We start from the raw sequence: 115,343 nt of genomic DNA on the forward strand, positions 1-115,343 counted from the left end.
CCCTCGGGGGTGTGCCACATGACGGTGCCCGGCAGGCCGTGGTTGTTCGGGAAGTACGGTGCCGGCAGGTCGCGTTCGACCCAGGGCACGACGGAGGTGGCGCCCCCGGTGTCGTAGGCGGTGCGGTGGAACACGTAGGACGTGACCGTCCCCAGCCGGCTGTGCGTCAGCGTCCGCGACCAGCCTCCGTCCTGCGACCCGGCGAGGTCCATCGAGATGTACCCCGTCGACCGGTGGCCGTGGTGGGCGATGGAGAGGGCGCTGACCCCGTCGTCCCCCGTCCCGGTGGGTGAGCCGGACGCCGTCGCGGGCGTGTTGGCGAACCACTGGCCCCTGGGCGCCTGCCCCTCCTCGTCCAGCAGCAGGACCAACGAGCGGTCAGGGGCGCCCGGGAGGCGTCCGACGATCGACCGGCCGCTGGTGGCCCACACGTCCCGGCCGAGCCGGTCGGCGAGCCCGCGTGGCAGGTCCAGGGCCGCGGCGGTGGGCCGGGCGACGTGGAGCAGCAGCGGCACGTCTCCCGGGCGACCCGCCAGGTCCCTGTCGAGGGCCATCAGCTCATGGAGGACCTCGGGCGGCGCGGGGCGGGCGAACCCGCCGAGCCCGCGCACCACGACCGCGTCGGACCGGCCGGCGAGCAGGACGAGGTACGGCTCGGGGTGGGCGGGTGTGGGTCGCCACGGCGCGGCCGTGGGCCCGTCGTGGCCGGTCGTGCCGTCGGGGGCCCGCGAGATGCGGCCGGTGCTGCCCGGATCGAAGTCGACCGGCACGGGCAGGCCGAGCCAGTTCCAGCCGCGCGGCCGGCCCTGGGCGTCGATGAGCCGGAAGTCCGGGTGGAAGGCGCCGCGTTGCGCCAGGTAGTGGGCGGACAGTGCGGCCGGAGTCCCCGCGCCGGCCGTGAGCGGGGCCGTCACCAGGCGCATCAGGGCACCGCGCGCCGCGGCGTTCACGGTGTCGGCGGGGCCGAGCAGCAGTACCCGGCGGACCAGCGCGTCCAGGTCCAGGAAGCCGCCGCCCAGTTCCGGGTCCACCGCCCTGAGCCGGTCCAGCCGTTCCAGCCCGTCGGCGGCCCGCGCCCGGTCGATACCGTTCAGAGCGCCCAGGCCGTACAACGCGTCAAGGACCGCTTCGCGGTGGCCCTCCGCCTCGTGGGGCGACACCTCCTGGGACGTGAGGGTGGTGCTGTCGTGTGGGGCGGGAGAATTCGGCATCCGCGACACCGGGTGGTTCGGCTCGGCGGCGACGGGCCGGGTGTGGATCGGGCGGGTTCCCGGTCGGTGCGGGAGCCCGGCGCGGGTGCCGGGGGCTCCCTGACGCGTCACCGTGCCCGACTTGGGCTCCAGCTCGTCCAGCAACGCCTGGGCGTGCTCGTCGGGGAAGAGCCCGTCCCGCGCGACGTTCTCCCGCAACTCCGCCTCGTCGAACGGATGGATGTTCCAGTACCGGCCCCAGTTGTCCGTGTAGTCGAGGGCCGGGTCGTGGCCGGGGACGTCGTTCAGCGCCAGCTGTGCACCACGCATCACCTCGTGGGCGGTGTGGTGGCCCACCGTCAGGGAGATGGCCATCATCCCGGCCCGGATCAGGCCGAGGTCCAGGTCGAGGCCCCACTGCTCCCGCATGCGGGCGGCGTGCAGCATGAAGCGGTACGTGGACCCGGCGGTGCCGGTCGCCACCAGACCGCCGGAGTCCTCGGAGAGCCCTTGGAAGGCGGCGCTCATCGCGAGGTCGTACACCGATGTCGCCGGCATCCAGGTCAGCCCGGCCTCGCCGACCGCGAACCGGCGCTCCGCCTCGCTCAGCGGCGGACGCGCGTCGCCCGGACGTACCGGATTCGCCACGGGGTGCGGCAACTCCTCGACCGCGGCCATCTTCTCCGCCGGGGACATGTCCGACGCCTGGATCTCCATGGCGCGCCGCATGTACTCCGTGTAGACCGCCCTCTCCCGCCGGCTCGGCCGCTCCGCTGCGATCTCCGGATGCTGTTCCTCGGCGCCGCCGAGCATCTCCGGCACGAGATCCTTGGAGATGCCTTCGTACAGGAGCGCCACGAGCTCCCGCAGGTTCCCGCTCCGCAGCACCCGCTGGAGAGCCTCGCGGGACGTGCCGACGACACCCGCCTTGAATTTGCTGGTGTCGCCGAACGTCGCCAGCGCGCGCGGATACCGCTTGCGCGCCTCCGCCCACGCGGCGCTCGCCATCTTCCGGAACTCGGCGGTGACCGCCTCGTGTTCGGCCAGGTACTCGCCCAGTCGCTTGTCGAAGGCGACGGACTCCTCGGCATACCGGATTCGCGCCAGGACCCACGGGGGCGCCTCGCTGTTCCTGCGCTCCGGGCTCGCCTGCGCGGAACGAGCGGGCGGCCGGGACCTGGTGCGCCCGGTCGCGGGTGCGGCCTCGGCGGTCGCGAGTCGGGGGGTGCTCGCGGATTCGGGGGTCGCGGGCCGCGTGACCGGCGGCTCGGTGGTCGTCGTGGGTCCGGCGGTCGCCGGCCGTGTGGATGCGGGCTCTTCCGGCCGGGCCGGTCCTTCGACAGGTGTGGTGCGCGCCGACGGCCCCGCCGGGACCAGGCGGTGATCGTCGATCTCGATCGTCACCACGCGCCCCTGGGCCGGGTCGGTGACACTGCGCACCCGCTTCCCGGACTTGGTGAGACGGAAATCCCGTACGCCGACACGCGGCCCGGTCAGGCCGGTCTGGAACGTGTCCAGAACCTGGGCCAGCCTGACGGCGAGCGCCTTGGCCACGGCGTCCGCCCGTTCCTGGCCACTGGCCTGTGCGCGGTTGCCGTGCCCGGTGAGGGTGACCGCCGGCATCGGCAGGCCGTGGGCCCGGTTCCACAGCCCCGCGCGTGCCAGCGACCGGGCCAGGCCGTCGATCGTGCCGTCGGCGTCGGAGGGGATGCCCCGCTCCCCCTCCTCGAAGCGGATCGTCTGCTGGTGCCATCGCGGCGCGTGGCCGTGCAGCACCACCGTCGTCAGCGGGTTGGCCACCGCGGGCGAGGATTCCGACAGCAGCGCCGCGTTGACCTCGTGCGCCGACTCACCCGGCCGCTTGCTGTACGCCCGGAAGGACCACAGGTCCTTGCTGTCCATCACCGGCGCGGCGGCCCGGATCAGCCGCTTGGCGCGCGAACGCGCTCCGGCCGCCTCGCGCAGCGCCAGCGCGTGCTCGGGGCGGTCCTCGTCGAAGTACCACGGCAGTTGTTCCGCCTGGTGGACTTCCGCCAGGGCCCTGGCCACGCGCGCGAAGCCGTCCAGGCGGTCGGTCTCCGCCTCGTCCGCACCGTTCTGCCGGGCCTCGGCGACCCTCTGCTCGGTCTCGCGGGCCAGCCTGGTGAGCTCGTCCTCGCCGTATCGGTCGAGGTTCTCGTCGATGACGTCGTCGAGGAGCTCGGCCGGGATCTCGCTCCGGGAGTGGGTCTCGTTCTCCAGGGTGATCTGGTGGGTGCCGTCCTCGGCGGCCAGCACCACCTGGGCGAAGTGGTACGGGGCGTGCGGGCCCACCCGGTCGCCGGGCTTGGCGTGGTTGTGCGTGAACAACTGCGCGCCGCCGTCGTTCGTGGTGCTGATCGACTGGACCAGGTACCCCTCGCCGACCTCTGCCCACGCGTACTCGTTGACGCCGATACGGCGCGCGGCCGAGGCCAGCGGGGTGCGCAGCGGGTTGTCCTGCGGCTCGTAGCTCAGGGCACGGCCGTAGCGCTCGCCCGGTGTGGGGGCGCCCACCACGCCGCCGGTAAAGCGGTTGTCCCGGCCCGCCTGTCGGGCGGCCCAGCGGGGGGTGACGTCGGTGGCGGGTCGCGTGCCCTCGGCGACCTCCGTCAGCGCCCGGGCCAGGTGGTGGGTGCCGGTGACCTCCCGGCCGTGCTGCCCGTTCACCGGGGCCGTGGAGACGACGCCGGTGGGGTCCCGGAAGGCGATGTGGGACAGGGGTGCGGTCGCCGCGTCCGCCACCATCTGGGCGAAGTCCCGCGTGAAGGCGTGCTCCGAACCGCCGGAAGCCGTCAGGAATTCCGGCTCCACCCGCAACAGCGGCTCGCCGTACGATCCGTCCCCCTTCGGCAGCAGCACACCGGTCGACTCGTCGGCCTTCAGCCGTACGCCCGCTCCGGCCGCGGCCAGTCGTGCCGACGAGCGCTCGATCGCCGCGCGTGTGGCGTACACCTGCCGGCTGCGGCCGGTCGTCCCGTCGTCGGCCGCGAGCACCGCCAGCGTCCGGTCCTCGGAGATGTGCAGCGGCGGCCGGTCGGCCATGGAGATGGTCCTGTGGTCCTGGCGCGGCAGGACCAGGGGGTCGGGGACGGAGCCGGTGCGGACCTCCCCGACAGAAATCGGGAGCGGCTGGGTGAACAGGACCCCCGTGCCTCGTCTGTCGATGACGCCGTAGTCGCGCGTCGTCAGCGGATGGGGGCGGCGCCCCTCCGTCTGGCGTTCGAGGACGGCACGGTCGACCATGCGGTCGAACTCGGCGTCCCCGTCGCTGCTGGACAGGTCGTCCTCGCTGTCGGGGTCGGTCCCACCGTCGGTGTCGTTCCCGCTGCTGTGGTCGCGGGCTCCGGGCAGTCCACCGTCCGCGGGCGGCGCCGCCGAGGCCCAGCCCGCACCGGTGTCGCCGTCGCTCAGTTCGAGCATGAGGTGGCGGGTCCCGGCCGTCGGATGCGTGGCCACGCCGACGGGTGCCTCGGGGTACCAGACGCGGCGGCCGGTCGTCCCGGCGACGAGGGAGGCGACGGTCGCGGCGTACTCCGGCGGGAGGGCGAGGACGATGTCCGCGCCGGGGGGCCGCCGGGAGTCGTATGAGATGAGCATGGCCAGCTCGTCGGCGCTGTCCACCCGGAAGGCCCGCCCCGGCATGGCGATCTCGACGGCGTGGCCGTCCGCGTCGGCCGCGACCAGGTAGGGGTTCTGCCAGGGAGCGGGCCGGGGGATGACCCTGCCCCGGCCGCGCACCGCGTAGGACGCCAGCTCGGGGGTGGTCCGCCCCGGTCCGGTGAAGTCACGCCCGACGGCGTTTCCCTCGTCGTCGCGCAGCAGCGTGCCCTCGCCCAGGGCGCCCCGCCCGGTCTCGATCTGCCGCTCGACGAAGTACAGGGCGAGGTCACGGACGCTCGCGAGGTCGTCCGAGGAGGCGTCGACTGCCAGCGAGCCGAGCAGCAGGAAGTCCGCGGGGCCCGGCCGGGTCCTGCTTCCCATGTGCAGGACCTGCCGGGTGACGCGCTTCAGGCCGTCGCGCAGCGTCTGCGCCGTCGGGTGCGCGTCCGCCTCCGCCCGTACGAGGTCGTACAGCGCCTCGGAGGTCTCCCGTAGGCGGGCGCGCGGAATGCCGCCCCGCTGGGGGCCGAACATCGTGTCCAGCCAGCCCGGTTCGGCCCAGAACGAGCGCTCGGCCTCGTCGTCGGAGTCCGTCTCGGACTCCGACTCGTCGGAGTCCTCCGCCAGTGTGGGCAGGGCGTGTCCGGGGGGCAGCGGGGGCGGCACCGCGCCGTCCGGCCCGGTCTGTGGGGAGGCCGCGGGGAGCGACACCGGGTCGACCCACACCGGCTCCCGGAGCTCCGCCGTCGCGCTCTTCCGCGCGTCGGCCCAGCTCGCGCCCTCCGGCGGGGTGTCCGGCGTGATGTCCCCTGCGACCGCGGCCCACAGCTGGAGGTGGCGGGGGCGCAGGCCGCTCTGCGCGAGGCCGTCCGGGGCCTGCTCGCCGAACGGTCCGAGCAGGCTGCCCGGCGCGTGGAGCCGGTCGGGGTTGCTCGCGTCGCGCGTCTCGTCCCGCAGGAACAGCTGGTGCGCCAGCTCGTGCGCGAACTCCACCGGATCGGCGTCGGCCCACCACGCCCGCTGGTTCATCTGCTGGTCCCGGCCGACGAGATCGACCGTCAGATGGGGGGCCTCGTCCGGCCCGGGGGGCTCGACGGTGACGTGCAGCCGGTCGCCGTTGGGCAGCCTGTGCCCCGGACGGTTGTAGAACTCCTCCACGCCCTCGAGCACCCGCGCCATGGCGGCGTCGGTGTCGGCCTCCCCGTCCACCGGCTGGAAGGCGAGCCGCACCGTCAGGTCGGTGACGGTCTCGCCGCCGTGGGTGAAGCGCCGCACGTCGAAGGCCGATCGCACGACGAACCGCGGCCGGGCGTCGCGGCGGGCACGGGGTGGCGGCGCGGCGCCGGCGGCCGTTCCGGCGGAATGGGCGTCCCCCCGCAGCGGTATGCGCAGGGCCGTGGGCGGCAGCTGGAACGGTCCGTCCGCCCCACCTGCCGTCTGGGGCGCCTTGGTGGCTTCGGCGCCGGACAGCGTGCTCAGCTCGAACGCCTCCTCCTCCTCGCCGGGCAGCCCCGGCAGGTCACCGCCGGCCGGAGACGGAGGCAGGGGAACGGCGGCCGGGTCCTGATGCGGCACGGGTGGGGCCGACGGCGCGGCCGGGGCGGGCTGCGGGGCGGGGGCGCTCCGGACCAGCGGTACGAAGTCACCGCCGCGGCGCCGGAGTCGCAGGTGCGGGCCGTCGGCGGACGGACCGGGGTAGGTGTGGGCGGTTCCGTTCTCCTCGACCAGAGTGACGGTGGTGCCGGTCGCGGCGGCGGCCCACTCGGCGACCGCCCGGTCGGCCCCGGGGCTCCAGGGTGCGTGTGCGAGGTGGCGGCGCAGGTGTCCGTCGAGGGCCTCACGGCTCGGCGCGGGTGCTCCGGGGCGCGGCTTCATGGGCGGAGGGCCGAAGAGGGAGTCGCGTTCGGCCGGGTCGCCGGGAAGGCCGTTGAGGCGCAGCAGCTGGGCGGGCGACGCTCCCGCGCGCATGCGCAGCCGTGCCGCCTCCCGGCGGTCGAGTCCCGGCTGCCCGGCGGCGCGGCCGAGTGCCGTGGAGAGCGCGCCGAAGAAACCGTTGCCGCGTCCGGTGGGCGTGCCCTGGGTGTAGGTGGCGCCGTCGGGCGCCGTGAGGACACCGTCGCGGGCGAGGCGGTAACGCGGCCGGCTGGTCTCGGCGGGCGGCAGCCAGGGCGCGGTGGTGTGGCTGCGGTGCACGGGTGACTTCGCCGGCTGCCCGGTCGTGGTGTCGCCCGGGGCCGCCGGGGCCGGCAGCGCAGCGGTGACGGGGGCGGGGGTGCCCGGAGGGAGAGCGGCGTGGAAGAAGCCGTCGGCGGAGAACAGCACCGGGTCGGCGGCCGGGTCGACGGCGGCCGGATCGGCGCCGTGCGGGAGGAAGAGCTGTTCCCGGCCTTCGCCGGTCACGACGGTCAGGGGGAGGCCGAGCACCCGTGCGGCGAGGGCGGGCAGCAGGTCGGCGCCGCCGTGGTCGCCGGCCCGGCGCCCGGGCCGGGCCGGTACGCCGTCCGGCTGCCCGGCGCCGGTCGGGCGCGGCTCGTCCGCGAAAGGGCGGGACAGGGCGGTGATCGCCAGTGCCACCCGCTGGCCGGGCGTCGGCCACAACGTGAGCGGCAGACGGCCGAAGGCATCGAACTCGGCCTGCTGGGCCGGAGTCAGTACCACGCCCGCATCGTCCAGTTCGTCCTGCGTGAAGGTGTCGGCGACGTCCAGGGCGAGGGCGTCGAGCAGATCCTCGTTGCCGTCCTCGCCCAACGCCCAGGCGAGGCGGTCGCGGGCGGCGCCGACGGCCTCCGCCGTGACAGCCGGATCGTCGGGGACGCCCGCGAACCGGCCGGCGAGGTCACTGCCGAGCAGGTGGGGCAACCGGCCCCGGACCTCGGCGGCGGCGAGCAGCGCGTGGAAGAACGAGGCGCCGTCGTGCGGCACGGCGTGCACTTCGCGCACCGTGGCACCGTCCGGCGAGGTGAGGGTGCGCAGGCCGGTACCGATGCCGTCGGTGATCCCGTACGGCTCCGGCACCTCTGAGCGCCATCCCGGCTCGGCGTACTCCTGCGGCCGGTCCGCCACCGGGACCGAGGCCGATCCCTGGTGGTGGGCGGTGAGGCGGGAGGCGGCCAGGTGCAGCCGGTGGTGGTCGGCGGCGGCGACACCGGTGCGCTCCTCCCACAGCCGTGCCTGGTCGCGGGCCGCCTGCCAGGCGACGACCGCCGGGGCCTCGGCGAGGTCCCGCGACAGCACGGTCGCGCGGCCGGGGTCGTCGTCGCCGAGCGCGGTCCGCTCCGCCGGGCTGAGCGAGAGCCACGCCTCACGGGTCCGTGCACGTGCCTCGTAGTACTCCTTCTCGGCCGAGGCCAGGTCGGCCGCGGCCTTGGCCATGTCGTCCCAGGCCGTGCCGACCTCGTCGGGGAACGTGCTGTCGTCCAGGAGGCCGTGGTCGCGCGCGATGTCCTCGCGCAGCCAGATCAGCGCGGTGGTTTCGGTCTCGGCGGCGCGCGGCCCGCGCGGGACCGCGCCGAGCGCGCGCATGGGACGGCTGTGGGTGATCCGGTGGTCCACCTCGGCCACCGCCAGCCAGCTCACCGGCACCGCGAACAGCATGCTGCGGTCGGTGACGACCTTGAGATGGGTGCCGAGGGTGGTGTCAGCGGCGCCCTTGAGCGCGGTGCTGTCGTTCGCGCCGGCGATCGGGACCGTGGCTCCGGGGTTGGTCACACCCGCGTTGCTGTTGCCGGCCAGCGGGGCGCTACCCGCCGCACCCTCGACGTTGTCGGTGATGCCGGCCTCCAGCGCGTCGGAAATCTTGCGCCGCTGCATGGCCTCCATACGGGGCTTGCTCTCCACGGCGAGCAGCCGGGCGCCGCGGCGGTGCATCTTCGCGTAGAGGCGGGAGTCGGCGGTGTGCGACTGGCCGAAGAGGTGTGCGGAGGACTGGGTGGGCAGCCGGGAGCCTTCCGCGCCGAGCGCCTCGCGGAAGCCTGCGGTCAGGCCGCCCTGCGAGGTGGCCTCCTGCTGCGCCTGCCCGGGAGCCGTTCCCAGACCGGTGAGGGGGGTGAGACGGGCCATGCGCAGGCGGACGGCGAGGAGCTCGCCGGTGTGCCGTCTGCCCAGGTCGCTGTCACCGAGGCCGTCGGCGCGGGCGGTGGCGAGTGTCAGCGCATCGTGCACACCGGCCGCGCCGCGGATGTCCACGGCGAGGATGCCGGAACCGATCCGGTCGTCGAAGGGAAGGATGTCGGGGTCGGTGCCGCTCGTACCGTCACCAGAGGTGCGCCAGGTGGCGATGCCCTCCGGCCGCGCCTGATCGGCCGTCATCATGCGTACGGCGCGCTCGGGTTCGGGCACGTCCTGCTCGGTGACAGCCCCCTCGTCCCCGTCACCCACCGGAGTGAGCACGCCCGCCGGCGCGATCTCGTTGAGCGTGCCGACCTGCGCCACGGCACGCGGTGGAAGCACGTCCCCCGCCACGTCCGTCATGGTGACGGTCAGGATGTAACTGGTGACGATCTCCGCGTGTGCCTGCGTGGTGGCGATGTTCGGCATCGCCGTGCTGCCGTCGGTCTCGGTCCGGTTGCTCGCGCGCTGCTTGGCCGCCGTGCCCTGGAGCGAGGGGTTGGCGACCAGGACACCGTCGCCCGCCGCGCGCTCGCCGGCGCTCAGGGTGAGGTCGGCGCCGCGGTCCTGGGACGTGCCGCCGGCGTCGTCACGGGCGATGGTCCGGTAGTCCTCCAGTTCGTAGCCCGTGCGCAGCCGCCGTACGGCCGTGGTGACGGGGGTCAGCTTGAAATTGATCTGTCCGGGGCTGCCGCCGACCGGCAGGTGGTGTGGGCCGGACCAGGTGCGGTAGCGGACCGGGAGGCTCATCCCGCCGGTGGTCAGCTCGTGCAGATGGGCACGCAGGAAGTCCGGCGAGAGCCGCTGCAGGACCTGCTCCCGGTCGTGCGAGGGCACCCCGATCTTCTCCAGGCGCGGCAGCAGTTGCTGCGCCGCCCGGCTCGCGTCGAGCCGTCCGCTCGGGTGGGTCGGGAAGCGCCGGCCGTGCAGGAAGGCCGGGACCCGGTAGCCGCCGCCGAGGTTGCTCGGGGTGGAGGTGCCCAGCCCGTCCGGGGCGAGTCCGGCCTCGATGGCGTCCTGCATCGGCAGGTGGAACATCACCGCGTCACGGATCCGCTGGAGCGCGGCGGCGGCCCGGCGCGGGGCCAGGCCGCGCCCGAGGCGCTCGGACAGCCGCCCGGCGGCGGAGCTGACGCGGGCTCCGGCACGGGTGCCGACGGTACCCATCGCGGCGGTCCAGCGGTCGCGCACCGCCACGGTCTCGGCGGCGTCTGCGACCACCAGGTACATGCGCCCGGCGAAGGTCAGGGTGGTGTTGCGCCCTCGGGTGAGGGCCTGCGAAGCGCCGCTGCCCTTGCCCCAGGCGTACTGGAGCGCGGTCGAGTACGAGCCGACCACCGCCTGCCTGCCCTCGACCTGCTGCAACGGCAGGTAGCCGCCCTGGACGCCGAGCGTGGTGCGCGAGACGGTGCTCGCGCTGCCGACGACCCGGTGCTCGTTGCCGATGGTGTTCTCCAGGCTGCCCGGCTTCGGATCGCTCTTGATCCGCAGGTTCTCGAGCTCGCCGCGGACCGCGGCCTTCAGGTAGTGCGTCCGGAACGGCCCGGCGCCGTTGAGCCCGGTGATCCGGGATCCGAACGGGCCCAGGTACTGCCCGAGTTGGCCGGCCACGCCGAGGTTGGCCATCGCCCGGCGGAGCGCGGTGCGTACTGGTGCGCCAGGCGCGCTGACGTGCCAGGAGGTTCCGGAGGCGCGGTCGGCGGTCTCCTGCATCAACTGCTGGCGCTGCGGGCCGCCCTCGGCGCTGAGCACCACGTGCGGGGCGCTCAGCAGCTGCTGGACGAGCTTCTGGCCGTCCCGGTCCGCCCGGGGCAGGGGGCGGGTGCCGTCGAGGAGCTGGTCCGCCTCGGTGGCGGAGAGCCGCTGCGGTGCGGGCGTGGGAGCGGGCGCGGGTGCCGTGCCGTCGGCGGGCGGGTCGGTGGGGGCGTGGTGCTCCGAGCCGTGCGCCGCGGGCACGGCCAGCTCCACCCGCCCCACGGTCTCGGTGCCCCGGCTGAACAGCGGCCGCTCCTCCACCTTGCTGACGAAGACGCCCGTACCGAGCAGACCGATCGACAGCAGCCGGGCCCAGCCGCGCGGGCGGCGGTGGCCCTCGAAGGAGGCGCCGAGTTCCACCTGGTAGCTGTAGAGGTCGGCGCCGTTCTGGAACGTCAGGTGGTCGTGGGCGACCGTGACCGTGTTCCGGGTGGCCTTCTGGTAGGTCCGGGCGTAGCGGGCGCCGACCGAGACGTTGCCGCTCCGGCTCGGCAGACCGGGGCCCGGCACCTTGTCGTGGTCGCGCGGCGAGACGCCCAGCTCGGCACCGGCGGAGTAGGTGCTGGACTCCTGCTGGCCCTGACCGGAGACCTCGTTGCCGATCACCGCGTTGCGCAGCGACCGCTCGCTCATGGTGGTCTCGAACCGGCGGTCGGCCAGTCGTGCCCGCAGGATCAGTGTGTGGTGGCCGCGGCGCACCGGGCCGTCCTCGGTGAGCGTGACCGGGACCCCGGTGGTGGTCAGCTCGTCCAGACTCTGCGTCAGGGTGGGCCTGTTCAGCGCCTCGCGCACCTGCCGGTCGTTGTGCAGTGCGGTCCGCAACCGGCCGTCGCCGTACCGCAACCGGGCGAGCCGGGGGTGACGCAGCATCAGCGGCGGCGCGAACAGCGACGGGTACGAACGGTGCAGGGTGTCCAGTACGGCGTCCGTGAAGACCCGCATGGGGTCCTGGGGATCGGTGCCGTCCTGCGGGGCGGGCGGCTGCTGGGTGGCCGGAGGTGTCTGCTGGTTCGCGAGCGCCGTCTGCTGCTGGGGGGCGGGGGCGGCCGGCCTCTGTCCGGCCGTCTGCGGCGTCTGCGGGGCGGTGGCCGGCGGTGCCTGCTGCTGAGTCACGGGCTGCTGCGTCCGGGCGCGTGCCTGCGGGCGGAAGCCCTCCGCGCGGACCTGGCCGCCCAGATGCACCGGGTCCTCACGGGTGAGGTACCACGGCACCGGCGGCTCGGCGTCCGGGTTCGGTCCCGTCCTGCCGGGCGTGCGGCTGTCCCAGCCCGCGAGCCGGCGGGCGTCCTGGGTGGAGATCCAGTCAAGGCTGACCACCCGCACCGGCCGGGCCGCGGACGACGGTTCACCGGCCTTGCGGATCATCAGGGTGCGCTCCACCTGGTAGAGCGCCAGCGGGTGGTTGCGGACCCGGCCGGTGACCTTTCGGGCCGCGTCGGTGCCCAGGTAGTGACCCCGCCCGGTGGCGAGGTCCGTGCGGACCAGCGGACCGCCTTGGAGACGGACGTCTGTGTCCGGCCCGACGAGGGTGTAGTTCGGCCCGGCGGTGACCTGGAACCCGAACCGGGTGTCGCGGACGTGACCGCGCTGGTTTTGGTAGGTGGTCTGGGTGAGGTCACGCACCTCCGCCTTGACCGACTCGGTGACCAGCACCGCGCGGTGCGGCACGGACCGCTCCACGACCAGATGACCCAGTGGGTGCTGGCCGCTGCCCCGGGTCAGTTCGGGGCCGCTGACCGGGCCGGTGAGCCGCCCGAACAGTCCGAGCAGCCTTCCCGGGCGGACGTAGGAGACCAGCGTGCGGTGCGCCGAACTGCCGGGTCGCGCACCGGAGACGGCCAACGCGATGTCCTCCGGCGGGGTCGTCAGGTACAGGCCGGTGGAGTCGGTCAGCCGTGGCTCCGACCCGCCCGGGAAGGTCAGCGTCTCCGGCGCCCGGCGTGGCCCCGTGAACGGCACGGTGAGGTCGTCCGGCAGCCGCCAGGTCAGCCCGTCGCGCATGCCGAACTCCGCGGTGTGCACCTGGGCGCGCCGCCAGTGCGGCCCCGGCCCGGGCGGACCGGCCGTCCGGCTGTCCGTACCGGTGGTGCCCGGCGCCTCGGTGACGCGCTGCACCCGCACCCGGTAGTGGACGTCGTCCAGGTGCAGGTGCGAGCCCTCGTGGGCACGGTGCTCCGCCTGGGCGTACGCCGACGTGCCCTGGGAGTAGTCCGTCCTGCGGCTCCAGCCCAGCGACACACCGATTTTCAGTAGCCAGTTGAGCGGCGGCCCCATGCCCAGGCCCGCCGCGATCCGGCGCCCGAAGCCCACGCTGCGCCCGCCGCCCGTCCCGGCCTGTCCGCGCCGCATCGTGTCCAGCCGAACCGTGGCGCCGCCCACATCGGAGAAGCGTTCCCAGCGGTGGTACGGGAGGGCCTCGACCGTCATCTCCAGGCCGACCCCGGACTTCTCCCGTCCCACGATGCGGGCCCCGCGCGGGGCGGTGAACGCCGAGGGCTGGTAGGTCAGCAGACGGAGCAGCTCCGCCTCGTCGAAGTGCGCGCGCACCGGCGCCGGGAGCCGGCCGAGGATCTCCCGGGCCGCCAGCTCGGGTGAGCGCAGGGTGAGCACACCGGGCCCGGCGAGCAGCCCGGTGGGCGAGCCGTGCGGCGCACCCTCGGGGGCGGCGTCACGCGGATCGGCGCCCGGCCTGATCAGGACGGCGGGCAGCCTGCTGCCGTCCTCGAAGGTGACCGTGCGCGGCGACGGCCCCGGCGGGCGGGCGTCCTCGCCGGTCAGCAGCCGGGCCGGGCGGTGCCGTTCGAGCTGGGTCTCCAGGGGCACCGGGTCGCCCCGGTCGGGGGTCTCCGCGGGGTCGGGGCCGGTGATCCCGGCCATGCTGCGCAGCCACTCCCCGTACGGGTCGAGACCGTCGGGCTCCGGGGAGGCCGACGGCGCGGTGGGCGTGGCCGGCTCGGGGGTGGGCACGAGGGCGTCGTAGTGGTCGGTGCCGTTGTAGGCCAGGTGCAGGGTTCCGCCGGTGCCACCCGGATGCAACCCCGTGACGAGGAGCGCGCCCTGCGCCTGCGGGTCGGGCCGCACGAGGCGCAGATCCAGGTCGAGGGTGTGGGCCAGCGCGTCCGGGAGCAGGTCGGCGAAGGGGGACGACCACAGTCCGGGACGCTCCGCGGCGGCGGCGAGCAGACCGCGCCCACCGAGCCGCCGTGCGTCGGCGGGGGTGGGCGCCACCTCGGCGAGCTGCGGATAGCCGCTGTCGGCGAGGATCCGCCGCCATCGCCGGGGGTCGCCGTCGGTGACCACCTCCCGCGCGACGCGGTTCCACTCCTCGGTGATCCGGCGCTGCTCTTCCGCGTCGTCGGCCCCGGCCAGGGCGCGTATCCGCAGGTCGTCCACCACGGTGAACACCGGGTCCGGTACCGCGGTGTCGGCGACGGCGCCCAGCTCGGAACCGGTGACGCGGTCACGCACCAGGCCCCGCAGCCCGGCGATGTTCCGTGCGGCCCAGGCGGGCGGCACGTCCCGGCCGCGCGCGCTGTCGAGCACCGCCCGGAAGAGACAGTCGCCGTCGCCCCGGGCGTTCACCCGGCGGAAGGCGAGACCGTCCGCCCGGACGAGGTCCGCCGGGTCGGGAGTCGTCGCGGGGCCCTTGCCGAACACGGTCAGGCTCTCGGCGAGACTCTCCGGCCGGGTCGGTGGGGACACCAGGTCGGGCCTGCGACGCAGCAGTTCGGCGGTGTCCTCGGGGCCGAGGTCCAGCTGGGACAGCGGCAGCGGAGCGCTCGACAGCGACCAGGAGACCTGCGCCGACGGAGCGTAAGTGAGTCCGCGCACGTCCTCCTGCGAGATCGGTGTGGTCGCAGGCAGCTCGGGGGGCGGCGGGGGCAGCAGGTCGTCGAGCGTGGTGCCGGGCCCGGCGCCGGCCCGCAACTCGGCTGCCGCGCGCAGGAACGCGGTGTACTGCTCGGGAGTGGGATCGGCGGGCGTGCCGACGGCCGTGGCGTGGGTGGCCGTGTGCCAGTCGGTGACCATTCGGCGCAGCAGGTCCGGGGTCATACGGCCGTCGCCGTAGCGGGCCGCGCTGCCCGTGCCCAGCCATCGAAGGCCGTCGACGTAACCGAGCCCGGCGAGCAACTCCCGGTTTTCCGGACGCTGTTCGGCGTCCGGGCCGAGAGCGTCACGCAGCGTGCGTATCTGCTGGAGGGTGCGGGCGCGGGCGAACACGTCGGCCGGGCCGGGGCCCGCGTGCAGACCCGCGTCGCGCGCCGACCGGTCGAGGTCCCCGCCGCTGGGCTCCGGAGTGAAGAGACGCCACCGCCCCGGCCCGTCCGCGCCCTCTCTCAGCACCGCGCGGACGTCGCCGTTCCGGTCGCGGGCCGTACCCACCTCGGTGGTCGGCGCGTACACCGGCCGCCCGGTCCCGTTCGCCACGTGCTGTGCGACCGGCAGACCCGCGATCTCCGGTTGCCGTCCGGTCTTGCAGGAATACAGCACCAGCGGCCGGTCACTGTCGCCTTCCTCCGCCCACGACGCGAGCACCTTGCCGAGCTGTACACCGCTGACCTCCACGGTGGGCCGCGCCGGGTCGTCGGTGCCGAGCGTGACGGTGCGCGGGGTGCCGTGTTCCACGAAGTAGTCGGCGCCCTGTTCGGTGCCGGCGCCGGGGAGCGGGGCCGGCGGACCGGTGAACACCGTGCGGCGGGCGGGCTGCGTCTCTTCCGTACCCGCCGCGGAGTCGATCCGCGGGGGTGGGGCGGGGGCCGACACGGTGCGTACGCCCCGGAAGGTGTCCTGGCCGAGCAGCGCCCGGCGTCCCGCGTCGCGTGCCGTACCGTCCTCGGCCGGGCTCTGCGAGATGGTCAGCGTCCGGACGGCACGGCCCGGTGCGGAGTGCGCCGTCGCATCCGGCACCAGGCGCCGAACCTGGGCGAGGGGCACCGTGAGGCCGTCCAGGGTGATGACGGCCGGCTCGGCTGCGGGCCTCCGGGACCCGTCACCCTCGCCGTCGATGACTTCACCGTCAGCGGGGCGTACGACGATCCGGGCCGGCGGCGGAAGCGCCACGGGCGGCGCCGCGGGGGATGTCTCCTGGGTGACCGGCGCGGGCGGGGGCAGGGTGCCTTCGTTCCCGGTGCCGTGGCGTGCGCCGGGGCCGGGGGTCCGTCCGCCGGTCGCGTCGATGTCCCTGTCGCCTTCACCCGGCTCCAGGTACAGGTCGGTGGCCGTCTCGTTCCAGGGGCGGGACAGGGTGGCGAGCTTGGCCGTGGTGGGCCCGGTGGGGACCGTCGGGCCCGGACCCGGGGCGTCGCTGTGTACGGCGGCTGTCTTCTCCTGGAGGGGCACCGCGGGGGGTGTGGCCGTGGAGGAGGCGGGCGGGGGGCTGCCGGCCGTGGCGGTGCTCCAGGTGACCGGCCGGGGCATCGGGCCGAGGGCGTCGGCGAGCGGCAGCAGCACGTCCGCTCCGGGAAACTCGGTGCCCGTGGTGCCCGTGGTGCTCGTGGTGTCTGTGCGGTCGGCGGTGTTTGTGGTGCCCGTGCGGTTGTTGGCGGTGTGCGTGGCGCCGTCAGCCGTCGCGGCGGGCGTGGGACCGGCGAGCGGGCGAACCTGGACCGGAGCACCCGGCCCTTCCCTGGTCAGCTCGACCGCGGCGCGCACCGGGCGTCCCGCCGCGTCCGCCGCGACTGCCGGCCCGAGCACCACGGCCCGGTCGGTCCCGGCCCCGTCCAGCAGTCCGGCCGCCTCCGGCGATCCCTCCCCCGGCGGCGGCATGGACGAGACGACGATCGTGAGCGGCTGTACCCGGGTGGACTCGGAGTCTCCGGCGCGCGTAGGCCCAGGGCCGGTCTTCGTGTCGGCTGCGCCCCCGGCATCACCCGGCTCGCCGGTGCCGGCGAACGAGCCGACGGTGCTCACCTTCGGCGGTGCGGTGCCTGTGCGGATGCCTGTGTTGTCGATGCCTGTGTCGATGCCTGTGTTGTCGATGCCCGCGTCGATGTCCTGGACGGGGGCGGTGACCTGCGCCACCGGGGCGGGCACGCCTTCTCCGGAGTTTCGCGTGACGCCGGTTCCGGCCGGGTCTGCGGTCTGGGTCCCCGTCTCCGTCTCCGTCTCCGTCTCCGTCTCCGAAGAGGGGGGCGTGTGCGGGGAGTCGTCCGTCACGGTCGGCGAGCCGTCCCCCGGGGCCGTGCCGTCCGTGGTGCGAGTGCCCTGCGGAGACGCGGCGGCGGGAGCCGGGCCGCCTCCGGCGGCGGGGACGCCACCCGGCCGGGCACCGCTGCCCGTACCGGGGGCGGCGGAGGCAGTGGGGCCGCCCATGAAGGCGGGAGCGTCCTCCCCTTGGGCCCGCCCCGTAGCCGTACGGTCGTTCTGCCCGGCCACGTCGTCCGACGAGTTGTGGACGGGGCTTACCGGAGATTCCTGGACGTTGCTCCCCACCGACGTCTCGGCATTGTCGGGGAACGTCTCAGCCGAGGGCGCGGGCACGTCCGGGGCCGGGTTCACCGGGAACGTCTCAGCTCCCGGGGACGCCTCTGCCTCCGGGAACGTCTCGGCCCCCGGGGATGCCGCCTCCGCCTCCGGGGAAGCCCCGGGTGCGGTCTGCTGCCGGTGGGCCGGGCCGTCGAGCCGTGCGTCCGGGCCGTGGTCCGCCACCGGATCGGCGTTGCCCCCGGCGAGACGTGCGGCGGATTCGGCAGGGGTTGTGCCGGGGCCGTTGCCGGAGGTACCCGGGGCGGAGATGTCAGGAGCGGAGGTCCCCGGGTTGCCCACCGGGATCGGGGCATCCACCGTGACCTCGGCACCGAGACCGCCGAGGGCCCGGCGGACCTCGTCGGAGTCGATCTGGACGGCGGGACCGTTCCCGGCGGGCACCACCCGTACCTCGAGCAGTTGCGACAAGGTGCCGTGCAGGCTGTCGCGGACACCGATCTCGGCGCTGCCCGGCGGCTGGGCACCGCGCAGAGCGGCCAGGTCACGCAGCGCCTGCTCGCGGACCTCTCCGGGGCCGCTGTGGACCTGCTGCCACAACACGTTCTCGGCGGCGGTCACGGGGAACGAGCCCGGGGAGTACGGCGGCGGGACCGAAGCCGCGTACGGCGGCGGGCTCTCCGAGACGTAGGGCGGGGGCGACTGGCTGCCGATGAAGTCACCTTGTCCGTCGCCCCGTCGCACGACCTGCGGACCCGCGGCGGGCACGGGTCCGTCGCCGCCCGCAGTGTCCGTGTCCGTGTCCGTGTGCGAGCGCCCGTCCGTGCGATCGGGACCGTCGCCGGAACGCGGGGAAGCGTCGGCGTCCCGCGTACCCGTGTCGCCGTCGGAGACGGTGGGCGGCTGATTGCGCAACTTGTCGATGACGTGGCGCAGCTCGGCGGCACTGTTCACGGCCGCGTCGCTGAGCGTGGCCTCGACCTGGCTGCTGATGCCCGCGCCGACGAACGTGGACCAACTGGTTGACCAGTCGCCGTCGAAGGCCCCCTTGATCAGGATCTCCGCGAGCGCCTCTCCGGAACCGGCGGCGAGGAAGTCGGCCGTTCCTTTGAGCCCGTAGTGACCGGCCAGCGCACCCGGTCGGTCAGCGTTGTCACGCAGGATCTGGTTGTTCCGCCACAGCTCGGTGTTGTTCCGGAAGGAGAGTGGGTTGTTCCGGAAGGTGACCGGAGGGTTGTTCGCGAGGGTGGGGCCGTTCCCGTACGGGCGAGGGTCGGGGCGGTCCTTGACGAGGCTGTCGCGGTCGGGACCCGGGGTCGGTACGGGGTTGGGCCTGGGGTTCGGGCCGCCGTCACCGAGGTCGAGGTTCGGGTTGTCCCGCAGGTCGGGGCGGTCCTTGAAGTCGAGGTCCGGGCCGTTCTTGAGGAAGTTGTCGTCGAAGCTCCTGACGATGCTTTTCGCGAAGCTGTCGAAAACGCTGGTGAAGAAGCCTGCCGCGGCGCCGAACGCGGCAGACTTGAGTACGTCGTTCCAGTCGATGCCGTCGGGGCGGCGGCCGTCCGGGGCGAAGTTCATCATCGCCAGCCGTACGGCGAAGGTCGTGAACGCCTCGGCGAACGCCTCGGTCAGCGAGGGTGCCAGATGCAGCCGCTGGAGCAGGTGGCTGAGCGTGGTGAGGATGAAGAACCGGCTGCGCATCTTGGCCAACATGATCTGGCTGGCCGTGGCGCCCCCGGTGAAGAAGGACATCGCCAGGTAGATCGCGATCTCGATGAGCAGCCGGATGATTTCGGCGATCACCTGCCACTTGGACTCCATGATGTCCATGGAGGTCTTGCGCCGGCCCTGGGCGATCTTGTCGAGCTGGTCGGAGAAGTCGCGCAGGTAGTTCTTGCCGCCGTCGTCGATGAGCATGCCCATCGCCTTGGCGTACGACTTGGCGAGGTCGTCCGGCATCGACTCGCCGATGTCGTGGATCGACTTGTCGATCAGCGAGGACAGCCTGTCCAGCTTGCGTCCCAGGCCGGAGTAAGGCAGGCGGCTGTCGTAGGCGAGGTCCTCGTCGGCGTCCATGAGCTTCTCCCCGGTGAGGATGAAGATCATCGCGTTGACCTCGGGCGATACCTGGATACTCATCCGGGCCCGCCCTGAAGCACCCGCGGGCAGGACGCGGCGGCCGCTCCCCCGGTGGTGCGGGAGCGGCCTGCGGCGCGGAGGTCAGCGGCGGCCATGCCCGCCCGGGCCACCGAGTCCGTCGGTGTCGATGCGGTTGGTGCCCTGCTCGACGTTCTCGATGTTGCGGTCGCGGGTGTCCTTCATCATCCGGACCTGGCTGACCGTGGCGTCGGTGATGCCCACCAGCGCGTCACGGATGGACATCATCGTGTCCTTGGTGGTCTGGCGTTCCTTCTGTTCCTGCGGCTTGGCCTTCTCCGCGAACTCGCCCTCCGTACCGGGCCAGTTCACCGTGGGTGCCAACTCGTCGAGGAATTCTTCGGTCATACTCCTGGTCAGGGTGCCGATCTCCTCCAGCTGCCGCGCCAGGGCCTCGATGCGCTGCGGGTCCGCGTAGTACCGCTGTCCCATCGTCAGTCCTCCCCCTCTTCGCCGAGCGCGTCCCGCCAGGCGGGGGTGGCCTGGCTGCCACGTGCCGTTTCCTCGTCGCCCTCGCGGAACACCTCGGGACCGAAGATGCGCTCCCAGTCCATCTCGAAGCCCTTCAGCTCCGGCACGTTGCTGCTGGGTTCGGTGAAGGGAGCCATCGCCTTCATCACGTGCCGGTTCATCTTCAGGCGCGCCGCGCTCGCCGCCTCCAGAACGCTGGCGGCCAGCTCCTGCGGAGACATGTCGCGGTACTTGTTCTCCAGGAAGTCGATCCCGGTCAGCTCACCCTGCGGGCCCGCCGTGGCGCGGACCGCGCGGTCGGAGGAGAGTGCGGCGAACGACGCCGTGCGCAGTTCGCGCTCGGTGCGCGCCACCGCCTCCTGGGCCGCCTGGAGTTCGGCCATGGCCTTCTCCAGGCGCTTCTCCAACGGTTCCGTCATGCCGCTCCCCCTCCTGCGTCGCTCTCCCCGTACGCTCGTACATCGGTACGTACGGCCCTGGCCTCCGGCCCTTCAACCGCCCTCCTGATCATGCCCGGTGGAGCCTCCGACGCGGAAGCCGGGGCCCGGTGCGCCTCGTCCCCACGGGGTGGTCGCGGGGTGGTCACCGGCCGATGACGGCCGGGGTGCCGCCCTCCTCCGTGCCCCATACGTCCGCGTCCTCCTCCAGGTAGTCGGCGGAACTGGTGGACCTGCGGTGCGGCTCCGCCTCCTCGTCGGAGGACTCGCCGCCGGTGGTCGCCACGCGGGAGGCCGGGGACAGGAAGGTGTCGCTGTCCTCCTGGCGGTTCCACGGGCTGCGCCGCCGGCGGTTGCGGCGTTCGCTCTCCTCCGCCGCGTCGACCAGGACGGCGCGCACCCGCTCGCCGTTGCCCTTCTCGCCGCCCGCGCCCATACCGCCCATGCCGCCGCCCATCGGCATGCCTGGACTTCCGGGCGTGCCCGGGGCGCCTGGGGTGCCCCCGGCGGCGGCGGACGCGAGCGGAGTGCCCGCTCCGGCGGCGGATCCGCCGGAGAGAGGGGAGGCCCCGGACGCACCGATGCCGTCCGGGGAGACGGAGCCCGCCCCGGTGAGACCGCCGCCGGAGGCCCCGCTGCTCGCCTGGCCGCCCCCGAGGCCGAGCTCGGAGAAGGGCACGTCCCGGCTGGTGGTGCCGCCGGCACCGGCCCCGCTGCCGCCACCGGCCCCGTCGGCGCCGCCGATCCGGTCGAGGCCGCCGAGGCCGCCCAGTGCGTCCGGACCAAGACGGCCACTGCCGGAGTTGAGGCCCTTCAGATCCACCGTCTCGGTCCTGCCCTGCGGGTCGGTGATGGTGGCGACACCGGTGTCCGGGTCGATGATCTGGGTGGTGCCGTCCGGGAAGGTGGTGTTCAGGCGGCCGTCGTCCAGGAAGGTGGTGGAGCCGTCCGGGTTGGTCACCTTGGCCCCGTGGGTGAGGTCGGTGTCCACGGTCGAGCCATCCGGGCCGGTGCTGGTGAACATCCCGCTCTCCGGGTCGAACACGGCCTTGCTGCCATCCGCGAACATGGTGGCGAAGTCGTCGTCCACGAGCGCGGTGTGCCCGCCGGTCGGGGTCTCCAGGCCGTTGATGCCCCCGAGATCCCCCAGGTCCCCGAGACCGTTCGGGGCGTTCGGACCGCTGAGGCTGCCGAGGTTCTCGGTGGTGGTCGTACCGTCCGGGGCGATCGAGGTGGCCCGGCCGGTCGCCGGGTCCACGACCTGCTCGGTGCCGTCGGGGAAGGTGGTGGTCAGCTTGCCGTCATCACCGAGCGAGGTGACCGAGCCGTCCGGATTGGTCACCCGCACACCGTCACCCAGGTCCTGCGTGGTGACGCTGCCGTCCGGGTTCGTCGTGGTGAGCAGTCCGCTGTCCGGGTCGAAGGCCGTCCTGCTGCCGTCCGGGAAGTCGGTGGTCAGGGCGCCGTCGTCGAGCTGGGTACTCCCCCCGGTCGGAGTCTCCAGTGATCCGCCGGCGCCGTTGAGATTCCCCAGGTCACCGAGATCAGCGACCGAGGTGGTGGGCAGGTCGGCGTTGATGCCCCCGAGATCCCCCAGGTCCCCGAGACCGTTCGGGGCGTTCGGACCGCTGAGGCTGCCGAGGTTCTCGGTGGTGGTCGTACCGTCCGGGGCGATCGAGGTGGCCCGGCCGGTCGCCGGGTCCACGACCTGCTCGGTGCCGTCGGGGAAGGTGGTGGTCAGCTTGCCGTCATCACCGAGCGAGGTGACCGAGCCGTCCGGATTGGTCACCCGCACACCGTCACCCAGGTCCTGCGTGGTGACGCTGCCGTCCGGGTTCGTCGTGGTGAGCAGTCCGCTGTCCGGGTCGAAGGCCGTCCTGCTGCCGTCCGGGAAGTCGGTGGTCAGGGCGCCGTCGTCGAGCTGGGTACTCCCCCCGGTCGGAGTCTCCAGTGATCCGCCGGCGCCGTTGTTCAGGTCACCGAGATCGTCGAGGCTGCGGGTGATCGCCTCGTTGGCCGCGTCGGTGGCGTTCTTCGTCCCGCCGGGGCCGTTGTTGAGGTTGCCGAGGCTGCCGAGGTTCTGGGTGACGGGGGGCGCGGCTGTCGTCGGTGACTGGTTCTCCCCGCCAGGGTCGTTCACGTTGCCGAGGTTGCCGAGCTCCTCGGTGATCGCGTTGTTCGGATCGTCGGCGTCGCCCTGATTACCGATGGTGCCGTCGCTCTCGGTGACCGGGATGTTCAGCAGGTCGTCGAGGCCGCCGAGGTTCTGCTCGTCGACCGCGTTGGGGTCGTTGATCCCGCCGAGGCTCTCCTCCATGGCCTTCTGCTGTTCCTCGGCCTCCCGCTCGGCCTCCTCCTGCTGGAGCCGCTGCTCCTCCCGTAGCTCGTCCTGGTACCGGCGGTCCTCGTCCCGCTGCTGTTTCTGCTCGTCCCGCAGCTCGTCCTGGTACTGGCGGTCCTCGTCCCGCTGCTGGTTCTGCTCGTTCCGCAGCTCGTCCTGGAGGTTCTTGGCCTCGTCCTGCTCGCGCCGCTGCTCCTCGCGCAGTTGGTCCTGGTACTTCTTGTCCTCCTCGCGCTGCTGGTTCTGCTCCTCGCGCAGCTCGTCCTGGTACTTCTTGTCCTCCTCGCGCTGCCGGTTCTGCTCCTCGCGCAGCTCGTCCTGGTACTTCTTGTCCTCCTCGCGCTGCCGCTCCTGCTCCGCGCGCAACTCGTCCTGATACCTGCGGTTCTCCTCGTTCTGGCGGTTGATCTCGTCCTGCTCCTCCTTGGCCTTCTTCTCCTCGTACACCTCCGAGGCCGTGCTGGTCGACTTCGGCTTGGGCAGGTTGCCGGAGAAGTCCTCGCCCAGCTCGAGGAAGTGGTTGTTCAGGGCCGACTGCACCTGGGCGGCCGGTTTGCCCAGGTACTCGTCGACACCCTGCGTCCAGATCTTGACCGCCTTGTCGCCGACCTTCGCCCAGTTCGCGATGTCGGTGAGGTCGCCGTACTCGGGGTGGACCTGGGAGAACCCGCCCTGCGGGCTGTGGCTGACGGACGTGCTGTAGCGGGTGGTGTACGACTTGATGTCCGTCTTGGCCACGTTGTTCGCGTCCACCCACTGCGCGAGGTCGTCCAGCACGTAGCGCAGCACCTGGTGCGGGTCGTAGTACGAGGAGTTGGCCCAGGCCAGCCACGCGTCCAACAGTTTGTCGGCGGCGTCCTCCAGATACGTCCGGCCCAGCGACAGGGCGCGTGAGTAGACCGTGCCGCCGGTGCCGGTCGCGTCTCCGGTGCCGGCCGTCGAGTCGAACGTCTCGACGTAACTGTCGTAGTTCTCCCGGACCTTCTTCAGCAGGCCGCGGAAGACCTCGGCCGCCTCGCCCTTCCAGCTCGCGTCCTCCCGGCCGAAACGGTCCTCCCAGTCCTTCAGCACCACCGCGTGGTCCCTGAAGAACTTGGCGGCGAAGTCGAAGGAGTCACCCGTGGTGTCGAAGGAGGTGAGGTCCACCACGTCGTTCCCGGGCACGCCGAGATTGCTGAACCGTGCGTCCTGTGTGTTGCCGCCCAGCAGCCCGAGGAGCGCCGCCCGCGGCCCGTTCATGTACCGGGCGAGCGGGATGGTGCTCATCTTGTCCTTGTTGTAGTCCGTGAACTCGTTGCCTTCGCGGACCTGCGCGTCGTGGACGTTGTCGGAGCCGGGGCCGGCGAAGATGATCTCGTCACCGGCCTTCACACGGCCCTCGAAGACGATCCGCGCCTGCATGATCGACCGCTTCTTGCCGCTGTCGAAGAACCAGATGTCGTAGTCCTCGCCCTTGTTCGTCAGGAACCCGGAGTCCTTGAGGAGCAGGCTGAGGCTGCGGTCCTTGATGTCCATCCTGAAGAGCTTGCCGCCGTGGTCGGATCGCAGCGTGTCGAAGACGGTACTGCGGTCCGGCACCGGATAACCGGTGATGTGGGTGACCAGAGTGGCCCAGGTGTCGGTCGACGGGTCGCCGGCGTTGTCGAACTTGTCGAGGTTGGCGACGGAGTTGGGATCGTACCGGTCGGCCACCGGGCGCCCTTTCTGGTCGGTTGTCGGCCGTGTCGGCTCACGGCCATGTCGTGCGGGTGCACTTCCGGGTCATTCTCACGCGGCGCGCGCGGCGGCCGGGGCACCGGCCGGCACACACCGCGCGGGCTCAGGTGCTCTCTTCGCCCGACGACCCGCTGGTGAGTGCGTCGACCTCGTCGAAGGTCTGCAGCAGCGTCTGGGCGTCGATCGCGTCGAGGTTCTTGTCCTTGGTCTTGTTGGCTTCCTCGATGGTCTCGGTGAGGGCCTCCTTCAGCTCCTTGAAGAGGTCCATCTGGTCGCCCAGCAACTTGTCGATGGCCTCGGCGGCGGCGCGGACGTCCTCGATCAGTTTCGGTCCCGAGACCAGGGGCTCGGTGACCATCCTGCCGATGCGCAGGAGCTGTTTGTCCTGGGCGAGGTTGCCCGGGGTGGTGTGCCCGTCGATGAGGTGGCCGAGCGGCCGGATGGTGGCCCCGTCGCCGTCCTCACGGTGCTTCTTCGCGGCGGTGCAGACCGGCTGCACCTCGTTGTCCCGGAAGTTCTCCATCTGCTTGAGGTCGAAATGCCTGACGTCGGCCTTTTCAGCGGCCATGGGACGTCCTCCTGCCGTTCGGTGCCGGGCGGGGATACGGGCGGCCGGGCGGGCGCCCCCTGCGGACGGCGGCACGACCGGCGGGCATGGGTGCCGGGTGGGGGCACGGATGCCGGGGCCCGCCCTCCGGACGAACGGAGGGGAGCCCCGGCCGGGCGCTAGCGGGCCCGCACACTGCCCCAGTTGTCGGCGCTCCGGCGCTCGTCCCGGGAGTGGTTGTCGTGGATGCTCTGCACCAGCTCGCCGCTGTCGCCGAGGAGCAGGGCCATGTTCTTGGTGGCCTGGTCCCACTCCGCCTGTACCCCGCGGTACATCTGCTGGTCATCACCCTCCCACGAGGTCACGAGCGGCTTCAGCTCGTCCTCCAGGTTGTTGAGGGTCGTGATGATCTGCTGGGTCTGGTCCTTCAGCTCCTCAATCGCGTGCCGGACCGTCGAGTACTGCACATCGATGATGCCGTCGGCCATGACGTCTCCTCTGGGGTGGCCGGGCGCCGGGGCCCGGGAAGTTCACCGGCCCGGCCTCCTGGAAGGGGCCGGCGCCGCAGGGGGGTGGTCAGCGCAGCGCTTCGAAGACGCCCTGGCTGGTCTTGCTGTTGAGCACCTCGGTCAGGTCCTGGTTCTCCTTCGCCAGGCGGTTGGCCGAGGTCACGTTCTCCTGCAGCGCGTCGACCATCTTGCTGATCTGGACGACGACCTTCTGGGCCTCGGAGTTCCAGCTGCGGAAAAGCTTCAGCAGGGCCTGGCCCTCGTCGCCGCCGACGCCGGAACGCGCGGCGATCTCGGCGACGTTGTTCTGGATCTTCTCGACCGCGCTCCGGGCCGACTCCAGTGAGGAGACACCCCCCAGACCCTTGGCATAATCCGCTTTCCTCGCGGCACTGTCCGCCATGTCGCGCTCCCTTCGTTCAGGCCGGTCTCGTGACACCGTTGCCCGCTGAGGCTAAAGAGAACCCAGCGTTCGGCGCAACGGATGTTGGGAAGATTTGAGCATAGGTCAGTTCTTCAGAAGCCGTGTATTGCAACGGAGTTGCCCGCAAGTTGCCGCAGGGTGAAGTCACCCGCCCCGCACCGGCCGCGCCGAACGGCATCACGATCCGCCGACGGACGCGATGCGGTCGGAAAACGGGCACGAAAAGAAGGCGAACGGTCATCGGTACGGCCCGTTTCCGGCGAGGCGCGTGCGTCCACAGCATTTCGCGGAGGCGACCGGCCGAATGTCTGAGCTTTCTCTGAGGTTTCCCGTTTCCCTCGCCCCATGACATATCGGGTGCACCGGCGTGCAGTTCGGATCGCGAGGTTATGGTCCTCCGCCATTTCCTTTCTTCGACGCCGTATGCGGTGTTTGCCTGGATCAGGACGCGGAGTCGGATCTGTCGGCCACGCCGGTGACGCCGACCGTGGCCGCCTCGTCGCTGCCCGCCGCGGTGCCGGTGGCGCACTCGGGAGCCGTGACCCTGGGCTCCGAGGCGCCGGAGGCCGCTGCCGGGTCCAGGTCCGCGCCGGTCGGGAGTGCCGCGAGCAGGGGCGCGGGAACCGAGCCGATGTCTCCGGCCCCGTAGCCGAGCGCCGCCAGCGAGTCCTTGGCCGCGACGCGGTACTTCACGCCGTTCTCCGCCACCAGGTAGGTGGTCCCGGCGTGCGCCGCGCCGCTCGCGTTCAAGGCGCGGACCAGGGCGCCGCGTCCGGGCCGTACGACGGTGGCGTCCGTCCGGACACAGGCCGGCGTCATCGGCTGGGCGGTTCCCTCCGACACCACGACCGGGGAGAGCCGGCTCAGTGCGACCAGTACGGATTTGATCCGGGTGCCGCCGTCGTCGCCGTCCACCTGCGCACAGAGTGCGGTGCCGCGTGGCGGGGACTGCGGGGCCGGCGGAGTGTCCGGCAGTTCCGCGGATCCGGCGGGGGCCGAGTCCTCGGCCCGGTGCGCGCGCAGCGCGTCCGCCCCGACCACGCGCACCTCGGGCGACCGCCCCTGGTAGGCGTCCTTCTGGGTGGCCGGGTCGCCCAGCACCAAGGCGGCGCCGAGCCGGGTCAGCGGTACCAGGCCGCCCTTCTGCAGCAGGTGGTAGGTGCTGCCGCCACCGGGCACACGCACCTCGAACAGCTGCCCGATCCGGCTGGCCTCGCCCCCCAGCTCGGGCCCCTTCGCGCCACGTCCCGCGACCGCGGGCGGCTTCAGGGCAGGACCGGGGGCCAGTGCGTCGAGGAAGGCCGCCGACACCGGCATCGGCCGCTCCGATCCGTAGCCGAGGGCGTTGCGGGCATCCGAGGCACGGTCCAGCGGCAGCCTGCTGCCCCGCCACACCAGGTACTCGGCGCCGTCCGGGCCGCTCACGAGCACCCCGTGGTCGCCGCCGACGCCCCGGGAGTCCAGCGGTGCCCCGGCGACCACGGTGGTGGCCCCGGGCTTGTCGACCCCGGTGCCCGTCACGGCACCGGAAGTGCTGGGCAGCGCTCCGTCCGGCCCGGTGACGCACACGTGCCAGGCGCCGTCGTCGAGTTGGGCGGGCCCGGGCACGGCGTCCGGGGCGCCGGGTATCCCGGCCGGGGCCCCCACGGGGACGTCCCTCAGCGAGGCGGTGGCGACGTCCACGGTCGCGAGGTCGGAGCCGCCGATCAGCCGCGCCGACGCGTAGTTGCGCACGGGGTGCAGTACGCCGTCGGTGCCGGTCCACAGATACCGCGCCCCGGTGTCGCGGTTGACCACCAGGTGCTCACCGTCGCGCCAGCCGTCGTTCCCGCCCGGGCGCAGCAGCCCGAAGACGGTGGCGCCCGCGCCGATCAGGACGGTCACCAGTACGCCGAAGACAACGCCTCGGGTGGTACGCCCGAGCGGGCTCTCCGGGGCGTCCGGGTCGGCCGCCAGCAGACCCGAACTGAGCCTGCCCATCATGAAACTGTGGGCCTGTACCTGATCGCGCTTGGACTGCACAGCCTCTCCTCACCTCGTGTCCCGTGTAGCGGCGTTCGGTAGTGGTCAGCCGAACAGGCCGCGCAGCCAGCCGAAGAGGCCCGCCACCCACATGCTGAGCGGCAGCAGCGCGACGGCGAAGCCGGTGTGCGCCAGTTCCGCCGCCCGGCCCCAGTACGGCAGCACCCGGCGGCCGGGCACGGTCCAGGAGGCGGTCACGAGTGCGGCCGCCGCGGCGAGCAGCACGGCGAAGACCACCATGCGGCCGTCGCTGTCGCTGTCCACCGCCCAGGCCCGGGCGAGCAGCAACAGCCCCCAGATGCCGGGCATCGCCAGGGTCAGTCGCTGCCCGATGTGCACCAGGCCCCGGCAGTGCAGGAGCAGCAGGAGGCTCAGCACGAGCGCGGTCAGCACCTCGGGCAGGTTCGGGTGCTCGGCGAGGACGGCCAGGGCGGCCGCCGCGATGACACCGGTGGCCGCGAAGAGCGCGGTGACCCAGCGCCCTGCCAGTTCGGTGCGCTCGGCGACCTCGTCGCCCGAGTAGGGGTCGATGCCCTCCTGGAGCTGGCCGGCGGAGGACGGCAGCGAGGGCATCCGCATCCCGGCCAGCTTGAAGGCGAACGGTGCCACCGTCCCGGCGGCGAGCGCCACCACCGTCGCCACGAGCGACACGGCCGCCGGCACGTCCAGGCCCGTGTAACCCATCAGGGCACCGGCGATCGCGGTGGCCACGGAGACCACCGCCGTGGCCAGCAGGGCGGGGGCGCCGACCGCGGTGGCGGCGAGCGCGATGACCGCGCCCCCCGCACCGGCGGCGCCCGCGGCGAGCAACCGCGCGCCTACGACCTGCGCCGCGTCCGGGCCGGTCACGTCACCGCCGGGCAGTACCCAGCCGGCCAGGGCCAGGCAGGGAGCCACCAGCAGGCCGAGCGCCGTCGCGGAGAGGCGGTCGCCTACCGCTCGGCTGGCCGAACCGGCGCCCGCGAGCAGCAGCAGCCCGGCCACGGCCGCGCAAGCGGCCCTGGAGGAGCCGGAGCCGGCCACCCCCGGCCGGAACACGAGCACGAGGGCGGCCGCCACGGTGGCCACCGCGGTGCCCACCAGCAGTCCGCGTGCCGCCCCGGCGTGCCAGGTGTGCAGCCGCCGGGCAGCGGTGTCGGCTATCCCGTCCACCAGGTCGTCGAGCCGTGCCTCCGGCAGGGCCTCGGTGTGGGGGCGCAGGTAGAGCACGGTGCCGTCGGAGAGTCCGGCGCGGGCGAGGGTGCTCTCCTCGTCGAGCGGGGCGTCGCCGAGCCGCTGGAGCACCCAGCCGGCGTGGTCCAGTCCGGCCTCCTCGGCTTCCTCGCCGACATAGCGCAGCAGCGTGGGCAGCAGATCGGCGACCGGGACGTCGGCGGGCACGGCCAGATCAACGGTGACGCTCGGCGCGCGTACGGTCAGGCGGCACGATTCGGCCACCGCACTGTCGGTCATCAGCTGAACTCTCGTCTTCCGTGGAGGCTTTGACAGGAGGACTCCCCCGGGAGAGGGATGTACGAACAGTACGGAAGGTCCTCACGGCGGGGAACCGGAGTGCCGGGCAAGGCAATTGCATCCATGCACCCGGCAACCACCGGTCCCGCGTGGACAGGTCGCGTTCCGTGAATGCAGACTACTGCCTACGACCACCGGGTCGTACTGCGGACCGGATTCCCTATCCGGTATGCAATTGGCCGGCAAGGGAGTTGGCCGTCCCTCGCCGTCCACCCGAAACATTCATCCTGCGTTCATCGCGTCACGCGAGGGCCCGGGGAATCAGCGCGGTGCGGTCTTTCCCACTACCGGGTACACCGGTATTCGGTACGGGCCGAAAAGCCGTGAAACCGGAGGTTCTGTTCCTTGAGTGTGGTGCTGTTTCGCCGGCCGGCCCGCAGGCGCGGCCCGGAGATGCCCGAGGGGCAATTGACCCTGCAGGAACCGCCGGTCCTCGCCGAGACGGTGCCTGACACCTCGGCAATATGGACGTATTTGCCGATGGCGCTGATGTCGGTGTCGATGATGCTGATGTTCCTGCGGCCCGGCGGCGGGAACGGCGTGTTCATGTATCTGGCGATGGGCGTCATGGCGCTCTCCGCCGGTGCCATGCTGCTGGGGCAGCTGATGCGCCGCTCCAGTGAGCGCAAGCAACGCCTGAAGGGCGAACGCCGCGACTACCTCCGCTACCTGGCGCAGACCCGCAAGCGGGTCCGGAGCACCATAGCGGAGCAGCAGCGGGCGCTCGCCTGGCGCCACCCGGAACCCGGCTCACTGCGGTCGCTGGCCCGCACCTCACGACTGTGGGAACGCCGCCCGGCCGACGAGGACTTCGGCGAGGTCCGGATCGCGGTGGGAGAACAGCAGCTCGCACTCACCCTGGAGCCGGTCTCCACCCGCCCGGTGGAGGACCTGGAACCCCTCTGCGCGCACGCCTTGCGCCGCTTCATCCGCGCCTACTCCACCATCCCTGACCAGCCCCTCGGCCTCTACCTGCGCTCCTCGGCCCGGATCCTGCTGCGTCCCGAGGAGCCCCTTGGCGGCGACCCCGCCGAGCCGGGCACCCCGCGCGCCGCGGAGGGCGGGAAGGACCCGGGGCGGGACCCCGGCGCCGAAGCGGCGCGCGCCCTGGTACGCGCCGTCCTCGGGCAGCTCGCGGTGTTCCACGCGCCCGAGGAGCTGTGGCTCGCGTTCTGCGTCAGCGACGAGCGGCGGCCCGACTGGGAGTGGGCCAAGTGGCTGCCGCACGTGCTGGATCCGCATGAGGAGGACGGCGCCGGCCACGCCCGGAGGATCACCGCCGACCTGGCCGAACTGGACGATCTGCTCGGCGCCGAGTTCGCCGAGCGCCCCGGCTTCGACCCGGACGCCCGCCCCGGCCGCGACGAGCCCTACACGGTCGTCGTCCTGGACGGCGTCACCGTCCCCGAGGGCCACCGCTGGGAGGGGCACGGATACCGCAACGCCCTGGCCCTCGACATGTCCGGGGCACTGCGCTGGCGGCCCGGCCGCAACACGCTGCGGCTGACCGTCGGGCCCGACCGGGTCAGTCTGGTGCGCACCGACCGCAGCCGCAAGGAGCGCTCCGTGCCGCTCGGCCGGCCGGACCGGCTCGGCCCGGTCGGCGCCGAGTCACTGGCCAGGCTGCTCACCCCCCGCCGGATGAGTCTGGGCACCGACATCGCGCAGCCGCTGGACACCGACGTCGAGCTGACCACCCTGCTCGGCATCCCCGACCTGCACCGGCACGACCCGCACACCCTCTTCGACCGGCACACCGGCTCCGCCAGGCTGCGCGTGCCGATCGCCGTCGGGGTGGACGGCCGCCCGGTGGAGCTCGACATCAAGGAGTCCGCGCAGGGCGGCATGGGCCCGCACGGCATGCTCATCGGCGCCACCGGCTCCGGCAAGAGCGAACTGCTGCGCACCCTCGTCCTCGGCCTCGCCCTGACCAACTCCTCCGAGACGCTCAACTTCGTCCTGGTCGACTTCAAGGGTGGCGCCACCTTCCTGGGCCTGGAGGAACTCCCGCACACCTCCGCCGTCATCACCAACCTCGCCGACGAGGTCGCCCTGGTGGAGAGGATGCAGGACGCCCTGCACGGTGAACTCATCCGCCGCCAGGAGCTGTTGCGTTCCGCCGGCAACTACACCTCTGCCCTGGACTACGAGCGGGCCCGCGCCGGCGGGGCGGATCTCGCCCCGCTGCCCAGCCTGTTCGTGGTGGTCGACGAGTTCAGCGAACTCCTTTCCACGCACCGCGAGTTCATGGAGCTGTTCGTGATGATCGGCCGCCTCGGGCGCTCCCTCGGAGTGCACCTGCTGCTCGCCTCGCAGCGTCTGGACGAGGGCCGCATGCACCAGCTCGAGAGCCACCTTTCGTACCGCATCGGCCTGCGCACCTTCTCCGCCATGGAGAGCCGCGGCGTGCTCGGCGTCCCGGACGCGTACGAACTCCCGGCCCAGCCCGGCAGTGGCTACCTCAAGTCCGGGGTGGAGTCCCTGACCCGCTTCCGCGCCGCCTACTCCTCCGGCACGTACCGGCGTCGCACCGGCGCGGTGGTGCAGGCGCGGGTGGCCAGCCAGGTGGTGCCCTGGACCAGCGGCTGGGTGGTACCGCGTACCCCGGAAACCCCGGCCGCGCCGGAACCGGAGACCGAGGAGGCCGGCGACGAGGAGGCCCTGCTCGACGTGGCCCTCGACCGGCTGCGCGACTCCGGCCCCGCCGCCCACCAGGTGTGGCTGCCGCCGCTGGACGAGCCTTCTCCGCTGGACGTCCTGCTGCCCGGCATCACTCCCGACCCTGAGCGCGGTCTCACCGCGGCCGGCTGGCCGGGCACCGGCAGGCTGCGGGTCCCGGTCGGCCTCGTGGACAAGCCCTTCGAGCAGCGCCGCGACCCGCTCGTCGTGGACCTCTCCGGAGCCGGGGGCCACGTCGCGGTCGCGGGTGGCTCCCAGAGCGGCAAGTCCACCCTCGCCCGCACCCTGATCGCCGCTCTGGCTCTCACCCACACCCCCGCCGAGGTGCAGTTCTACTGCCTGGACTTCGGCGGCGGCGGCCTCTCGCAGCTCGCCGCCCTTCCGCACGTCGGTGGCGTCGCGGCACGGCTCAACCCGGAGCGGGTGCACCGGGCCGTCGCCGAGGTGATGACGCTGCTCGCCCGCCGCGAGCAGTTCTTCGTGGACCACACACTCGACTCCATGCAGTCCTACCGCCGGCGGCGGGCCGCCGGGGAGTTCCCCGACGAGCCCTTCGGCGACGTGTTCATGGTGGTCGACGGCTGGTCCACGGTCCGCCAGGACTACGACGACCTGATCCCGAAGTTCAACGAACTCGCCGCCCGGGGCCTCAACTACGGCATCCACCTGATCATCACCACCACCCGGTGGGTGGAGCTGTCCGCCCAGGTACGTGACCAGGCGGCCACCCGTCTCGAACTGCGGATGGGTGATCCGATGGACTCCGAGATCGACACCCGCAAGGCGCGTTCGGTGCCGCGCAGCGGCGGCCGCGGCATCACCGCCGAAAGCAAGATGCACTTCCTCGCCGGCCTGCCCCGGCTGGACGGCAGCGGCTCCCTCGACGACCTGGGTGAGGGCGTCACCCACCTGGTCACCGAGGTGTCCCGGAACTGGCCGGGCGCATCCGCCCCGCAGGTACGGATGCTGCCGCACCGGCTCCCGCTGGCCGAACTCCCCGCGCCCGAACCCACCGAGGGTGGCGGCATGCGTCTCCCCCTCGGCATCGACCAGGACGCCCTGGAACCCGTCTGGCACGACTTCAGCCGTACCCCGCACCTGATCGTGGTCGGCGACACCGAGAGCGGCAAGACCAACCTCCTGCGCAGCATCACCAAGGGCATCACCGCCCGCTACGCCCCGGACGAGGCGAAGATCATCGCGGTGGACTACCGCCGCACCCTGGTGGACGCCATCCCCGAGGACTACCGCATCGGGCACGTGATCTCACTGGACAACCTCACGGAGACGGTCGAGGGCGCGGCCCGCGCGTTGAAGACCCGCGTGCCCGGTGCGGACATCGCCCCGGCCCGTATGCGCACGTGCGACTGGTGGACGGGCCCGCGGCTGTTCATCCTGGTCGACGACTACGACATGGTCTCCGGCAACTCCTTCCAGAGCCCCTTCGAGCCACTCTTCGAGCATCTCACCCTCGGCTTCGAGATGGGCCTGCACCTGGTCGTCGCCCGCAGCGCCATGGGCGCGGGCCGGGGGCTCAGCGACGCCCTGATCCGGCGCCTGGACGAGGCCAACAACCCGGCCGTACTCCTCTCGTGCCCGCCCACGGAAGGCCGTCTCTTCGGGAACGCGAAGCCCTTGAACCTCCCGCCCGGCCGGGCCCTTCACATCGCCCGCCGCCGGCCGCGCCTGATGCAGACGGCCCTGGTGGAGGAGAGCCGGGGGCAGCAGGACTGATGAGGACGGCACCTTCCCGCGGCGTGCCGCGGGAGGGTGCCGTCCGTGCGAAGCCGTGACGTCAGCTCATTGCGTTCCCGTTCCGGGCGCTCCCGCCGGACGCCACCCCCGGGCGCGGGCGCGGGAGAAGACGAAAGCCGCCCAGAGAACGGCGAGGACGCCGCCGGAGCCGAGAAGGACGAGGAGGGTGGCGCGGCCGGTGGCACGGTCGGCGCCGGCGGTGTCGCGGACGGTCACGGGTTCCATGGCGCGCTCGGCCCCGGCCGGCGGAACGGGCTCACCCAGGACCGTGGTGACGGCGGCATAGGGGTCCAGCTGGGGGATGTCGGCGGGGTAGGCGGTGGCGGTCAGGCGGCGGGTGACCGCGCCGGCCGTTTCGTCCGGGTGGGCGGCACGGACGGCCGCGGCGGCCCCGGCGGCGTAGGCGGTGGCCACCGAGGCACCGGCGCCGAGATAGTGGCCCTCGCCGCGCGGGCCGCCGGAGACCACTCCCGCGCCGGGGGCGACCAGGTCGATGCCCGCGGTGAGCAGGGAGCCGTCCGGACGGGCGCCCCCGGGGAGCATGTCGCCGACCGAGAGGACGCCGGGTTCACCGGCCGGCCAGTAGGTGCGGGGCGGGACCTCGTCGCCGCCCCGGGACGGCGGGTCCGGGGTGGCCGCGGCGACCACGACCGCGCCCGCGCGGCGTGCCTCGGCGACCGCACCGCTCAGCGCCGCGTCCTGGCGGGGCAGGGCCACCGCGACGGCGATCACGTCCGCCCGTGCCTCGGTCGCCTCGCGCAGGGCCTCCACCACCAGGGCGGCACTCGCGCGCCCGCGCCGGTCGGTGCCGCGCAGGGCCAGAATCTTCGCGCCCGGGGCGACCCCGGCCAGACGCGGGCTGTCCCCGCCGGTCCCGGCGATCAGCCCGGCCAGGAAGGTCCCGTGCCCGACGCAGTCGTCACCGGCCGGGCCCACGGCGGAAACCCGGCCGTCCAGCCCGGGGGCATCGGGGTCGACACCGGTGTCGATCAGCGCGACGGTCACCCCCGCACCGGTGCTGTGCTGGTGCAGCCTGTCCAGGTCGAGGCGCTGGCGCGACCAGTCCTGCTTCTTCGCCTTCGCGGGGGAGCCGGGGGTGCAGGCGACCTCATCGCCCTCGGGGTCGAGTGCGGAGGGCATACCGGGCAGTTCCTGGCCCTTCCCGCCGTCCGTCGGCACGCCCTGGAGCGGCGCCGCCGAAGCCGGAACGGCCGGGGGAAGCAGGAGGGCGGCCGCGATGCCGGCGCCGGACAGCAGGCGGGCGACTCCGCGGACGGGCGCACTCATCGGGGCACCGCCTTCGGTCCCACGGCCGTGACGTCCTCGGGGACGAGGATGCGCAGGTCGTCCAGGGTGGGCGTGGCCAGCGAGCTGAGTCGCCCCGCCTGGCGGGTGACCATCGACTCGACGACCTGACGGGCCGCGCGGGCGTTGCCGAAGGAGCGATCCCGGGGCAGCGAGTCGAAGTACTCCTTGAGCAGCGGGCCGGTGCCGGGCCCGCACTCGTAACCCATGTTCGCGGCCTGGGCGCGCACGATGGTGACGAGTTCCTCGGAGGAGTAGTCGGCGAAGGCGATCCGGCGCGGGAACCGGGAGGAGAGACCGGGGTTGGAGTCGAGGAAGCGCTCCATCTCGTCGGTGTAGCCGGCGACGATGACGACCACCTCGTCGCGGTGGTCCTCCATCAGCTTCAGGAGGGTGTCCACCGCCTCCTGCCCGAAGTCGGCGCCACCGCCGCGCGGGGTGAGGGTGTACGCCTCGTCGATGAACAGCACGCCTCCGCGGGCCCGTTCGAAGACCTCACGGGTGAGCTGGGCGGTGTGGCCGATGTAGCGGCCGACCAGGTCGGCGCGCGCCGCCTCGACCAGCTGGCCTCGCTCAAGGATGCCGAGCTGGGTCAGGACCTCGCCGTAGAGGCGGGCGACGGTCGTCTTGCCGGTGCCGGGCGGGCCGGTGAAGACCAGGTGGTTGCTGAGTGAGGGGACCGGCAGCCCGGCCGCTGCCCGGTGGCGGGCCGTGGTGATGAGGTTGACCAGGTCCGCGACCTCGCGCTTCACCTCGGCCAGTCCGATCATGTCGCCGAGGCGGGTCAACGGGTCGTCATCCTGTACGGCGGTGCCGGCGGCCGTCGCGGCGGCGGTCGCCGACACGTCCTCGGGCAGCAGCAGCCGAAGATCCCGCTCGCCGACCTGGGGCTGCGTGGAGAGCCGGACCGCCTGACGGTCCACCATCTCCTCGAACACCCCTCGCGCGGCACGTCCGTTGCCGAAACCGGCGTCCCGCGGCATCGCCCCGAAGTGGGCGGCCAGTGCCGCCGCGGTGCCCTCGCCCAACTCGTACTGGTGCTGGGCGCACATACTCTCCATGATCGCGACCAGATCGGGCACCGAGTAGTTCTCGAACTCGACGGTACGCGAGAAGCGGGAGGCGAGACCCGGGTTGGAACCGAGGAAGGCTTCCATCTCGCGGGAGTAGCCGGCCGCGACCACCACCACCTCGTCGCGGTGGTCCTCCATCAGTTTCAGCAGGGTGTCCACCGCCTCCCGGCCGAAGTCGGCGCCGCCGCTGCCGCTGTCCGCGGTGAGCGTGTACGCCTCGTCGATGAACAGCACTCCGCCGAGTGCCCGTCGGAAGGTTTCGGTGGTCTTGATCGCGGTGCCGCCGACGACCTGTGCGACGAGGTCGGCGCGCGAGACCTCGACCAGGTGCCCGCTGCGCAGCGAGCCCAGTTCGGCCAGGATCGCCCCGTAGAGACGCGCGACGGTGGTCTTGCCGGTGCCGGGGGGGCCGGCGAAGACCAGGTGCCTGCTCATCGGAGGCGCGGGCATGCCGAGCTGTTCGCGACGCTGGGCGAGTTGGGTGAGGTTGACCAGGGTGCCGACCTGCTGCTTGACGTTCTCCAGGCCGATCAGCGCGTTGAGGGCGCCGAGCGGACCGTCCGCCCGGTCCGGCGGGGGTGCGTCCGCGGCACCGGAACCGGCCGGGTCGGTGTTCTCGGCAGTGCCGGTGCCCCAGGCGTCCCGCTTGCCGTTGCCGGTGCTGTGCAGACCCTCCACGGCGAGCCGTTCGCCGGGGGCGGTCTGCACCAGGCCGCCGCCCTCGTTCTCACGGGCGAGGCAGTTCACGAGCGAGACCGGCGCGGTGGACTCCACCCGGAAACCGTCCTGGGCACCACCGGTGACCTCGCAGCCGCTGAGCGAGCCGAGTGCGCCCTCACGGAGCAGGAAACCGTGGCCCTTGGGAGCGTGCACCGCGGTGCGGTTGGCGGTCAGTTCACCACCGGCGGCCACCACGACGCCCTCCTCGCCGGACACCTCGACACGGAAGTCGCGGACGGTGACGTTGCCGCCGTCCTCCACGACCAGGCCGCTCGTACCGGTGTCGGAGGCCCCTCCACCGGCCAGGTAGAAGGTGCTGCCGGAGGCCACCCGCACACCCGCGTCCTTCGGCCGGACGATCTCGCAGTCCTCCGCGCGGCCCCGGGCGTCCTTGGTGGCCGCGATGCCGTCACCTGACGGCTCGACCAGCCGGGCCCGGCGCAGCAGCGGGTTGGCGCCGCCGCGCACCGCGACCGCGGGCGAACCGCCGATCACCTCCAGGCGGTCCAGTTCGGGTGCCGAGTCCTCCTCCAGGAGCAGCCCGGGCCCGTCGCAGTCGCGGACCGTCAGTCCGGTCAGCGCCGGGGAGGCGGCCCCGGCGACCCGGAGCGCCGCGCCCTGCGCGCCGTCCACCCAGCAGTCCTCGAAGGTTCCGCGCGCCCGGTCGGTGACCAGCACGCCGTGGCCACGGACGCGCGAGACGCGGCAGCGGCGCAGTACCGGGTCGGTGCCGCCGGCCAGTGTGATCCCGTTCCCGGAGGCGCCGGTGACGCGGACGTCCTCCAGAGTCGTGCGGCCCGCGCTGCTCAGGTGCACGCCGGTGCTGGTGTCGTGCACCACGGTGCGGACCACCGAGACGGCGCAGTTCTGTTCCAGGGCGAGGGAAGGCTTGTCCGTGGACGAGATGTCACAGTCCTCGACGACGCCCCGGCTCTCCCCGTTGGCGAGCAGGCCGTTGCCGCGGGCATCGCGCACCGTGCAGTCACGGATGCGCGCCTCACCCTGTTCGGCGAGGACCAGGCCGCTGGTGCCCAGGTGTTCGAGCGTGCAGGACTCCACGGTGGTGGGTGTCGTGGAGGTCACCACGACACCCGCGCCCTGCGGGTTGCTCACCCGGCAGTCCCGCAGCGCGAGGGAGCCCGTTCCCCCGGCCAGCATCGCGGTCCAGGCGGCGCCGACGATCTCACAGCCGTCGAGCGCGGCCTGGCCGCGCCGCACGTCCACGACCGGCAGTTCGGCGTCGCCGCCGCGCAGGGTCAGCTCGGAGAGCATCACGGCGTCGGCACGCAGCGCGACCACACTGCCCGAACGCGGCCGTATCTCCACCGTGCCCCGCCCCTCGGCGGCGGTGAGGGTCACCCGGGTGTTGATCACCAGGTTCTCCGCGTACGTCCCGGGCCGGACGCTGATGAGTGCCCCGGTACGGGCTGCGGCGAGTGCCTCACCGATCGTCCGATGGCGGTCTTCAGGACCGACCGACAGTACCTGGCGCGACACGCACCAACCTCCTTGCTACGACGGCGTTCTCAACGAGCGCCCCTGTTCGCGGGGGCGCGTGCCGGCGAGCCGACGATGTCATCATGCCTCGTCCTCGGGGCATGGCGGGTTCCGGGAGCGGCGCCCCCGGCGTCGGGGCGTTGCGGTCAGGTGCTCCACTTCTGGGCGTCGTTGCCCGTGCAGGTCAACAACTGCAGCCGTGCCCCGCTGTTCCGGTCGGCGCCCGCGATGTCGACGCACATGCCGACGACGGTGTTGACCAGGTCGTGGCTGGCGTTGAGGGCGAACTGCTGAGCGGCGTTGCCGTTGCACCAGGCGATCTGGATGGTCGTGCCGTTGCTGAAGTTCGCGGCGGCCACGTCCAGGCACTTGTCCTTGATGCGGATGGTGCCGTCGGAGGCGAACTGCCACTTCTGCGCGGGGGCGTTGTTGCAGTCCCACACATGCAGTGCCTTGCCGTCGCTGAAGTCGTGGTTCGGTACGTCGATGCAACGGCCCGAGAGATGGCTGCGGAAGGAGACGGGGGCACTGAAGGTGACGGCCGGACCGGCCTTCGCCGGTTGCCCCTCCGCCGCACCGGCCTTCTTCTCGCCGCTCTGCTCCTTCGGCTGCTCCTTCGGAGCGGTGGCCTTCTTCGGCACGTCCTCGTCCCTGGCCTTGGCCTTGGCCTTGGGCTCGGCCGTGTCCGGTGCCGGGGCCGGCGCGGGGGCCTGCTGCTCCGCCTTCCCGGGCGTGTCCGGCTTACCTGCGTCCTTCTCCCCGTCGCCCGGGGAGCCGCTCCCGGGCGGCTGCACCGCGAACTCGCCCGGTGCCTCCTGCGTACTCCCGTCGAGCACGGTGCCTGCCGCCGCCACCGACGGTTGCCCGGGGCCCTCGTCGTCGTTCCCGGCGAGTACGAGGAACGGCACCGACACGAGCAGCGCCCCAGCGACCGCCGCTCCGGCCAGCACCGCCTTGCCCGGCCGGCCGACCGGCCCGGCCTGCTGCTGCGGCCGGTCGATCGCCGTCGCGGTCATGGTCCTCACGAGCGCGGGCAGCCGGCTCTGGACGGCGGCGCCGGCTTCGGGGTCGGCCTGACGGCCGGCGTCGGGGCCGGCCTCGGGATCGGCGCCGGCTGCGGACCGGGCGCCGGAGGAGGCCCCGGTACCGGGATCCGTGGTGCTGCCCGCTCCGGTCCCCGTTTCGGCCTCCCCGGAGCCGGTTCCGGCCTCCGGGGCCTCGGTACCGGCCTCAGCGGCATCGGTACCGGTGTCTCCACCATCAGTACCGGCGTTTGCGGCGTCTGCTCCGGTCGTCGCCCCGGCCGGCTCCGAGCCGGGCTCGGCGAAGGCGGCCGTCGCGGGCGTCTCCTCGCCCTCGGAGGCGGACTCCACGCGCCCCCTCGGGAAGGCGGGGGGCTGCTGGGACGAACGTGTCACGGGGTCCTCCCTGTGGTGTGGGGCCAGGGTGCGGATGAGTCGTCGATGTGGCTCGGAGTAGGCGCGGCGGCCGGAGCACCGGTGCGGCTCGCCGCGACGGCGGGGGCGCCTGGGCCCTCCTCCACCACGGCCTCCACCGCGGACGCCCTCTCGCCACCTGCGTCGCCTACGGGGCCCGGAAGACTGTCGGCCGGGACCAACAAGGGGGCCGCGGCTGCCGCGTTGACCATCAGCATGGTGCCGGGACCTCCCGATGAGCGGGCCAGTTCCCGTGCCGGCAGGGTGTCATGGAGAAGTGCCGCGGACATGAACTCGTGTGCCGGTGAGGTGAACAGAAGGACCACCGGCGCCCCGTCCCGTCCGGTGGCCGTGAGCGGCCCGCCGTCGGGCCCCCGCACCACGGTGACGTCGGCCTCCGCGAGCGCCGCGAGCGCCGCTTCCACCGGCCCGTACCCGGTGGCGGCCCGCTGCGCCGCCGCGTCCACGGGATCGGTGGGCTCCGGCCAGCCGAGGACCCGCGCCGAGGGCCGGTACGCCGGGTTGGCGCGGTACTCCCCCACGCCCCCGTTCTCGTCCGACTGCCACTCCCCCAGCACCGCCCACTCGGGTGGCGTCCGCTCCTCGGTCCACTCCGGGTCCACCACCCCGATCCAGTGCCCGGGCGCCCTGCGGGCAGCAGCCCTCACGGCCTCGGGTATTCCTGGGGTGTCGCTCGCCACGGTGTCGCCGGAGACGGGTGACTCGTGGCCGGCGCTCGCGACGGGGCTTCGAGGAAGGGCGAACGGGGCGCGTTCGCCGCCCTCTTGCCGTGCTCCGGGCCGCATTTCCACCTGAACTCTTGGGCCTTCACGAATTCTCGGGTGCCGAACGATATGCGCGCACGCCGACACCGATCGGATCGGGGAGCCAACAGGATGTCACATGAGCCCCATCCGTGGGGGTCCGCCGAAGATCCGTATCAGGCGCCCACGTGCCCGTTTGCTGCCCGAACGGAGAACTTTCCGGGAGCAGTGAGGCGCGGGGGGACAAAGTGACGGTGACGTTCGGGGGGAGAGAGCGGTCGTCCTCCTCCCGACGGGCTACGTTGGGTGCGCCGGCGGCCCCTCGTCGTACCACCTCCGGTCCGGAGGTCCGGGCCGGGACCGGGGCCGTACGGAAACACCTCGCAGCAGGAGAAGGCGCGGGAACGGCCGTCGGGCCGCCACCGCGCCGGGTCACGCGGAGTTCGACGACGAGACCGGGCCGCCCGGCCCCACTTCGGCTCGGTACCCGTCAACTCCCGAGGGCTTTCCGGTGTTCGTCCGGCCCGACCGCTGCCCACCGCCAGACCTGCCACCGAGGAGGAGTAACCGCATGTCCCCCCAGCACCCCGCTTCCGGCGCGAACGCGGCGGCCGCCGCCGCCCCCGGCGTACAGGAGGCCCCATCGTCGTCTCCGGCCTCCGCGCCTGCCGAGGAGGCACCGAGCCCGGCTGCCGCTTCCGAGGCGAAGCACGCCGCCACCCCGGACGGTGAAACCGCCGCCACCCCGGACGGTGAGACCGCCGACCCGGACGGTGAGACCGCCACCCCGCCCCCGGCCGCCGCCCGGACCACCGGGGCGCCCGAGGAGGGTGCCGGCGTGGCGACGGCCGCCGCGACGGGGCCGGGCACCACGACCGGCACCGGAGCCGACGGAGGACGCCCCCGCACGCCGATCCTGGCGGGGGCCGCCCTCGTGGGCGCTGCCTTGATCGCCATACCCCTGCTGCTGATCGGGAGCGCGAACGACGAGGGACACCACGACACCGGCAAGGGGCAGGCGGCGGCGGGGGCGGACACCGTCCTCCACCCGAACTCCGCTCCGGCGGCCCTCGAGGACTACGTGGCCGTGAAGCCCAGTTCGTCGCCGAGCAAGAAGAAGCCGAAGAAGGCGGAGACCCCCGCGGCCGCCGCCCCCGTGCCGGCCGTGCCCGCACCGGAGCCCAAGAAGACGAGCAGCCCTCCCGAGAAGAAGCCCGAGCCCACGGCCACGCCCAGGCCCAAGGCGGCGCCGAAGCCGGACTGGACCGCCACCACCGTCGCCGCGCCCAGCGTCATCGAGGTCAACCAGGCCTGGACCACCAATCGCATCCGCATGGTCATGCAGCCCGACGGCAACCTCGTCGTCCTCAACGAACAGGGCAAGCCCATCTGGGCGTCGATGACCTTCGGCGAGAACCACCGTGCGATCTTCCAGCCCGACGGCAACCTCGTCATCCACAACGGTGACGACCGCCCGATCTGGGCCTCCAAGACCCACGACTACGCAGGTGCCCAACTGGTGCTGCGAGCCGACGCCAAGGTGGTCATCGTGCACAACGGCCGAGTCGTCTGGTCGACCTGACGCCGAGCGGCGGCGCGCCGGGCCGCCCGTCTGCCGGCGGCCGCGCTCGCGTGCCGCCCGGCGCGTGAGCGCGGCCCGTCACTGGTCGCCGGAGCCTGGTTCGGCCATCTTCCGGTGGGCTTCGCCCTTGAGCTTGTCGGGCAGCACCTTGCCGGCGAGCCCCTGCGCCTTGGTCCTGGCGGAGCCGGTGACGGTCTTCTCCTTTCCGGCGAAGAGGGCGTCCAGGGCTTGCCTCGCGACCTGGGCCGGGTCGTCCTTGTCCTGTTGACCGATACGCGTGTCGTCCATGTCGGCACGGTGGAAGAAGTCGGTCTCGGTGGGCCCGGGCATGAACGAGGTGAGGGTGATCCCGGTGTCCTCGAGCTCGTTCTGCAGTGCTTGGGTGAATGACTGCAGGAACGACTTGGAGGCGTTGTACACCGCCTGGAAGGAGCCGGGCATGGTGGAGGCGATGGAGGACGTGACGAGGATGCGCCCCTCGTCCCGGGCCGCCATGTCGCGCACCACGTACTTGGCCAGTTGCACGGTCGAGCGGACGTTGAGGTCGATGATCTCCAGTTCGTCCGCGAGATCGTTCTCCCGGAACGCGCCCCCGTGTCCGACCCCGGCGTTCAGGACGACCACGTCGAGGGGCCGCCCCGGCGTCGTGGCCGTGACGAACAGGGCCTCCGTCTGCTGGGGGACACGGAGGTCCGCCGTGACGGTCTCGACGACGGCGGCGCCCGCCGCGCGGATCTCCCGAGCCGCCTGGTGGAGCCTCGTCTCGTCCTCGGCGTTGATGACGAGGTCGTAGCCGCGTTCGGCCAGTTGCCTGGGCACCTCGAGACCGATGCCGCTGGAGGCGCCGGTGACGAGGGCGAGAGGTCTCGTACTGCTCATGATGTCGCCTTTCGGGCAGGGGTGGGACGGGGTGCGGACACGGCGTCATGACCCGGTTGAAACGGCGGCCCTCGGGGAGGGGCAGGTACGCGCGCACCCGGTGTGAACACTCATCTCACCGAGGCGAACACTCACCTCACCCGATGCACATGTGGCGGCGGTCCACGTGTCAGTCCGCTGTTGTGTCGGCGATGATCAGATCGGTCACCGCCTTCAGACCTCCTTCTCCGAGTGCCCGGCGCTGGCGGTCGGCCGGTGTGCCCTGCTGCAGGAGACGGTGCACGAGTGAGGTGAGTTCCCGGGTGTCTCCTGTCGCGTCCAGCGACGGCGCGATGTGCTCCATCAGGCGCGCGACCGCGTCACCGGCGCTGATGCGTTCACCTGTCGCAGTGATCAGGTGGCCGCTGAGGCCGTGTCGCGCAGCGTGCCAGGTCGCGGCCTGGAGCACTTCAGGGAGGAACCGGGGCGTGGGCGTTCCCGCGTCGGTTTCCCGCATGGCGGTGGCCACGAGTGCGCGTACGATGCCGGCGAACATGACCGCTTCGTCAGCTCGTAGCTGGACGTCGCAGCACCGGACTTCGACGGTCGGGTAGCGGTCGGACAGCTGGGCCTGCCAGTACAGCTGTCCGGTGTCGCGAATGATCCCGCTCCGCATGAGCGTCTGGATCCGCCTGGCCGCGTCTGCGGCGTCTTCGAAGGCGGGCGGCGGGCCGCTGACGGGCCAGCGGTTGAAGATGACGGTGCGCCAGCTGGCGAATCCCGTGTCCTGCCCGTCCCACAGCGGCGAGTTCGCCGACATGGCGATGAGGACGGGGAGCCAGCCCCGCAGGCGGTTCATCACCGCCACACCGGCTTCCCGGTCCGGCACCGACGCGTGCACGTGCATGCCGTTGATCAACTGCTCGGCCACCAGCTGAGGCGCCTGTGACCGCAAGGCCCGGTAGCGCGCCTCCCCGGTCACGGGAGCGGACGAGTCACCACGGCGGGGTGGGGTGCCGCAGGCCGCCAGACGACAGCCCTGTGCTTCGGCAGCGGCACCGGCGGCGAGTCGCAGGCGCAGCAGGTGCCCGCCGACCTCCTCCAGCTCTGCGCAGACAGGCGTGGCCACCTCGACCTGCACCTGCAGGAGCTCCGGCTGCAGTTCGTCCTCACCGAGGATCGCCCCAGCTCCGGCGGCAGCTCGCACCTGGTCCCCCGCGGCGACCGGCAACCCGGTCTCCGAGTCGAGCAGCAGGTATTCCTCTTCCACTCCGATGGTGACCGGTTCCATCGGGTCAGTGTCAGGGCTCGCCCCATGGGATCGGCGCACGACACGGCCTCACCGGGCAACCGGTGAGCCGACGAAAGGGAGACACATCTCCGGTGCAGAACGCTCGGCATCGGCATCAGCGGGACTCGGTTCAGGCAGTTCGTGCGCGAGCACCCTGCGGGGGCGGGGTGAGGTGACCGACCGTCCAGGCGGATGAGTGGCTCGCCAGGGCCGGACAGAGCCGACAGGGCCGGCATGGGCGGCCGGGCATGGCTTCACCTCACGTGCTTCACCTCACCGGCGGCAGGGCCGACGAGGACGCGCTCGCCCCTCCGGCAGCGCACCACGTCGGCCGCGAAGCCGCCCAGCTCCGCCTCGGCGAGGAAGTCGGACAGCGGCGAACGCATGACCCCGTACTCCTCGTAGTGCACGGGCAGCGTCCGGCGCGGGCGCAGGGTCCGGACGAGTGCGGCCCCCTGGCGGGCGTCCATGGTCACCAGCAGGCCGCCCGGCAGGGTGGTGCCGCCCAGGTGCAGCACGGCCAGATGGAGGTTCGGGCAGCGGCGGGCGATCTCCTCGATGCCGGGGAACATCAGGGTGTCACCGCTTATGTAGAGGCGCAGTACCGGTGGCGCGCCCAGCGGGCCGAGCTCCAGCAGGCTTCCCATGACGGGTGGGAGGAGTGCCTGGGCGAGGCCGGGGCCGTGGCGGCCCGGCAGCGCCGTGACGTGCGCCTGTGTCCCGTCACGGGAGAGGGTCTGCGACTGCCAGGTTCGCAGTCCGACCGCCCGGGAGAAGGCGTGCAGCCCCTGGAGACGGCGGGAGGCGTGCGGGGTGGTGATGATGGGCAGCCCACGGTCCAGCCCCCGGCGGGCGACCCTGTCCCAGTGGTCTCCGTGCAGGTGCGACAGGATGACGGCGTCCAGGTCGGACGGCAGATCACGGACCCCGAGGGCCGGCTCGGTCGACCGGCGGGAGAAGAGGCCGTTGCCCAGATAGGCGAAGCTGCCCCGGTGCAGGAAGTTGGGGTCGGTCAGCAGTGTCAGCGATCCGTACCGGATGAGCAGTGTGGCGTTGCCGATGAAAAGGATTTCCGCGAAGCCTTCGGGCGGGCGGTCGGACATGGTGCGCACCTCCGGGGCCGGAACCGGCAATGCCTGTCCTTCATCGGTACTCCCGAACGTCCGCCGACGCGACCGGGTGGCCGGTCGCCTCCGGCCCTTGCCTGAGTTCAGGCAGGCGGGTCCGGCCCGCCGTTCGGATGGCGGTGCGGGCGGGGGGGGTGCCGTCCGCCCGGCCGCGGGCTCGCCGGACGTCAGGGTGTGCCTCCGAGTCCTTCGGCCTGGCAGAGCTCGTCCGCCAGGCGGAACTCGCCGAAGCCGCAGGCTTCGACATCGTGCGGATGAGTGACCACTTCCACCCCTGGCTGGACCTTCAGGGCCACTCCCCCTTCACCTGGACGGTGCTCGGCGCGATCGCGGCGAAGACCGACCGCGTCGGCCTGGTGACCGGCGTGACATGCCCCACCGTCCGCTACCACCCGGCGGTCATCGCGCAGGCCGCCGCGGCCCTCGCCCTGCTCTCCGGCCCCAGGGCCGCCGCTCACAGCTCGCCGCCGGCGCACCCGTACGCCGGGCCGGTGCTCAGCTCTGCGGCAGGGGTACCCCCGCGAGGGAAGCGAGATCCGGTGTGGGCAGGGAGCCGGGCCCGAGCCATTCGCACAGCAGGACGGTGGCGTCGTCGCGGAGATGCCCTTCGTGATGCGCCAGCAGGGAATGGATGAAACGGCGCAGGGTCTCGGGAACGGACAGGCCGTCGGAGTGGTGCCGCAGGAGGAAGTCGATGAAGGCGACTTCCCCGAACTCCTGCCCTGCGGGAGTCCGGGCTTCGGTGATGCCGTCGGTGTAGAGGACGAGTCGGTCCCCGGGCTGTAGCTGTTCCCGGCACAGGACGGTGGGCAGGCCGAAATCGCTGCCCATGGGATGCGCGGGCGGGCAGTCCAGGAACGTGCTCCAGCGCCCGTCGCGGATGACGACCGGTGGCAGGTGCCCCCGGTTCGCCCACGTGAGCACGCCGCTCACGGTGTCCAGTTCGGCCAGGATGCCCGTGACCCAGCGGTCGGCGCGGAACTGTTCCAGCAGGACCTTCTCGATCGCGTCACCGAGTTCGGCGAGCGGAGTGCCCTGGCGACGCCGGTTGCGGCACGCGCCGATGGCCAGATTGGCCGTCAGGCCAGCGGCCGTGTCGTGCCCCATGGCGTCGAAGAGGGCCAGGTGCACGGTGTCGCTCGCCGTGGCGTAGTCGTACGCGTCCCCGCTGACCTCGTAGGCGGGCTCCATCGCCGCGGCGATGGTGACGCTGCCGTCCGCGTAGGTGCGCGGCGGCATCAGCTGCCACTGCATCTCCGCCGCTACGTTCATCGGCTTGACGCGGGCCAGCCTGGCGTAGGAGTCACTGACGTCCCGGGCCCCGACCACCAGCATGGCCACCAGCGACGCGAGCGACAGGACGGCCTCCTCCACATCCCTGCCGCCCGTCGCCGCACTGAGGTGCAGCACGCCGAGCCGCTCCGTCCCGTCGAGCAGCGGCACCCACCACCGGTGTACGCCCTCGGCACGGACGGGAGTGAGACGGCCGTGCTGGTAGGCACGCCCGGCCACCGTCCCTTCGACCGGCACCTCCGCCGGAAGGCCCGGGGGCCGGGGCTGCTCCGGCTCGCCACGGTCGCCGGCAGGGCCGTCCCCGGTGACCAGCCGCAGGACGTCACGCTGGAGATCGCCGAGGTAGATCAGCACCTCGCCGAAGCCCGCGGTCGCCGCGTGCCCCGCGACCAGCCTCGGCATGCTCTCGAAGGACATCACATGGCTGTCTGCCAGCAGCCCGGCCAGCATCTGCCGTACGTCTCTGTCCCGGTCCGTCACCGCGACACCTCATCCCATGGGCCGTCCACGCGCCGGGCGGTTCCGGCTCCGGCCTTCGCGCTGCAGGCCGGCCTCCGGCTCACCACCACGCCAGCTTCGTCCATCATCGCCGATACCGCACTGATTCAAGACATTCCGCGCGGCGGCTCTTGGGTGCCGGGCTCGGTGAGAGCGAGCCACCGCGCAGGAGTGGACCGCAGAGCACCGGGCCCGGGCAGCACCGGAACGGCACCCCGCACGGGAGCGGCCACACAATTGCTCGTTACGTGTCGCTTTGTCTGGCCTCTCCCCCAGGAGGACGACCCGGCACGCGGCTTCCGGGTGCCGACGCCAGCCAGTCGCCACGCCCGCACGGTGACGCACAACTGACGTCCGAAGACGGCGGTGGCCGCCTTCGGAACGCAGTGGGGCCGATCAGGCCGTTGCCGCCGAAAGCCCGGAGGAAGCCTGGGGTGGGGTGCGAGCATGCCGTCGACGCAGCCCACGCCGTATGCGGGACAGTCGCCGAGGCGATGGGCGGAACGGACACCGCGAGGGTACGGACGGTACGGCCGGGTGCGGCCTCCCCTTCCGGGAACGCATCGAGGGGCCCGGGTGCCGTACGGCACCCGGGCCCCGAGCTTTCAACACCATCCGCCGGCGGCTGACGCCGGCTTATTCTCTGTCCGCTGCTCCGCCTCGGGGGCAGAAGCGCGGGAATCGCGAATGCGTGACCGGGGACCACCTTCCGTTCCGGGGTCTGCGGTACCCGGGCGTCTCACCCTGCCCGGGCCATCCGATGGCGTCTGTCTGCTCCTTACCTCGTTGTCCGTTCGGTCGTGCTGGTCAATTCAGGTACTGCGCTGCATCCTCTGGGGACGCTCGGCCCGGCCGCCGGCGGGGGGCCCGCCGTTCCCGGCCCCACCGCTCCGCTGCCGTTCCGCCTTCTGCTCGAGGTTTCCGACACGGCAGTTCGTGTCTGCCGCACCTCGTCGACTTCTTGGCTACGAGAAAGACTCTAGCTCCGCCACACGCCAATGTCTATGTCCTCCAGCATAGATTTCCTCCGTGGCGCGAGGGCAAGCCTCTTCCTCCCGCATGCCCGGATGACGTTCGCCGGGAGTGAAGCCCCGGTCCGGTGGGCACGCGTAGAAAACGGCCAAACCGAAACGGACGGGGTGTTACGCATGATTGAGACCACGACCACGGTCCCGGCCGCATCCGCGAACGACTTCGTCGTCCAGGACGACACGTCGGCGGGCATCGCCCGCGCCCGGGACACAGCGCGGGCCTTCGCGGACAGCCTGGAGCCGGCGCTACCGACCGAGACCGCGCAGACGCTCGTCCTGCTGGTCTCCGAACTCACCACGAACGCGCTGCGCCACGGCGGCGGCCGTTACACCATGGGCCTCGACGCCGCCCCTGACACCGTGCACATCTCCGTCAGCGACGCGAGCCCCTCGGCCCCACGCGTACGCGCTCCGGACCTGCGCGGCGGTACCGGCGGCTGCGGCTGGCACATGATCCGCCGCCTCGCCTGCGGCGTGGCCGTCACCCGGGGCCCCGGCGAGGGGAAGACCGTCCACGTCCACCTGCCACGCTGACAGCCCGGCCACGGGCGACAGCCGGGCGTCCCGTCCGCGTCGCACCGGATGCGCGGAGTCATGATCGCGCCCCGGCCCAGCCCGGCCGGGACGAGGGGCCCCGCTCACGAGAGCCCCGACCCCACCCGCTCGCCCGCGGGTTCCGGCTCCCTCCAGGCGCCCGCGCAGCAGGTCGTAGCCGGTGGGCAGACGGAGCAGTGATCCCTCCCTTCAGCCCTTCCCGGGCGGTGTCGGCCACAACGCCGGGCGCGCCGCCGACATCCCGGTTCGCTGTCCGCCCGGCCGCTCGACCCGCCCTTCGGGCAACATGCGCCGCGGGCCCGCACAGCCGAGAGGAACGCGCCCCCTCGCACCGGCGCGACCACCTCGCCCCGCGCAGGCACAGCCACCCCGCCCCCGGCGGCCCGCCGCACGGCCGGACGGACTGTGGGGGACGGTGCTCACGGTGCGCCCCTCCCCGGCCGGGCACCCCTGCGCACTCTCCCCGGACACCCGCCCATCACCCGTGGCCACCCCCCGTGAGGGCGTCGAGCTGGGCAGCGAGGTCAGGGTGCGAGGTGGCCAGGTGCGGACGGGTGGCCCGCAGCGGGCCGATGAGCACGGTCGGGTCGTCGTGGGCGAGAGCCGCGTCCAGACGGCCGACCGGGGCCCTCGCCGTCGCCGGAAGGTCGTCCAGAGCCGCGATCTGCCCGGCGAGCCGACGCAGGCCGGCGGCGTTGTCGCGGGCCCACGCCGTGAGGGTCCGGTCGGCCGCGCGCCGTTCCCGTGTGGCCTGCACCCGTTGCTCACCGGTGGTCCCGGCAGGGCCCGGGCGATTGCGCAGGTAGCGGCGTTCGGCGGCCTGGCGGCTCGCGACTCCGAGGGGTTCCGCGAGGTCCGCCCAGCTGGCTCCCGCGTGCCGCGCCGTTTCGATGAGGCCGGTCTCCCATCCCGCGAGCTGTTCGCGGAGCTCACGCAGGAGCAGCAGGGAGGCCAGGGCCCGTTCCGGGCCGGTGCCACCTCCGCCGGACTCCTCCGCGTCACCGCGCTCGGCGGCGCGCACGGCGACGTCGATGGCTTCCAGGGCTGCCGCGGCGGCCAGGAAGGACGACGGGCCCTGCCCGTCGGCCGTCGGGGGAATCGGCTGGTCAGCTGCTGTCACGACTCATCTCCTCAGCTGCTGTCATCCTTTCGATGACGACTGGCTTGTCATCCATTGGATGACATGTTACAACGTTCTCAGTGCAGCGCATTGGCAGCAACTGCCCAAACCTTCTGGAGGTGTTCCATGATGTTGATGCGCACCGACCCCTTCCGTGAACTCGACCGGCTCGCCCAGCAGCTGACCAGCTCGGGCACCTGGACACGCCCCTCCACGATGGCGATGGACGCCTACCGCGAGGGTGACGAGTACGTCGTGGTCTTCGACCTCCCGGGTGTGCCCGCGGACGCGATCGACATCGACGTCGAGCGGAACATGCTGACGGTCAAGGCCGAGCGCAGGCCCGCGACCAAGGCCGACGACGTGCAGATGGAGCTGTCCGAGCGGCCCCTGGGCGTCTTCTCCCGCCAGATCGTGCTGGCCGACACGCTGGACACCGAGCACATCGCCGCCGACTACGACGCCGGGGTCCTGACCCTGCGCATCCCGATCTCCGAGCGCGCCAAGCCGCGCAAGATCACCGTCGGCGGGGCGTCCTCCCGCAAGCAGATCTCCGGCTGAGCCGGCACCCGGCGCGGGGCGGGACCGGAAGACCGACGCGAGAAAGCCGGGGGCGGGCGGTGCGCCCGCCCCCTCTCGCCCTCGTCCCACCACCCCGCGCCCCTTCTCGCCCTGCGGGGCCGGCCGCACCGCCATCCGCGCCTCCAGCCACCCCGCCCCGCCCCACTGACGTGTCCAGCACACGCCCATCGGGGCCCCCATCAGCCACCTCAACCCGAGAAAGGCAACAACCGCAGCGATGTCCATCCAGCGTGAGGCGGTCCGGCGCGTGACCGCGACGACGTTCGATCAGCTGCTCGAGAAGGTCCGTTACGACGGCGCCTATCCCACCCGGGAACGGGCCGAGGAAGCAGTCCGCCTGGTCCTCGCAGGCCTGGGGCGGCAGCTGACCGGCGAGGAACGCGTCGACCTGGCCGCCCGTCTGCCTGTGGAGGCCGCCGGCATCCTCACGGCCGAGATCCCGGACATCCATCCGCTCACCGGTTGGGGCTTCGTCAAGGAGCTCGCCACCCGCACGGGCGCCACTCCCGCCACCACCCGCTGGGACACCGGGGCCGTCCTCACCAACGTCGCCGCCCTGGCCGGCCCCGAACTCATGGCACGCATCCTGCGCCGGCTCCCCTCGGGCTACGCACTCCTCTTCGGCCGTGTCGAGCTCATGCAGGCCGCCTGACCCGTAGCCGGGCCGGATGCCCCACGCCCCGTAGGGCGCCCGGCCCGCCGGACGGGCGACGCAGTGCTCCGTCCGGTGCCGGTCGCGACGTCGGCCGCATTGTTCCGGCGTCAGGGGATACCCGGACCGGATGAACCACGATGACGAGCAGTGGCCGCAGCACGAGGACGACTCCCCTGCGGCACGCGACCGCGCGGGTGAGCCCCGGCCGCCCGAGGACGGCCGGGACTCACGCGAGGGCCCGAGCCGCGAGACGCAGGAGGCCGCCCCGGACAAACCGACCGACCTGCCGAAGAAGTCCTTCGGACAGGTCCTGCGCCGTACGTTCAAGGAGTTCAAGGACGACGAGCTGACCGACCGCGCCGCCGCCCTGACCTACTACGGCGTGCTGGCGCTCTTCCCGGCGCTTCTGGTGCTCGTCTCGATCCTGGGCATCGTGGGGCACGGCACGACCCAGGCGGTGCTGGACAACATCCAGAAACTCGCCCCGGGTGCCGCCCGCGACGTCATCACCAATGCCGTCACCCAGCTGCAGGGTGGTTCCGGCACGGGTTCGGTCCTGGCGGTCGTCGGTCTCCTCGTCGCGGTCTGGTCCGCCTCCGGCTACGTCGCCGCCTTCATCCGCTCGTCCAACGCCGTCTACGACCTGCCCGAGGGCCGCCCCGTCTGGCTGGTGCTGCCCGTCCGTGTCGCTCTGACGGTGGCACTGATGGTGATGGCCTGCGCGAGCGCGCTCATCGTCGTCCTCTCGGGAGGTATCGCCCGGCAGATCGGCACCGCGCTCGGCGTGGGGGACACCGCCATGACGGTCTGGTCGATCGCCAAGTGGCCGGTCCTGGTCGTCCTGGTCACCCTCATGATCGCCCTGCTGTACTGGGCCGCCCCGAACGCCAAGGGCCGTGGCTTCCGGTGGGTCAGCCCCGGTAGCTTCCTCGCCGTGGTGATCTGGATGGTCGCCTCCGCCGGCTTCGCGTTCTACGTGGCGAACTTCGGCTCGTACAACAAGACCTACGGAACCCTCGCCGGCGTGATCATCTTTCTGGTGTGGTTGTGGATCACCAACCTCGCCATTCTCCTCGGCCTGGAGTTCGACGCCGAACTCGCCCGGGAACGGGCCATCGCCGGCGGCCACCCCGAGGAGTCCGAGCCCTACGTCGAGCCGCGTGACACCCGTAAGTGGACCGACCAGGACCGTCGACGGCTCGGATGACACACCGCCCCGGGTCCGGCACGGGTGCCTGCCGGGCGCCTGGGCCGGGGCGGGTACCCGGGTACCCGGTGCGGCAGTGGTGAGACGCCACCGGGCGGCGCCGCACACGACGCCGGCAGCGGACCACCCCACACCCCGGCGCAGGGACACGGCACTCCACACATGGCGTGGGGACGGCACACCGGTCACGGGAAGGAGTCGAACGGTCACAGCATCTTCACCTCTCATGGCGGTGTCCCCCGCCCCACCGGCAACCCGAACAGACAACGCCGGACAGAGGGAACCTGCCGTGTCAGCCCTGGCCCTGCTCATCCCGCCCCTCCTGCTCGTCCTCGTCGTCCTCATGGACCACTACGAGGAGCGCCTCCTGCGCTCCCCCGGCAGACCCCGCCACGCGCGGGAGCGTCACCTGCGCCTCCTGCCTCCACCGGCGGAAGCCGAGAGGGGTGGGCCGGTCCGCACCGTCGATCGCGCCGCCTGAGCGCCGCCTGAGGGACCCACATGGCCGAGCCACCGGCAGCACACCGTGCCGGTGGCCCGGCCCGGGTGTGTCGTGGCGGCACCGCACTCCCCCCGCCCCGTACTCCGCCCGTCGGCGACGCTCCGGGTCCCCGGCAGGCACCACGCCACCCCCTTCGTCACCGGTCCCCGCCCCGCTCAGGCTGCTTCACAGCCGACTGAGCGGAACACTGGTGGGCAGACGGACACCCGTGACCACAGGCACCAGCGCCGCTGAGAAGTGAGGACGGGGGGAGAGGAAGCGACATGGCGGACCACACCGAGGCACGGGGCACCCGCACCCGCGTCGCACCGGCCGCTCCGAAGCGGGCCGAACACCAGCAGGCCGAGCACGAACACCCGGCGCACCGCCCGCACGCCGAGGAGCAGTCCCCGGACGCGGACGTGGCCGCCCTGCGCAGCGAGGTCGAAGGCCTGCGCACCGCGATCGCCTCGCGTCCGGTGATCGACACCGCGCGCGGCATCCTCATGGCAGTGGGTCCGTGTACGGCACAACAGGCCTGGGAGACACTCGTCCAGGCCTCGCAGCACAGCAACATCAAGCTGCGCGACCTCGCCCGTCAGCTCGTCGAGAGCTACCACGGCACGCCCCTCCCCCCGGCCGCCCGCGACGCCCTCCGGACCGCCATGAAGAAGACCCTCGCACGCTGAGCGGCCCTGTCCGCCTCGGACGGGGAACCGTGCCGCGCCACGCACGCCCGCAGGCGCGCGACCCGCCCTTGGAAGGCCTCACCACCGATCGCCGCCCGGAGAACCGCCCGGGGTGCGCGAGCGCCGTCAGGGGGCGTCCGCGTGCAAGGGGCATCCGTGACAGTGGGCCCCCGCGCAGGGCCGGAGCCCCACCCCGTGCGGGACGTGGGGGCGTGCCCCGCCGGCCGCCGGCCGGGGTGTGCCGCCGGCCCTCATCCCACCCGTTTCCCTGCCAGCGGAGCCGTGTCCTCGCCGTCACCGCGTCGCACGCCGCGCAGGAAGGCGCTCAGGGCCTCGTCGGCGGTGTGCGCGGGCTGCCAGCCCAGCACCGTACGGGCCCGCCTGGAGTCGAGTACGGGCAGTCGCAGCACGGCGTCGAACAGGTGCGGTGAAGCCGGGACGGCGTGCGCCCGCCAGGCGGCGGAGAGCGCGGTACGCACCAGGGACCTGGGGACGCGTACGACGCGGGTGTCCAGCAGCTCGCCCAGCCGCCGGGCGTCCGTCACGGTGTCGGCCGCCAGGTTGAAGGGCCCGCGCACGTCGTTCAGGACGGCGAGCCGGTACGCCTCCGCCGCGTCGTCGGTGTGCAGGACCTGGAACCGGAGCCCGTCCAGGTCGGGTACGAAGGGCAGAAGGTCCGGCCGGAGAAGCGGGCCGGGGAGGTACCGTCCGCCGAAGATGCGGCGCTGCTCGCTCGCCGCCGTCTCCTTGAACAGGAAACCGGGCCGCATCCTGACCACCCGGACCCCCGGATGCCGCAGCTCGAAGGTGTCGAGCACGCGCTCCAGATACGCCTTCTCCCGGCAGTACGCCGCGTCCGGCCAGCCGTTGGTGGGCCATTCCTCGTCGACTCCGGGCTCGTCCTTCGGCCCTGGTGAATAGGCACCCACCGACGAGGCGTGCACGAGGGCGGGGACGCCCGCCTCCGCCACCGCGGAGAAGAGCCGGAGGGACCCGAGGACGTTGCTCTGCCAGGTGACCACCGGGTCGTGCGTCGGCTGGAACCGCCACGCCAGATGGACGACCGCGTCGGCACCGCGCAGCAGGCCGGCCAGCGTGCGGGAACTGTCCGGGCGGGAGAGGTCCACCGTGCCCCACTCCACACCGTCGACCGCGAGGCGCGGCCGTCTGCGGGCCAGGCCGAGGACGGAACCGACAGCGGGGTCACCCGCCAGGGCACGGACCACGCTCGTGCCCACGTTGCCGGTTGCTCCGGTCACCACCACACGGACGCCGGAGGACGGATCGATGGCCATGCTGAGCTCGCTTCCACCGTGAGGTCGTGACATCGGCTCCGGTCGGCCCCTTCCCGCCGCGGGAGCCGTCGGCCACGGCGCGATGCGCCTCGGGTAACCAGCGGGCGGCGGAGGAAACCTGCCGTCGCACGGGCCCCGGCCTTCCCGCCGATGGGGCGGACGCCCGCATACCCGCCGAATTTGCGGGAACCCACGAGGCCAGGCCGTTCGCGGCCGCCATGTGTGCCGACGTGTATCCGGAAGGGGCCCAGCAATGGATGAGAACGAAGTGAGCGTGCGGAAGGTACTGGCGATCGTCACGAACTACGGTGTCGAACAGGACGAGCTGGCGGTACCGCTGGAGCACCTGCGCGGCTGGGGCGCCGTGGTGGACGTGGCGGCGGTCTCGGCGGACGACATCGAGACCCTCGTCGGCGACAAGGATCCCGGGAAGAAGGTCAAGCCGGACCTCACGCTGAGCGACGCGGACGCGGAGGCGTACGACCTTCTGCTCATTCCCGGAGGCACCCTGAACGCCGACACCCTGCGCGGCCAGGACAGCGCTCTGGAGATCGTCCGGTCGTTCACGAGTTCGGGTCGCCCGGTCGCGGCCATCTGCCACGGACCGTGGGCGCTGGTCGAGGCCGATGTCGTACGGGGCAAGAAGCTGACCTCGTACTCGTCGTTGAGCACCGACATCAGGAACGCGGGGGGCCACTGGGTCGACGAGCCCGTCGTCACGGACGGCACCGGCGGCTGGAAGCTGATCACTTCCCGGAATCCGGGCGACCTGGAGGACTTCTTGCGCGAAACGGATGCGGCACTCGAGCGCGCCACCCTGTGAGGAACGACACCTGACGGTGTATACACCCCGCTCCGGCGGAAGTTGGGCGTGAGGAGCGGCGGGGACGACGTCCCCGCCGCTCCTCACGTTTCCCGCGACCGGAGGCGTTTGTGAAGATGAGCGTGCCGGAAGGCGGGTGGCCCGAGTACGACGTGAGCGGCCCCCGCCCGGCACCGAGGCACCCACTGCACCGCTTTCACACAGCCCGACGTGTGTCTCTCCCCCGCCCTCGTCGGAAAAGTACGTGCCGTGCCTCCTCCTTCCTTCCTCACCGCTGCCCGCTTCCGGACATCGGCGGCAGCCGCCGACCGCTCCGCCGACAGGAGCCCTTGGCGTTGCCTCCGCAGCCCCAGCATGCGCTGGTGGTCCGTCGCCAACCTCGTGTCGAACACCGGCGCCTGGATGCAGCTCACCGTGCAGAACCTCCTGGTGTTGCAGATCACGGGCTCGGCAGCGGCCACCGGGCTGTCTCTCGCGGTGCAGGCCGGCCCGGGGCTGCTGCTCGGTGTACTCGGCGGCGCGGCCGTCGACCGGTGGCCCCGCAGGACCACCGCGGCGGTGAGCCAGGTGGTGCTCGGGGTGGTCGCCTTCGCCACGGCCGCCCTCATGGCCGGTGATCTGCTCAGCATGCCGGTGCTGCTGCTCCTGGCCGCCGTCACCGGCGTCGTGAACACGATCGACGGTCCCGCGACCTCACTCCTGGGCAACGACCTGGTGCCCGCCCGTGACGTGCCGTCGGCCATCGCCCTCGGTTCGGTGGTGCACAGCTCCGGACGGCTCGCCGGTACGGCGGTGGCGGCGGTCGCCGTGGGAACGCTCGGCACGGCGTCGGCGTACGTGGCGAACGGCCTCTCCTTCGTCTTCGTCGCGGCCGTCATCCCGTTCCTCCGTCCGGTACGCGGCTCGCACCGCGGGGTCGGGGCCACCGGAGCCCCCGCGGTCCCGGCACGGACGAACGCCGCCCGCGCCGGGGACGACGGAGGCGCGCGGGCCGGACTCACGTACTTCCTCCAGCGGCCCCGGCTCGTGGCTCTCGCCGCCATCACCGGGCTGAGCTCGGTGTGCGGCCGGAACTATCAGCTGACCCTGGCGGTGCTGGTCGTCGGCCCGCTGCACGCCGACGAGAGCGACTTCGGCACGGTGTCCACCGTCCTGGCCGTCGGCGGAATCGCCGGCGCCGTGGTCGCGGGCCGGCTCCGGAAGCCGTCCGTCCGGCTGGTGGGCGTCCTGGCGGCGTGCGGCGGGCTCCTCCAGACCGCAGCCGGGCTCTCGCCCGGGTTGTTCGTACTGGTCCTGCTGGTCGTCCCCATGGCGGTGGTCGAGTCCGTCTCCGACACGGCGGGTGCCACGCTGCTGCAGACCGATCCCGCACCCGAGATGCGGGGCCGGGTGCTCGGGGTGTGGCGCAGTGCCAGCACCGTGTGGGGCCTGGCCGGCCCTCCGCTGCTGGGTCTGCTGCTGGAGTACGCGGGCGCCCGGGGTGCCCTGGTCTCCGGCGGGCTGCTGATAGCCGGCGGAGTCGCCTACGGCGCGCTGCGTCACAGCCGGGCCACCCCGCGGACGCTGAGGCCGGTCCCGGTGGTGCCGGCTTCGGTGGCCGCGCCGTCCGCGGAAGGGCTCGTGCCCGCTTCGTGAGGCTCGTGCCGGCTTCGGGCGCCCGGACCGTCACAGGCGAGGCTCGTGCCGGCTGCGTGAGCGGGCCGGCTGGGGCCCGGGGTGTCCGGCATCGACCGGGTGGGTGATTCGAGCCGGCGGGCGGGCACGGCCGCACGCGTCCTGCGGCTCCCGGGGAAGCATGAGGTGTGCCGGATGCGTGAGCCGGGCACTCGCAAGGCTCGCCAACCCTGAGATTTGGGAGAGCACGCCATGACGGATCCGCGCGGACTTCCCGGGCACGACGAGTCCTTCTGGATGGACAGCACCGACTCCGCCCCGCACGCTCCTCTGAGCGAGGACATCGAGGTGGACGTGGCGGTGGTGGGCGGTGGTATCGCCGGTCTGAGCACCGCCTGGGAACTGGCCAGGGCAGGCCGGACCGTCGCCGTACTGGAGGCCGACCGTATCGCCGCGGGTGTCAGCGGCTACACCACCGCCAAGGTGTCGGCCCTGCACTCGCTCGTGTACGACCGGCTGCAGGAGACGAGGGGCCCCGAGGGAGCCCGCCTGTACGCGACCTCGCAGCAGGACGCGGTCGAGCGCGTGGCGGGCATCGTCGACGAGCTCCACATCGCCTGCGACTTCGAACGTGTGAGCGCTTACTCCTATGCGGTCACGCCCTCGTCGGCCGACAAGCTCCGGGCCGAGACCCATGCGGCGATCGAGGCGGGACTGCCCGTGACGTACGGGACGGAGACGGAGCTGCCGTTCCCGGTCGGCGGGGCCCTGCGGCTGGACGGACAGGCCCAGTTCCACCCCCGCAGGTACCTGCTGGCCCTGGCCGACGACCTCCTGCGCCGGGGCGGCCGCATCTTCGAGCGAAGCCGGGTCACCGGCCTGTCCGAGGGTGCTCCGTGCCGGGTCACCACCGAGGCGGGACGGACGGTCACGGCGGGTGACGTCGTGGTCGCGACGCACTACCCCGTCTTCGACCGGGCGCTCCTCTTCGCCCGTCTCTCCCCGCGCCGGGAGCTGGTGGTCGCCGCGCCGATCGCCGCGGACCTTGCGCCGAAGGGCATGTACATCACCGAGGACGAAGGCAAGCGTTCGGTGCGTTCGACGCCTCTGGACGAGAGCCGGCGGCTCCTGATCGTCACCGGGGAGTCCTTCACGCCCGGCACGGGCAACGTGTCCGAGAGCTTTCTGCGGCTGGACGCGTGGATGCACGAGCGCTTCCCGGTGGAAGCCACCGCCTACCGCTGGGCCGCCCAGGACAACGACCCGACCGATACGGTGCCGCTCGTCGGTCCGCTCCACGCCGGTGCCCGGCACACGTATGTGGCCACGGGGTTCGGCGGCTGGGGAATGACCGGCGGTGTCCTGTCGGGCCGGCTCCTCACGGCCCTGATCACGGGCGGAACCCTGCCGTGGGCCGGGCTGTACGACCCCCGTCGCCTCAAGAGCACCCTGCGCGAGGCGCCCGCGCTGCTGAGCCAGCAACTCGACGTGGCGAAGCACTTCGCCGGCGACCGGCTGCGCACCGCCCATGTGGACACGGTGGAAGAGGTCGCTCCCGGCACCGGCGCCGTGGTGCGCCTCAAGGGCCGTCGCTGTGCGGTCTACCGCGACCCGGAGGGCGCGGCGTCCGTCGTGTCCGCCCGTTGCACGCACCTGGGGTGCCTGGTGGCGTTCAACGAGGCGGAGACCGCCTGGGAGTGCCCCTGCCACGGCTCGCGCTTCGGGGTCGACGGAGCGGTGCTCCAGGGGCCTGCGGTACGGCCCCTGGAGCGGATGGACGAGGTGTTGGGCGGCGACGGCTCCTGAGGGCGGCCGCGCCCCGGCGGACCGTAGGACCGGTTCGTCGGGGCGCGTGGCCTCACAGGCCAGGGCGTCGGCGCAGGGCCTCGGAAGGCCGGTGGCTCAGGGCGTCAGGAGGGTCTTGATCATGCCGTCGGCCTTCTCCTGGAACGTCTTGTAGGCCTGGGGGCCTTCCTCGAGCGGGAGCCGGTGGGTGGCGAAACTGTCGACGCCCAGCGGGTCCTCGTCGGTGAGCAGCGGCAGGATGTCGTCCACCCAGCGATGGACGTTCGCCTGGCCCATCCGGAGCTGGATCTGCTTGTCGAACATGGTCAGCATCGGCATCGGGTCCACGGCTCCGCCGTACACGCCGGAGAGCGAGACCGTGCCGCCGCGGCGCACGATGTCGATGGCCGCGTGCAGTGCGGCGAGACGGTCGACGCCAAGGGTGTCCATGAGACGTTCGGCGACGGCATCGGGCAGCAGCCCGACGGCCCAGTGCGCCGCCTTGGCCATGGGCGCGCCGTGCGCCTCCATTCCGACCGCGTCGATCACGGCGTCCGTGCCCCGTCCGTCCGTGAGCTCCCGTACGGCGTCGCCCAGGTTCTTCCCGTGCCTGCGCAGGTCGAGGCACTTCGCCCCGTACTCGGCGGCCCGGGTCAGCCGTTCGGGGACCAGGTCGACGCCCACCACCAGGCTCGCGCCGCGCCGCTGCGCGATGCGTGCCGCCATCGCCCCGATCGGGCCGAGACCCAGCACGGTCACGGTGCCGCCGGGCGGGATGGCCGCGTACTCCACGGCCTGCCAGGCGGTGGGCAGCACGTCCGAGAGGTAGACGAAGCGGTCGTCGGGCGGCCCGTGCGGGACCTTGACCGGCAGCCGGTTGCCGAAGGGGACGCGCAGCAGCTCCGCCTGTCCACCGGGCACCTGGCCGTAGAGCTTGGTGTAACCGAACAGGGCGGCGCCCTTGCCCTGATCGCGCACCTGGGTGGTCTCGCACTGGGAGTGCAGTCCCTGATCGCACATGTAGCAGTGGCCGCACGAGACGTTGAAGGGGATGACCACCCGGTCGCCCGGGGCCACCGCGGTCACTTCGGGGCCCACCTCCTCCACGATTCCCATCGGTTCGTGGCCGAGGATGTCACCCGGCTCCAGGTAGGGGCTCAGGACCTCGTAGAGGTGCAGGTCGGAGCCGCAGATGCCGGTCGAGGTGATTCTGACGATGATGTCGGTCGGATCCTGGATCTGCGGATCGGGGACGGTGTCGACCCGGACGTCCCGCTTTCCCTGATAGGTCAGTGCGCGCACGGTGCAACTCCCTTTCCACGCCATTACGGATGGGTCCCGGGTTCCCCTGGCACCCCGCGCGAAACACCGGGCGTACTGTCCCGGAACGCCCGGACATGTCACGCCGGACGTGTCACCCAGGCCGGTCCGTTACGCGGCCCGGGTGCCGGGTACCCGGACGGCACCCGGGCCCGGGCGAGGAGGGCCCAGTCCCCCAGGAAGGGAGTCGACCATGACGACGGCACGCGACATCATGACCGAGGGCGCGGAGTGCGTGGGCGAGCGGGAGAGCGTGCTCGACGCGGCGCGGAAGATGACGGAGCTGGGCGTCGGAGCCCTGCCCATCTGCGGTACGGACGACAAGCTCAAGGGGGTCCTGACCGACCGCGACATCGTGGTGAAGGTGCTGGGGAAGGGCAAGGACCCGGCGGGGACGACGGCCGGTGAGCTGTCCCAGGGCGAGGCGGTCACCATCGGTGCGGACGACGACGCGGGCGAGATCCTGCGCACCATGACGGCGCACAAGGTCCGCCGGCTCCCCGTGATCGACGGACACCGTCTCGTCGGCATGGTCTCCCAGGCGGACGTGGCCCGCGCCCTGCCCGACCCCCAGGTCGGGGATCTTCTGCAGGCGCTGTCCACCGACTGACGCACACGCCCCGCGGGCCGGCCGGCCCGTGACCGCGGAGTCCCGCTCCCCCGGCACCGAGGAGTTCCCGTGACTGCTGGAGAACACGTCCTGCGTGGCCGTACGGCGGTGGTGACCGGCGCCGCCCGAGGTGTCGGGGCGGCCGTCGCCAGGGATCTGGCCGCCCGGGGGGCGCGCGTGGCCCTGCTCGGGCTGGAGGAGGATCTGCTCGCCGAGGTCGCCGCCGCGCTCCCGACGGCCTCCCACCACTGGTTCGTGGACGTCACGGACGACGAGGCGATGGCGGCGGTCGCCGAAGAGGTACGCGAGCGGCTGGGCCCGGCGTCGGTGGTGGTGGCCAACGCGGGCGTCGCGGAGGGTGGTCCCTTCGTCGACTCCGACCCCGGCACCTGGCGGCGCGTCATCGAGGTCAACCTCATCGGCAGCGCCGTCACCGCGCGGGTGTTCCTGCCGCAACTGCTGGACACGTGCGGCTACTACCTCCAGGTGGGCTCCCTGGCGGGGATCGGCTCGGCACCGATGATGAGCGCCTACTGCGCGTCCAAGGCGGGTGCGGAGTTCTTCGCCCACTCGCTGCGCGCCGAGCTCTCGCCGCGTGGGGTCTCCGTGGGTACCGCCTATCTGAACTGGACCGACACCGACATGATCCGCGACGGCGACAAACAGGCCGTGCTGCGTGAACTGCGCGCGCACATGCCCCCACCCGCCAGGAAGATCTATCCCGTCACACACGTGGCGGCCCGAATGGTGCGCGCGATCGAACGGCGTGCGCCCACGGTGTACGTCCCGGGCTGGCTGCGCGGGGTGCAGGCGGTCCGCGGGGCGTTGCCCGGCCTGGTCACCCGGCTCGCACGGCAGGAGCTGATGCGCTCGGAGTTCTCGGCGACGGGCCTGCTGGGGGCGGGTGGCAGGGCGGCGGAACGGGCCGGGGAAGCCGGACACCGGTGACACGGACGCGAAGCCGCCCCACCGCGCACCCGGCCGGCGGGGCGGCCTGAGCGCACCCGCGCACCACCCCTCCCGGCCTAGGGCGTGTGTCGGAAGTGCTTTAGGTTGGCTGACGTGAGTGCGCGGGGGCAGAGTTACCGATATGTCGGACCGGTTGAGCTGAAGGCTGCGGTCCGGCCTGGCAGCGGCGGGTGCCGGATAGGCTCGGCGGCTGACTTCGACGGCTGGATCGCTGGGCGATCGGCGGCAGAACTGACCGAACCGTTCACCTTCGTGGTCGGCATGGATGGTGTCCTTCGGCTGGCGCCGCGGCGGAGCGAGCACGTGGCCTGCGCCGGCGGGGACATGGTTCTGAGTGCCGGCGAGATCGGCTTCGTGCGTGAGGCGGACCGGTGGACCGTGGACGAGGTCAGCAACCAGTCCACCGGTTACTGCCCGGACGTGACCTCCTGGTCGGCAGTCGCCCGTGCTCTGGACCGTGTAGAGCTTGGGCGGCCCTCCGGCTTCACCCACGAGGTGGTGTTCCGGCGGTGCCCTGACTGCCAGGAGCACAACATCGTGCGCGAGGACGACTTCGTCTGCGTCTTCTGCGGCAGCGATCTGCCGGAGAGGTGGAACGTGGATCCCACCGCGTAACGGTCGAGGGTCACAGCCACTCGTTGATGGCAGCGACAAGCACAGTAGCCTCGTAGCGGACCGCGAGCTTGTCGTATCGCGTGGCAACAGCGCGGTGCCTCTTGAGCCGGTTGATCCCGCACTCGACCGCGTGACGTTCGCGGTAGTCGACCGGGTCGAAGTGCGGCGGCCGGCCGCCGCGAGAGCCGAGCTTCTGGCGATTGCGCGCCTGGTCGGCCTTGTCTGGGATGGTGCAGCGGATTCCGCGGCGGCGCAGGTAGGCACGGTTCCTGCGGGAGGCGTACGCCTTGTCCGCCCGCACCCGGTCGGGGCGGACGCGTGGCCGGCCCGGCCCGAGGCGGGGCACGCGGACCTTCTCCAGCACCGGTTCGAACTGCGGCGAGTCCCCGCGCTGCCCTGCCGTGATCACGATCGACATGGGCTTCTGGCCCTGTTCGACGGCCAGGTGCAGCTTGGTGGTGAACCCGCCGCGCGAGCGTCCCAGCCCGTGATCACGTGGCTCGGTGAAGACACCGCCCGGTGGTTCCTTTTGCAGATCGCCCTGCTTGCGGGCCCCGGCCGCATGCTGATGGGCACGGCATACCGTGGAATCGACGCTCAAGTCCCACGTGATCGCCCCCTTCGCGTCGGCCAGGGCCTGGAGCCGGCTGAGGATCCGCTGCCAGGTGCCGTCCCGCTGCCACCGGCGGAACAGGTCGTAGACCCGGCCCCACGGCCCGTACTCGACGGGCACGTCCCGCCACGGCACACCGGTCCGGACCCGGAACCGTATGCCGTCGATCAGCAGCCGCCGGGGCCAGACGGGCGGTCGCCCCGACTTCTTCCCCTTCGGTAACAACGGCTCCAGCACCGCCCACTGCTCGTCCGTGAGATTTCCCCGACCCATGACCTGTGATCATTCACAGCCCAAGATCCACTTTCGACACACGGCCTAGGGGGCACGAGACACGGGTCGCTGTCCCCGGCCTCCTTGGGCCGGGGCGCGGGTAGCGCTCCTCGCACAGGCAGGACCGCGTCGCCGAAAGACCTGACCGGGGCTTTCGGCGACGCGGTCGTGCGTGTGGGCGGCGCGGCTAGACAGCCGGCGGGAAGCGGTCCCAGACCCGGTGCGCGCCGAGCAGCTCGACGGTCTGGTCCAGTACGGCGGTCGCGCTGTCGCCCGTCACCACACCCGGCGCGGAGGCCGGCGCTCCCGCGGCCTCCAGGACTGCCGTGACGTCACCCCATCCACCCAGTGTCTTACCGTGCCGGAAGGCCTCTGCCAGCAGCATCAGGACCCGTGGGTCGGTCGCCGTGGAGGCGGCACCCGCCGTCGCGGCCTTCGCGTCCCGCGCGCCGTACGCGTCCTTCCCGCGGCCGGGCGCGCCCGCCAGCAGGATCGCGTCGAACTCCACCGACCGGGCGGTGGCGAAGGTGCGCTGGACGGTGACGGGGTCCCCGCCCGCGTCGAGCACGCCGCCGGCCGGGGCGACGACCAGGGGAACCATCCCCGCTTCCAGGACCGCCTCGCGCACCGTGCGCACCCCTGCCAGGTCGCCGGTCTCACCGGCGACGATCCCGATGATCCTGCCGTCCCGCGGCCATACCCTGCCCAGCTGGGACAGCGCCGGGCTCGGGTCCGGGGACGCGAGCCGCACCGTGGCTTCGGGGGCGGGGAGGCCGAGGCCTGCGGCTACCTGCTCGCACAGCTCGGGGTCGATGTTGGCGAGCACCTTCAGCGCCCGCTCCTTGACCGCCTGCTCGTAACACTTGCCGAGCTCGAACGTGTAGGCGGCGATGATGTGTTCGCGCTCCACCGCGCTCATGCTGAGCCAGAACAGCCTGGGCTGGCCGAAGTGGTCGGCGAAGGACTCCGGCGCCTCGCGTACCTTGCTCGCCTCCGGCACGGTGACCGGCGTCTCGACGAACGCTCCGGTGTCGGCTCCGGCGAGGAAGGGGCAGCCCGCGTCGAGCGAGTTGGGCCGGTAGGGCGCCACGCCCCGGTGCACCGCCGTCTGGTGCATGCCGTCGCGCAGCATGTCGTTGACGGGGGCGTGGGTGCGGTTGATGGGCAACTGGCCGAAGTTGGGCCCACCCAGCCTGGTGATCTGGGTGTCGAGGTACGAGAAGAGGCGCCCGGCGAGCAGCGGGTCGTCGGTGACGTCGATGCCCGGCACGAGGTGGCCGACGTGGAAGGCGACCTGTTCGGTCTCGGCGAAGTAGTTGGACGGGTTGGCGTTGAGGGTCAGCAGTCCGATCGGCTGCACCGGCGCCAGTTCCTCGGGCACGATCTTCGTCGGGTCCAGCAGGTCAATGCCTTCGAACGTCTGGTCGGGCGTGTCCGGGAACGTCTGGATGCCCAGCTCCCACTGCGGGAACGCGCCGGCCTCGATGGCGTCGGCGAGGTCCCTGCGGTGGAAGTCGGGGTCCACGCCGTTGATGATCTGCGCCTCCTCCCAGACGAGGGAGTGCACACCGAGCTTGGGCTTCCAGTGGAACTTCGCCAGCGTCGTCCCGCCGTCCGCGTCGACCAGGCGGAAGGTGTGGACGCCGAAGCCCTCCATGGTCCGGTACGAGCGGGGGATGCCGCGGTCGGACATGTTCCACAGGGTGTGGTGGGTCGCCTCGGTGTGCAGGGTGACGAAGTCCCAGAAGGTGTCGTGGGCACTCTGTGCCTGCGGGATCTCCCTGTCCGGGTGCGGCTTGCCCGCGTGGATGACGTCGGGGAACTTGATGGCGTCCTGGATGAAGAACACCGGGATGTTGTTGCCGACGAGGTCGAAGACGCCTTCGTCGGTGTAGAACTTCGTCGCGAAGCCGCGGGTGTCCCGCACCGTGTCGGACGAGCCGCGCGATCCGAGCACGGTCGAGAAGCGCGTGAACACGGGTGTCTCGACGCCCTTGGCGAGGAAGGCCGCCTTGCACACGCTCGCGGCGGTGCCGTAACCCTGGAAGACACCGTGCGCAGCGGCGCCCCGGGCGTGGACCACCCGCTCGGGGATGCGCTCGTGGTCGAAGTGGGTGATCTTCTCGCGCAGGTGGTGGTCCTGGATGAGGACCGGTCCCCTGGCACCGGCCTTCAGCGAGTGATCGGTGTCGTACAGCCGGGCGCCCTGGGCCGTGGTCAGGTACTGACCGCTCTGGGCGACGTCCGCCTGGGTGGCGGAGGTGTGCTGCCCGGTGGGGCTCACCGGCTCCGGTCCGCTCTGGTCGGGCTTGGGCGGCAGCGGCTCACGCGGCCGGGTCGGCTCGTCGACCGGCGGGGTCTGCGAGCCGGGTTTCCCGGGGATGCCCTCCTCAGGACCGGTGGTCACTCCCAGTGCGTCGGCCGCCTTCTCCGCGGCGGCCTTCAGAGGGTTCTTGTCGGTCATGACGCTCCAAACGTGGCGGGGTCCGTGTGTCCCTGGTGACCGCGACGACCCGTCAGGACCCGAGGCGAGGGGTGAGGCGGCACGGTCGGTCCGAGGCCTCCCAGTACCCGCATTCCGGACGGCAAATCACCCGGGCGGTCCGGGACGGCAGAGGCCGTGGCGGTGCTGGACGGGAGAGGCCGTCACGCCGTCACCCGACGTACCGGCGCGCGCTCGATCTCCGCTGTTCCCGCTCGAGCAGCATCAGACGGGCTTCGAGTTCGTGCGGTACGGGCCGGCGCTGCCTGAGCACCCAGGGCAGGCCCGCCACCGCGCGGGCGAACGCCCGCACCGACGCCCCGTCCCGGGGCACCGTGCGCAGCAGGTAGGCGGTGCGCCGGACGGCCGGCCCCCACGGGCGCCGCAGCCAGGTGTACCAGAGCGTGTTCCTCAGCCCGGCGATCCGCCGCTCCCTGCTGTCCCGGACCGTGGAGGCCGCGTGGTGGATCAGCAGGTCGGGCACATAGCTGAGCCACCACCCCTGCCGGAGGAGGTCGGTGGCGAGCAGTTCCTCCTCGCCGCCCAGCCACAGCCCCGGGTGGAAGCCGCCGGCCGTACGGAAGGCGTCGGTCCGCATCACGGTCGCGGCTGCGAGGAACGACCCGAGGGCGGGGCCGGGGAGCCAGTCGGGCCCGGTGAGGGGGGAATCCCGCAGCTCGGCGACGACGGGGTCCTCCTCGCCGGACGGCTCGACGACGATACGGGCCGTCACGGCAGCCAGCCTCGGGCGCGTGTCGAGGAGGTCGGCGGCGTGGCGCAGCGAGCCGGGTTCCCACCAGGTGTCGTCGTCGCAGAACGCCACGTAGGGGGTGCCCACCTGACGTACCGCGAGGTTACGGCCGACAGCGCCCAGGTTGCGGCCCGGCCTCAGCAGGGTCATATCGGGGAACAGCCGTGCGACGGCATCCGCTGTGCCGTCGTGCGAGTCGTTGTCCGTCACGATGACGTGGGGCCTTTCCGGGAGCGCCCGCAGCAGCCCCAGGGTGTGCAGGAGTTCGGGGCGACGGTTGCGGGTGATCACCACCACGGTCGTACGGGTGTCTCTCATCGGCCCTTCTCCTCCCGGTCGTGTTCCGTGCGCGCCTGGCGTTCGAGAAGCCGGACCGCGTGTTCGACCCTGGCCGGCAGCCGGCGCCGCTGCCGCAGGGCGGCGGGCAGTCTGACCGCGGCCCCGCGCAGTGCCGTCGCCGCTCCCGGGTCTCCCCGCACCGCGGCGGCGGCGAGTCCCGCGGTGTGCCGCACGGCCACGTGCGCGGGCCGGCGCAGCCAGTCGGTGAGCAGGGCGTTGCGGCGCAGGAGGGCGGAGCGGCCGGGCCGCTCGCCGGGGTCGGGGTGGTGGTGCGCGACGACGGTGGGCTCGTACGCCACGCCCCACCCGGCCGCGGTGAGGTCGTAGGCCAGCAGCGTCTCCTCCGCGCCGAAGAAGAGCAGCGGGTGGTAGCCGCCGGTCTCGAGGTGGGCACGGCGGCGGACGACGCACGCGCAGCCGAGGAAGCCCAGGACGGGGCGGCCGGGCAGGTCGGGTTCCGGTGGCAGCGGCGAGCCGGCCAGCAGGGCGTTGACCGGGTCCTCGTCCTCCTCCGGACCGACCAGGCTGCGGGCCGCGAGCAGCCCGAGGCGGGGGTGCGCGTCGAGGAGGTCGGCCGCGCGCCCGAGGGCGCCGGGTCCCCACCAGGAGTCGTCGTCGCTGAAGGCGACGTAGGGCGTCGACGCGTGACGCGCCGCCAGGTTCCGCCCGAGGGCCCCGGTGTTGTGCCCGGGGCGCAGTACCTCGGCGCCGATGGGGTGGGCGCGCAGGGCCTCGGTCGCCACCGGGTCCGTGCCGTTGTCCACGACGACGACCGGCGGGCGCTCGGGCAGTGCGGCGAGCTGGTCCAGGGTGTGCAGGGCGCTGCGCGGCCGGCCCCGGGTGATCATCGCGACGGTCGTGCGGCCGTCGGCCGGGAGGTGGTGCGGTCCGGTGCCGTCAGACACGTCCGGACGCCTCCGTCGGTTCGTACGCGCCGTGCCGGCCGGCCGCCCCCGGCCGTGCGGACCGTTCCAGGACGGCGGCGAGCACCTCGTCGGTGCCGATGCGGAGCAGCGCGGGGTCGGGGGTACGGCCGTGCGGATCGCCGGGCGGCCCGGGGTGCCACAGGACTCCGTGGGCCGGGCCGTCCGGCGGACCCCAGAGGTGCGGGGGCACCGGGCCGAAGAGGGTCACGGACGGCGTGCCGTGGGCGACGGCCAGGTGCGCAGGTCCGGTGTCGCCGCTGAGCAGGCAGGCGGCCCGGGCGACGAGCGCGGACAGCTCATCGAACGGCAGTCCTCCGGCCAGGACGTGTTCCGGGCCGAGCCCGGCGCCGGAGGCCACCATGGCGGTCAGCGCCTCCTCCCCGGGGCCCCCGGTCAGCACGACCCGGAGGCCGGCCGCCACCAGCCGCCGGACGACGGCGGCGTACCGGCCGGCGGGCCAGCACCGGGCGGGCGCGTCGGCGCCGGGGTGCACGACGACCGCGCCGGGCGCGGGAGAGGGGCGGGTGGGCGGCGGCAACCGCACGTCGTCCGGGTCGGCGCCGATGCCGTACGCCCGCAGGAAGCGGCACCAGCGCTCCCGCTCGTGCTCGTCCCGGCGCCACCGGGGCGGGTCGGGGACGGACGGGTCCGGACGGGCGTACGACAACAGCCGGCGCGGTCGGAGTGCGGCCAGCGCTTCGTGGCTCTCGGGCCCGTTGCCGTGCAGATCGATCGCGAGGTCCGGCGGCTCCCCCGTCCAGCCCGTGAGGACGGGCACACCGCGTCCGGGCGCAGCCGCCGGGAGGACGGTGTCGACGGTGCCCGTGGCGAGCGCGGCGTCACGCAGGCCCCCCGGGATCGCGAGGACGGTCTCGTGCCCCGGGAAGGCGCGGCGTACCCCGCGCAGGGCCGGTACGCCCGCGAGCAGGTCGCCCAGGCCCAGGGCGCGCAGGACGAGGACACGGGGGCGCGGCGGGGTGTGCGGTCGGGCCATGGCTGTCATCTCCGGGCGCTGCGGGGCCGGGTGGCGGGGCGGGGAGCCGGGCCGCGGGCCGCCCGTTCGGCGAGCGCGGTGGTCGAGCGGCCGTCGAGGTAGGGCAGGAGGACGACCTGCCCGCCCCAGCTCCGCACCAGCCTCGCCTCGGGGAGCTCCGTCAGGGCGTAGTCGCCGCCCTTGGCCCAGATGTGCGGACGCAGCTCGCCCAGCAGCCGTTCGGGGGTGTCCTCCTCGAACACGGCGACCGCGTCGACGCATTCGAGCGCCAGGAGCACCCTGACACGGTCGGTGACCGGGACGAGGGGGCGCGTCCCGCCCTTGCGCCGCCGCACCGAGGCGTCGGAGTTGACGCAGACGATGAGGCAGTCACCGGTACGCCGGGCCGCCTGGAGCAGGGCGACATGGCCCGCGTGCAGCAGGTCGAAGCAGCCGCCCGCCGCGACGACGGTGCCTCCCTCCTCGCGTACCCGGACGGCCAGCCGTGCCGCGTCCGGTGCGCAGGGGTCCGTCTCCACGTCGTCCCCGGCCGTGTCCTGCGGTGCGGTGGTGACGGGTCCGACGGCCAGGGCACGGGCTCCGCCGTCCGCCACGTACTGGGTGGCGGCGCGCACCGCGCCCTGGACGGCCGTCTCCGGGAGCGCGTCGTCGGCCAGCAGCCCGGCCGCGGTCACCGCGAACCGGTCGCCGGCGCCGCACGCGTCGCCGTCCGCCGTCCAGGGGGCGGGGACCAGCAGTGGCTCCTCGCCGTGGGACAGCAGCGCCCCGCGGTCTCCCAGGGTGACGGCGACGGAGGTGACACCCCAGGCCGCGATGAGCCGGCGGGCGTCCGCGGCGGAGCGGTGCAGCTCGGCCTGCGGGCCCTGCGGCGGCGGTTCACACGCTCCGTCGTGACCCGCACGGGTGGGTGCCCGGGCCGCGTCCCGGGTGGCGAACCCACGGGCCTCCGCCGCCGAGGGGGTGGCGAGCCGGACTCCCTTCACCGGCGGCCCGCCTCTCGGGTGGGGGTCCCAGACGACGGGCACCCTGGCGGCGGCCCGGGTGAGCGCGTCACGGAGGACGTCGGCGGCGCCGCGGCCGTAGTCGGCGACGAGAACGGCCCTGGCCCCCTCGACGGCGGCGCGCGCCTGGTCGGTCGCCGAGGCCGCGCGGCCGTCGCCGTCGTCCAGTCTGAGCAGGGGCACGCCCCGGGCCATGATCCGCGTCTTGCAGGGGAGTTCGCCCGTGAGCGGAAGCTCGATCAGCCGGACGCGGCCCTGCAGCAGCCGCCGCAGCGTCCGGCTGGCCTCGTCGTCGCCCAGCGCCGTGACGAGGGTGACCTCACGGCCGTCCGCCGCCCCGAGGCACGCGGCGAGTGCCGCGCCACCGGGCCGGGTGGTGCGGCGTGCGCCGTTCACCACCGGTACGGGGGCGTCGGGAGCCAGCCGGTCGGCGTGGCCGGACAGGTCGTGGTCGAGCAGGGCGTCCCCGACGACGAGAAGGGGCGTGGGGCCGTTCATACGATGCCCTCCCCGACCGGTGCCGGGGCCGGGGCGGGCCGGTGGCCGGCCCCGGTGGCGTGGTCGTCGACGGCCTGGTCGAACGCCTCGCAGATCATGTGCACCGCCACCAGGTGGAGTTCCTGGACCGTGGCGGAGACCGGTGCGTCGACGCACAGGGCTTCGTCGCAGGCCGCTTCGAGGGGGTTGGGGGCGGGCCCTGTGAGGGCCCAGACCGTCATGCCGATGCGGTGCGCCTGGGTCGCCGCCGCCAGCAGGTTGGCGCTCGCGCCGCTGGTCGACAGCAGCATGAGGACGTCCCCCGCCCTGCCGTGGGCGCAGGTCTGACGGGCGAACACCTCCTGGACGCCGTAGTCGTTGGCGATGGCGGTCGTGGACGAGGTGTCGGCGTGCAGGGCGAGCGCGGAGAACGGCGGCCGGTCCTCGCGGTAGCGGCCCACCAGCTCGGCGGTCAGGTGCTGGGCCTGGGCGGCGCTGCCGCCGTTGCCGGCGACGAGGAGCCTGGCCCCGCCGCCGAGGCGCCGTGCGAGCTCGGCGCCCCAGCGGTGGACGACGGGACACGACTCACGGAACGCGGCGAGGGCGTCCATCAGATCGTCGCAGTGCTGGCCATCAGGGGTCACGTTCATCGGACTGCTCCCGAGAGTGAGGGGGCGGCTCGTACGGCGCTGTAGACGCGGGCGACACCGTCGGTGACCCGGTCCCAGGTGTAGTGGGTGAGGACTCGTTCGCGGCCGGCGGCACCGAGACGTTCCAGCCGTTCAGGGTCGTCGATCAGACCTCTGATGACGCCCGCGAGAGCGTGGCTGTCGTCGTCGGGCGGGACGAGGGCGCCCGTGACGCCGTCGACCACGGTGTCGAGGTGACCGCCGACCGCCGTGGCCAGGACCGGGGTGCGGCAGGCCATGGCCTCGATGGGCACGATGCCGAACGGTTCGTAGTCGGGGAGGGACAGCACCAGGTCCGCACCGGACATCAGGCGGGGCATCTGGGTGTGGGGCACCGCACCCAGCAGCGTGACGCGGTCCTGGACGCCGTACTCCTCGGCCACCTTCCGCAGGCGTTCGGCCTCCGGTTCGGCGAACAGCAGCGCGGCCTCGGGCCCGCCGGCGACGAGGAGTTCCGCGTCGGGCACCTCGGCGAGCGCCCGGACGGCACGGTCGAACCCCTTGCGCCGTACGAGCCGGCCGACGGCCAGCAGACGCCGGGGGCCGGACGCGGGGCGGCGGGCGTCCTCGATCGGCGAGAAGTGGACGGGGTCGACTCCGCACGGCACGACCGAGATCCGCTCGCGCGGCACACCCATGGCAGCCAGCTCGGCGACCTCGTCGGCGCAGGTCGCCAGGACCCGCCTGCACTCCTGCCCGATCGCCGCCTCCACGGCCAGGCGCTGGGGCGGGCTGGTGTCCTCGGCACCCTGGTGGCGCCTCTTCACCGTGCCGAGGGCGTGGTAGGTCTGGACGACCGGGACACCGAGGCCGCGGACCCCTGCGAGCGCCGCCGTACCGGACATCCAGAAGTGCGCGTGCACGACGTCCGGCGGTCCTGACCGCCAGCGGCGTGCGAGGAAGGCCCCGAACTCCGGCATGTGGGCGAGGAGTTCGTCCTTGGGCACCGGGGCGGGTGGCCCGGCGGGCACGTGCGCGACCTGGTAGCCGCCCGGCGTGGTGACCTGCCCCGGCAGGGCCGGGTCGTCGCGGCGCGTGTAGACGGTGACCGCGTGACCGCGCCGGGCGAGGTGTTCGGCGAGTTGGGCCACGTAGACGTTCTGCCCGCCCGCGTCCGGCCCGCCGAGCTCGGCCAGGGGGCTGGCGTGCTCGGAGACCAGGGCGACGCGGACGGGGGCTGGAGTGGCGTTCCTCATCGCGTGACCTCTTTCATCAGGTGTTCCCAGTCGTCCAGGAAGCGCTGCACCCCGTAGCGGGCGAGTGCGGCGGCCCTGGCCCCCTCCCCCACGCGCCTGGCGTGACCGTGGTCGGCGAGGAAGGCGCGGACGGCCTCCTCCAGGACGTCGGGGCGGTTGGAGACGACTCCGGCGCCGTCCGGCACCGCTTCGCGGACCTCCGTGGTGTCCAGCGCCACGACCGGCATGCCGAGGAACATCGCCTCCAGGAGCGACAGGCCGAGCGATGTCCAGCGCACGGGGTGGAGGTAGAGCCTGCGGCGGGCCATCGCCGGATGGAGTTCGCTCTGCGGCAGGTCCCAGGTGCGGCAGCGGTCGGCAGGCAGACCGAGATGTGCGGCGAGTCCCTCGGTGCGCATGCCGAAGACGTCCAGCGGCGCGGCGCGGGAGAAGGCGGGCAGCAGGTCGGTCCCGGTGGTGCGGCCACGCCGTACCGGCTCATTCACCACCACGGCGGCCCTCGGCTCCTCGCCGGTCCACAGTCCGCCCGGGTCGATGATGCCGTGCTCGATGACCGTGGCCGGGGCCCGGCCGGTGTCCCACATCAGCCGGTTGAAGTGCGTGACGTGGACGACGGGGATGTCGTCCCGTCCGGCCAGCGGGTGCCGGGTGTCCACCGCTGTTCCGTCCGGGCTGTTGTGCTCGACGTACACGGCCGGGACGTCCGTGCCCGGCCGCCGGCCCGTCCAGGCGTGGGCCAGTCCGATCTCGTGGGGCCGCTGGAGGACCATCAGGTCGATGTCGCTCTCCCGGAGAGCGCCGGGACTCACCTCCCGCACCCGGTCAGGCCACTGCCAGGTGCGGGCCCGCCCGAGACCGTCGGGTCCGCGGTCCGGTGTGACGGGCACGAGGCAGGTGTGCGGTCCCTGGACGAACGACGTGATCCAGGAACCGTGGACGTGCCAGATGAGGATGTTCATGCGGTCACCTCGATGAGCTCGCGGACGGCCCGCACCACGCGCTGGGGCGTGACCTCGTCCAGGCACGGATGTCCGGGGACGGGGCAGTGCCGGGCGCGGCTGCCGGCACACTTCGCGGACTGGTCGCCGAGCAGGACGGACGGCACCCCGAAGGGCCCCCAGCGTTCCGCGGGCACCACCGGGGCGAACAGGGAGACGACGGGTGTGCCCACCGCGGCGGCCAGGTGGGCGGGGCCGGTGTTGCCGCTGACGAGGGCGTCGGCGCCGCGCAGGACGCCGGCCAGGGTGCGGGGTTCCGTCCGGCCGCCGAGGTCCAGTCCGGCCGTGCCGCTCACCCTCCGGGTCAGCGCCGTCTCGTCCGGTCCGCCGGTGACCACCACGCGGTGTCCGGCATCGGCGAGCCGCTGCACTGTCTCGGCGCAGCGCTCCGGACTCCAGGCACGCGCCGGGGCACTGGCTCCCGGATGGACGACGACGTAGGGGCCGTTGCCGGTGAGGGCGGCGGTGTCGGGAGCGGGCAGCACCCGGAGCCTGCCGTCGTCCCCCCGGGCCGGCGCGAAGCCCATGGCGACGGCGGTGTCCAGCGCGGCCTCCGCCTCGTGGCGGCCGGGGAGCCTCCGGTGCCTGACGTCGAGCAGGGTCCCCGGGTGGTCGGCGCTGTCCGCCCCGATCCGGCCCACTCCGGCCATCCTGAGCAGCAGCGCGGTGGGCAGGGGGCTCTGGTGGAAGGAGGTCAGGACGAGCCCGGTGTCGTACGCGCCGTCCCTCAGCCGCCGGGTCACCGTCTCGATTCCGGCCTCCTCGACCGTCGGCGGCCGTACCCCCTCCCAGGGGGCCTCCCAGACGAGTACGTCGTCGACGCCCGGCAGCAGCCGGGCGGCGGGTTCGCCCCGCGGCCCGCACAGCAGGGTGACGTGGGTGGCGTTCGCGGCGACCGCGCGGACGGCGGGTCCCGCGAGGAGTACGTCGCCGAAGCTGTCCAGCCGGGTGACCAGAACCCTCATGCGCGGGCCTCCTGACGGTCGAGGACCATGCGCACGGCGGTCAGCACGTCCGGTGCGGTCCACCGTTCGACCGCCACCTCGGCGGGCAGGGTCACCGCGTTGGGGACCAGGACGCCTCGGGCCCCCGCCGCCCGTGCCGCGAGGACGTCGGCCCGGATGTCACCGATCACCACGCACTCCGCCGGCGGTACGCCCAGCCTGCGGGCGGCCTCCAGGACGAGCCCCGGCCGCGGTTTGCGGCAGGTGCAGCCGGCGTCGGGGCTGTGCGGGCAGAACACCCAGGTTCCGAGGGTGCCGAGCAGGGCGTCGGCCCGTGCGTTGACCCGCAGCACCTCGTCCTCGCGGAGCAGTCCCCGGCCGATGCCCGACTGGTTGCTGACCACTCCCGTGGGGATGCCCGCGGAACGCAGGAGGTCCACCGCTTCGCGCGCCCCCGGCAGGAGCCGGACCAGCTCGGGGTCGCCGTTGTAGGGGACGTCCTCGACGAGGGTGCCGTCGCGGTCGAAGAGGACCGCGGACACCCGGCCGTACGGTGGCGCGCCGGGGGTCACGGGGCGCCTCCCGGTGACCGGACGTTACGGTGCCTGACCAGGCCCGTGAGCCAGTGGCGGACCGCGAGCGGCGGAATGGCGGCGCTGGTCACGGTCATCGTGAGGATCTCGTGCCGGGTCCGGGGCCCGGGGATGATGCGCGCGGCGGCGAACTCGGCCGTGCCCAGGGCCCACAGCGTGCCGGCGACGGCCGCCGCGCGGTGCCGGCCGGCCGCCGCGCAGACGGTGGCCAGGCAGGCCAGCCCGGTGACGGCGAGGTGGGCGGGGAGCCGGCCCCGGGGGGCGTGGGCCCGTATCCACCAGTCGGCGCCGTGCAGACGGTTCATCAGGACGTCGTCGGCGTTGCCGCGCTGCGCCCGCAGGGACACCCAGCGGTCCGCAGGGCGGACGGGGTGACGGGTGACACGGCCGCCCGTGCGGAGGGTCCAGCCGGCGTCCATCATGCGCAGTGCGAGGTCGGCGTCCTCCCGGAAGGCGCGGCGGAAGCGTTCGTCGAAGCCGCCCACCTCCTTGAGCGCGACCGCGCGGTAGGCCATGTCGGCCGTGGCCCAGGCCGCCTGCTCCAGGCCCGCCGTCCCCCTCTCCCAGTCCGTCGGCCTGCGGTCCTCGGGGAGGGGGACCGTGAGCCGCCCCTGGACACCGCCGGTGCGGCCGTCCGCCGCCACGAGGTCGTCGGCGAGCCGGTCGGCCCAGTCGGGGAGGACCTGGACGTCGTCGTCGAGGAAGACCACCCAGGGCGCGGTGACGGCCCGCAGGCCGGCGTTGCGGGCGGCGGCCGGGCCCCGGCCGCCGGTGGCCAGGGTGCGGACGCGGTCGCAGAGTTCGCCGGCCGCCTCGACGGGCAGGATGTCCTGCGGCGCGGGGCGGTCGTCGACGACGACCACCTCGGCCGGCCTGGGTCCGGAGGCGGACGCCAGCGCCCGCAGGCAGTCGGTGAGGCAGGCCCGGCCGATGGTGGGGACGACCACCGCGTACTCCGGGGCGTTCATGCGTACGCCTTCGCTCGCCGTACCGCGAACGGTCCGAGGGCCAGGAGGTCGACGGGCGCCGAGCCGAAGCACTCCAGCGCGTCCCGGGGGTCGTCGACCATCGGCCGGCCTGCCGTGTTCAGGCTGGTGTTCACGACGACGGGCAGCCCGGTGCGCCGTTCGAAGGCGCCGAGCATGCGGGCCACGAGAGGTTCGGAGACGGGGTCCACCGTCTGGATCCGGGCGGTGCCGTCGACGTGGACGACAGCCGGGATGCGGGCGCGCCATTCCTCGGCGACCTCGTGGACGAAGAGCATGTACGGGCTGGGAATCGGGCCGTCGAAGAGTTCCGCCGCCCGCTCGGCGAGCACCATGGGTGCGACCGGGCGGAACTCCTCGCGCCCCTTGACGGCGTTCAGCCGCTCCAGGTTCTCGGCCCGACCGGGGTGCGCGAGCAGCGAGCGGTGGCCGAGGGCGCGGGGGCCGAATTCGGACCGCCCCTGGAACCAGGCCACGACACCGTCGCGGCTCAGTTCCTCGGCGACGGTCTCGGCGATGTCGTCGGGCTCCTCGTACGGCACGGCCGCCCGTTCCAGCCAGCCGCGCAGTTCCTCGTCGCTCCAGCCCCGCCCGAGTGCCGCGGTCGGCATGGCCGCCACGGGCTCCTTCTCGCCGGCGACGTGCAGGGCGGCGCCGAGTGCCGTCCCCGCGTCGCCGGCGGCCGGCTGCACCCAGATCTGCCGGAACGGGCTCTCCCGGTACAGGCGGGTGTTGGCCACGCAGTTGAGAGCCACTCCGCCGGCGAGTGTGAGCACGTCCTCGCCCGTGCGGCCGTGCAGCCACCGCGCCAGGTCGAGCATGACGTCCTCCAGGCACTCCTGGGCACTCGCGGCCACGTCGGCGTGCTCCTGGGACCAGGGGGCTCCGGGCTCCCTCCCCGGTACGAGCGAGGCCCAGGGGACCGGGCGGGCCCGGAAGCCGCCGTCCCCGTCCGCGTGCACGAACTCCCGCAGCCGGTCCTTGAAGCGGGGCTTGCCGTAGGAGGCGAGCGCCATGACCTTGAACTCGTCGCTGCTGCGCAGGAACCCCAGGTGCTGGGTGAGGTCCTCGTAGAACAGTCCTACGGAGTCCGGAAGTTCCTGGGACGCCAGGACGGTCAGCTCCCGGTTCACATAGCGGCCCGCGAGGTGTGAACCGCATTCGCCCCGGCCGTCGAGCACGAGGACCGCGCAGTCGGGGTGCGGTGACGCCTGTCCGGCCGAGGCCGCGTGCGCCACGTGGTGTGCCACGAAGCGGACCTTGCCGGGGTCGAGCCCGGGCAGCGCCTCGGCGAGGAACTCCGGGGCGCGCCGCGCGTACTCCTGGCGGAGGTGGTCCCACGGGTCGTGGAGCCCCATCTGCTCGGCCGGACGGGAGAGGTGCGCGTCGTAGGAGTAGGCGACCGCGTCGAGGTCGGCCGGGGTCAGCCCGGCCTGTTCCAGGCACCAGCGGGCGCTGAGTTCGGGCAGTTCCCAGGCGGAGAACGGGAGCGGGCGCTTGCCGTGCTTACGCCGGCTGAAGCGCTCCTCCTCCGCCGCGGCGACGATCCTGCCGTCCACGACGAGGGCGGCGGCGGGGTCGTGGAAGAGTGCGTTGATACCGAGGACGCGCATGGGGGCCTCCGTCAGAGCCGCTGGGCCGTCGCGGCGGTTTCGGGCAGGGACGAGAAGTAGGCGATGGTGCGTTTGATGCCTTCCTCGCTGCTCACCCGGGGCTCCCAGCCGAGCAGTTCGCGCGCCAGGGTGGTGTCGGGCCTGCGCCGTTCGGGGTCGTCGACGGGGCGCTCGACGAAGGTGAGTGTGGAGGCGGAGCCGGTCATGGCGATCACACGACGGGCGATGTCGGCGACCGTGACCTCCTCGCCTCCGCCGATGTTGACCGGGCGGACCGCGTGGCTGGCGGCCACCGCGAGGACGCCGTCGATCGTGTCGTCCACGTAGCAGAGCGAGCGCGTCTGGCTTCCGTCCCCGGCCACGGTCACCGGCTTCCCGGCCAGTGCCTGGGAGATGAAGGTCGGGACCGCCCGTCCGTCGTCGGCCCGCATCCGGGGGCCGTACGTGTTGAACATCCGTACGATGCCGGCGTCCAGCCCCTTCGCGCCGACGTGCGCCGTGACCAGGGCCTCGGCGAACCGTTTGGACTCGTCGTACACGCTGCGCGGGCCGACGGGGTTGACGTTGCCCCAGTAGTCCTCACGCTGCGGGTGGACGAGCGGGTCGCCGTAGACCTCGGACGTCGAGGCGAGGAGGAAGCGCGCGCCGTCGCGGTGCGCGATCGCCAGCGCGTTGCGGGTGCCGAGGCTGCCGGCGTCCATGGTCTCCAGCGGGTGGCTCATGTAGTGCACGGGCGAGGCTGGGCACGCGAAGTGCAGGACCAGGTCGTAGGGGCCGGTCAGGTCGGCGGCCACGGTGTCCGAGGACACGTCGCACTGCACGAAGCGGAATCCGGGCCGGCCGGTCAGGTGGGCGATGTTGCGGCTGGATCCCGAGATCAGGTTGTCCGCGCAGTCGACTTCGACTCCCGAATCCAGCAGCCGCTCGCACAGGTGTGAGCCGAGGAAACCGGCGCCCCCGGTCACAGCGGCGCGGCGCCATGGGGGCGGTGTCGTCATGGATGTCATAGGACGGCCTTTCGTCCGCTGCGAGAGGGCTTCCCGCCGGTCGTTCGGGGGCCGGCGGGAGCTGCCCGGTCCGGATGACCGGCTCGTTCCGGTACCGGTTCGCGCCGGGTGGTACCCGGGGCGGGTGCCTTTCCGCGCGCGGCCGCCGTGGTCCCGACGGCACGGCCAGCCGGGTAACCAGGTCAGTTGGTTTCACACATTAAATCCTGCTTCGTTAGTCGAAGTCCTGACATTTGCGCAGGTGGACGCGCGGGCCTCGGCCCGATCGCACCCGATCGGAGGTATGGCGCGGTTGCCGGGATTCAGCGGTGCGCCCGCGCCGGTGCCGGGCGCCGCGTGCCGCCCGCCGGCCCGCCGGCGGGACCCCCGGCGGGCCCGTGTTCCTTCAGGCCCCCTCGCGGAGGCTGCGGCAGGCCTTGCTGATCAGGCGCGACACGTGCATCTGGGAGATGCCCAGTTCGGCGGCGATGGCACTCTGCGTTATGCCGGCGAAGAACCGGAGGTAGAGCACGTGGCGTTCCCGCTCCGACAGCCGGCGCAGGCCCGGTTTCACCGATTCGCGGTCCACCACGAGATCGAACGCGGTGTCGATCCTGCCCAGGCTCTCGCCGAGGGACAGACCGCCGTCGCTGCCGGCGATCTCGGCGTCGGTGGAGAGGGCACTGAAGCTGTGAAGGGCCTCGCTGCCCTGGCGGACCTCCTCCTCGGTGAGGCCGGTGTGGGTGGCGATCTGCCGCTCCGTCACGGCGGAGCCGTCGCCGCCCGCGGCCAGTTCGGCATGGGCGGCCCGCACGACGTTGCGCAGGTCCTGGACGCGGCGCGGCACGTGCACCGACCACGTGCGGTCCCTGAAGTGCCGTTTGATCTCCCCGGTGATGGTGGGGACGGCGTAGCTCGCGAACGCGTTGCCCAGGGCGGGGTCGTAGCGGTCGACCGCGTTGACCAGTCCGACGGCCGCGACCTGCCGCAGGTCCTCCAGGGACTCACCGCGGTTGCGGAAGCGGCCGGCCAGGCGGTGGGCCATGGGGAGCCAGGCGCGGATGGTGTCGTCCCGCAGCCGGTCCCGCTCGGCGCCCTCGGGCAGTTCGGCGAGGCGCCGGAAGGCCGCTGCCGTGTCCGGATCGGCACGCCGGTCGTCGGCACACATCTGAGCCACTCAACTCCTCGCCGTACACGGATGCGCCCCGCCTCCAGTGCGATGTAAACAAAGGATGGCCGCGTCCGCTCGCCGGCGGCCGGGATCTCCGCGGCACGGCGTGAGGCATTCGGCCGATGGGGTGCACACCGGGGGGAGGGAACGGCCGCCGCGCAGTCACCGGCGTGCCCGGCGGAGCCCGTCCCGGGTTCCGGCCCTGCCCCGGGACGGGCGGAGCGCTCTACGCCGCGCTGTCCGCCTTCTCGCCGGGGTCGGGTGTGCGGCTCAGGGCGCCGGGCCACCAGGCGGTCCGGCCGATGTCCCTCACGAGAGCGGGCACGAGGAGCGAGCGGACGACCAGCGTGTCGAGCAGGACGCCGAAGGCCACGATGAAGGCGATCTGCACCAGGAACGCCAGGGGGATGACTCCGAGGGCGGCGAAGGTGGCCGCGAGGACGACACCGGCCGAGGTGATGACCCCGCCGGTCGTCGTCAGCCCGCGGAGCACGCCCTGGCGCGGTCCGTGGATCAGCGACTCCTCGCGGACCCGGGACATGAGGAAGATGTTGTAGTCGACGCCGAGTGCCACCAGGAAGACGAACCCGTACAGCGGTACGGAGGAGTCGGTACCGCTGAAACCGAAGACGTGCCGGAAGACCAGGGACGAGATGCCGAGCGTGGCGAGGAAGTTGAGCGCCACCGTGGCGACGAGGAGCACCGGCATCAGCAGGGAGCGGAGCAGGCCGACGAGGATCACCAGGATGATCAGGAGTACGACCGGCACGATGACGCTGCGGTCGTGCTCGGCGGTCCTCTGGGTGTCGTACCGCTGGGCGGTGTAGCCGCCGACGAGGGCGTGGGCGCCGGGAACGGCATGGACCGCTTCCCGCAGCCGGGTGACGGTCTCCTTGGCGGCGTCGCTGTCGGAGGCGTCCGTCAGCGTGGCGTCGACGCGGACCCGGCCGTCGACGACGAGTGGTTCCCCCTGGCCGGGACGGCCCGAGGCGGTCGCCGGGAACGCGGCGGCGACACCGGGCGTGCTCCGGACGGCCTCGGTCACCTGCCCGGCACTGTCCGCGTCGGCGATCACGACCGCGGGGGTGCCCGAGCCGCCGGGGAAGTGCTCGCCCAGGGTCTTCTGCGCGGCGACGGACGGTGCGTCGTTGACGAAGATCTCCTCGAGCGGCACCCCCTTCGCGTTCAGCGTCGGGGCGAAGGCGGCGCAGGCCACGAGCACGACCAGGGTGGCGGCCCACACCTTGCGCGGGGCACGGTCGACCAGCGCGGCGATCCGCGACCAGACACCGGCGGAACCGGAGCCGGCCCCGTCCGCCTTCGGCCTGGCCGGCCAGTACGCGGCCCGGCCGAGCAGCACCAGGACCGCGGGCAGGAACGTCAGGGCGCTCAGGACGGAGCAGACGATGCCGATCGCGCCCACCGGCCCGAGGGAGCGGTTGTTCGTGAGGTCGCTGAGCAGGAGGGCGAGCAGGCCGAGGGCGACGGTGGCGGCGCTCGCGACGATCGGCCCGGCCGACTCGCGGAGCGCCGCGCGCATGGCTGTCCAGCGGTCCGGATGCCGGGTCAGTTCCTCGCGGAACCGCGCCGTGAGCAGCAGGGCGTAGTCGGTGGCGGCGCCGATGACGAGGATGGAGAGAATGCCCTGGACCTGTCCGTCGACGCGGACGACGTCGTGGTCGGCGAGTACGTACACGACGGCGCAGGCCACACCGAGCGCGAAGACGGCGCCGACGATGATGATCAGCGGCAGCAGCACGCTGCGGTAGACCAGCAGCAGGATGACCAGCACGGCCACCAGCGCCACGCCGACCAGCAGGCCGTCGATCCCGCCGAAGGCGTCGGAGAGGTCGGCCTGGCTGGCCGCCGGCCCGGCCACCTGGGCAGTCGTCCCGGGCACCCTGTCGGCCGCTTCCTGGACGGCGGCAAGCGTGTCGGGCAGCTCGTCGCCGAGGTCGGGCCGCATCTGGACGACGCCTTCGAGTGCCTGCTCGTCCTTCGACGGCAGCGCGGGACTCACCTCACCGGTCACACCCGGCTTCCCGTCCAGCGAGGCGAGCGCGGCGGTGGCCGCCCGCCGCTGCTCACCACCGAGCTTCCCGCCGTCCTCGCGGGAGGTCCAGACGACGACGGCCGGCACGGTCTCCTGCCGGCTGAACGCCTTCTGTTCCTCGATGACCCGGGTGGACTCGGCGCTCTGCGGCAGGAAGGCGGCCTGGTCGTTGGTGGCCACCTCGCCGAGCTTGCCCGCGTACGAGCCGAACGCGCCTCCGACGGCGAGCCAGATCACGACGAGTAGTACGGGGATCAGCCGGCGAACCGGCCGCGGTACGGCGGACATTGTGCTCCCAGGTCGACCGACGGTCCTTCGGACATCGAAGAGTATTTCAAAGACAAAGAATCTCAATGATTGAAATATATTACCGCGCCTGTGCCGGGCGCTGTCCAGCGACAGCCCCGGAAGGATTCGGTTCAGCGCGGAGGTGCCGGTATCCGGGCCAGTTCGCCGTTGAGGCGGCCGAGGAAGCGGAGCGCCGCCTCGATCTCCCCGGGACCGGCACCGGCACAGGCCCGGGAGGCCGCGTCGGCCAGGGGCATGAAGAACGAGCGTGCGACCGCCTTGGCCGTGGGCTCGTAGTGAAGGTGCACCACGCGGCGGTCGGCGCTCTCGCGTGAGCGGCGGATGTGGCCGGACCGCTCCAGGCGGTCCAGGCATGCCGTGACGGCGCCGGAAGTCAGGCCGAGGTGGTCACGCAGCCGTCCTGGGGTCAGCGGAGTCTCGGCGTCGAGAATGGCCGCGAGGGCCTGTACGTCGGTCGCGTGCAGCCCTTGGGCGTGCGCGAAGGCGTGGACCAGACGGTTGATCTCGCCGTTCGCCCGGCGCAACTGGACGGCGAGCGCCTGGAGCTCCGCCCCGGCGGATCCGTCGGCGTGGGTTCCCCCGCGAGCGTCAGCACTGTCCACGGCACCCATAGTAGGGCGCGCCCGGACCGCCGCCCGGGTGCGCCTGCCGAGCCGTCCGCGGCCGAGCCCGCCGCAGGAGTTCCGCTCCGTCCGCGCGTCGTGTACGCCCAGGAGGGCCCCGGCTCAGGAAGGATCGGCACCGGAGGTCACCCGCCGGAAGGCTCTCTCCCCGAGCCACCCGGCCGCACGACAGAAGGGGGCGCCGTGCCGCACGCGGACGTGGTCGTCGTGGGCGCGGGTGCGGCCGGACTGAGCCTGGCCCACCGGCTGTGCGCCGAGCCCCACACCGGGTCGCCCTCGGTGCTCCTCGTCGACCCGCCCCCGGGCCGGCTGCGGCCACCACCGCGCACCTGGTGCTTCTGGGAACCGCCGGGCGGCGAGTACGATTCCGTCCTGTCGGCCTCCTGGCAGCGGCTGCGGGTACGGGACGCCACGGGGGCGGCCACCGTGGCCGAGCCCGGCCGGCTCCGCTACAAGATGCTGCGGTCGGACGCCTTCGAGGCGCTGGTGAACGCACGGCTCGACACCGCGCCGAACATCCGCAGGGTGGAGGCCACGGCGGACATCGTGCGGGACGCCCCGGACGGCGGGGGCGAGGTGATCGCGCACGACGCCAGGGGGAAGAGGATCGTCCTGCGGGCGACATGGGTCTTCGACTCGCGGCCCCCCGGACGGCTCCCGCCGGCCCGCACCACGCTGCTGCAGCACTTCACGGGCTGGTTCGTGCGCACCGCACAGCCTGTGTTCGACCCCGCCGTGGCGGATCTGATGGACTTCCGGACACCACAGCCGCAGCACGGGCTCTCATTCGGCTACGTACTGCCGCTCGGGCCCCGTGAGGCACTCGTGGAGTACACGGAGTTCTCCCGCGCCGTGCTGCCCGCCGAGGAGTACGAGCGGGCTCTGCGCCACTACACCGGTGAGGTCCTGGCGATCGGCTCCTTCACGGTGTCGGCGGTCGAGCACGGCGTCATCCCCATGACGGACGGCCGCTTCCCGCACCGCGTGGGCCGGTCGGTGTTCCGCATCGGGACGGCGGGGGGCGCGACCCGGCCGTCCACTGGCTACACCTTCGCCGCCGTGCAGCGGCAGAGCCGGTCCGTCGCCGCGCAGTTGCGCGACGGCCGGCCGCTGCGGGTGCCGCCCCCGTACCGGGCGTGGCCGCGGGCCATGGACGCGGTGATGCTGCGCGCACTGGACAGCGGAAGGGTGAAGGGGAGCGACTTCTTCCCCGCTCTCTTCCGCTCCGTCCCGGCTGAGCGGCTGCTGCGCTTCCTGGACGGCAGCAGCCGGATGCGAGAAGACCTGCTCGTCGGGATACGGACGCCCGTGCTCCCCATGCTCCGCACGGTCGCCGAACTCCCCCTCCTGAAGCCGCGACGCGGCCCGGCCATGCCCTCCCCGTACCTCCCCCGCACGTCCGACCAGGAAGAGACCGACCGATGACCCTGCTCCGCGACGACGAGTTGTCCGCCGCCTTCGACCGCGCATCGGTTGCCTACGACCGGCTCGTGGCGGTCAATCCGGGCTACCACTCCCATGTACGCCGTTCGGCACGCAGGCTGGGCCTCGCGGACGGCGGGCGCGGCAGACGCCTGCTGGACCTGGGCTGCGGAACCGGTGCCTCGACCGCCGCACTGCTGGAAGCGGCCCCGCACGCGGACATCGTGGCGGTGGACGCCTCCGCGGGGATGCTGGAGCGGGCGGCGGCCAAGAACTGGCCCGGGAACGTCTCCTTCGTGCACGCGCCGGTGGAGCGACTGGCCGCCGCCGACGTGCGGGGCCCCTTCGACGCCGTGTTCGCCGCCTACCTCTTCAGGAACGTCGGCGATCCCGACGGCGTCCTCGCCGACGCGCGCGGGCTCCTCGCACCGGGCGGCCGCATCGGCGTGCACGAGTACACGCTCGGGGGCGGTCCGGTGCACCGCGCCCTGTGGACGGCGGTCTGCAGGGCCGTCGTGATGCCGGCCGGGCGGCTGGCCGGGGACACCCCGCTGTACCGCCATCTGTGGCGCAGCGTACTGGACTTCGACACGGCCCCGGCGTTCGCGGGCCGGCTGCGCCGGACCGGTTTCGAGGACGTGCGCGTGCTGCCGCTGCCCGGCTGGCAGACGGGCATCACCCATACCTTCGTCGGCCGCGCGCCCGGCGCGGGCCTCGGATGAGGGGCGGGACGCCGCGGCGGGGCAGGGACCGCCGGGCGGCGGTGCTGCGGTCGCCGGGCGGCGCCGAGCGCTTCGCGGGCTCCGCACCCGGCGTCGCCGTGATCGGCGGCGGCATCGCCGGGTTGTCGGCCGCCACCACACTGGCCGAGCGGGGCGCGCACGTCACGCTGTACGAGAGCGGGACGCAGCTGGGCGGGCGGCTCGCGGGATGGCCGGTACGGCTCGCCGACGGCTCGGGGGCCACCATGAGCCGGGGCTTCCACGCCTTCTTCCGCCAGTACTACAACCTGCGCGGGTTGCTGCGCCGGGTGGACCCGGGGCTCACCACGCTGACTCCGCTGCCGGACTACCCGCTGCGGCACAGCTCCGGCCTGTACGACAGCTTCGCCCGTGTACCGCGTACCCCGCCCTTCAGCGCCATGGGCTTCGTCGCGCTCAGCCCCGCGTTCGGCTGGGGCGACCTGCTCCGGATGAACCCACGGGCAGCGCTGCCCCTGCTGGACGTACGCGTCCCCGAGGTCTACGAGCGGCTCGACGGGACGAGCGCCCGCGACTTCCTGACCCGTATCCGCTTTCCCGAGGCCGCGCATCACCTGGCCTTCGAGGTGTTCTCGCGGAGCTTCTTCGCCGACCCACGGGAACTGTCGGCGGCCGAACTCGTCCTGATGTTCCACATCTACTTCCTCGGGTCGAGCGAGGGCCTGCTGTTCGACGTGCCGGCCGAGCCGTTCCCGCAGGCGCTGTGGGAGCCCTTGGGGCGGTACCTCGAGGGACACGGCGTACGGGTGCGTACCGGGACGGCCGTGGAGCGGGTGGCTCCGGTGGCGGGCGCCGGGCTCGACGTCACCGCCGCCGGCCGGACACGGCGCCACGACGCGGTCGTCCTCGCCCTGGACACCGGTGGGCTGACGAAGGTCGTCGCCGCCTCCCCCGGGCTGGGGGACGCGGACTGGCGGGCCCGGATCGCCCGGCTGCGGACCGCTCCGCCCTTCCTGGTGTCCCGTCTCTGGCTGGACCGTCCGGTGGCGCGGGACCGGCCGGGCTTCCTGGGCACGAGCGGGTACGGCCCGCTGGACAACGTCAGCGTGCTGGAGCGGTGGGAGGGCGAGGCGGCCCGGTGGTCGCGGCGCGGCGGCGGGTCGGTCGTCGAACTGCACGCCTACGCCGTGGACCCGGGCGCGGACCGCGCGGACGTGCAGGCCGAGGTGATCGCACAGATGCGGCGGGTCTACCCCGAGACCGGCAGCGCGCGTCTCGTCGACGTCCGGCACGAGTGGCGTGCCGACTGCCCGCTGTTCCCGGTGGGCGGCTATGCGGAACGGCCCCGCGTGCGGACGCCCGACCCCCGGGTGGTGATGGCGGGCGACCTGGTCCGCACGGAACTTCCGGTGGCGCTGATGGAGCGTGCGGCGACCAGTGGGTTCCTCGCCGCCAATGCCCTGTTGCGGGGGTGGGGGGTGCGGGGGCAGACGCTCTGGACGGTTCCCCGGGCCGGACGGTCGGCGGCGATGCGGGCGCTGGCCCGGCTGGGGACGGGATGACCGGACGGGGCACGCCCCCCTCGGTCGTGCGGCACCCCGGCCGGCCGGGGAACCGGTCAGCCGGGGAACCGCCCCGTGCTGCGGAGCTCGTAGCGCCGTTCCGCGTAGGCGAGGTCGTCCCGCCACAGCCGCCCCGCGGAGGCGCGCATCAGTGGGCGCAGCAGGGGCGCCGCCGCCCGGGCCACGGCGAAACCGCGCCGGTCGGACGCGGCCACGACCGCCTCCGTCACCAGGGTCCGCGGCCGGGCCGCGCCGTCCGGCCCCAGCGGCGTGGCATGGGTCTCGACCACGGACCCCTCCCCCTCCCCCTCGACGATGCGCATGACGACGGTGCGGGGCTCCGGGGCTGTGAAGAGTGCCCGCACGGGGACCACGACCCGCCCGGCCAGCTTGAAGGACACGTCCACGGCGAAGCCCTCCCCGCCCGTGATGTCGTCGCCGCCGCAGGGGTCGAGCACCGTGAGGTCGACGAAGGAGTACGGGTGGAACCAGGCACCGTGCCACGGGTCCAGGCGGTTGGCGACGACGTCCTCGGGTTCGCAGACGCCGGTCGCCTCGTACACGGCGTCGAGGGCACGGGCCGCTGCCGGGCGGGGCGGGACCACCGGGCGGTCCAGGGGCGTCCCGCCACCGGCCGCGTCCAGCCGCACCCAGGCCAGTACGCCGTCGTCGTGTGCGGGCAGGGGCTCCCAGCCGGCGAACGGCTGACCGTCGAGCGCCAGTCCGTGCCAGTGGCAGACCAGGGTGCCGCAGCGGACCCGGCTGTCGCGCAGCGGGGCGCCGAGGTGGGGGCAGGCGCCCGGCCCGGCGTGCAGCCGGCCCGAGTCGTCGCGCCAGGCCACCACCTCGTGCCCCGCCACGGTGCGCCCGAAGGGCCGGTCCGCGGTGACGGCTCGGGAGGCGCCGATGACGTACCAGTTCCCGGAGGGCCGGGCCCGGGCGCGTGCGAGGGCCTCAGCGATCACCGCGGGCCTGGCGTCCTGCCAGGTGGGGCGCTGCTTCTCCCAGGGGACGGACGCGGGACGCAGGCGCAGAGGGATGCGGCTGCGTGCGCTCCGGCGCTCCCGTTTCACGCCGCCTCCCCGTGCGCCCGCCGCACCGGCCGCCGGCCGGTGCGTCGCTGCCTGCCGGTGCCGGAGGCCACCGCCCTGGTGGCCAGGGCGCGTACGAATCCGTCGAGGGCGACGGCGGCGCGGCGCCGGCGCGGGACGACCGCCCGGCGGTGGAGGACCGCGTAGCCGTCCGCCTCGATCGCGTCGAGGATGCCGCTGTAGAGGACGAAAGCGGTGCGGATGCACGGCCGCGACACGGGAGCGAGCAGGGCCAGCCCGGGCAGCGCCTGCCGGTAGACGGCGCGGTTGTGGGCGGCGGCCGCCTTCAGCACCTCGTCGACACGCCGGTCGCGGGCGCCGGTCGCTCTGCTCCGTTCGAGCCGCTGCCGCTCCACTCCGTGAGCGGCGAGCAGGTCCTGGGGGAGGTACAGGCGGCCGCGGTCGAGGTCCTCGCCCACGTCCCTGAGGAAGTTGGTGAGCTGGAAGGCGACGCCGAGCGCCGCCGCGTACGGCGCGGCCTCGGCGCGGGGGACCACCGTGCCCAGCACCGGCAGCATCTGCAGGCCGATGACGGCGGCCGAGCCGTGCGTGTACCGGCCCAGTTCCTCGTAGGTGGCGTACCCGGTCACCGTGAGGTCGTTGCGCATGGAGGCCATGAAGTCGGTGAAGAGGCGGTGTTCGATGCCGTGGGAGGCGGCCGTGTGGGCGAGCGACCGGATCACCGGTTCGTGGATGGGGCCTCCGCGCAGCCCGGCCTCCAGTTGCGCCTCGAGGCGGGTGAGGGCGAGCGCGCGCTCGTGGGCCGTGGCTCCGCCGCCGAGGTCGTCGACGATGTCGTCGGCCCAGCGGGCGAAGCCGTAGAGGGCGTGGACGGCCGGCCGGCGGTCGGCGGGGAGCAGCCGTGTGGCCAGGAAGTATGTCCTGCCGTGGCGGGCGTTGAGCCGGCGGCAGGCGGTGTAGGCGGCGCGCAGGGTCGGCTCGCGGATGCCTGCCGCGTCGAGTTCGCGGGCGGTCATGCGGGGCTGCCTTTCGGTACGGCGCGGGGTGCGGTACGCGTGCGGAGGCCGGTGATCCTCTGCGCCGCCAGCTTCCCGGAGATCAGCACGGTCGGCACGCCGACGCCCGGGGTGGTGCCGCAGCCGGCGAGGACGGCGTTGCGGATGCCCCGTACGAGGTTGCGGGGGCGGAAGGGACCCGTCTGCGGGAAGGTGTGGGCGACGGAGAAGGGGGTTCCGGCCGCGTGCCCCTGGGCGGTCCAGTCGACGGGGGTGACCAGGCACTCCTCCTCGATGGCGGAGCCGATGCCGGTCAGCCCCCGCTGTTCGAGGACGGTGAGCAGGCTGTCGCGGTAGCGGGGCGCGAGCTCTCCCCAGGCCCGCACGTCGGGTCCGATGTCGGTGTTGGGGCACGGCGCCAGGATGTAGTGGAGGTGTCTGCCCGGAGGTGCGAGGCCGGGATCGGTGGCCGTGGGGCGGGTGACGAGCAGGGAGGGGTCGGTCATGAGGGTGCCCGCGCGCGTCAGTTCGTGGAAGGTGCGTTTCCACGCGGCGCCGAACGAGAGGGTGTGGTGCCCGAGTCCGGCCCAGGTGCGGTCCGTGCCGGCGTGCAGGACCACCGCCGAAGGGGCGTGGCGCAGGGCGAGGGGGCGCAGGGGCCTGCGGCCCAGGAGCCGGTAGGCGAGGGGGAGATCGGGGGTGAGGACGACGGCGTCACAGGGGATGCGGTCCTGGTCGGTGACGACGGCGGTGATGCGGTCGCCGGAGCGCTCCAGCCGGGTGACGGTCTGTCCGTGGAGGAATCGCGCACCCGCCTCGGCCGCCGACGCCGCCAGGGCGCGGGGCAGGGCGTGCATGCCGCCGCGCGGGAAGTAGACGCCGGCCACGGTGTCCATGTACGCGATGACCGCGTAGGCGGCCAGCGCCCGGGCCGGGGGCACTCCCGCGTACAGGGCCTGGAAGGAGAAGACCCGGCGCAGCCGCTCGTCCTTGACGAAGTGCCCGATCCGCGCGTCGAGGCGGCCGAAGCCGCCGAGCGCGGCGAGGCGGGCGAGGTCGGGGTGCAGGAGCTGGAGGGGCGAGTCGAAGTTTATGTCGATGAAGCGGCGCATCTGTACGTGGTAGATGCGCTCCAGCCAGGCCCGGAGTCCGCGGTAGCCGGCCGCTTCGCGGGCACCGGCGAACTGTTCGACCGCGGCCTCCATGGCGCCGGCTTCCGTGTGGACGTCCAGGTGGCTTCCGTCGGCGAACCGGGCGACGTAGGCGGGGTGGAGCGGAATGAGCTCCAGCCGGTCGCGGAGGCTGTGGCCGACCGCGGCGAAGGCGTCCTCGACCAGGCCGGGCATGGTCAGGACGGTGGGCCCGGTGTCGATGCGGTAGCCGGCCAGGTCCAGGCGCCCGGCGCGTCCTCCGGGCAGGCCCTCCCGCTCGACGACCGTCACCCGGCGGCCGGCGCCGAGCAGGTGGAGTGCTGCGGAGAGGCCCGCCAGGCCCGCGCCGACCACCACCACGTGATCGGTCTTCCCGTCGACGGTCAGCACCGGCGTTCCCCCCCTTCGGCCGGGACGTCCGGGTCCCGGCGCCCGGGGGCCGGGGGGTGCGGGCGGGCCGGCCGGTCACGTGCCGGAACCTGTCCGGGCGGTACGGAGGCCTGTCCGGGCGGTACGGGCGGTACGGGCGGCCCGGAGGCCTGTCCGGGCGGTACCGGCCGGACCGCGTGGTGGCCGGCGGCAACGCCCTCGAACAGCGCGACGAGTGCGCGGCGCGCGTCCGGATCGACCGCCGTCCCGTCCAGGTGATGCGCGGCCTGTTCGGCGAGCCGGCGCGCCTCGTCCTCGACGGCGGCGCGGGCGCCGGTCGCCGTCAGCACTTCGCGTACCCGTGCCAGCGCGTCCTCGGCGAGTCCGGCGTCGCCCACCACCCGGTCGAGGAGGCGCACGGCCTCCCGGTCCCCGGCGGCCTCGGCCCGCGCCCGGGCCACCGCCAGCAGGTAGGTCGCCTTCCCCTCACGGATGTCTCCCCCGGACGGCTTGCCGCTGCCGGCCGGGTCCCCGAACACCCCCGTCAGGTCGTCGCGCAGCTGGAACGCGACCCCCGCGGAGCGGCCGGCCGTGCAGAGGGCACGGACGACGTCCCGCCCCGCGTCCGCCAGGGCCGCGCCGAGCGCCAGCGGGCGCTCCACGGTGTACAGCGCGCTCTTGAGGCAGGCGGCACGGAGGGCCTGCTCCGGTGACCGGGAGCGGGTGATCTGACCGTGCAGGTCCAGGTACTGCCCCGCCACCATCTCGGTGCGCATCGCCTGCCAGATGCCCGCCACGCGCCCGCGGCACTCCGCAGGCATGGGAGTGTCGGCGACGGTGTCGTCCGCCCAGGCCAGGGCGAGGTCCCCGGCGAGCACCGCCGCGGACCTGCCGAACGACTCCGCCCGGGCGGGGCCTTGCGCCGTGTCGGCCAGGGCCGCGAGGCCTACGTGCACGGCCGCCCGGCCCCGGCGCAGGGACGAGCCGTCCATGACGTCGTCGTGGACCAGCGCGCAGGTCTGGATGAGTTCGAGGGCGACCCCGAGGCGCAGCGCGGCCGTCACCGCTCCCCCGCCGCAGGCCCGCATCCCCCACCAGAGGAACGCCGGCCGCAGGCGCTTTCCGCCGTCCAGGGTGAACTCCGCCACCCGTTCGGCCACGTCCCGGGCGAAGACCGGGTCGACGGCGGCGGACCTGGTCACCCGTTCCCGCAGGACGGACCGGGCCGTGCGCAGGACCGCCGCGGCGACGTCCGCGTCCACCGCCGCGGCGTCCTCGGCCGGGGGCGGGGGGTGCGGCGGCTGCTCCCCGGTGCGGCCGTCCTGCTCGTCGGCGCGCACGGGCACGGGATGGGCGCGGCCCTCCGGGCCCGGCCGGAGGTCGGCGGAGGCGGGGTCCTCCGTCGGGTGACTGCGCATCGCATGTCCCTCGAATCGCATCGGGTGGGTGGGCGTGATCCGAGGGGACCACAGCGGGAAGCTCCGTCCCGTTGTTGCCGGGCCCGCAATCGTGTGAAGGCGTCACGTAGCCGGTGTTCCCGGCGCAACACGCCGACGGGCGGAATGAGCCCGGAAGTGCGCCGGGGAGGAAAAACTACGGGCCGGAGCGGAGGACCATGGGAAGCGACAGCAACGAAGCGGGTCTGCGGTGTCTGGTGACCGGCGCGACGGGGTACATCGGGGGCCGCCTGGTGCCCGGACTCCTGGAGGCCGGTCACCGGGTGCGCTGTCTGGCGCGCAACCCGGGAAAACTGCGGGACCATCCGTGGGCGGGCGAGGCCGAGGTGGCCAGGGGTGACGTGACCGACGCGGGGTCCGTCGGGGAGGCGATGCGGGACATCGACGTCGCGTACTACCTCGTGCACGCGATGGGCGCGGGGAGCGGGTTCGAGGAGACGGACCGCACGGCGGCCCGGATCTTCGGCGAACAGGCGCGGGCCGCCGGGGTGCGGCGCATCGTGTATCTGGGCGGGCTCACGCCCGCCGGTGTCCCGGAGAAGGAGCTGTCGCCGCACCTGCGCTCGCGTGCCGAGGTCGGCCGGATCCTCCTCGACTCGGGCGTGCCGACGACCGTGCTCCGTGCGGCGGTCATCATCGGTTCCGGCTCCGCCTCGTTCGAGATGGTGCGGTACCTCACCGAGCGGCTTCCGGTCATGGTGACACCGAGCTGGGTGTCGACTCGGATCCAGCCGATCGCGGTCCGGGACGTGCTGCGCTACCTCGTGGGCAGCGCGCACATGCCGGACGAGGTGAACCGAACCTTCGACATCGGGGGCCCAGACGTCCTGACGTACCGGGAGATGATGCAGGAGTACGCGCGGGTCGCCGGACTGCGGCACCGGGTGATCCTGCCGGTGCCGATGCTGACCCCGGGGCTGTCCAGTCACTGGATCGGGCTGGTCACCCCCGTGCCCCGCTCGATCGCGCGCCCTCTCGCGGAGTCCCTGCGGTACGAGGTCGTCTGCCACGAGCACGACATCGAGCGCTACGTACCGGACGGCCCCGGGCAGCCCTTCTCCTTCGGTACGGCCCTGTCGCTCGCCCTGCAGAGGGTCCGCGAGGCCGGGGTGACGACGCGGTGGTCCTCGGCGTCCACGCCGGGGATCCCGAGCGATCCGTTGCCCACCGACCCCGACTGGGCGGGTGGCAGCCTGTACACGGACGTGCGCGAGCTCGACGTGGACGCCTCGCCCGAGGCGCTGTGGCGGGTCGTCGAGGGGATCGGCGGTGACAACGGCTGGTACTCCTTCCCCCTGGCCTGGGCCGTCAGGGGGTGGCTGGACCGGCTGATCGGGGGTGTGGGCCTGCGCCGGGGCCGGCGGGACGCCGAACGTCTCCGCGTCGGGGACTCACTGGACTTCTGGCGGGTCGAGGAGATCGAACCGGGCCGTCTGCTCCGGCTGCGCGCCGAGATGCGGCTGCCGGGTCTCGCCTGGCTGGAGATGTACGCGCTGGAGGGCCCGGGCGGCCGGTCCCACTACCGGCAGCGCGCCGTCTTCCATCCGTCCGGTCTGCTCGGCCACGCGTACTGGTGGGGCGTGTCGCCTTTCCACGCCGTCGTCTTCGGCGGGATGGCACGCAACATCGCGCGGGCGGCGGGCCGGGAGACGGCCGGGCGGCGGACGTGAGCGTGTCGGTCGTCCTGTTCACCTCGGATCTGCGGCTGCACGACCATCCGCCCCTGCGCGTGGCCCTCGCGTCGGCCGACGAGGTGGTGCCGCTGTTCGTCCTGGACGACGGCATCGGGCGCGCCGGGTTCGCCGTGCCCAACCGGCGTGCGTTCCTCGCCGACTGCCTGCGTGATCTCGACGCCGGGCTCCGGGACCGCGGTGGCCGGCTCGTCGTCCGTTCGGGTGAGGTGACGGCCGAGGTCTGCCGGATCGTGGACGGGACCGGCGCGGACGCCGTGCACATGTCGGCCGGTGTCAGCGGTTACGCGCAGCGGCGTGAGGAGCGGCTGCGCGAGGCGCTCGGTGGCCGAGGGTGCCGGCTGCACGTGCACGACACGGTGATCACCGCGGTCGCACCGGGAGAGGTGACTCCCTCCGGTCCGGGCAGGGACCACTTCGCCGTGTTCACCCCGTACCTCCGGCGCTGGTCAGGGGTGCGGCTGCGCGCCCCCTTCGCCGCGCCCCGTGCCGTGCGCGTCCCGCCGGAGCCCGCTTCGGCATCGCTCCCCGTCCGGTCGGACGTCGCCGGGGTGTCGCCCGGGCTCGCCGAGGGCGGGGAACGGGCGGGCCGGGCGCGTTTCGCCGCCTGGCGCCGTCAGGGTCTCGGCGCGTACGAGGCCCGGCACGACGACCTCGCGGGCGATGTCACCTCACGTCTGTCGCCGCATCTGCATTTCGGCACGATCTCCTCGACGGAACTGGTCCGGCGGGCACGCGAGGCGGGCGGGCCGGGGGCGGAGGCCTTCGTACGGCAGTTGTGCTGGCGGGACTTCCACCACCAGGTACTGGCCGCCCGGCCGCAGGCCGCGCACCGCGACTACCGCTCCCAGGGTGACCGTTGGCGCGGCGAGCGGTCCGCCCAGGAGGAGATCGACGCGTGGAAGGAGGGCCGCACCGGCTATCCACTGGTGGACGCCGCGCTGCGGCAACTGCGGCACGAGGGCTGGATGCACAACCGGGGGCGGCTGGTGACGGCGAGTTTCCTCGTCAAGACGCTGTACGTGGACTGGCGCGTAGGGGCACGCCACTTCCTGGACCTGCTGGTGGACGGGGACCTCGCCAACAACCAGCTGAACTGGCAGTGGATGGCGGGGACGGGCACGGACAGCCGGCCCAACCGGGTGCTGAACCCCCTGCTGCAGGCCAGGCGGTACGACCCGGAAGGTGTGTACGTGCGCCGCTGGGTTCCGGAGCTCGCGGGTATCGGGGGAGCCGCGGTGCACGAGCCGTGGAAGCTGCGGGCGGCGGGGCGCTGTGACGGATATCCGGAGCCGCTGGTCGAGCTGGGCGAGGGCCTGGCCCGCTTCAAGCACGCACGGGGGCTCGACTGAGCGGACCGGGGCCGCCGTCGAGCCGGGTGCGGGTGGTGCCGTCCCGACGGGCGGAACGGCCTGCCGTTCAGATCCTGCGGTAGCGGGCGGAGGCCCAGGAGAAGGCGCCGAAGGCGGCCAGGCCGAGCGCGATCAGGGCCAGCAGCCAGGGTCCCGCGGGGGTGTCGGTGAACGAGCGCAGGGTGTCGTCCATGCCCTTGGCCCTGCCCGGTTCGTGCCGCACGGCCGCGGCGACGGCGAATCCGCCCGCTGTCGCGAAGAGGACACCGCGTGCGGTTCCGCCGAAGACGCCGAGGACGTCGACGACACGACGGATCTTCGTGGTCATCTCCGCCATCTTGAGGCGCTTGTGGAACGCGCGCGTGACGGCCCGGTAGACCATCCAGAGCCCGGTACCGACCACGGCGGCACCCGCGATGCCGACGATCCACTGGCCTCCGGTCCAGCCCAGGGCCCGGGCGGTGACGTCCTCGGTCTGCCGATCGCTCGATCCGCTGCCGCTGCCCTGGTCACCGGCGGCGTAGGACAGCACGGAGTAGGACACGAAGGCGTAGAAGACGGACCGCGCGGCGGCCATCACCCGCTTGCCCGGCTTGTGACCGTCGGGGCCGGCCTGGCCGAAGACCGCCTCGGAGAGGCGCCACAGGGCCATCCCGGCCAGTCCCACACCGAGCGCCCACAGCAGGATGTTCCCGAAGGGCTTCTCGGCTATCTCCGCGATGGCGCCACCGCGGTCGGCCTGCTCTCCGCCGCCGTCCGAGAAGGCGATGCGCAGTGCCAGCACGCCGACCAGGAGGTAGATCACCCCGCGCGCGACGAACCCGGCTCGCGCCCCTACGTCCATGGCCTTGCTGTTGGCCGCCCCTCTGGCGCGGCCCCGTCCGTTCGCCATCCACGCGTTCGTATTCATGAACTGCCGGATGCCCCTGAACGGGCGATCAATGCCGGGGACGCTCCCGACGGGTCCGCGGACACCCCCCGGGCCCCTTCGGACGCCGGGCGCCTTCGGACGCCGGGCGCCTTCGGACGCCGGGCGCCTTCTGACGCCGGGCGCCTTCTGACGCCGGGCGCCTTCTGACGCCGGGCCCCTTCAGGCCCCGGCGCCTTCAGGCCTCGTCGTCACCCGCTGCCGCGGCGTTGTCCTTGGCGCGGCGGCCCACGACTGCGGCCGCGGCGAGGGCACTGCCCGCGAACGCGAGGGCGACCGTCCACGGCTGGTCGAAGAGGTGACCGGTGACGTGGTCGAGGGAGTAGCGGCCCGCACCCGTCAGGCCGATCGCGGCCGCGGTGAAGCCGAGGAACGCCGGGTACTCGTAACCGCCGCCCATCGCGAAGAATCCGGCCGGCGCGTGCACGGCCACCGCGCCTGCCATCGTGCCGGCGGCCGCGGCCCCGGCCGCCGGGGTGGCGAGGCCGAGTGCCAGCAGGACCCCGCCGCCCGCCTCGCCGATTCCGGCGGCGACGGCACTGTGCTTCGGCGGATGGAAGCCCATGGCCTCCATCGCCGCGGTGGTGCCCTGGATGCCGCCGCCGCCGAACCAGCCGGCGAGTTTCTGGCTGCCGTGGGCGGCCAGCACGGCTCCCGTGCCGACCCTGAGTACGAACAGTCCGAGGTCACGTCGGTTGAGGGCCGTCATGGGTGTCTCCTGTCGGCGCGGAACGGGCGGGTAGTGAGCCGTACGCAACCACTGTCGCCGGGTCCGGGCGGCGAGGTGCGCCGGTGTTACGCCGTTCGTGGCCCGCCCCGTGCGGCGACTGCCCGAACCCTCCGACGAGTGGGACGAACGCCATTGTGCAACTAGTTGCACAATGGCGGGGAGGTGGTCTACAACTGGCACGACGACACCGTGCGAGGAGAGACCCCCATGAGCCCGTACCCCACCCTGCTGAGCCCGCTCGACCTCGGATTCACCACCCTTCCCAACCGGGTGCTGATGGGATCGATGCACATCGGCCTGGAGGAGGTCGAGCGCGGCTTCGAGCGGATGGCCGCCTTCTACGCGGCCCGCGCCCGCGGCGGGGTGGGGCTCATGGTCACCGGAGGCATCGCCCCCAGTGAGCGCGCGTGCTCCTTCCCGGGCGGCGCCAAGATGACCACGGAGGCCGAGGCGGCGCAGCACGCCGAGGTCACCGCCGCCGTGCACGAGGCGGGCGGCAGGATCGCGATGCAGATCCTGCACTTCGGCCGCTACGCCCACCACCCGGACCTGGTGGCGCCCAGCGCTCTGAAGGCCCCGATCAGCGCGTTCACCCCGCACGCCCTGACCGGGGACGAGGTCGAGGAGACGATCGAGGACTTCGTCCGCGCGGCGGAGCTGGCGCGGCAGGCCGGTTACGACGGTGTCGAGATCATGGGCTCCGAGGGCTATCTGATCAACGAGTTCATCGTCTCCGCGACCAACCACCGCGACGACCGCTGGGGCGGCAGCTACGAGAACCGCATCCGCTTCCCCGTCGAGATCGTGCGCCGGGTCCGCGAGCGGGTGGGCCCCGACTTCATCCTGATCTACCGGCTCTCCATGCTCGACCTGGTCCCCGGCGGTTCGACGCTGGAGGAGGTCGTGCGGCTGGCCCGCGAGATCGAGGCGGCCGGCGCGACGATCATCAACACGGGCATCGGCTGGCACGAGGCCCGCATCCCGACCATCGCGACCTCCGTCCCGCGCGGCGCCTTCACCTGGGTGACCGAGAAGGTGCGCGGCGCGGTCTCCGTGCCCCTGGTGACGAGCAACCGCATCAACACGCCGGAACTGGCCGAGGAGATACTCGCCTCCGGGCGCGCGGACATGGTGTCGATGGCGAGGCCCTTCCTCGCCGACCCCGACTTCGTGGCCAAGGCGGCCGAGGGCCGTGCCGACGCGATCAACACCTGCATCGGCTGCAACCAGGCCTGCCTGGACCACATCTTCAGCCTGCAGATCACTTCCTGCCTGGTCAATCCGCGCGCCTGCCACGAGACCGAGCTGGTGCTCTCGCCGACCCGGAGCCGTAAGCGCGTCGCCGTGGTGGGGGCCGGTCCCGCCGGGCTGGCGTGCGCGGTCACCGCCGCCGAGCGGGGACACTCCGTGACCCTCTTCGACGCGGCCGACGACATCGGCGGCCAGCTCGACGTGGCGCGCAGGGTGCCCGGCAAGGAGGAGTTCAACGAGACGCTGCGCTACTTCCGCACCCGGCTGGCCGAGGAGGGCGTGGAGCTCCGGCTCTCCACCCGCGCCACGTCCGCCGCGCTCGACGGCTTCGACGAGGTCGTCCTCGCCACCGGGGTCGAGCCCCGCTCCCCCGCGATCCCCGGTGTCGGCCATCCCAGCGTGGTCAGCTATCTGGACGTCCTGCGCGACGGAGTCCCGGTCGGCGACCGGGTCGCGATCGTGGGAGCGGGCGGCATCGGCTTCGACGTCGCGGAGTACCTCACCGACGGTGGCGAAGCGGCGAGCCTGGACCCCGAGGTGTTCTTCCGGCAGTGGGGCGTGGACACCGCCTACGCGGACCGGGGCGGACTGCGCGCCCCGGAGCGTCCGAAGCCGCCGCGCTCGGTGCACCTCGTCCAGCGGAAGGCGACCAAGGTCGGGGCCGGGCTGGGCAAGACCACCGGCTGGATCCACCGCACCGAGCTGCGCCACCGCGGAGTCACGATGATCGCGGGCGCGTCCTACGACCTGATCGACGACGAGGGCCTGCACCTGACCGTCGACGGCGAGCAGCACCTGCTGCCGGTCGACACCGTCGTCCTGTGCGCGGGGCAGGAACCGCGTCGTGAGCTGTACGAGGAGCTGCGTGCGGCGGGCCGCCCGGTGCACCTGATCGGCGGCGCCGATGTGGCCGCCGAGCTGGACGCCAAGCGCGCGATCCGCCAGGGCACGGAGCTCGCCGCGGAGCTCTGACGGCCCCCGCCCTTCCCGTGTGCCCGTCCGTGGCGGGGCGCGGTCCGCGGGAAGGGCCCCGTCCGACCGTCCCTAGGATGCACTGCATGTCACTCCCGCACGCGATCCTCACCGCCCTGCTCGAGAAGCCGTCGTCGGGGCTGGAGCTGACCCGTAGGTTCGACCGGTCGATCGGCTACTTCTGGCCCTCGACGCACCAGCAGATCTACCGCGAGCTGGGCAAGCTGGAGCAGGCGGGGCACATCAGGGTCCTGCCGACTTCGCAGCCGGCCCGGGGGCAGAAGAAGGAGTACGAGGTGCTGCCCGCAGGACGCGAGGAGCTGGCGGCCTGGGTTGCGCTCGCCGAGGACCCGCGCCCGATGCGCGATCCGCTGCTGCTGAGGATGCGGGCGGCGGCGGTGGTCGGGGCGCCCGGCCTCGTCGCGGAGCTGCGCAGGCACCTGGCACTGCACCAGGGGCAGCTGGCGGAGTACGGGGAGATCGAGCGCCGCGACTTCCCGCCGGAACGCACGGCCGAGGAGGACCGGCTGCGGCATCTGGTGCTGCGCGCGGGCATCGACCTCGAGACGTTCTGGACGGGGTGGCTGGCCACGGCGATCGGCGAACTCGAGGGGCCTGGCAGCGGGCGGGCCGACCTCGGGACCGGGCCCTGACCCTGACCCGGGTCCGGCTTCCGGGCTTCCGGGCTTCCGGGCTTCCGGCTTCCGGCTTCCTACTCCGAGATCGCGGTCTCCCGCCAGCCCGTTCCTTCCCGGGCGGCGGCCGTTCGGTCAGGGGCCGCCGACCGAGGTCCTGACCGGCTCGGCATGCAGCGTCCGCGGCCCCGGAGCGGACGCTGCGGTGCGTGACGGCCCGGTGCGGGACGGGCCCGCGATGACGACGCGTGGCGGTGTGCTCACGACGCTGCCGGCAGCCGGGGCCTCGGCGGGGGCGGGCCGGTCCTGCGCGCGGCTGAGCAGCATGACTCCCCGTCCGGCTGCCGCGGCGCCGATGAGGGCCGGGACCAGGCCGATCGCCCCGGCCTGCAGGTGTTCGCCGAGCAGGACGAGGCCGATGGCCGCGGCGGCGACCGGGTTCGCGAGGGTGACCACGGCGAGCGGAGCCCCGAGACCTCCGCGGTACGCCGTCTGGGAGAGCAGCAGGCCGCCCATGGCGAAGAGGGAGACGAGCAGCGCCACGGTCACCAGTCGCCAGCTGAGCAGGGGACCGGTGTGGTCGGTGGAGGCGACCGTCAGTGTCTGCGTGAGCGCGGAGGCCACACCCGAGGTGATGCCGGACGCGGCTGCGTGCCGGAGTCCGGGACGTGTGCCGGGGCGGCTGAGACCGGCCACGAGCGCCATGGTCACCGCGCCGACGGCGAGGGCTTCGGTCAGGGTGAGCGTGTCGTGCGGTGCGGATCCGCCCGCGGCCAGCAACAGCGCGCCGAGGCCGAGCAGGGTGAGGACCGTGCCGCGCCATTCGGTACAGCTGACCCGGCGTCCCGCGGCGCGGGCCCCGAGCGGGACGGCCGCGACGAGGGTGAGCGCACCGAGCGGCTGGACGAGGGTGAGCGGTCCGTATTTCAGCGCGGCGACGTGCAGGAGTGCTCCGCCCGCGTTGAGGCCGACCGCCGACCACCAGGCACCGCGGCGCAGCATGCTCAGGACGCCGGTCGACGCTTCGGTCCGGCCGGCGAGGCGGGCCTGCGCCACCGCTGCTGCCGCGTATGCGCCCGCGGAGACGAGGGACAGCAGGACGGCTATGAGCGTGGCGTTCATCGGCCCACTCCGGTCCGTGCGTAGCTGTGGGACGGGTGGGACCCGTGGGAGGCGTAGGCCGGGGCCGGGAGAACCACCGGCGCGGTCGGCCAGGGCAGGTGGACCGGGGTGCCGTCGGGGCTGGGCAGCCGGAGCGCGGCGAAGGCGACCGAGAGCAGCGCGGAGACCACGAGCGCGTCGAGCCAGTAGTGGTTGGCCGTGCCCACGATGACGAGGAGGGTGAGCAGCGGGTGCAGCAGCCACAGCACCCGCCAGCGCGAGCGGGTGGCGACGATCAGCCCGACGGCGACGGTCAGGGCCCAGCCGAAGTGCAGGGAGGGCATCGCGGCGAACTGGTTGGCCATCGAGTCGGTGGACGGCGTGGCGCCGTAGACCGTCGGGCCGTACAACTGGCCGGTGTCGACGAGGCCCGTCGCGTGCAGCAGGCGCGGGGGTGCGAGCGGGAACAGCAGGTGCAGGGCGAGTGCGGCCCCGGTGAGGGCGGCGAGTATGCGGCGCGACCACACGTAGTGGAGCGGGCGCCGCCAGTACAGCCAGACCAGGAAGAGCAGCGTGGCCGGGAAGTGCACGCTCGCGTAGTAGGTGTTGGCCGCCTGCACCAGCGTGTGGCTGTGCATGAGCACGCTCTGCACGCCCCCTTCGCCGGGAAGGTGGAGGGCCCGTTCGAGGTCCCAGACGTGCCCGGCGTTGCGGAACGCTTCCTCGGTGTGTCCGTTCGCGGCCTGGCGGCCGAGTTTGTAGACGAGGAAGAGTCCTGCGACCAGGAGGAACTCGCGGAGCAGGGGCGGTCGGGCACAGGTGTCCGGCTCCCGGTCCGCAGGCTCGCTGCGGGTGTGCATCACCCGTGCCCCTTTGCTGACGAAGCGCTGTTACGGGACCGGCATGGTGGTCCATGCCGTATCGATACGCCAGTGTACCGATACGGAGGCGTATCGGTACACGCACGTATCGGTACACTGGCGTATCGGAGGTCCCCGTCGCAGGTGAGCGCAGAGAGGGAAGCACATGCAGTCGTCCGTTTCCGCACAGGAGTCACCGCCGGCGTCGCGCCGGTCGAAGATCACGCCGGAGCGGGCGCAGGAGCTCTACACGGCCGTGCTGGAACTGCTGCGCGAGGGTGGCTACGAGTCCCTGACCATGGAGGGGGTCGCCTCGCGCACCCGGTGCGGCAAGTCGACCCTCTACCGCCAGTGGGGCTCCAAGCCCGAGCTGGTCGTCGCCGCCCTGCACGGCACCCGCACCCCCCTGCTGGCCCACATCGACACCGGCAGCCTCAGCGGTGACCTCCGCGAGGCCGCGCGGGCCATCGACGCGGCGTCGAACCGCGACACGGCCCTGATGCACGCGCTGAGCCACGCCGCCCTGCAGAACCCGGGCCTGCTGTGCGCGCTGCGCGAGGCCCTGATCGCGCCCTCGATCGCCGCGATCGACGCGATGGTGCGGCGCGCCGTCGAGCGCGGCGAGGTCGCGGCGGACAACCCCGCCGTACCGTTCGTCGCCGCCCAGCTGCTCGGCGTCATGCGCGCCCGGCCGCTGCTGGAGGGGCGGTACAACGAGGATGGGTTCCTCACCAGCTTCATCGAGTGCGCCGTGCTTCCCGCACTCGTGACCCCGGGGCCCCCACCCAGGTCCTGATGAACGTGGACCGTCGTCCTCGCGGATGACGACGGCCCGCCGCGCCGCACCGTGGGGACGGGGTCGGCGCACCTCCGGCCGGTGGTTTCCACGGAAACCACCGGCCGGCCGCGTTTCCGCGCGCCCCCCTTTTCGTCCTCTTGACGATATACAGGGACGCGCGTTATCGTCGCTATGACGAAAAAGAGGGGGTCCTGATATGGCCGACATCACCCGGCGCTTCGGCCGGCGGCACCTGCGCTCCGCGCCCACCGCCCACATCCGCCATCACAAGCGCGGCAGACTCGCCCACGACGGCCCCGGCCTCAGCTTCTGGTTCCGGCCCCTGTCCGCCGCGATCTCCGAAGTCCCCGTGAACGACCGCGAGCTGGCCACGGCGTTCCACGCCCGTACGGCCGACTTCCAGGACGTCACGGTGCAGGCCACCGTCACCTACCGGATCAGCGACCCCGCCGAGGCCGCCGCCCGGCTCGACTTCTCGGTGGACCCCGACACCGGCGTGTGGCGCGGCGCCCCGCTGGAGCAGATCGCCACCCTGCTCACCGAGACGGCGCAGCAGCACACCCTGGACGCCCTGGCCCGCACGCCCCTCGCCGTGGCACTGGTGGACGGGGTCGCCACCGTGCGGGAACGCGTGGCCACCGGGCTCGCGGCCGAGCCGCGGCTGCCGGCCACGGGGATCGACGTGGTGGCCGTACGCGTGGTCGCCATCCGCCCCGAGGCGGAGGTGGAGCGAGCCCTGCGCACCCCGGCCAGGGAACAGATCCAGCAGGACGCCGACCGTGCCGTCTACGAACGCCGGGCCGTGGCGGTCGAGCGCGAGCGGGCCATCGCCGAGAACGAGCTGGCCAGCAAGATCGAACTGGCCCGCCGGGAGGAGCAGCTGGTCGACCGGCGCGGCATCAACGCCCGCCGCGAGGCCGAGGAGAAGGCGGCTGCCGACACGGTGCGCACGGAGGCCGAGGCCGGCCGCACGGTGCGTCTGGCCCGCGCGGAGGCGGAGGCCGCCCGCGACATCGGGGCGGCGCGCGCCGAGGCCCAGGCGGCCTGGCTGCGGGTCCACTCCGAGGCGGACGCCGGCACGCTCCACGCGCTCGCCGCGACCAGGGTGGCCGAGAACCTCCCCCGCATCGACAGCCTCACCCTCTCCCCCGACGTACTCACCGGCCTGCTGGCCAGGCTCGGCAGGGCCGAACCGGGGGCGGGCGCGTGAGCCTGGCGCCACGGGCGGTGCTGGTGCACCGCAGGACCGAGTACGAGGAACTGCTGGAGCGGCACGGGACGCACGGGCAGGCGGCGTTCTTCCTCTCCACCCGCGGGCAGTCCATCGAGGAGGTGGCCGAGCGCCACGCACGCAACCGGCGGGCGATCAGCGACGTCGCGGGTGCCGTACCGCTGCAGTGGCGCCGCACCCGGGTGGAGCGGGCGGACCTGGACCGCTTCCTGTTCGCTCCCGAGGACGTGGTGCTCGTCGTCGGACAGGACGGCCTGGTCGCCAACGCCGCGAAGTACCTGTCCGGACGGCCGGTGATCGGCATCGACGCGGACCCCGGCCGCAACCCCGGCGTCCTCGTACGCCACCGGGCCGCCGACACCGCGGCACTGTGCCGGGCCGCCGTCGCGCCCGGTGACCGGACGGAGGCGCTCACCATGGTCGAGGCCGTCGCGGACGACACTCAGCGGCTGCTCGCCCTGAACGAGATCTACCTCGGACCGCCCGGCCACCAGACCGCCCGCTACCGCATCCGCCCCGACGGCGCCGCCCCGGTCGCGGAGGAGCCCCAGGCCTCCTCGGGTGTGCTGGTCGGCACCGGTACGGGCGCCACCGGCTGGCTGCGCTCACTGTGGACCGAGCGCGGCAGCACGCTGCGGCTTCCCGGACCGGCCGATCCCCGGCTGCTCTGGTTCGTGCGCGAGGCCTGGCCCTCCCCCGCGACAGGTACCGCGCTGGTGGCGGGCGAGCTGGGACGCGGGGACGGTCTCGCGCTCACGGTCGAGTCGGACCGGATGGTGGTCTTCGGCGACGGCGTGGAGTCGGACGCACTGGAGCTGACGTGGGGCCAGAGCGTCCGGCTCGCGATCTCCCCCACCTCCCTCGACCTGGTCGTGTGAGGATGACGGAGTCGCGTCCGCCCACCCCCGACCAGCCGGGAGCAGAGCAGCCCATGGCCACCGACTCCGCACACCCCTCCACCCGCAACACCCGCCCGCCGCTCGCCCAGGCGGCCTTCGGAGTAGGTGTCGTCGTCCAGGACGGGGAGGGCAGGATCCTCCTCGGCCGGCACCGCGACGGCACCTGGGAACTGCCCGGCGGCAAGATCGATCCGACGCACGAGTCGGTCGCGGCCGCCGCCGCGCGTGAACTGCGCGAGGAGACGGGGCTCCGTGTGTCCGAGGGGGCCGTGAGCGTGTTCGCGATGCTGTACGACGTGGTCGGCGGCATCAACCGGATCAGCATGGCGGCGCTGGTGAGGGTGGAGGCGGCCGACGCCGAGGTCACCGAGCCCCACCTCATCAGCGCGTGGCGGTGGACCGCGCCGGACGAGCTGCCGGACGCCTTGTTCGATCCCTCCGCCCAGATCCTCGCCGCCTGGCGCCCGGACCTCGGCATCCGGCACCCCCCGGCCCACCACCTGCCCATCGCCCTCCCGTCAGGCGCTGGCCTATAGCTGTTAATCATTTGCCTAAAGCTCATAGGCAGATCTAGCCTCGCCGACATGAGAGCAGTCAGTGAGCAGGACATCCGGGGTTCGTTCGTCAATTGTTCCAAGGGCGAGGCGAAGCGCCTGCCGCTGCCCCGCGACCTCGACGAGCAGCCGTGGGACGACCTGGACTTCCTGGGCTGGCGGGACCTCTCCGCGCCCGACCGGAGCTACATCGTCACCGAGCACCACGGCGAGCTGACCGGGGTCACGCTCCGCTTCCCGTCCCAGCAGCGCGGCTTCCTGCACCGCAGCATGTGTTCCGTCTGCCTGACGACGCATCCGGGCAACGGCGTCTCGCTGATGACCGCCCGCAAGAGGGGGCAGGCCGGCCGGGAGGGGAATTCGGTGGGCATCTACGTCTGCACCGACCTCGACTGCTCGCTGTACGTCCGGGGCAGGAAGCTCCCGGCGTCCGGACGGCGCTTCGAGGAGTCACTGACCGTGGAACAGCAGATCGAGCGGACCAGGAACAAGCTCTCCGCCTTCCTGGACACCCTCGCCGCCTGAACGCCGACCTCGCACCGTCGCCGCCCACGTCGCCCCGTCACCCGATCACCCGCGTCGCGGCCGGAACACCCTCACGGCCGGCCCCTCCTCCGGGGCCGGCCGTCACCGTAGGCGGTGACCGCCGAAGGCCGGCCTGCGCGGTGATCGCCGAAGGACCGGCCTACGCGGTGATCGCCGAAGGACCGGCCTACACGGGGCGGGCCGGAGCGGGGGTCTCCCGGAGCGCCTCGATCACACTCTCCACGTGCGCCCGGGCCGCGGCGTCCGCCGCCCCGGGATCTCCTGCGACCACCGCGTCGATGATCGCCAGGTGCTGCGGCAGCGACTGCGCCGGGCGGCCGGGGCGCAGCGCGAGGCGGAACTGGTACCGCACCATCTGCCCGTTCATCCGCTCGAGCAGCGCCTGGGCGACCTTCTGTTCGCCGACCTCGGCCAGGCACTCGTGCAGCCTGCGGTTCAGTACCGAGTAGGCGTCCGGGTCGCCGTCCGCCACGGCCCGGCTCATCCCGGCACCGATGTCCCGCAGTTCCTTGCGCACCGCGTCCGTGGCCAGCTCTGCCGCACGCCGGGCGCACAGGCCCTCCAGCAGGGCTCGGCACTCGGTGATCTGGATCGCCTCCTCGACGGAGATCACCCGGACCCGTGCCCCGCGCCGCGGGATCAGCTCCACCAGACCTTCCGCGGCGAGGTCCTGCAGGGCTTCGCGCACGGAGCTGCGGGTGGCCTGGTAGACCTCGGACAACTCCTGTTCGACCAGGCGCTGTCCGGGCACCATGTCGCCGGCCGCGAGCGCCTCCCGGATGCCACTGCAGACCGCACTCCGACCCTGTCGGCCGGTGACCTGATTCGACGTCACCCCTCCGCCTTCCGTACTCGTCCGGAAATCCCCTCCGTGGCGCGCACCCTCCACGCCGACGCTAGCAGCGATGATGCACGAAACTTTCTCGTCAGGCATATTGTCAACAATTTCGTCGACGGTTACGGTGGCGTGACAGCCGGCCGGGGTGTGGCGGTACGGGGAGGACGCGCTCCGGACCGGCACGCCCCGGGTATCACGAAGAGGAACACGATGATCATCGACTGCCACGGCCACTACACGACGGCCCCGCCCGCACTGGAGGCCTGGCGCAAGCAGCAGATCGCCGGGCTCGGCGGCCCTTCGCCGGCCCCCCTGCGTTCCGACCTCAGGATCAGCGACGACGACCTGCGCCGGAGCATCGAGCCGAACCAGTTGCGGCTCATGGACGAACGCGGCATCGATCTGACGGTCTTCTCCCCCCGCGCGTCGTTCATGGCCCACCACGTCGGTGATTTCGCCACCTCTTCCGAGTGGGCGGCTCTCTGCAACGAGCTGTGCTTCCGCGTCAGCGAGCTCTACCCGGAACGCTTCGTCCCCGCCGCGATGCTGCCCCAGTCCCCGGGCGTCGACCCCGCGACCTGCATCCCCGAACTCACCCGTTGCGTGGAGGAGTACGGCGCCGTCGCACTCAATCTCAACCCGGACCCCTCGGGCGGCCACTGGACGTCACCCCCGCTCACCGACCGCTCCTGGTACCCGGTCTACGAGAAGATGGTCGAGTACGACGTCCCGGCCATGATCCACGTCAGCACGAGCGTCAACCCGGCCTTCCACACCACCGGTGCGCACTACCTCAACGCCGACACCACCGCCTTCATGCAGCTGGTGCAGGGCGACCTCTTCGCGGACTTCCCCACCCTGCGGCTGATCATTCCGCACGGCGGAGGCGCCGTCCCCTACCACTGGGGGCGGTTCCGCGGCCTGGCGACGGCGCTCGGGAAGCCGTCCCTGGAGGAGCACGTCCTGGGCAACGTCTTCTTCGACACCTGCGTCTACCACCAGCCCGGCTCGGACCTGCTGTTCGACGTCGTCCCCACCCGGAACATCCTCTTCGCCTCGGAGATGATCGGTGCCGTCCGGGACATCGATCCGCGGACCGGTCACCACTTCGACGACACCCGCCGCTACGCCGAGGCCGCAGGGCTGTCCCCGGAGCGCCTGGCCGACGTCCAGGAGCACAACGCCCGCTCCGTCTACCCCCGTCTGGACGCGCTGCTGAAGCGCCAGGGCCGCTGAGACCCCGCCGAAGAAGGAGAGCACAGCCATGCACGAACTCGGAGTCGTCCACCGCGGCGTCGTCCGTCCCGACCGCCGTGCCGTCGACGCGCTGAAGCCCTTCGGTGTCAGCACCGTCCACGAGGCCATGGGCCGCCTGGGCCTGATGCGCCCGTACATCCGACCCGTCTACCCGGGTGCCGCGATGTGCGGCACGGCGGTCACCGTACTGCTGCAGCCCGGCGACAACTGGATGCTGCACGTCGCGGTGGAGCAGCTCCAGCCCGGTGACGTGCTCGTGGCGGCGTGCACCACCGAGTGCGAGGACGGGTTCTTCGGCGAGCTGCTCGCCACGTCCGTGCGCGCGAGGGGAGGCATGGGCCTCGTCATCGACGGCGGCTGCCGCGACGTCACCGCCCTGCGGGAGATGGACTTCCCGGTCTTCAGCCGGGCGGTCAACTCCAAGGGCACGGTCAAGGCCACCCTCGGATCGGTCAACGTCCCCGTCGTCTGCGCCAACGCGCTCGTCCGTCCCGGTGACGTGGTCGTCGCGGACGCGGACGGAGTGGTCGTCGTGCCCGCGGACCGGGTCGCCGAGGTCGCCGAGGCCTCCCGGCGCCGGGAGGACCTGGAGGAGGAGAAGCGCGCACGGCTCGCCGCGGGTGAACTCGGCCTCGACATGTACGCGATGCGCGAGCCGCTCGAGGCCGCGGGTCTGCGGTACGTCGACTGACGGAGGCCGGGAGCCGGTGAGGCTCAGCCTCGGTGAGGCCCCCGAGCGGCGGGGAGGATCACATCGCCTCCGTGAGCGGGCCGCTCCTCGGTACGACGACCGGTGATCCGTCGCCCGGCGCCCGCAGGATGTCCGCGTCGAGCGCGTAGAGCTCCTTCACCAGCGACTCGTCCACCGTGTCGGCCGGTGTGCCGCGGGCGACGACGCGCCCGTCCTTCATGGCGACGAGGAGATCGGCGTAGCGGGCCGCGGCGGCAAGGTCGTGCTGGACCATGACGACGGTCCGCCCCGACCGGGCCACCTCGCGTACGAGCTCCATGACCTCCACCGCGTGGCCGAGGTCGAGGGCGCTGGTGGGTTCGTCCAGCAGGATCACGGGGGTGTGCTGGGCAAGGACCATGGCGAGCCAGCACCGTTGGCGCTGGCCGCCGGACAGCCTGTCGAGGCGTTCGGCGGCCAGTTCTGTCGTTCCGGTGGCCTCCAGCGCGTCGCGTACGGCGTCCTCGTCCGCGCGTGACCACTGGCGCAGGAGCCCCTGCTGGGGGTGGCGGCCATAACGGACGAGTCCGGCCACCGTGACGGCTTCCGGGGCGCGGGGTGACTGGGGCAGCAGGGCCACTCGATGGGCGGCGCGGCGCCGGTTCAGCTCCCAGATGTCCTCGCCGCCGATGTGGACGGTGCCGGAATCGGGCCGGTGCAGGCGTGCGATCGTGCGCAACAGGGTCGACTTGCCGCAGCCGTTGGGGCCGACGATCGCGACGACCTGTCCGGTGCGGACGGTGAGGTCGACGTCCTCGACCACGGGGCGGCCCGGGTACCCGGCGTGGAGGGCCCGGACGTCGATGCCGGGCGCCGGTGTGCCGGTGCCGCCGGGGGCGCCGGTCGCGGGGGTGGTGGTGTCGGTCATGGGGGTGGTCACGCCTTTCCGGTGGCACGGTCCGGGCGGAACAGGACCCAGAGCAGGAAGGGGCCGCCGAGGACGCTGGTGACGACGCCGACGGGCAGTTCGACGGGTGCGGCGACGCGCCCCAGCGCGTCGGCCGCGGCGATCAGAGCGGCCCCGGCCAGTGCGGAGCCGGTGATCGGCACCCGGGTGGGACCGGCAAGCCGCTGGGCCAGGACGGGGGCGGCGAGCGCGACGAAGGCGATGGGACCGCCGACACCGACCGCCGTACCTGCGAGGGCCACGGCGAGCGCGAGGGCGCCCGCGCGCAACCGGCGCAGGTCGACGCCGAGGGAGGCCGCCATGTCGTCGTCGAAGCGCAGCAGTTGGAGCCTGTGCCCGACGGCGAGGGCGAGCGGGACCAGGAACAGCAGGACGAGCGCCAGTGGCGTGCCGACGCCCCAGTCGCGTCCGTTGAGGCTGCCGACGGCCCAGAGGAACACGCCGCCCGCGGTGTTGTCGTTCTCGCGGGACATGATCAGGTCGCTCACCGCGCCGATGAACGTCGAGACCCCGATCCCGGCCACGAGGACGCGGTAGCCGGCGCTGCCCGCTCCGCCGGCGCACAGGACGACGACCACCGCGGCGGCGGCGGCTCCGATGGGCCCGAGCCACCAGTCGCCGACCATCCCTGTGGTGGAGCCGGCCGCGGCGGCGACGACGGCGGCCGTGGCCCCGTCGTTGACGCCGACCAGGTCGGGGGTGGCGAGGCGGTTGCCCGCGAGGGTCTGGGTGAGGCAGCCGGCGATGCCGAGGGCCGCGCCGACCATCAGTCCGGCGAAGATGCGGGGCAGCCGGAAGTCCCGCACGATCATGACGGTGCCGGGGTCGCCGGTGCCCAGGAGCCCGGAGACGGTTTCGGACAGGCTCATTCCGGTCGAACTCGCCATCACGGCCAGGGCGATGAGGACGGCGATGAGCGGGACGAGCAGCACGGCGGCGAGTGCGCTGCGGCGCGGGAGGAGCCAGGAGAGCGTCCCGGTGCGCAGGACGGTGCTGTCGGGGGGTGTCACATCCGTCATGCCGTGCCTCCCGCGGTGGACAGGCGGTCGGAACGGGCGATCCAGACGAGCAGCGGTCCGCCCACGAAGGCGAGCAGCACGCTGACCGGCGTCTCCCAGGGCCGGATGACAATCCGCGCCAGGATGTCGGCGACGATCATGATGTCGGCCGCGATCACCGCGGACAGGACGAGTTGGGCGGTCATGCGCGGCCCGGTCAGCGCCCGGGCGGCGTACGGCGCGAGCAGTCCCAGGAAGGCGATGGGCCCGGCCACGGCGACGGCGCAGCCGGCGAGCAGGGAGACGGCTCCCGCGACGACGAGACGGATACGGCCGGGGTGGTGGCCGAGCGAGCGTGCGCCGTCGTCCCCGAGGCCGAGCGCCGAGAGGGGGCGGGCGCAGCCGAGCGCGACCAGCAGACCGAGGGCGACGAGCGGCAGGAGCGGTACGAGGTCGGAGATCTCGACTCCGGCGAGCGAACCGATCGTCCAGTAGCGGTAGGTGTCGAACGTCGACCGGGTGCCGAGCAGGACGTACGAGGTGCAGCCGTGGAAGGTGGCGCCGAGTGCGGATCCGGCCAGAACGAGGCGCAGCGGAGAGCCCGCGGTGCGTCCGGAACCGGCGAACAGGAGGACGACGGCGCTCGCGGCCATGCCGCCGGACAGGGCCCACACCAAAAGCGCGCCCGGGGAGTCGGCGCCGAAGAAGGTGAGCCCGAGCACAACGGCGAACGCGGCACCGGAATTGACGCCGAGCAGTCCGGTTTCGGCCAGAGGATTGCGGGTGGCGGCCTGGAGGAGGCAGCCCGCCGCACCGAGGCAGGTACCGACGAGCAGGGCGGCAATTGTGCGCGGGAGGCGTACGTCCATGACGGCCAGCCGGATCTGGGCGTCGCCACGGGCGGCGGCGTCACCGGTGATGAAGTCCCAGGCGCGGCCCGCGGAACTGGAACCGGTGCCGACGAGGAGGGAGAGCACCACCAGGCCGAGGAGAAGGACGAGAAGTCCCGCGGTGGTCCACGGAACGGTGCGCCCCTCCGCCGTCATCGGCGGGCTTTCACGTTGGCGGGTTCCGGCTGTTCCGGGCCGGCCCCCTTGCGCTATCGACATAAGGGTAGCCTAACCTAAACCTATCCGCCCGGTTCCGGCGGGTGCCCGGACTTCGTCATGCCCTGAAGAGGTGTCATGGCCCCAGCCCACTCCCGTGATGCCGCGGGAGAGCCCGCCGGAACAGACGACCATACGAACACAGACGGAGACCCCAGGCCATGGCGCCCAGCTCGTTCCCCTCTTCCCGCGGTCACGCCCGCCCTGTCGTTGCGGCGTCCTTGCTCACTCTCTGCGCACTGACGCTGAGCGCCTGCGGGTCCTCCGAGCCGGAAGCCGCGTCCGACGACTCGGGCAGGTCGGGCGCCACCACCCACATCACCGACGCGACCGGCACGAAGGTGGACGTGCCCGCCGAGCCGAAGCGCGTCCTGGCGCTCAGCGAGATGGACCTGGACTCCGCACTCACCCTGGGAGTCGAGCCGGTGGGACTCACCGCGGGACGTGGCCAGAAGGGCGCCCCCGCCTATCTCGCCGACCGGGCCGAGGGCATACCCGTGGTGGGCGCGGTCACCGGCCCCGACATCGAGAAGGTCGTCCGGGCGAAGCCCGACGTGATCCTGGCCGGCCAGATGGCCGACGAGCAGGTGCTCGCGCAGCTGCGCAAGATCGCCCCCACCGTCGTCACCATCGACGGCACCAAGGACTGGAAGAAGTCCCTGGAGCTCACCGGCAGGACGCTCGGCAAGTCCAACGAGGCGGAGAAGTTCCTCGCGGGCTACGACACCGAGGTCGCGGCCCTCAGGACGGATCTCGGTACACAGGCCGGCGCGAGCGTCTCCGTCGCCCGCTACTCGGCCAAGGGCACCGCGGTCATGCAGCAGGGTGTCTTCATCAGCGACGTCTTGAAGGACCTCGGTTTCAAGCGCCCCGGCATCCAGAACGACAAGGGCGAGGGCCACTCGACGCCGCTCAGCGACGAGAACCTCGAGGAGATCGACGGCGACTGGCTGTTCATCGGCACCCTGGACGCCGGGACGGACGCGGGCCTTCTCACCGAACTCTCCGAGAAGCCCGCCTACCAGCAGCTGGGCGCCGTGAAGGACAAGCACGCGACTGTGGTCGACGGCTCCAAGTGGACCAGCCTCGGCGGCGCCCAGGCCGCGGTCTCGGTGCTCGAGGACATCCGGAAGGCCATGGTCAAGTGAGCACCGATCAGGAGCTCGCCGGCCGGCTGGCCCTCGTCACCGGGGCCGGCCGGGGCATCGGTGAGGCCGTGGTCCACGCACTCGCCGGACACGGCGCACGCGTCCTCGCCACCGACCTGCACACGGAGGGCCTCGCTGCCGCCGTCGCCGGCAGGTACGACGGCCGGGTCACCGCCCGCGAACTCGACGTGACGGACGCCGAGGCCGTGGAGGAACTCGTGGCGGAGACGGAGGACACGCTCGGGCCGCTCGACATCGCGGTCAACGTGGCCGGGATACTGCGCGGTTCGTCCGTCGCGGAGCTGACGGACGAGGACTGGGCGGCCACGTTCGCCGTCAACACCAACGGCGTGTTCCACGTCTCGCGGGCCGCGTCGCGCCGGATGGCCGAGCGGGGCCGCGGCAGCATCGTCACCGTCGCGTCCAACGCCGCCGGCATACCGCGCACGAACATGGCGGCCTACGCCTCGTCGAAGGCGGCGGCGGTCATGTTCACCAAGTGCCTGGGACTGGAAGTGGCGTCCCGGGGGGTGCGGTGCAACACCGTCTCCCCGGGATCGACCCTGACCGACATGCAGCGCGGCATGTGGGCGGCGGGCGGCCCCGGCAACGAGGAGGCCGGGGCCCGGAGCGTCCTGGAAGGGGACGCGGCCAGTTACCGGACCGGTATCCCGCTCGGCCGCATCGCCGACCCGTCCGACGTGGCCGACGCCGTCGCCTTCCTCGTGTCCGACCGCGCCCGCCACATCACCATGCACGACCTGTATGTCGACGGCGGAGCCACGCTGCGTGCCTGAGACGCACCGACCCGGTGCCGTCCTGCCGCAGTTCGAGCCCACCCCCACTGGAGACGAAACCATGTCTGCCTCCCTGCGCGTCCCCACCGACTCCCCCCCGCTCCGCTCCGCCGGCGCGGCGACCGCCCTGCTGGAGGCCTACCGGCCCGGCACGGACAGGTTCCTCGCCACACCCCGTCACACCCTGCTGGGCAGCGGCACCGCGGCCGAGATACCCCACGACGCACGCCCGGTGGCCCTTCGGGTGCGCGACGTCCTCGATGCCCGACGACGCGCGGGCGACCCGGCCCCCATGGTCATCGGCGCTCTGCCCTTCGACCCGGACGGAGCTCCCGCGCTGGCGGTTCCGTCATCCGTACGCCGGGCACCCGCCCTGCGCGAGGACCCGCTCATCGCTCTGCGGGGGCCGGACGTAGAACACGCCGCCGACTGGGCGATGCGCGAGGTCCCGGCCGCCGCCCGGTACGGCGACGCGGTGGCGTCGGCCGTGCGGCGCATGCGGGCCGGGGAGTTCGACAAGGTCGTGCTCGCCCGCACCCTGGAGCTCACGTCCTCCCACGCCCTCGATCTGCCCGCGATGCTGGGCCGGCTGGCACGCCGTGACCCGAGGGGCTACACCTTCGCGGTGCCCAGCGGCCCCGGCCGCACCCTCATCGGTGCCAGCCCGGAGTTGCTCGTGGCGCGCCGGGGCGGACAGCTCGTCGCCAATCCGCTGGCCGGATCGGCTCCCCGCAGCAGCGACCTGGCAGAGGACGTCCGGCGGGCGGCGGCGCTCCTCGAATCACCGAAGGACCTGCACGAGCACGCCGTCGTCATCGATGCCGTACGGGAGGCCCTCGCCCCGTTCTGCACGCGCCTGGAGGTCCCCGAACACCCCACGCTCGTACGGACGGCCACGATGTGGCACCTGTCGACGACCCTCACCGGAGACCTCGCCGACCCGGGGACCACCACGGCACTGGACCTGGCCTCCGCCCTGCACCCCACACCGGCGGTGTGCGGGACCCCGACCGACGTCGCCCGCGCCGTCATCGCCGAGTCGGAGCCCTTCGACCGCGGTGCGTACACCGGCATGCTCGGCTGGCAGGACGCTGACGGTGACGGCGAGTGGGTCGTCACGATCCGCTGCGCCGAGGCCGAGGGCCGCACCCTGACGCTGTTCGCCGGGGCCGGCGTGGTCGCGGCCTCGTCCCCCGCCGCCGAGACCGCGGAGACCGGGGCCAAGTTCCGGACATTCCTCGACGCCGTGGGAGCGACACTGTGACCATCGACTCGGGCGCCGACGCGCCCACCTGGCCCGCCGAGTTCGCCGAGCGCTACCGGGCGGCCGGCCACTGGCGCGGTGAGACCTTCGGCTCCGTGCTCGCCGGGCGCGCAGCCGCGCACCCCGACCGGATCGCGGTCGTGGACCCCGCGCCCGAGCGGCGCACCTGGACCTACCGGCAACTGGAGGAGAACTCGGCCCGCCTGGCGGCCGGTTTCGCCGCCCGCGGCATCTCCCGGGGTGACCGGGTCGTCCTGCAGCTCCCCAACATCGGCGAGTTCATCGAGGTGGCCTTCGCGCTGTTCCGCCTCGGTGCCCTGCCCGTGTACGCGCTGCCCGCGCACCGGGAGACGGAGATCGAGTACTTCTGCTCCTTCACCGAGGCAGTCGCCTACGTGATCCCCGACGCGCACGCCGGTTTCGACCACCGGGCGCTCGCGTCCAAGGTCAGGGAGCGGACGCCCACCCTGCGACACGTGTTCGTCGTCGGCGACCCGGGTGAGCACACCGCGCTGTCGGACGTGCCGTGCGCCCCGGCCGGAGAGCTCGCCGGACCGGAACCGCACGACCTGGCCTTCCTGCAGCTCTCGGGCGGTACGACGGGGGTGCCCAAGCTCATCCCCCGTACGCACGACGACTACATCTACTCGCTGCGCGGGTCCAACGAGATCTGCGGAGTCGACGAGGACACCCGCTTCCTCGTCGTCCTTCCGGCCGCGCACAACTTCCCCATGAGCTCGCCCGGCTGGCTGGGTGCGCTGTACGCCGGCGGCACCGTCGTCCTCTGCCCCCGCCCCGACCCGGCGACGGCCTTCCCCCTCGTGGAGCGCGAACGCGTCACGATGACGGGGATGGTGCCTCCGCTCGCCCTGGTCTGGACGGAGGCCGCCCCCGACGCCGAGGAGGACCTCTCCAGCCTGGAGCTGGTCCTCGTCGGCGGTGCCAAGTACAGCGAGGCGGCGGCCCGCCGCCTGGAACCCGCGCTCGGCTGCCGCCTCATGCAGGTCTTCGGCATGGCCGAGGGGCTCGTCAACTACACGCGCCTGGACGACGACCACGAGACCGTCGTCACCACGCAGGGCCTCCCCATCTCCCCGGACGACGAGATCCGCATCGTGGACGACGCGGGCGACGAGGTCGCGGAGGGCGGCTACGGCCATCTGCTGACCCGCGGCCCGTACACGATCCGCGGTTACTGGCGTGCGGACGACCACAACGCCCGGGCCTTCACCCCCGACGGCTTCTACCGCACCGGCGACATCGTGCGCCGCACGCCGACCGGCCACCTCGTGGTCGAGGGGCGGGCCAAGGACCAGATCAACCGGGGTGGTGAGAAGGTGGCGCCCGAGGAGATCGAGAACATCATCCTCTCCCACCCCGCCGTGCACGACGTGTCCGTCGTGGGCGTCGCCGACGAGTACCTGGGTGAACGCTCCCTCGCCTACGTCATCCTGCGCGAGGGCGCCGAGCCGCTGAAGCCCGCCGCCGTCAAGCGACTGGTCCGCGAGCGTGGTGTCGCCGCCTACAAGGTCCCCGACCTCGTCGAGTTCGTCGACGCCTTCCCC

Annotated in this window: 81 protein-coding genes and 1 pseudogene (2 of these 82 cut by a window edge); 33 read left to right on the forward strand and 49 right to left on the reverse strand. The window is 73.1% G+C overall.

What is annotated here, in order from left to right; genetic code table 11:
- The 9 genes from QFZ58_RS04940 to eccD form a co-directional block, all read right to left on the reverse strand.
- On the reverse strand, positions 1-19,232 hold the 5' portion of the coding sequence (locus QFZ58_RS04940; protein ID WP_307123664.1) for a lonely Cys domain-containing protein. It extends 2,404 nt beyond the left edge of the window; the window shows 19,232 of its 21,636 coding nt (coding positions 1-19,232); it begins with the start codon at positions 19,230-19,232; its stop codon lies beyond the left edge, outside the window.
- A gap of 81 nt (positions 19,233-19,313) precedes the next feature.
- A complete protein-coding gene (locus QFZ58_RS04945) occupies positions 19,314-19,682 on the reverse strand; it encodes a hypothetical protein (protein ID WP_307123665.1) in 369 nt (122 codons plus the stop codon).
- A 2-nt stretch (positions 19,683-19,684) separates the two neighbouring features.
- Positions 19,685-20,140 (reverse strand): YbaB/EbfC family nucleoid-associated protein, encoded by a 456-nt coding sequence (locus tag QFZ58_RS04950; protein ID WP_307123666.1) that lies wholly within the window; start codon positions 20,138-20,140, stop codon positions 19,685-19,687.
- A gap of 163 nt (positions 20,141-20,303) precedes the next feature.
- The gene (locus tag QFZ58_RS04955; RefSeq protein ID WP_307123667.1) at positions 20,304-24,191 is read right to left on the reverse strand and encodes an AAWKG family protein; all 3,888 of its coding nucleotides are present in this window, start codon (positions 24,189-24,191) and stop codon (positions 20,304-20,306) included.
- 127 nt (positions 24,192-24,318) lie between these two features.
- Positions 24,319-24,783 (reverse strand): type VII secretion system-associated protein, encoded by a 465-nt coding sequence (locus QFZ58_RS04960; protein ID WP_307123668.1) that lies wholly within the window; start codon positions 24,781-24,783, stop codon positions 24,319-24,321.
- A 158-nt stretch (positions 24,784-24,941) separates the two neighbouring features.
- Positions 24,942-25,250, reverse strand: coding sequence for a WXG100 family type VII secretion target (locus QFZ58_RS04965; protein ID WP_307123669.1), 309 nt, complete (start codon positions 25,248-25,250; stop codon positions 24,942-24,944).
- Positions 25,251-25,338: 88 nt separating this feature from the next.
- Positions 25,339-25,674, reverse strand: coding sequence for a hypothetical protein (locus QFZ58_RS04970; protein ID WP_307123670.1), 336 nt, complete (start codon positions 25,672-25,674; stop codon positions 25,339-25,341).
- A gap of 462 nt (positions 25,675-26,136) precedes the next feature.
- Positions 26,137-27,717: a type VII secretion protein EccB gene (gene eccB, locus QFZ58_RS04975; protein ID WP_307123671.1), complete on the reverse strand. Its 1,581-nt coding sequence runs from the start codon at positions 27,715-27,717 to the stop codon at positions 26,137-26,139.
- Positions 27,718-27,762: 45 nt separating this feature from the next.
- On the reverse strand, positions 27,763-29,169 hold the full coding sequence (eccD, locus tag QFZ58_RS04980; RefSeq protein WP_307123672.1) for a type VII secretion integral membrane protein EccD: 1,407 nt from the start codon (positions 29,167-29,169) through the stop codon (positions 27,763-27,765).
- Between the two features lie 453 nt (positions 29,170-29,622).
- Here eccD and eccCa point away from each other — a divergent pair, with 453 nt between their 5' ends.
- A complete protein-coding gene (gene eccCa / locus QFZ58_RS04985) occupies positions 29,623-33,642 on the forward strand; it encodes a type VII secretion protein EccCa (protein ID WP_307128772.1) in 4,020 nt (1,339 codons plus the stop codon).
- Positions 33,643-33,708: 66 nt separating this feature from the next.
- Here eccCa and QFZ58_RS04990 read toward each other — a convergent pair whose 3' ends face one another.
- From QFZ58_RS04990 to QFZ58_RS05005, 4 genes are all read right to left on the reverse strand, one after another.
- A complete protein-coding gene (locus QFZ58_RS04990; protein WP_307123673.1) occupies positions 33,709-34,950 on the reverse strand; it encodes a S8 family serine peptidase in 1,242 nt (413 codons plus the stop codon).
- Positions 34,947-38,258, reverse strand: a complete 3,312-nt coding sequence (locus QFZ58_RS04995) for a right-handed parallel beta-helix repeat-containing protein (RefSeq protein WP_307123674.1) — start codon at positions 38,256-38,258, stop codon at positions 34,947-34,949. Before QFZ58_RS04995 ends, QFZ58_RS04990 begins: the two co-directional genes overlap by 4 nt.
- Positions 38,259-38,404: 146 nt before the next feature.
- On the reverse strand, positions 38,405-39,676 hold the full coding sequence (locus QFZ58_RS05000) for a ricin-type beta-trefoil lectin domain protein (protein WP_307123675.1): 1,272 nt from the start codon (positions 39,674-39,676) through the stop codon (positions 38,405-38,407).
- Positions 39,673-40,500, reverse strand: a complete 828-nt coding sequence (locus QFZ58_RS05005) for a type VII secretion system-associated protein (RefSeq protein ID WP_307123676.1) — start codon at positions 40,498-40,500, stop codon at positions 39,673-39,675. Before QFZ58_RS05005 ends, QFZ58_RS05000 begins: the two co-directional genes overlap by 4 nt.
- Before the next feature lie 529 nt (positions 40,501-41,029).
- On the opposite strand from QFZ58_RS05005, the gene QFZ58_RS05010 reads away from it, so the two are divergent.
- On the forward strand, positions 41,030-42,040 hold the full coding sequence (locus QFZ58_RS05010; RefSeq protein WP_307123677.1) for a mannose-binding protein: 1,011 nt from the start codon (positions 41,030-41,032) through the stop codon (positions 42,038-42,040).
- Positions 42,041-42,118: 78 nt separating this feature from the next.
- Here QFZ58_RS05010 and QFZ58_RS05015 read toward each other — a convergent pair whose 3' ends face one another.
- The 3 genes from QFZ58_RS05015 to QFZ58_RS05025 all read right to left on the reverse strand — a co-directional run bounded on the left by QFZ58_RS05015 (position 42,119) and on the right by QFZ58_RS05025 (position 45,292).
- Positions 42,119-42,919, reverse strand: a complete 801-nt coding sequence (locus tag QFZ58_RS05015; RefSeq protein ID WP_307123678.1) for an SDR family oxidoreductase — start codon at positions 42,917-42,919, stop codon at positions 42,119-42,121.
- Between the two features lie 169 nt (positions 42,920-43,088).
- On the reverse strand, positions 43,089-44,189 hold the full coding sequence (locus QFZ58_RS05020) for a glutamate--cysteine ligase (RefSeq protein ID WP_307123679.1): 1,101 nt from the start codon (positions 44,187-44,189) through the stop codon (positions 43,089-43,091).
- Between the two features lie 254 nt (positions 44,190-44,443).
- Positions 44,444-45,292: an MBL fold metallo-hydrolase gene (locus QFZ58_RS05025; RefSeq protein WP_307123680.1), complete on the reverse strand. Its 849-nt coding sequence runs from the start codon at positions 45,290-45,292 to the stop codon at positions 44,444-44,446.
- 158 nt (positions 45,293-45,450) lie between these two features.
- Between QFZ58_RS05025 and QFZ58_RS05030 the strand changes: the two are divergent.
- Positions 45,451-45,762 (forward strand): annotated as a pseudogene (locus QFZ58_RS05030) (LLM class flavin-dependent oxidoreductase); the annotation flags it as partial.
- Positions 45,763-45,811: 49 nt separating this feature from the next.
- On the opposite strand, the gene QFZ58_RS05035 reads toward QFZ58_RS05030, so the two are convergent.
- Positions 45,812-47,059 (reverse strand): PP2C family protein-serine/threonine phosphatase, encoded by a 1,248-nt coding sequence (locus tag QFZ58_RS05035; RefSeq protein WP_307128773.1) that lies wholly within the window; start codon positions 47,057-47,059, stop codon positions 45,812-45,814.
- A gap of 1,196 nt (positions 47,060-48,255) precedes the next feature.
- Here QFZ58_RS05035 and QFZ58_RS05040 point away from each other — a divergent pair.
- Positions 48,256-48,672 carry an ATP-binding protein gene (locus tag QFZ58_RS05040; protein WP_307123681.1) on the forward strand — a complete coding sequence of 139 codons (417 nt, stop codon included), beginning with the start codon at positions 48,256-48,258 and terminating at the stop codon, positions 48,670-48,672.
- 499 nt (positions 48,673-49,171) lie between these two features.
- On the opposite strand, the gene QFZ58_RS05045 is transcribed toward QFZ58_RS05040, so the two are convergent.
- On the reverse strand, positions 49,172-49,813 hold the full coding sequence (locus QFZ58_RS05045; RefSeq protein ID WP_307123682.1) for a type III effector protein: 642 nt from the start codon (positions 49,811-49,813) through the stop codon (positions 49,172-49,174).
- A 129-nt stretch (positions 49,814-49,942) separates the two neighbouring features.
- Between QFZ58_RS05045 and QFZ58_RS05050 the strand changes: the two genes are divergently transcribed.
- The 5 genes from QFZ58_RS05050 (at position 49,943) to QFZ58_RS05070 (ending at position 53,427) form a co-directional block, all read left to right on the forward strand.
- Positions 49,943-50,374, forward strand: a complete 432-nt coding sequence (locus QFZ58_RS05050) for an Hsp20/alpha crystallin family protein (RefSeq protein WP_307128774.1) — start codon at positions 49,943-49,945, stop codon at positions 50,372-50,374.
- Positions 50,375-50,612: 238 nt separating this feature from the next.
- Positions 50,613-51,047 (forward strand): DUF2267 domain-containing protein, encoded by a 435-nt coding sequence (locus QFZ58_RS05055; protein ID WP_307123683.1) that lies wholly within the window; start codon positions 50,613-50,615, stop codon positions 51,045-51,047.
- A gap of 130 nt (positions 51,048-51,177) precedes the next feature.
- Positions 51,178-52,257, forward strand: a complete 1,080-nt coding sequence (locus QFZ58_RS05060) for a YihY/virulence factor BrkB family protein (RefSeq protein ID WP_307123684.1) — start codon at positions 51,178-51,180, stop codon at positions 52,255-52,257.
- A gap of 289 nt (positions 52,258-52,546) precedes the next feature.
- Entirely contained in the window at positions 52,547-52,738 is a 192-nt protein-coding gene (locus QFZ58_RS05065; protein ID WP_307123685.1) for a hypothetical protein, read from the forward strand.
- A 284-nt stretch (positions 52,739-53,022) separates the two neighbouring features.
- The gene (locus QFZ58_RS05070; protein WP_307123686.1) at positions 53,023-53,427 is read left to right on the forward strand and encodes an ANTAR domain-containing protein; all 405 of its coding nucleotides are present in this window, start codon (positions 53,023-53,025) and stop codon (positions 53,425-53,427) included.
- A gap of 251 nt (positions 53,428-53,678) precedes the next feature.
- On the opposite strand, the gene QFZ58_RS05075 is transcribed toward QFZ58_RS05070, so the two are convergent.
- Positions 53,679-54,722: an NAD-dependent epimerase/dehydratase family protein gene (locus tag QFZ58_RS05075; RefSeq protein WP_307123687.1), complete on the reverse strand. Its 1,044-nt coding sequence runs from the start codon at positions 54,720-54,722 to the stop codon at positions 53,679-53,681.
- Positions 54,723-54,975: 253 nt separating this feature from the next.
- Between QFZ58_RS05075 and QFZ58_RS05080 the strand changes: the two genes are divergently transcribed.
- The 3 genes from QFZ58_RS05080 to QFZ58_RS05090 all read left to right on the forward strand — a co-directional run bounded on the left by QFZ58_RS05080 (position 54,976) and on the right by QFZ58_RS05090 (position 58,965).
- Positions 54,976-55,545, forward strand: coding sequence for a type 1 glutamine amidotransferase domain-containing protein (locus tag QFZ58_RS05080; RefSeq protein WP_307123688.1), 570 nt, complete (start codon positions 54,976-54,978; stop codon positions 55,543-55,545).
- A 354-nt stretch (positions 55,546-55,899) separates the two neighbouring features.
- Positions 55,900-57,180 (forward strand): MFS transporter, encoded by a 1,281-nt coding sequence (locus QFZ58_RS05085; RefSeq protein ID WP_307123689.1) that lies wholly within the window; start codon positions 55,900-55,902, stop codon positions 57,178-57,180.
- A gap of 231 nt (positions 57,181-57,411) precedes the next feature.
- Complete coding sequence (locus QFZ58_RS05090) at positions 57,412-58,965, forward strand: FAD-dependent oxidoreductase (RefSeq protein WP_307123690.1); 1,554 nt, start codon at positions 57,412-57,414, stop codon at positions 58,963-58,965.
- 96 nt (positions 58,966-59,061) lie between these two features.
- Here the strand turns inward: QFZ58_RS05090 and QFZ58_RS05095 are convergent, their stop codons facing one another.
- Complete coding sequence (locus QFZ58_RS05095) at positions 59,062-60,246, reverse strand: zinc-dependent alcohol dehydrogenase (protein ID WP_307123691.1); 1,185 nt, start codon at positions 60,244-60,246, stop codon at positions 59,062-59,064.
- 211 nt (positions 60,247-60,457) lie between these two features.
- Between QFZ58_RS05095 and QFZ58_RS05100 the strand changes: the two genes are divergently transcribed.
- The 3 genes from QFZ58_RS05100 (at position 60,458) to QFZ58_RS05110 (ending at position 62,458) form a co-directional block, all read left to right on the forward strand.
- Positions 60,458-60,874: a CBS domain-containing protein gene (locus QFZ58_RS05100; protein WP_307123692.1), complete on the forward strand. Its 417-nt coding sequence runs from the start codon at positions 60,458-60,460 to the stop codon at positions 60,872-60,874.
- A 69-nt stretch (positions 60,875-60,943) separates the two neighbouring features.
- A complete protein-coding gene (locus QFZ58_RS05105; protein ID WP_307123693.1) occupies positions 60,944-61,822 on the forward strand; it encodes an SDR family oxidoreductase in 879 nt (292 codons plus the stop codon).
- 114 nt (positions 61,823-61,936) lie between these two features.
- Complete coding sequence (locus tag QFZ58_RS05110) at positions 61,937-62,458, forward strand: hypothetical protein (protein ID WP_307123694.1); 522 nt, start codon at positions 61,937-61,939, stop codon at positions 62,456-62,458.
- Between the two features lie 10 nt (positions 62,459-62,468).
- Here QFZ58_RS05110 and QFZ58_RS05115 read toward each other — a convergent pair whose 3' ends face one another.
- From QFZ58_RS05115 to QFZ58_RS05195, 17 genes are all read right to left on the reverse strand, one after another.
- Positions 62,469-63,344, reverse strand: coding sequence for an IS5 family transposase (locus QFZ58_RS05115; protein ID WP_307123695.1), 876 nt, complete (start codon positions 63,342-63,344; stop codon positions 62,469-62,471).
- A 187-nt stretch (positions 63,345-63,531) separates the two neighbouring features.
- Positions 63,532-65,808 carry a catalase gene (locus tag QFZ58_RS05120; protein ID WP_307123696.1) on the reverse strand — a complete coding sequence of 759 codons (2,277 nt, stop codon included), beginning with the start codon at positions 65,806-65,808 and terminating at the stop codon, positions 63,532-63,534.
- A 190-nt stretch (positions 65,809-65,998) separates the two neighbouring features.
- The gene (locus QFZ58_RS05125; RefSeq protein WP_307123697.1) at positions 65,999-66,895 is read right to left on the reverse strand and encodes a glycosyltransferase family 2 protein; all 897 of its coding nucleotides are present in this window, start codon (positions 66,893-66,895) and stop codon (positions 65,999-66,001) included.
- Entirely contained in the window at positions 66,892-67,764 is an 873-nt protein-coding gene (locus QFZ58_RS05130; RefSeq protein WP_307128775.1) for a glycosyltransferase family 2 protein, read from the reverse strand. Before QFZ58_RS05130 ends, QFZ58_RS05125 begins: the two co-directional genes overlap by 4 nt.
- A 49-nt stretch (positions 67,765-67,813) precedes the next feature.
- Entirely contained in the window at positions 67,814-68,836 is a 1,023-nt protein-coding gene (locus QFZ58_RS05135; RefSeq protein WP_307123698.1) for a glycosyltransferase family 9 protein, read from the reverse strand.
- A 5-nt stretch (positions 68,837-68,841) separates the two neighbouring features.
- Positions 68,842-70,335 carry a D-glycero-beta-D-manno-heptose 1-phosphate adenylyltransferase gene (gene rfaE2 / locus QFZ58_RS05140; protein ID WP_307123699.1) on the reverse strand — a complete coding sequence of 498 codons (1,494 nt, stop codon included), beginning with the start codon at positions 70,333-70,335 and terminating at the stop codon, positions 68,842-68,844.
- The gene (locus tag QFZ58_RS05145) at positions 70,332-70,964 is read right to left on the reverse strand and encodes an SIS domain-containing protein (RefSeq protein ID WP_307123700.1); all 633 of its coding nucleotides are present in this window, start codon (positions 70,962-70,964) and stop codon (positions 70,332-70,334) included. Before QFZ58_RS05145 ends, rfaE2 begins: the two co-directional genes overlap by 4 nt.
- On the reverse strand, positions 70,961-72,199 hold the full coding sequence (locus tag QFZ58_RS05150; protein WP_307123701.1) for a glycosyltransferase: 1,239 nt from the start codon (positions 72,197-72,199) through the stop codon (positions 70,961-70,963). The genes QFZ58_RS05145 and QFZ58_RS05150 overlap by 4 nt, the downstream gene beginning before the upstream one ends.
- A complete protein-coding gene (locus tag QFZ58_RS05155) occupies positions 72,196-73,158 on the reverse strand; it encodes a glycosyltransferase (RefSeq protein ID WP_307123702.1) in 963 nt (320 codons plus the stop codon). Before QFZ58_RS05155 ends, QFZ58_RS05150 begins: the two co-directional genes overlap by 4 nt.
- Positions 73,155-74,162 (reverse strand): glycosyltransferase family 9 protein, encoded by a 1,008-nt coding sequence (locus QFZ58_RS05160; RefSeq protein WP_307123703.1) that lies wholly within the window; start codon positions 74,160-74,162, stop codon positions 73,155-73,157. Before QFZ58_RS05160 ends, QFZ58_RS05155 begins: the two co-directional genes overlap by 4 nt.
- Positions 74,159-74,713 (reverse strand): HAD-IIIA family hydrolase, encoded by a 555-nt coding sequence (locus tag QFZ58_RS05165; RefSeq protein WP_307123704.1) that lies wholly within the window; start codon positions 74,711-74,713, stop codon positions 74,159-74,161. The genes QFZ58_RS05160 and QFZ58_RS05165 overlap by 4 nt, the downstream gene beginning before the upstream one ends.
- Positions 74,710-75,702: a glycosyltransferase family 2 protein gene (locus tag QFZ58_RS05170; protein WP_307123705.1), complete on the reverse strand. Its 993-nt coding sequence runs from the start codon at positions 75,700-75,702 to the stop codon at positions 74,710-74,712. Before QFZ58_RS05170 ends, QFZ58_RS05165 begins: the two co-directional genes overlap by 4 nt.
- Positions 75,699-77,333, reverse strand: coding sequence for a carbamoyltransferase C-terminal domain-containing protein (locus tag QFZ58_RS05175; RefSeq protein ID WP_307123706.1), 1,635 nt, complete (start codon positions 77,331-77,333; stop codon positions 75,699-75,701). The genes QFZ58_RS05170 and QFZ58_RS05175 overlap by 4 nt, the downstream gene beginning before the upstream one ends.
- Positions 77,334-77,344: 11 nt before the next feature.
- Entirely contained in the window at positions 77,345-78,331 is a 987-nt protein-coding gene (locus QFZ58_RS05180; RefSeq protein WP_307123707.1) for an NAD-dependent epimerase/dehydratase family protein, read from the reverse strand.
- A 394-nt stretch (positions 78,332-78,725) separates the two neighbouring features.
- Complete coding sequence (locus QFZ58_RS05185; protein WP_307128776.1) at positions 78,726-79,487, reverse strand: SigB/SigF/SigG family RNA polymerase sigma factor; 762 nt, start codon at positions 79,485-79,487, stop codon at positions 78,726-78,728.
- Positions 79,488-79,716: 229 nt separating this feature from the next.
- The gene (locus QFZ58_RS05190) at positions 79,717-81,831 is read right to left on the reverse strand and encodes an MMPL family transporter (RefSeq protein WP_307123708.1); all 2,115 of its coding nucleotides are present in this window, start codon (positions 81,829-81,831) and stop codon (positions 79,717-79,719) included.
- A 131-nt stretch (positions 81,832-81,962) separates the two neighbouring features.
- On the reverse strand, positions 81,963-82,463 hold the full coding sequence (locus QFZ58_RS05195) for a MarR family winged helix-turn-helix transcriptional regulator (RefSeq protein WP_373428520.1): 501 nt from the start codon (positions 82,461-82,463) through the stop codon (positions 81,963-81,965).
- A 195-nt stretch (positions 82,464-82,658) separates the two neighbouring features.
- Between QFZ58_RS05195 and QFZ58_RS05200 the strand changes: the two genes are divergently transcribed.
- Genes QFZ58_RS05200 through QFZ58_RS05210 form a run of 3 tightly spaced genes read left to right on the forward strand, consistent with a single transcriptional unit; the run spans position 82,659 to position 86,160 of the window.
- A complete protein-coding gene (locus QFZ58_RS05200; RefSeq protein WP_307123710.1) occupies positions 82,659-83,900 on the forward strand; it encodes a lycopene cyclase family protein in 1,242 nt (413 codons plus the stop codon).
- Positions 83,897-84,619, forward strand: a complete 723-nt coding sequence (locus tag QFZ58_RS05205) for a class I SAM-dependent methyltransferase (RefSeq protein WP_307123711.1) — start codon at positions 83,897-83,899, stop codon at positions 84,617-84,619. The genes QFZ58_RS05200 and QFZ58_RS05205 overlap by 4 nt, the downstream gene beginning before the upstream one ends.
- Positions 84,616-86,160, forward strand: a complete 1,545-nt coding sequence (locus QFZ58_RS05210; RefSeq protein WP_307123712.1) for an NAD(P)/FAD-dependent oxidoreductase — start codon at positions 84,616-84,618, stop codon at positions 86,158-86,160. The genes QFZ58_RS05205 and QFZ58_RS05210 overlap by 4 nt, the downstream gene beginning before the upstream one ends.
- Before the next feature lie 56 nt (positions 86,161-86,216).
- On the opposite strand, the gene QFZ58_RS05215 is transcribed toward QFZ58_RS05210, so the two are convergent.
- The 4 genes from QFZ58_RS05215 to QFZ58_RS05230 are packed head-to-tail and all read right to left on the reverse strand — an operon-like array spanning position 86,217 to position 91,145.
- Positions 86,217-87,233, reverse strand: coding sequence for a DUF5914 domain-containing protein (locus QFZ58_RS05215; protein ID WP_307123713.1), 1,017 nt, complete (start codon positions 87,231-87,233; stop codon positions 86,217-86,219).
- Positions 87,230-88,228 (reverse strand): phytoene/squalene synthase family protein, encoded by a 999-nt coding sequence (locus QFZ58_RS05220; RefSeq protein ID WP_307123714.1) that lies wholly within the window; start codon positions 88,226-88,228, stop codon positions 87,230-87,232. Before QFZ58_RS05220 ends, QFZ58_RS05215 begins: the two co-directional genes overlap by 4 nt.
- Positions 88,225-89,748, reverse strand: coding sequence for a phytoene desaturase (locus QFZ58_RS05225; RefSeq protein WP_307123715.1), 1,524 nt, complete (start codon positions 89,746-89,748; stop codon positions 88,225-88,227). Before QFZ58_RS05225 ends, QFZ58_RS05220 begins: the two co-directional genes overlap by 4 nt.
- Positions 89,742-91,145, reverse strand: coding sequence for a polyprenyl synthetase family protein (locus QFZ58_RS05230; RefSeq protein WP_307123716.1), 1,404 nt, complete (start codon positions 91,143-91,145; stop codon positions 89,742-89,744). Before QFZ58_RS05230 ends, QFZ58_RS05225 begins: the two co-directional genes overlap by 7 nt.
- Before the next feature lie 197 nt (positions 91,146-91,342).
- Between QFZ58_RS05230 and QFZ58_RS05235 the strand changes: the two genes are divergently transcribed.
- Complete coding sequence (locus tag QFZ58_RS05235) at positions 91,343-92,854, forward strand: SDR family oxidoreductase (RefSeq protein WP_307123717.1); 1,512 nt, start codon at positions 91,343-91,345, stop codon at positions 92,852-92,854.
- Positions 92,851-94,227: a deoxyribodipyrimidine photo-lyase gene (locus QFZ58_RS05240; RefSeq protein ID WP_307123718.1), complete on the forward strand. Its 1,377-nt coding sequence runs from the start codon at positions 92,851-92,853 to the stop codon at positions 94,225-94,227. Before QFZ58_RS05235 ends, QFZ58_RS05240 begins: the two co-directional genes overlap by 4 nt.
- A 67-nt stretch (positions 94,228-94,294) precedes the next feature.
- On the opposite strand, the gene QFZ58_RS05245 is transcribed toward QFZ58_RS05240, so the two are convergent.
- Entirely contained in the window at positions 94,295-95,119 is an 825-nt protein-coding gene (locus QFZ58_RS05245) for a DUF1206 domain-containing protein (protein ID WP_307123719.1), read from the reverse strand.
- Between the two features lie 214 nt (positions 95,120-95,333).
- A complete protein-coding gene (locus tag QFZ58_RS05250) occupies positions 95,334-95,864 on the reverse strand; it encodes a DoxX family protein (RefSeq protein ID WP_307123720.1) in 531 nt (176 codons plus the stop codon).
- Positions 95,865-96,092: 228 nt separating this feature from the next.
- Here QFZ58_RS05250 and QFZ58_RS05255 point away from each other — a divergent pair, with 228 nt between their 5' ends.
- Positions 96,093-98,108, forward strand: a complete 2,016-nt coding sequence (locus QFZ58_RS05255; protein ID WP_307123721.1) for an NADPH-dependent 2,4-dienoyl-CoA reductase — start codon at positions 96,093-96,095, stop codon at positions 98,106-98,108.
- Positions 98,109-98,194: 86 nt separating this feature from the next.
- Positions 98,195-98,761 (forward strand): PadR family transcriptional regulator, encoded by a 567-nt coding sequence (locus QFZ58_RS05260; protein ID WP_307123722.1) that lies wholly within the window; start codon positions 98,195-98,197, stop codon positions 98,759-98,761.
- A gap of 117 nt (positions 98,762-98,878) precedes the next feature.
- On the opposite strand, the gene QFZ58_RS05265 is transcribed toward QFZ58_RS05260, so the two are convergent.
- Positions 98,879-99,865, reverse strand: a complete 987-nt coding sequence (locus tag QFZ58_RS05265) for a DMT family transporter (protein ID WP_307123723.1) — start codon at positions 99,863-99,865, stop codon at positions 98,879-98,881.
- On the reverse strand, positions 99,862-100,707 hold the full coding sequence (locus QFZ58_RS05270) for a phosphatase PAP2 family protein (protein ID WP_307123724.1): 846 nt from the start codon (positions 100,705-100,707) through the stop codon (positions 99,862-99,864). The genes QFZ58_RS05265 and QFZ58_RS05270 overlap by 4 nt, the downstream gene beginning before the upstream one ends.
- Positions 100,708-100,870: 163 nt before the next feature.
- Here QFZ58_RS05270 and QFZ58_RS05275 point away from each other — a divergent pair, with 163 nt between their 5' ends.
- The 5 genes from QFZ58_RS05275 to QFZ58_RS05295 all read left to right on the forward strand — a co-directional run bounded on the left by QFZ58_RS05275 (position 100,871) and on the right by QFZ58_RS05295 (position 104,712).
- Entirely contained in the window at positions 100,871-101,500 is a 630-nt protein-coding gene (locus tag QFZ58_RS05275) for a TetR/AcrR family transcriptional regulator (protein WP_307123725.1), read from the forward strand.
- Positions 101,501-101,699: 199 nt separating this feature from the next.
- Positions 101,700-102,713: an SPFH domain-containing protein gene (locus QFZ58_RS05280; RefSeq protein ID WP_307123726.1), complete on the forward strand. Its 1,014-nt coding sequence runs from the start codon at positions 101,700-101,702 to the stop codon at positions 102,711-102,713.
- On the forward strand, positions 102,710-103,612 hold the full coding sequence (locus QFZ58_RS05285; RefSeq protein WP_307123727.1) for a hypothetical protein: 903 nt from the start codon (positions 102,710-102,712) through the stop codon (positions 103,610-103,612). Before QFZ58_RS05280 ends, QFZ58_RS05285 begins: the two co-directional genes overlap by 4 nt.
- A gap of 53 nt (positions 103,613-103,665) precedes the next feature.
- Positions 103,666-104,169, forward strand: coding sequence for an NUDIX hydrolase (locus QFZ58_RS05290; protein WP_307128777.1), 504 nt, complete (start codon positions 103,666-103,668; stop codon positions 104,167-104,169).
- Between the two features lie 48 nt (positions 104,170-104,217).
- A complete protein-coding gene (locus QFZ58_RS05295; RefSeq protein ID WP_307123728.1) occupies positions 104,218-104,712 on the forward strand; it encodes an FBP domain-containing protein in 495 nt (164 codons plus the stop codon).
- 187 nt (positions 104,713-104,899) lie between these two features.
- On the opposite strand, the gene QFZ58_RS05300 is transcribed toward QFZ58_RS05295, so the two are convergent.
- Positions 104,900-105,568: a GntR family transcriptional regulator gene (locus QFZ58_RS05300; protein ID WP_307123729.1), complete on the reverse strand. Its 669-nt coding sequence runs from the start codon at positions 105,566-105,568 to the stop codon at positions 104,900-104,902.
- Positions 105,569-105,781: 213 nt separating this feature from the next.
- On the opposite strand from QFZ58_RS05300, the gene QFZ58_RS05305 reads away from it, so the two are divergent.
- Positions 105,782-106,807, forward strand: a complete 1,026-nt coding sequence (locus QFZ58_RS05305) for an amidohydrolase family protein (RefSeq protein ID WP_307123730.1) — start codon at positions 105,782-105,784, stop codon at positions 106,805-106,807.
- 28 nt (positions 106,808-106,835) lie between these two features.
- A complete protein-coding gene (gene ligK, locus QFZ58_RS05310; RefSeq protein WP_307123731.1) occupies positions 106,836-107,519 on the forward strand; it encodes a 4-carboxy-4-hydroxy-2-oxoadipate aldolase/oxaloacetate decarboxylase in 684 nt (227 codons plus the stop codon).
- A gap of 58 nt (positions 107,520-107,577) precedes the next feature.
- Here ligK and QFZ58_RS05315 read toward each other — a convergent pair whose 3' ends face one another.
- The 3 genes from QFZ58_RS05315 to QFZ58_RS05325 are packed head-to-tail and all read right to left on the reverse strand — an operon-like array spanning position 107,578 to position 110,509.
- Positions 107,578-108,426, reverse strand: a complete 849-nt coding sequence (locus QFZ58_RS05315; RefSeq protein WP_307123732.1) for an ABC transporter ATP-binding protein — start codon at positions 108,424-108,426, stop codon at positions 107,578-107,580.
- Positions 108,427-108,434: 8 nt separating this feature from the next.
- The gene (locus tag QFZ58_RS05320; RefSeq protein ID WP_307123733.1) at positions 108,435-109,484 is read right to left on the reverse strand and encodes an iron chelate uptake ABC transporter family permease subunit; all 1,050 of its coding nucleotides are present in this window, start codon (positions 109,482-109,484) and stop codon (positions 108,435-108,437) included.
- Positions 109,481-110,509: an iron ABC transporter permease gene (locus QFZ58_RS05325; protein ID WP_307123734.1), complete on the reverse strand. Its 1,029-nt coding sequence runs from the start codon at positions 110,507-110,509 to the stop codon at positions 109,481-109,483. Before QFZ58_RS05325 ends, QFZ58_RS05320 begins: the two co-directional genes overlap by 4 nt.
- A gap of 221 nt (positions 110,510-110,730) precedes the next feature.
- Here QFZ58_RS05325 and QFZ58_RS05330 point away from each other — a divergent pair, with 221 nt between their 5' ends.
- The 4 genes from QFZ58_RS05330 to QFZ58_RS05345 all read left to right on the forward strand — a co-directional run.
- Positions 110,731-111,717, forward strand: coding sequence for an ABC transporter substrate-binding protein (locus QFZ58_RS05330; protein ID WP_307123735.1), 987 nt, complete (start codon positions 110,731-110,733; stop codon positions 111,715-111,717).
- Entirely contained in the window at positions 111,714-112,514 is an 801-nt protein-coding gene (locus QFZ58_RS05335) for a 2,3-dihydro-2,3-dihydroxybenzoate dehydrogenase (RefSeq protein ID WP_307123736.1), read from the forward strand. The genes QFZ58_RS05330 and QFZ58_RS05335 overlap by 4 nt, the downstream gene beginning before the upstream one ends.
- 61 nt (positions 112,515-112,575) lie before the next feature.
- Complete coding sequence (locus QFZ58_RS05340) at positions 112,576-113,778, forward strand: isochorismate synthase (RefSeq protein ID WP_307123737.1); 1,203 nt, start codon at positions 112,576-112,578, stop codon at positions 113,776-113,778.
- Positions 113,775-115,343: the 5' portion of a (2,3-dihydroxybenzoyl)adenylate synthase gene (locus tag QFZ58_RS05345; RefSeq protein WP_307123738.1), read on the forward strand. The gene runs 66 nt beyond the window's last position; only the first 1,569 of its 1,635 coding nucleotides appear in the window; it begins with the start codon at positions 113,775-113,777; its stop codon lies beyond the right edge, outside the window. Before QFZ58_RS05340 ends, QFZ58_RS05345 begins: the two co-directional genes overlap by 4 nt.

Source organism: Streptomyces sp. B1I3 (genome assembly GCF_030816615.1).
Taxonomy (GTDB): Bacteria; Actinomycetota; Actinomycetes; order Streptomycetales; family Streptomycetaceae; genus Streptomyces.

What these genes read in the sequence shown, in the direction of transcription:
- QFZ58_RS04945 (WP_307123665.1), bottom strand. Translation starts at nt 19,682, where the DNA reads ATGGGACAGCGGTACTACGCGGACCCGCAGCGCATCGAGGCCCTGGCG.
- QFZ58_RS04950 (WP_307123666.1), bottom strand. Translation starts at nt 20,140, where the DNA reads ATGACGGAACCGTTGGAGAAGCGCCTGGAGAAGGCCATGGCCGAACTC.
- QFZ58_RS04960 (WP_307123668.1), bottom strand. Translation starts at nt 24,783, where the DNA reads ATGGCCGCTGAAAAGGCCGACGTCAGGCATTTCGACCTCAAGCAGATG.
- QFZ58_RS04965 (WP_307123669.1), bottom strand. Translation starts at nt 25,250, where the DNA reads ATGGCCGACGGCATCATCGATGTGCAGTACTCGACGGTCCGGCACGCG.
- QFZ58_RS04970 (WP_307123670.1), bottom strand. Translation starts at nt 25,674, where the DNA reads ATGGCGGACAGTGCCGCGAGGAAAGCGGATTATGCCAAGGGTCTGGGG.
- eccD (WP_307123672.1), bottom strand. Translation starts at nt 29,169, where the DNA reads ATGACCGACAGTGCGGTGGCCGAATCGTGCCGCCTGACCGTACGCGCG.
- eccCa (WP_307128772.1), top strand. Translation starts at nt 29,623, where the DNA reads ATGCCCGAGGGGCAATTGACCCTGCAGGAACCGCCGGTCCTCGCCGAG.
- QFZ58_RS04990 (WP_307123673.1), bottom strand. Translation starts at nt 34,950, where the DNA reads ATGAGTGCGCCCGTCCGCGGAGTCGCCCGCCTGCTGTCCGGCGCCGGC.
- QFZ58_RS05005 (WP_307123676.1), bottom strand. Translation starts at nt 40,500, where the DNA reads ATGCGGCCCGGAGCACGGCAAGAGGGCGGCGAACGCGCCCCGTTCGCC.
- QFZ58_RS05010 (WP_307123677.1), top strand. Translation starts at nt 41,030, where the DNA reads ATGTCCCCCCAGCACCCCGCTTCCGGCGCGAACGCGGCGGCCGCCGCC.
- QFZ58_RS05015 (WP_307123678.1), bottom strand. Translation starts at nt 42,919, where the DNA reads ATGAGCAGTACGAGACCTCTCGCCCTCGTCACCGGCGCCTCCAGCGGC.
- QFZ58_RS05020 (WP_307123679.1), bottom strand. Translation starts at nt 44,189, where the DNA reads ATGGAACCGGTCACCATCGGAGTGGAAGAGGAATACCTGCTGCTCGAC.
- QFZ58_RS05025 (WP_307123680.1), bottom strand. Translation starts at nt 45,292, where the DNA reads ATGTCCGACCGCCCGCCCGAAGGCTTCGCGGAAATCCTTTTCATCGGC.
- QFZ58_RS05035 (WP_307128773.1), bottom strand. Translation starts at nt 47,059, where the DNA reads ATGCTGGCCGGGCTGCTGGCAGACAGCCATGTGATGTCCTTCGAGAGC.
- QFZ58_RS05040 (WP_307123681.1), top strand. Translation starts at nt 48,256, where the DNA reads ATGATTGAGACCACGACCACGGTCCCGGCCGCATCCGCGAACGACTTC.
- QFZ58_RS05050 (WP_307128774.1), top strand. Translation starts at nt 49,943, where the DNA reads ATGTTGATGCGCACCGACCCCTTCCGTGAACTCGACCGGCTCGCCCAG.
- QFZ58_RS05055 (WP_307123683.1), top strand. Translation starts at nt 50,613, where the DNA reads ATGTCCATCCAGCGTGAGGCGGTCCGGCGCGTGACCGCGACGACGTTC.
- QFZ58_RS05060 (WP_307123684.1), top strand. Translation starts at nt 51,178, where the DNA reads ATGAACCACGATGACGAGCAGTGGCCGCAGCACGAGGACGACTCCCCT.
- QFZ58_RS05070 (WP_307123686.1), top strand. Translation starts at nt 53,023, where the DNA reads ATGGCGGACCACACCGAGGCACGGGGCACCCGCACCCGCGTCGCACCG.
- QFZ58_RS05075 (WP_307123687.1), bottom strand. Translation starts at nt 54,722, where the DNA reads ATGGCCATCGATCCGTCCTCCGGCGTCCGTGTGGTGGTGACCGGAGCA.
- QFZ58_RS05080 (WP_307123688.1), top strand. Translation starts at nt 54,976, where the DNA reads ATGGATGAGAACGAAGTGAGCGTGCGGAAGGTACTGGCGATCGTCACG.
- QFZ58_RS05085 (WP_307123689.1), top strand. Translation starts at nt 55,900, where the DNA reads ATGCGCTGGTGGTCCGTCGCCAACCTCGTGTCGAACACCGGCGCCTGG.
- QFZ58_RS05090 (WP_307123690.1), top strand. Translation starts at nt 57,412, where the DNA reads ATGACGGATCCGCGCGGACTTCCCGGGCACGACGAGTCCTTCTGGATG.
- QFZ58_RS05100 (WP_307123692.1), top strand. Translation starts at nt 60,458, where the DNA reads ATGACGACGGCACGCGACATCATGACCGAGGGCGCGGAGTGCGTGGGC.
- QFZ58_RS05115 (WP_307123695.1), bottom strand. Translation starts at nt 63,344, where the DNA reads ATGGGTCGGGGAAATCTCACGGACGAGCAGTGGGCGGTGCTGGAGCCG.
- QFZ58_RS05120 (WP_307123696.1), bottom strand. Translation starts at nt 65,808, where the DNA reads ATGACCGACAAGAACCCTCTGAAGGCCGCCGCGGAGAAGGCGGCCGAC.
- QFZ58_RS05125 (WP_307123697.1), bottom strand. Translation starts at nt 66,895, where the DNA reads ATGAGAGACACCCGTACGACCGTGGTGGTGATCACCCGCAACCGTCGC.
- QFZ58_RS05130 (WP_307128775.1), bottom strand. Translation starts at nt 67,764, where the DNA reads ATGATCACCCGGGGCCGGCCGCGCAGCGCCCTGCACACCCTGGACCAG.
- QFZ58_RS05135 (WP_307123698.1), bottom strand. Translation starts at nt 68,836, where the DNA reads ATGGCCCGACCGCACACCCCGCCGCGCCCCCGTGTCCTCGTCCTGCGC.
- rfaE2 (WP_307123699.1), bottom strand. Translation starts at nt 70,335, where the DNA reads ATGAACGGCCCCACGCCCCTTCTCGTCGTCGGGGACGCCCTGCTCGAC.
- QFZ58_RS05145 (WP_307123700.1), bottom strand. Translation starts at nt 70,964, where the DNA reads ATGAACGTGACCCCTGATGGCCAGCACTGCGACGATCTGATGGACGCC.
- QFZ58_RS05150 (WP_307123701.1), bottom strand. Translation starts at nt 72,199, where the DNA reads ATGAGGAACGCCACTCCAGCCCCCGTCCGCGTCGCCCTGGTCTCCGAG.
- QFZ58_RS05155 (WP_307123702.1), bottom strand. Translation starts at nt 73,158, where the DNA reads ATGAACATCCTCATCTGGCACGTCCACGGTTCCTGGATCACGTCGTTC.
- QFZ58_RS05160 (WP_307123703.1), bottom strand. Translation starts at nt 74,162, where the DNA reads ATGAGGGTTCTGGTCACCCGGCTGGACAGCTTCGGCGACGTACTCCTC.
- QFZ58_RS05170 (WP_307123705.1), bottom strand. Translation starts at nt 75,702, where the DNA reads ATGAACGCCCCGGAGTACGCGGTGGTCGTCCCCACCATCGGCCGGGCC.
- QFZ58_RS05175 (WP_307123706.1), bottom strand. Translation starts at nt 77,333, where the DNA reads ATGCGCGTCCTCGGTATCAACGCACTCTTCCACGACCCCGCCGCCGCC.
- QFZ58_RS05180 (WP_307123707.1), bottom strand. Translation starts at nt 78,331, where the DNA reads ATGACGACACCGCCCCCATGGCGCCGCGCCGCTGTGACCGGGGGCGCC.
- QFZ58_RS05185 (WP_307128776.1), bottom strand. Translation starts at nt 79,487, where the DNA reads ATGTGTGCCGACGACCGGCGTGCCGATCCGGACACGGCAGCGGCCTTC.
- QFZ58_RS05190 (WP_307123708.1), bottom strand. Translation starts at nt 81,831, where the DNA reads ATGTCCGCCGTACCGCGGCCGGTTCGCCGGCTGATCCCCGTACTACTC.
- QFZ58_RS05195 (WP_373428520.1), bottom strand. Translation starts at nt 82,463, where the DNA reads ATGGGTGCCGTGGACAGTGCTGACGCTCGCGGGGGAACCCACGCCGAC.
- QFZ58_RS05205 (WP_307123711.1), top strand. Translation starts at nt 83,897, where the DNA reads ATGACCCTGCTCCGCGACGACGAGTTGTCCGCCGCCTTCGACCGCGCA.
- QFZ58_RS05210 (WP_307123712.1), top strand. Translation starts at nt 84,616, where the DNA reads ATGAGGGGCGGGACGCCGCGGCGGGGCAGGGACCGCCGGGCGGCGGTG.
- QFZ58_RS05220 (WP_307123714.1), bottom strand. Translation starts at nt 88,228, where the DNA reads ATGACCGCCCGCGAACTCGACGCGGCAGGCATCCGCGAGCCGACCCTG.
- QFZ58_RS05230 (WP_307123716.1), bottom strand. Translation starts at nt 91,145, where the DNA reads ATGCGCAGTCACCCGACGGAGGACCCCGCCTCCGCCGACCTCCGGCCG.
- QFZ58_RS05235 (WP_307123717.1), top strand. Translation starts at nt 91,343, where the DNA reads ATGGGAAGCGACAGCAACGAAGCGGGTCTGCGGTGTCTGGTGACCGGC.
- QFZ58_RS05245 (WP_307123719.1), bottom strand. Translation starts at nt 95,119, where the DNA reads ATGGCGAACGGACGGGGCCGCGCCAGAGGGGCGGCCAACAGCAAGGCC.
- QFZ58_RS05250 (WP_307123720.1), bottom strand. Translation starts at nt 95,864, where the DNA reads ATGACGGCCCTCAACCGACGTGACCTCGGACTGTTCGTACTCAGGGTC.
- QFZ58_RS05255 (WP_307123721.1), top strand. Translation starts at nt 96,093, where the DNA reads ATGAGCCCGTACCCCACCCTGCTGAGCCCGCTCGACCTCGGATTCACC.
- QFZ58_RS05260 (WP_307123722.1), top strand. Translation starts at nt 98,195, where the DNA reads ATGTCACTCCCGCACGCGATCCTCACCGCCCTGCTCGAGAAGCCGTCG.
- QFZ58_RS05265 (WP_307123723.1), bottom strand. Translation starts at nt 99,865, where the DNA reads ATGAACGCCACGCTCATAGCCGTCCTGCTGTCCCTCGTCTCCGCGGGC.
- QFZ58_RS05275 (WP_307123725.1), top strand. Translation starts at nt 100,871, where the DNA reads ATGCAGTCGTCCGTTTCCGCACAGGAGTCACCGCCGGCGTCGCGCCGG.
- QFZ58_RS05280 (WP_307123726.1), top strand. Translation starts at nt 101,700, where the DNA reads ATGGCCGACATCACCCGGCGCTTCGGCCGGCGGCACCTGCGCTCCGCG.
- QFZ58_RS05290 (WP_307128777.1), top strand. Translation starts at nt 103,666, where the DNA reads ATGGCCACCGACTCCGCACACCCCTCCACCCGCAACACCCGCCCGCCG.
- QFZ58_RS05295 (WP_307123728.1), top strand. Translation starts at nt 104,218, where the DNA reads ATGAGAGCAGTCAGTGAGCAGGACATCCGGGGTTCGTTCGTCAATTGT.
- QFZ58_RS05305 (WP_307123730.1), top strand. Translation starts at nt 105,782, where the DNA reads ATGATCATCGACTGCCACGGCCACTACACGACGGCCCCGCCCGCACTG.
- ligK (WP_307123731.1), top strand. Translation starts at nt 106,836, where the DNA reads ATGCACGAACTCGGAGTCGTCCACCGCGGCGTCGTCCGTCCCGACCGC.
- QFZ58_RS05315 (WP_307123732.1), bottom strand. Translation starts at nt 108,426, where the DNA reads ATGACCGACACCACCACCCCCGCGACCGGCGCCCCCGGCGGCACCGGC.
- QFZ58_RS05320 (WP_307123733.1), bottom strand. Translation starts at nt 109,484, where the DNA reads ATGACGGATGTGACACCCCCCGACAGCACCGTCCTGCGCACCGGGACG.
- QFZ58_RS05325 (WP_307123734.1), bottom strand. Translation starts at nt 110,509, where the DNA reads ATGACGGCGGAGGGGCGCACCGTTCCGTGGACCACCGCGGGACTTCTC.
- QFZ58_RS05330 (WP_307123735.1), top strand. Translation starts at nt 110,731, where the DNA reads ATGGCGCCCAGCTCGTTCCCCTCTTCCCGCGGTCACGCCCGCCCTGTC.
- QFZ58_RS05340 (WP_307123737.1), top strand. Translation starts at nt 112,576, where the DNA reads ATGTCTGCCTCCCTGCGCGTCCCCACCGACTCCCCCCCGCTCCGCTCC.